Consider the following 115,343-nt stretch of genomic DNA (forward strand, 5'->3'; position numbering starts at 1 on the left):
GCAAGACCGCTTGCAGCCCATGAACAAGCTGCTCTTTACTCTCGGGCTGTCCGGGTGTATATTGCGGTGAAGCGGGAACCTGTATACGGATAGGCGGCAAGCTTCCTTGGTTAAAAACCGTTGCTCCTGCTTCTGTTTTTCCTTCTGTAGAAATAACCGCAGCTTCGTTTCCCGTCAGGCAATCATCCGCATTGCGAAGCTGCATATACAGAGCAGAATTAATCAGGTGCACATACATTTGTCCCAGCGACCATTCGCTCTCACTCGGTTGTCGCCTTAGCTGCTCCATAGTAAAGTCGTTTAATTCCTGAATATAATGTTCGGTGATTTCTGCAAAATGCTGTAAGATTTCGGTTGTATGCATAGCTTGAACAGCTCCTTCTTCTTGATCTGCTCTTACTATACAACAACGCTACTGACACCATAATGTCAGTAGCGTTTCAGCATCCTCGCAGCTTCTTCACGGACCCGATTTCGCAGCGATTCCGGCTCAAGCACCACGACATCTGCCCCCCAGCCCAGCACCCAATGCAGCAGCTCCTCCGGCTGACGAACGTGAAAGGTCACCAATAAACCATCCTCATGATCCTCCATTTGTGTCATGAAAAAGCTGCCCGCCCCCTTAACTTTATCCGCAATATCCGGGTGTACTTGAACACGCACAAGGACGTGCCTGTCATCTGCAGGCTTGTGGTCCTGCAAATTAAAGTTAGCAGGAAATGTGAATGAATCCTCCAATATGATCAAATCACTCATTCGGGATAAGCGAAAATGACGAAGCTCCAGACGCAGATCACAGTAGGCTACCAATATCCATGAGCCTTGAGCAAACACAAGTCCATACGGGGCAACATCACGAACACTATGACGATTCCCATCGGCTCCAGATATGTTCTTCGTATAATGGAATCTGACCTTGCACTTATCCAGTATGGCTCGGCGCAAAGCTTCCAAGCATTCTTTTTCTCGCCCACTATTATAGGTTTCACCCGTGGTGAGCAATCTGATCGTCGTTCGAACCCGTGATGTCTCCTGTCTTACACTTTCCGGTAAAATCGCTTCGATTTTGTCCCGAGCGCTTTGTGCTTTTGCACTGTAGTCCGAATCAAATTTATGCTCGACAAAGTCCGTACCCATCATTAGCGCCACGGCTTCTCCTGCGGTAAAGCTCACCGGAGGCAAGAAATATCCTTCCATCAAGGAATATCCTAACCCTGGAGCGCCGACAATCGGAACGCCTGCTTCACTCAGAGCTTGAATATCTCGATATATGGTCCTCGTACTCGTTTCAAACTTGGCCGCCAGATCCTCCGCCCTTAAAACGTCTTTGCGCTGCAGTTCAAGTACGATGGCTAACAGACGGTCTGTTTTGTTCATACCTGGTATCCCCTCCGGCAAATGGAATCCTATTATTGCCTTTGTAAAGCTTATCATAAAAATGGATATACAGAAAAATGACTTCTTCACATGAAAGCGCAAATCAGGCGATTTTGCCGCGGCTGTCAAAGTCTCGTGTAGACAAAACAAGTAAAAGCACACCTGATCAGGGTGCGCTTTTACTGTAAATTACTATATTAACTATTATTTTTGCCATTACCTGAAGTAAAGCTTTATCTCAGTAGAAATCATGCTAAGAAATTGCCGTATTTCTTTTCTATCCGACTTGATGGATTGCATCCATCACAAGCAAATTTAATTGTTCTCGAACCTTAACGGATGCTCCGATAATGATAAGTGCAGGGTTCTTGATCTTCATTGCCGCTGCTTGTTTATGAATAAGCCCAAGTGTCCCCGTAACTGTTCTCTGCTGATCCGTCGATCCGTTCTCGACGATTGCTGTGGGCGTATCCGCATCCTTTCCATGCATCAATAATTCTGTGCGAATCCGCTCCAAATGGGTTATACCCATATAGATAACTAACATATCGACGCTATGTGCGAGCAAATCCCAACGAATTCGCGTTTCCGGGCTTGAGCAGCGACTGCCGGTGACAAAGGCTACAGAAGCACTCATTCCCCGATGGGTTAAGGGAATATCGGCTGCCGATGCCGCCCCCAATGCCGATGTAATACCCGGCACCACTTCATAAGGTATGCCACGCTCAGCCAAGGCTAGCGCTTCCTCCCCGCCCCGTCCGAAGATGAAGGGGTCCCCTCCCTTCAGGCGAACGACGTTTTTCCCCTGCATGGCATATTCAACAAGCTTGCGATGAATTTGCTCTTGAGACATCGTATGCGCCCCTGGCGATTTGCCACAGTAAACGAGTTGTCCGTCCGGCTTGGCTTCAGCAAGCAGCTGTTCATTAACAAGGCGATCATAGAGGATAACATCCGCTTCCTTAATAAGACGCAAAGCTTTCACAGTAATTAACTCGGGATCCCCAGGGCCGGCACCAACAATATGCACAGTACCCGTCTTCATACGATTTTCTCGGCAACGGCTGTATCCCGTCGGGGTTGATTCATCTCTATCGTATTACCCAATGATGTCTTGTTGCTCTTCTGCGATAAGTACAACAGAAGACCCGTAAACAAGGCACCGCCTATAAAATTCCCAATCAGTACCGGAAGTTGATTCCACATCCACCAATCTCCCATACTGACCTTCGCCCCAAGCATCATGCCAGCCGGGATGACGAACATATTAACAACTGCATGCTCGAAGCCCTGCCCGAAGAAAATGAGGATAGGCAGCCACATTGCAACAATCTTACCTACCGTAGAGCTTGATGTCTGCGCCATTACCGCTCCAAGCGTGACCATCCAATTACATAAAATGGCCTTGATGAACACAAGCATCATACCGTTCATTCCCATATCCTTGTAGGCGATCGTTTTCACCTCAGCCGTTTTGATCAGCAATTGGGCAAGCGGACTCGCCATGTCGGTTCCCATCTTTGACACCGTTAGACCGTATAAGGCAGCATAGATCGCACATCCAACCAGGTGGCCTGCAATGACCCACGTATAATTTTTCAGCATCTTGCCAACCGTGGTCTGCTTCTTCATTACGGATAATGGAATAAAAGCAAAACTCCCGGTGACAAGCTCCAAGCCCAACAATACAATAATAACGAAACCAACTGGAAATATGAGTGCGCCCACTATGCCGAGATTGGTCTGCAGCGTTGCTGTGAACGCCAACGTCGTGGCACATGCCAAGATCGCCCCTGCCAATACACCGCGGATGAACATGTTCATGACGCTCATTTCGGCTTTAGTCTTCCCTACCTCCACCATTTGATTAATGACTTGCCCAGGTTTGATATAATCCATATTCGACATCCTCCCTCATCTAGATAGTGACATATATGGAGCCATTGGTTCGATCAACCTCAACTTCGTAAGTGTTCACGCAGCCATCATCAGGTTCGTGTACATTCCCTGTTTGCAAATCAATCTTCCAGTCGTGCAAAGGACAGTGGACTTTTCCTCCGCATACCATCCCTTCAGATAAAGCTCCCCCTTTATGCGGACACTTGTTTTCGACTGCAAATATTTCACCATCTGATAGACGGAACAATGCAATTTCCAGATTGTGCACCACTATCGTGCGCGAGCCTTTTGGATCAATGTCAGACAATTGGCCAATTAAATATTTAGACATGCGATCTCCTCCACCTTTCCTCGCTTGCTTGGTGTTAGTCCATTATGGGTTGTACTTGCTTCAGTGGCTCAAAGTTTTTGCGTAGGGAATCTTCGTTTACGATCTGCTTCCAAGGATCGGTAGTCATACTGAGTGCCTTCTTAATCCGTTCGCTGAGCACCGCTCGATCCTCTGGCTTTTCAAGCGCGCGTTTGACCGATTCCAATCCGACCCGCTCGATCCAGTTGGAGGTACGCTCGTTCCACTGCGCATTCTCCCGATAATATTGCAAGAAAGCGCCAGCCCATTCACTAACTTCATCCTCCGTCTTGACCACGCACAACAGCTCCGTCGCCCGGACATGAACCCCTCCATTACCGCCAACATGCAGCTCCCAGCCACCATCGATGGCAACAACTCCAAAATCCTTGATCGTAGCTTCTGCACAGTTCCTCGGACATCCGGAAACCGCAAGCTTAACCTTCGCTGGTGTATTCAGCCGTTCAAGCTCCTTCTCCAGCCTGATCCCCATGGCGATGGAATCCTGCGTACCGAACCTGCAAAACGTAGACCCTACGCATGTCTTCACGGTACGAAGTGTTTTACCATAAGCATGCCCTGAGGGCATATCCAGCTCTTCCCACATTCTCGGAAGATCCTCTTTCTTCACACCAAGCAGATCCAGCCTTTGTCCGCCCGTAAACTTGACCATCGGAACCTCGTATTTCTCTGCGACCTCGGCTATTTTCTTCAACTCCGACGGTGATGTGACTCCCCCGTATATTCTTGGAACAACTGAATAAGTACCGTCCTTCTGAATATTTGCGTGGTATCTTTCATTCGTGAATCGCGACTCCTTCTCATCTGCATATGCTTCGGGCCAAAGCATACCCAGGTAATAGTTGAGTGACGGGCGACACTTGGCACAGCCTTCGGGATTCCGCCAATCGAGCACATGCATGACTTCCTTGATCGTCATCATTTCCATCCGTTTAATCTCGGCAACAATCTCGTCTCTGGTTAATGAGGTACAGCCGCAAATCCCTTCCTTCACCTGTTCTCCAGCTTCATCACCGGCGTACATCCTCAGCAAGCCTTCAACTAACGGCTTGCATCCGCCGCAGGAGGCAGATGCCTTTGTACAGGATTTGATTTCACCAACGCTCCGGCAGCCTTTTGCTATGACTGCATCCGCTATAGTGCCTTTGGATACACCATTACACCCGCAAATGATCTCGTCATCTGTCATCTCTTTAAGTCTGTTATCTGATGAAGCTGCCGTCCCTCCACCGATGGAGCCACCAAGCAACAGCTCTTTTTCGCGTCCCGCTACAACTTCTCCATTCTTGATCATGGAGAAGAACTTTGCTCCGTCATGAGTATCTCCGAGCAGTACAGCCCCAATCAGCTTGTCGTTCTGGAGTACGATTTTTTTGTAGACGCCGTCTACCTCATCCTGGTACCGTAAGGAACGCGAGCCTGCCGGTTCCTCGTATCTTCCTGCGGAGAATACATCCACACCTGAAACCTTCAATTTTGTCGACGTCACAGAACCCGCATAACCTACAGTCTCGACTCCGCCCAATTTCTTGGCAAGCACCGCACCCTGCTCATAGAGCGGTGCTACGAGTCCATACGCGATTCCACGATGCTCCGCACATTCTCCGATAGCATAGATATCCGGAACGCTCGTTTCCAGCCAATCATTAACGACGATTCCACGGTTGATTTCAATACCGGAAGCTTTAGCCAGCTCCACATTCGGACGGATGCCCACCGCCATGACGACAAGGTCTGCATCAATCTTGCTGCCATCCGTGAACCTGAGCGCCGTAACTCTTTTCCTGCCTATGATCGAATCGGAGTTTTTCGCCAGCAGAAATTTCATTCCCTGCTGCTCCAGCTCCGCCTGCAGCATCTTTGATGCTGTTTCATCCAGCTGCCTTTCCATGAGATAGGAGTGAATATGCACAACGGATACATCCATTCCTAGATGCAGCAAGCCTCGCGCCGCTTCAAGACCCAACAGACCGCCGCCAATGACGACTGCTTTTTTATATTTGCGTGAGGAATCCATCATGATCTCACAGTCCTTGATGCCGCGAAAGGCAATAACTCCCTCCTTGTCGGCCCCCGGCAGCGGAAGCATGAAAGGGTTCGAACCCATTGCCAGAATCAACACATCATAGGAGACCGTTACGCCTTGATCGGAGACGACACGTTTACGAATCGAATCAATTTGTGTCACGCGATGCCCGGCAAATAATTGGATGTTATTATCCTTGTACCAGTCCCAATCATTAATAACGATTTCCTGAAGATCCGCACCACCTGCAAGAACCGAGGACAGCATAATCCGGTTATAATTAGGATGCGGCTCTGCCCCAAAGATCGTGATTTCATAAGCTTCCGGAGCTAGCTTGAGCAGATGCTCAATTGCCCGCACGCCCGCCATTCCGTTTCCGACCAGAACCAGCTTCTTCTTGTAAGTTCCTTCCATATCTTATCTTCTCCTCTCGAAATTCCATTAAAAAAACACAAAAGCCCGCTTCGTTCCACGATAAATAATCCGCGAAAGACGATAGCAGGCTCCATTGCCACTTAAAGGGATACCCCATTGTACCCCCGAATATGAAATTGGTTAATTCGAATATACTATGCATTTTTCTTTATGTCAATATACATAACATAATTTTTCTAAAACTAAGCAATAGACAATGTAATTGGATCTGTGTTATATATTTGTGTGAGGATATATAACAATAATAGCTTTATTCACTTAAAATCAGTGAAATGGGGGGAATCATTCATGCGTTCATTGTTGGTTATTCATAACCAAAAATTGGCCCGGGAAGGCAGGTTCTTACCCGAATCAGATTCGCTTTCCCCCGAACGCATTCTACGCTCCAATGGTTATATCGTTACCTGTACCAGCAACCAGGAACAGGCTAGGCAGCTCATTATCGATGCGGACGCGAGCATTTTACATTTGTCAATCGATGAGGTTAAACCTTGGGGCACCTTTCTTATGCAGCTTAAGGCATTGCCTTTAATCTGGTGGTGTGATGAACGTTCTGCCTCCCAGTCCCTGGAAGCATGCGAAGATGACATGATGCTGGATGGCATGCTTACCCCTTTTATGAAAGGCTATGAGCTCCATTGGGCGCTTCACTTCAGTTCCAAGCAATTCGTTGAACGGCAGCAATGGTACAACGAGCGGGAGCAGCTGCTCAGCCGTATTGAGGAACGCAAATGGATCGATATGGCTAAAAGTATTTTGTGTGAGATTAAATCCATCACTGAATCGGAGGCCTATGACATCCTTCGCAAACAAGCGATGAATGAACGTAAAAGATTGGTCGACGTCGCTACGTCCATCGTGAAAGTCTATCAATTGCTCCAAGCGGGCAAAGAAAGCGGGGCGAAGCCTAAATGATCACATATTTGAAGGAAGTCGGCCGTGGCAAACGCGGAGCCCGCGATTTGACATATGAGGAATCTCTAGAAGCTGCAGAACAAATCATGAACCTTCGGGCAACTCCAGCCCAGATAGGCGCCTTCTTCATGGCGGAGCGCATCAAGATGGAGAGCGTGGAGGAGCTGGAGGCCTTTGTAAAAGTATGCCGTGAAGCCGCTTACCGCGAACCGATCCAGGAAGGCATCGATTGCGCCGGCCCCTATGATGGACGTAATAAATCATTTTTCGCTACATTTGCCGTTTCGTTTCTACTCGCTGCAGCCGGATTACCGGTGACGCTTCATGGTACCGCCTCACTCCCCCCCAAGTGGGGAGTGACACTGCATGACATTCTTCTGGAGGCAGGCATAACTATAAATGAACGAACGCGCGTGGAAATAGTTACAGCCGCTAAAGATACAGGAATTTTGTATGTTCCTGCCGAGAGCTGGTGCCCTCCACTAAAAGAGTTGCGTCCGATCAGGGAACAGCTTGGGATGAGGACTGTATTGAATACGGCCGAGAAATTGATTGATTACAGCTGCTCTCCTTACCTGGTATTCGGCGTTTACCACAACACTGTATTCGATCGGTTATCTCGGCTCACGACTCAATTGAAATACCGCAAATCTCTTATCGTCCAAGGTACCGAGGGCTCGGAGGACCTGTTCATCGATCGGCCGACTCGCACCTATATGGTGGAGAACGGACACGCTTCCCTTCATGTCGTCAATCCGGAGAACCTGGGGCTGGATACTCCCATTCCTGAGACAACTTGGAACGCTGCCGAGCAGCTTCGGGTAACTGAATCTGTTCTACACGGTGACGCACATATCGGATTCACTCATCAGGTGCTATTAAACGCTGCATACAGGCTTCATTTGGCTGACAGGGTTGAATCTGTCGAAGAAGGCCTTTATACCTGCAAGGCCCACCTGGAATCAGGCGAAGCTTGGAAGGTTTACTCCAAGTGGAAGGCCATGCTCTCCTAGATATCGGCTCCTTACTCTCAAAGCTTGTCCCGCAGCCCTCGAGAGAGGGATAATCAAGGCAGGATTGAGGCTGTTCATTTAAATGGCAGTCTCTTTGCTGATTCAATTTTGCCACATTCGAATAGTCAGATATATCAAACAGCATGATATAATATGAGCATATACAATCCATACTCCACAAACAGTGTAGCCATGAATTAACAGTTATGGGCAAACTAGCGTTATCTCATTCAGGGTATGGGGCTTGGACATGAGGAATTCAATATATCCAAAAGGATCGTGTTAAACATGATGGTTGCTATCATCTTTGGGTCGGTTATTTCTTTGATTATCGTATTGGGTTTGACTTTTTGGATTACCAAAAAAGCCTACTCACGTAAATGGGAAGAAGACGAATAACATGTTCACAGCAAAAAAGCTATCCAGGACCGCTCAAGCGGAAGGATAGCTTTTTTATATTGCTGTAACACTTCGCCACAGCCGGCAGCAGCCATTTATTTATGAAATTTTTTTCCTCATTTGTCATGCAAGCGATGTGATTTCGGGAGCTGGTGAATGAATTCTCAATTTTATGTATATACCATTAACATTGAAACTTGGGTTCGAGTGGAATTTGTCGATGAAGGTCACTATGCATATTGTTGAAGTTATTTCAAGGTAAATTCGAGGACCTGGGGCCCAATATCATTGGAACCAAGCTCGGACTGGTCGTTCCTGTCTATATGAACCTGACCTCGATCGAAGATTCGGCTGTCAAATAGCTGCAAGCTTATCTAAAATAAAGGCTTCAACAACCTTGGCGACGCCATCGTTCATATTGGTATCCGTCACAAAATTGGCGATTTGCTTAATATCATCATGGGCGTTGCCCATCGCCACGCCCAGTCCTGCAAATGTAATCATGGCCAGGTCGTTGTAGCTGTCACCAATGGCAATAACCTCTTCTTGTTGAATGCCAAGCTGCTGAATCAGATGATGCAAGCTAGTCCCTTTATCTACGCCAGCTTCCGTGAACTCCAGGAAAAACGGCTTTGAGCGTACAACACTCAGCTTGTCTTTGAGCTGCTCTTGCAGTTTCTTTTCGACCTTTACGAGCTTAACAGGGTCTTCCATCATTAATACCTTGACGACGGGTTGTTGGATCGCATCGACAAAGCTGTCTACCTTGACGATTTTCATTCCCGTAATAACGGATTCGATATCGGTATACTCATTATGAGCTTCTGTTACGATCTCATCACCTGTATAGGTATGAATCCATGCTTCCTCTTGTTTACTGATGTGGTACAGCTCATGTACGGTTTCTGGCGTTAAGGTACTGCTGAATATCAGTTCGTTGGTTGCACAGTTCATAATTGTCGCACCGTTGAAGGATAATAGATAACTTCCGTATTTTTCGAGCTCCAGCTCCTTGGCAATATGGGTCATCGCAAACGTAGGACGGCCCGAAGCAAGTACTACCTTAACCCCTGCTTCCTGTGCGCTGATTAATGCTTTCAGGGTACGCGGAGAGATGGTATGGTCATCCCGAAGCAACGTGTCATCTAAATCAAGTACGATCATTTTGTAGTTCATCCTATTACGCCCTTTCCAGTCTGCTCAATCCTATGAAGAATCTGCTTTTCATTGTCCCAGAACTCTTTTATGAAAGCAAGGGGTTGGCATGTATGACGCTTTACGAAACTGTGCGCTGCAGCCTGCGGTATCTGAGCAGCATGGCAGCACGCCACGGCACGAGCATTCCAAAAGCGAGTAGAAAGAAAAGCGCTCCCGTTTGCGGGATCGATATATATGTTTCGATGTAGCTATGAAGTGCTACCCGTAATGCCAACAGACCGAGCATGACGAATGCAAACGACTTGGATCGCTTGACGAACACATGACCCTCGTGCAGCTCCAATTGCGAGCTTCGGATTAATGGATAAGAAAACAGCAGCAGTCCCACCAAAAAAGCAAGTACGCCCCACAACACAGGCACATGAAACGCTGGTGCAACAAACATCAGAAACCCGGTGCTCATACCGATCGGAGGCATGATGATCTTCGCAGTTGTGATCGGTTTGTTGGTCGCCCGCATACGCACGAAGATCGCTAGCAATGCCATTGCTACCATCCCAATGCTCGAAACTACTTGTATATGAAATGCACCGAAGTGGACCATAGCCGTATTCCTCCAGTTGTAGGTTTCCCATCATAGTCTTAGCAGTCATCTTTATTAGTCATTTGTGACTAATATAATTATGATTATATATCGTTAATATGGAGTAGTCAACCGTGACTATGACCCATATATCGTAAATGGATGGGGATTTTGTATTTGCTTTGACTCCCATACATACACAAAAAAGCGAATTCTGCGCTGAAACGCATACTCCGCTTTGTTTAATCCGTATACATACCGGTCTCGCCCCCAATATGATGAAATAGATGAATGGTTTAAAGACTTATTTTAATATTCGCAGCTCTCTTGCCCGTTTAATAGCCTGCGCCCGCCTTTTCACACCAAGCTTGCTGTATAGATTATACAAATGGTTTTTGACGGTTCCTTCCGTTAACATGTATCGATCAGCTATTTCCTTATTGGATAAGCCTTCTGCCAGAGCCAGTAATATCTCCGTTTCGCGGTTCGTCAAGGGGTCAATAAGGAGGGGTGGGGCTTCCCTAATATTTCGCTCAGCTTGCTCAATATGAGGCTTCATATGTTCATGATGGTTTGTCAATTGGTGTGATTCAAAAAGCTGATACGTTAGATCTCTCCCTTCTATCCGATCTGGCGAATTCTTCATCAAGTTACTGCCTGGCTCCTTCTGGTCCATGTCAGCCCCCGCAGCAATTGCAATCGACCAGCGATCCACCTGAGCAACTTCTTTCAAAAGCTTATCAAACACTCTCTGAATCGTTCGCAGCAGTCTATCCTGTGTAACCGGCTTGACGATATAATCGGAGGCATATACGTCGAATGCAGACAGTGCGTATTCCTTATGTGAGGTTACAAACACAATTTTTATATTCTCGTCGCGCGCTCTTAACCTTTCGGCAAATTCGATTCCGCTTTCTCTCGGCATACTAATATCAACAAGCACCAGATCGACTTCATGGTTCTCCATATATGAATATGCAGCTATCGTGTCCAGAAAACAGCCCACGACTTCGACTTCCTTGATCTTGCCCAGCATTCGTCTCATGATCAAATGCATCGCTCCTTCGTCATCAATAATGACGATCTTCATCTCACACCCCTCCCTCCCTCTTGTTCGATAATGGCTCAAGCTTCCTCGTGAAGCGTAGGAATGGAAAAGTAAAAGACGCTCCCTTGATCAGGCTTACTATCGAACCAAATATCTCCGCCGTTCATTCGAACGAATTCCCTGCATAAGGTAAGCCCCAACCCTACACCCCGCTCCCCAGCCGTTCCGATTGAAGAAACCGGATTGACGTCTTGAAATAAGGTACTGGCCTTATCCGGTGTTATACCAGCCCCTGTATCTCTGATCGATACAATAATTTCATTGTCTACCTGATGGGCCTCGATATGGACGCTACCATCGCTATCTGTAAATTTAATCGCATTGGACAGTAGATTGCGAATAACCAGATCCAACATTTCTTTGTCGGCATAAATCCGTGTCCCCTTCGGTATCAGTGACGTAATATGAATACGTTTACCATTACTGCGCACCTGCAGCAGCCGAATATTAGCCTGAATAGTGTTGGACAAATCAACGATAACCGGGTTAAAAACCACTCCACCTTTTTGGCTGCGGAACCATTCCAGCAAACTCTCCACCAACATAAAGGTATTCTGGATTTGCTGTCTCATTTCGTTGACGACCTCATCATGCTCCCCATCACAAGACAGCATTTCCTCCTCCATGAGCTCCATCAAACTGACAAGCACCGCAAGCGGGTCGCGAATATCGTGAGCGATAACATTAAACAGCTTGTCCTTGAACGAATTCAGCTCACCTAGCTGCTTGGAGCTGGTTAACAGCCTCTCCTGATTATGCACATCCTCTGTCACATCACTTAACAGCAGCATAATACCCAGCGCAACCTGTTTGTTGTCTTTGATCTGTGAAATATGGACATTATAAACCTTGGAGGTTTGCGTCTCTGTAATCATCAGTCTGCTGTCCTTGAACGGCTCCTGCCTGGTCCTGTCTACTAGCTCCGGATATACTGAGAAAACGTCGGAAACCAGCATACCATTCGCTTTTTTATGATTCAGGCCTGCCATAACCTGTCTGGCTGACTGATTGAAGCTGGTGACTCTATAGTCCAGATCCAATACAATAACGGCATCGCGCATCGATTCAAACACCTTTTGCAATGCCAGAGGAGCCAGCTTCAACAGATTAAATTGATAGATTCCCCACATAAAAAAGATCCCCGAAAAAACAAAGCCGAAGGGAGAAAAATCAACCAAAGTGGGTATAATGCCGCTTAAATATATTGCCGTTACGCCATAAGGCCCACAGGATCCAATCACCACAAAAATGATTTGCTTCCTCAACGCAGGAACTGCTTCCCGATACATACGGAACAGCAGCCCCATACCGATAAGGCAAAAGAAATAGGCGTACCCCACATGAAGCTTATATAGAGGACCCGTGACCATGGAAGCCAGTGGAACTCCCTCAGACTCGTCAATCGTTATACTTTTATAAAACAAGTGGTGCCAGTCGTTCGTATAATGTGCTATGAATGTAATAACAGGAACAACCATCAGCAAGGCAATTCTCCATTTGTTCAGTAAAGCCTGGCGGCCCGTAAACTGCAGCACCATCATAAACCAGAGTACCGTGCCAAATGGAATCCCGATATATTCAAACCTTAACCAGAAGCGGATTTGCTCCAGACTGGAGCTGACAATTTCAAAGGCATACCCGAAAGAATAAAAGGAACCCGACAGCAAGACCAAGCCTAAGCTGACCGCGATCGGCAGCTCTCTTCTTTTCCAGCAAAGGTAGGTCATGAATAAGGAACAGCAGGTAGCGGCCATCAGCAATGCAGAGAAATACAGTATGTAGCTCATAATCAGCTGCTACCCTCCAGGCAGAATTTGATCCAAACCTATCGTAAAATTGTATGCAAGAAAGGATCTCGCCTTTGGAGATCCAAACAGATTAATAATTTTACAGTTTTTTGCAAAACAACACTGTTCCTTCACCTGTCCAAGTCGGTATATTTATTAGCTATCCGGATTTTATTATAGCTTATCTACCTGCGGTTAGGGATTATTTTTTAATGAATTCGTTGGACTCAGGGATACACAGTCACAATGATTCCATCCATGTTATTGCCAGATATCTCATAGCGGCGGTTGGCTGGCACTTTAATCGTCGTGTTATTGGAAACAGGATAATAAGAGACCTCATACTTCTCACCATCGACCTTGAACGTGATGTTCTTTTCTTTTTTCACATAGTCCAAATATTGCTCCAAAACCATATGCTGTTTTTGCATAATGGCGCTGTGAGGCAAACCAACATAACGATAATGCCAAGGCTCATATTGAATGCCTGTAATCGCTGTCTGATCCTTCGGATAGCGTAAAATAAAACCGTATTTCCACGCATTCTGATTAAGCCACTTTCCTTCAGGCGCTTGATTCATCTCCATCAAGGTTGATCCAATATCCAGAGATAAACCCAGATTGTGTTCGCTGTATCCCGCGGGCAATGCATAGTCCGAGCCCATTTCTTCATACAGCTTTGCTTGCTCCTTCAGGTCCCGATAGCCGCTTGTTATAGAAAAGTTGCGTACTTTATCTTGTTCAGCAGCACCCACCAGCTTCAGGAATGCTTGAACTACACTTTTGGATAATTGGATATTGTTATCATACAAGCCATAACCCTTAACCAGTTCTTTGTGCTGAGACAGCTTGACCACATCGGATTTCACACCTTGCTGATGAAGGGGATACACCTTATTGACCAATATCAGATTCCCTTGGTAGACCTGATCCTTTGCCACCTTTATCGTTTGGTTCTTCTCCTGGGAAGACACCTCTTGTGCTTGGTTCGGTTTGTTACTTGGAAACAACGATGCGACCTCGGCCTTTTGTTGATAGGCTCCATAACCGAGCAGTACAACAAAAACAAACAAAAAAACCCACTTCTTCATCCTCAATTCCCTCCTATCCTTTACACCTTCAGGATAGGGGAAAATTTTAAAAAAGAAGTCGGGTAAACTTAAAGTTTTTCTTAAATTATGGGGAACGGAGGCTTGCGATAGGTTGTATAGCTTCTTTATATGGTTGTGTGCTCTCGGGGTAACCGCACCTCAAAGACCGTACGAATCAAGCTGCTTTGCACCGAAACCGTGCCCTGATGCTGGGACACAATATTTTTTGTAATGTACAAGCCGAGACCTGTGCTTCCCCTTTGATGGGTACGTGATGGGTCGCCGGTATAAAACATTTCAAAGATATGGGGCAGCTCCTCAGGCTCAATACGATCACCGTAATTGATTACTTCAACTACCACATCGCCGGCATCGAGATAGCCATTAATATCGACAAACTGACCGTCACTGCCATAACGGATGGCATTGGTCAGCAGATTTTGAAATACACGTGCCAGTAGCTCGCCGTCACCCCACATATTCAGATGCGGAGCCACATTCAGTCTGGCTATAAGTTGATTTTTCTCCAGAACCGGATAGAGCTCTTCATTGACTTGTATAAGCAGTTCGCTGAGATCTATTTGTTTCTTATCAATGGGAAGCATGCCATAGTTCATTCTCGTGATTTCAAATAGCTCATCTATCAGCTTTTCTAATCGTTGAGACTTGGTAAAGGCGATGCTCGTGTAATGCTTGATTTGTTCCTCTGTCAATTGATCGTCCTTAAGAATGAAGTCCAAATAACCCAAAACAGAAGTCAGAGGCGTACGCAAATCATGAGCCAAATTCAACACCAATTGATCCTTGCTGCTTTCAGCAAAATCGCCTCTTTCTACAGCGGCTTGCAATTTTTCACTCGCCAAATTAATATCCTTCGCAATGATCCCAAACTCATCGCTCGCTGAGATATGAATCCGATTGTTAAAATCGCCATTGGCAAGATGATGAATCCCGTTGGAAATCTTACGAAAATAAGCGGCATAAGGCTTTGTTAAGAAAAAGAAAAACATAATCGCGAGCGGGACAAATATAATCAGGAAAAAGTTGACGTCTCCGATCCTATTCACAAACAAGCGAATATAAGCCATAGTATCTCCATATCGGACTTGGGAATGATAATACAGCTGGAGAGCTTTATAAAGTATATAAGTAAGGATGCCGGATAGCAGCATACTTAAACCGAGTAACAGGATCATGGTGGACCGGAAGCTGCGCAGCTTTTTATCCATTAAATGTGTATCCAACTCCCCATATGGTTTTGATCAGCTTGTTTTTATGCATATCCTCTCCAAGCTTTTTCCGTAGGGTGCGGATATGTACCATGACCGTATTACCCCCCTCATAGTAGGCTTCGCCCCACACCTGTTGAAAAATATGCTCCGCACTATAGACCTTCTTGGGAGAACGAGCCAGCAAATACAAAATATCAAATTCCTTCGGCGTCAGCTCGACAGTCTGTCCATACAGGGTAACGGTACGTTGATCCGGATAAATGGCCAAGCCCCCTGCCTCCAACACCGGTTTATTTGCTTCCGCCGCTTGACTCAACTGCATCGAACGCCGCAGCTGCGCATTCACGCGAGCTACCAATTCCATCGGGTTGAACGGTTTGGTCATGTAATCGTCCGCTCCCCTTACCAGTCCTGCGATCTTATCCAGATCAGAGGTTTTGGCACTCAAAAAAATGATAGGCATGGTATGCTGTTCCCGAATTTGTCGGGTGACCTCATAACCGTCCAGCTTGGGCATCATAATATCCAAAATCGCCAAATCAATGGCATATGTCTGAACAGCTTGAACAGCTTCCAGTCCATTCGAGGCTTTAATAACGTCATAACCCTCTTTGTGCAAATGCAGCTCAATCAGCTCCGCAATCTCTAATTCATCATCAGCTATTAAAATCGTAATTCGTTTCATAGGAACCATCCCTTGTGTGTTACTTTGAAATATCAACAAACCCATTGCCGAATACATCACGCACATCATGAACAGTAATAAACGCATTTTTATCTATCGACTTCACTATTTTTTTGAGCAAGCTGACTTCCTGCTTACTGACGACAATATAGAGGATCTCTCTGGGTTGTTTGGAATAGTAGCCATGGCCATAGATGACGGTAACACCTCTGTCCAACCGCACGTTCACTTGCTCGGCGATCTTATTCTGTTCCTCGGATATGATCGTGACCGCCTTTTTGGGATTAACGCCTTCAATAATAAAATCCATCACTTTGGTGCCAACATAAAGCATAATAATCGTAAGCATCAAGCTCTGGGCCCCAATAATAAAATAGGAAGAGGCAGCTACGATCAAATCCAACATCAGCAAGGAGTAGCTGATATTCCAGTCCAAATACTTATTTGCAATTCTGGCCAGTATCGTCGAGCCTGCCGTAGTACCGCCAACCCGTATGATCAAGCCTAGCCCGATACCTGCAAATACCCCGCCAAATATGGCATTCACCAGCAGTTCATTAGAGGAAATGCGCCAACCCTCTGTAACGTACAGAAAAAAAGAATTAAAGACCACAGCAATAATCGTATAAATAATCGTCATCTTGTCCAAAAACCTATAGCCGATCATCAGTAAAAATGCATTCAATATCAAGTTGACCAGTCCCGGAGACCATTGGAACAAGTAAAATAAAATAATCGTTAATCCCGTAACCCCACCCTCACCGAACGTATTGGGAATAATAAAAAGATTAACCGCCAGTGCGAACATCAAAGAACCTGTTATAAGAAAAATCATATCTATGCCCTTTTGTTTCATGACAATGCCACCTTTTATATACACGATCCATATGCGAGCGTCCTATACGCGTCAATAGTATACCATATTACGCAATTACGCATTAAATCGAAGATTTTTAGGCTGGCTGTTCGACGATAGCGCCCCTATCACCCAATCATATCGATGGAAGCATGGTTGACTAAACATCTTTTATATGATATCTTTAATTTAAGATTATTTATATGAAGATATTATCGATGAGGTGATGCACCATGACGAAGCAGGCCGCGGATGATGATCAAGCTCTTTCACTCAAGCTCTTGGTCGTGTTATCCAAAACCTACAAGAGCCTTATGGATAAGGCTGCCAAGGATGTTAAAAATTATGAGTTAACTCCCTCCGAGTTCGGGATCCTGGAGGTATTATCGACCAAAGGCAAAATACCCATTCAACAAATTCGCGAGAAAATTCTAATCACAAGCGGCACGATGACTTATAACCTGGATAAGCTGGAGAAAAAGGGGCTCGTTGAACGGACCCCTTGTCTTGAAGACCGAAGGGTTGTTTATGCGGATTTGACGGTTGCAGGTAAAGAAATGATTGATCGTATTTTCCCACAGCATGCAGAAAGTATACAGCAAATCATGAATGGCCTTTCGCCAGCGCAAAAGCAAGCAACCATTGAGCTGCTCAAACTATTGGGTAAAGGAGTGCATGAATATGACAACATCATTCAGAACTATTGAGGGAACCTATCAGGGGGCACCCTTCCATATGGTAGGGGATGGATTTCGAGTATCCAACTACTTTCCGTCGGGTAATAACTTCGGACAACGATTCAGCCCGTTTATTCTCATGGACTATAACGCACCATTTGTTTTTCCACCCAGCAGTAAAACCAAAGGAGTCGGCGCTCATCCTCACAGAGGCTTCGAAACGGTATCTATTGCTTATGACGGTTATGTCGAGCATCATGATAATCATGGCAATCACGGGATCATTGGACCCGGCGATGTTCAGTGGATGACAGCGGGCTCTGGACTGCTGCATAAGGAATATCATGAGAAGGGATTTTCGCAACGCGGCGGCCGTTTTCATTTTATTCAGCTGTGGGTTAATCTCCCGCGTGCGAATAAGATGCACCCGCCCCAATATCAGGAATTGCTGAAATCAAATATGGGCAGAGTAGAGCTGCCTAATGATGGCGGAGAAGTCCGTATCATCGCTGGTGAGTACAACGGCGTTCGCGGGCCTGCCAGCACCTTCACACCGATCCATTTGTTTGATATTGATTTCAAAGCTAATGGGAGAGCGCAATTCGAGCTTCCCTCCTCGTTTAACACCGCGGCCTTGGTGCTTAGAGGAGAAGCCAAAATCAACGAAACCACTATCGCGAGCGAAGGAACCTTTGTCCTATTTAGCAATACTCCCGGTGAGATCGTCATTGAGGGACAAAGCGATGATACACTGGTCATTATCCTAAGCGGGGAACCCATCAATGAACCCATTTTTCAACAAGGTCCTTTCGTCATGAATAGCCGCGATGAGATTACTGAAGCTTATCAAGATTTTCAATCAGGCAAAATGGGCAGCGCAAATTTCTAACACATCAGGGAAATCACTGCGCAGCCGCGATGAGATGACTTCTGGATTTATCGGGAGTCATTTTTTTGTAATTTGGTTTGTGATCGCGATTAATACCTGTTCCCAATGAAGCTTCATCTGTTCTCTTGTGTTGGAACTATCCAGCTTTTCCTGATGAAAGCTAATCGTTGTTTTGTCTGGCTTATCAGATAGCAAACGAATTTGCAGAGTGGATGGCTGTTCCCATTCCTTGGTCCCCCACGTCATACGGAGTTGTTGAAACGGCTTAACCACTCTCAGCTGGCCTGTATTGCCTTCTTTGGATCGAAAAGATTCTCCCACGCTTAGATGAAGGGACGGCAGATCGCCGAGCCATAATTTCAAGCCCTCAGGAGAGATCAGAAATGCCCAGGCCTGCTCCTGGGAGATAGGAAGCGTTCTTCGAACTCCGACTTGAAAACCTACTGCAGCCGTTTGACCAATAACCTTGTGCGCCCCGGAAGACAGCTTATTGTCCAATTACAACACCTCATTCACCATAGTAGGGATCGATAACCACCAAGCAGTGTCACAGCGTACCCTTGGGTTGGTTACTGTTAACTGACTAACACCCTTTCTTCATCATAATTCCATTCTTCCCAATTGTAAAATATAGGATGAAATCATCTGTCACAACAATACCTCCTTCTCCGTTATATGTACATATCGCAACAAGGAGATGGTTAACATGAAACAATTGACCTGCATTATCGTTGGGGGTGGCTATGCTGGAATTAACGCAATCCAAGCCATTCACAAAGACTTGCTATCTTACGCGATGCTCGTGCTGCTTGAGCGTCTGTCTCCGTCAGAACGGACGGTGTTCGTCCTTCGCGAAGCTCTCTGCTTTGATTATGCTGATATCGCTGATTTGATAGGCAAAAGCGAAATCAATTGCCGCAAGCTCATCAGTCGCGCCAGAGAAAAGATGGGAATTGACCAGCATGCTTCAGTTCCTGCTGAAGGAGCAAGCGAGGAATGGGTAGGCCGCTTCCTGCACACTGAACACAATATGATTCGTGGTGTCTACTTCATTAGAAACCCTGACAAGCTGAGGTTGATCGAGGCAAGTTATAAATAACCAATGGATACTTCATAGATACGAAAAATCATGTGCTACATCTATCGTTATCATAGAAACAATAATATTGATCGATCATTATTAAGGACTTTATAATGGGTGAGTATTCAACTACCTATGAGGAGGCCCTTTATTATGTTGAAATCCATTGCTGATATTCGTATTCCTGACAGTAAGCTGGCGGTTGGAGCGGCTGAATTGCTTCGTGAGCATGGTGACACCCTATTATGGAACCATTCCCACCGCGTCTATCTTTTCGGTGCTCTGCAAGGCCGTCAGGCAGGAGTCAAATTCGATCCTGAGCTTCTTTATATTAGCGCACTTTTTCATGACTTGGGGCTTACCCCGAAATATAGCAGCCCTGACAAACGTTTTGAAGTCGATGGGGCTAATGCAGCCCGAAGCTATCTTCTGCAGCACGGAGTTCCCGATGAGTCTGTTCGACTAGTATGGGATGCTATCGCCCTTCACACGACCATCGGGGTTGCCCAGTATAAGGAGCCCGAAGTGGCGTTAATCTATTCAGGAGTAGGCTATGATGTGATGGGTGACAACTTTGACAGCATCTCGGAGGACATACGTGAGAAGGTGGTTGTTGCGTTCCCGCGTGACAATTTTAAAGCAAAGATTTTGCCAGCGTTCCTTGAAGGCTTTAAGCATAAGCCAGAAACTACATTCGGGAATATTAAAGCCGATATATGCGGACTTTTACTTCCTGGCTTTAAGCATACCAATTTTTGTGACTGTGTGCTGCACTCCCCGTGGAAGGAGTAGCGGTATAATAGGGACATTGTGATCAATCCTGATAATGTCTTGCGGAGGTCAATATGGAAATCAGACAGTTGGAATATTTTATGGCCGTATGCAAGACGCTTCATTTTACACGTGCTTCGGAGGAGCTTGGGATCACACAGCCTACATTAAGCCACCAAATCAAAGCCTTGGAGGATGAAATGGGCACACTGCTTTTTGACCGAATAGGAAAGAGAACAGCGCTAACCGAAGCTGGACTTATTCTATTAAAGCATTGCCACACCATCTTCAACAGCATGGAAAGTGCGCGGGGAGAGATTCAGGAGCTGCAGGCTATGAAACAAGGCAGCTTGACAATAGGAGCTCTAACGGGCGAGCTTAATCAATTGGTATCCCAATTAATATTGGAATTTCACCATACTTATCCCAACATCAAGATTACGATTGTTAGTTCAGATGATATTGTTGAACGGGCCCTGCAGAATGAAATTGACTTTGCTTTAACGATTATTCCGGTGCATGATGAACGAATGACCACAGTGCCCTTATACGAGGAAGAGCTGTATTTGGCTATTTCCAAGCAGCATCCTATGGCTCATAAAGCTACCATCCATTTAGATGAAATAGCCCATTTGCCCTTCATTATGTTCCCCAAGTACTATAAGTGCCGCCAACAAATCGATGCTGCATGTTCATTGCAAGAAATAAGCATCTCTCCGTTAATTGAAACAGACTCACCAGAAACAATTATTAGCTTGATAGAAAATCAGGCAGGCGTATCAATCCTCTCCAGAACGCTGTTGAACATTTGGAATCATGAACACATCAACATTATCAAAATCGAAAGCCCCTCTTTCCACAGACAAATCGGAGTGGTCCATCACAAGGAAAAATATATGGGGTACGCTGCACGTGAATTCATCGATTTATTAAAAAAAACGACAGCAGCTTATCATTCGCTGCTACCATCGACGTGACCTCGCAGATGATTTGGATATCGAGCTAAAATATTGTACAACGACCTCACGGAATTTTAGAGCGGTCTGCGAAATGCACCGCCCCCTGTGTCATAAAAAAGCTATCCCCCTCCATTCATTCCTTCAAATCAATGAGATCATAACATAAAATGCGTTGGAATGAATGAGCGAATTCAAGTACTATGACATTACTACGCTTTTGGGGGGGGGGGACCACAATTGAATGTTCGCAGCAGGTGGTTAATGATTTCAGTTGGTCTCGGGATACTATTGAACCCGTTAAATTCTTCGATGGTTTCTGTTGCTATTCCAAGTTTGCAAAATGTGTTCCAACTGGACTTTACAAGTGTTTCCTGGATTATTTTTTCGTTCTACATTGCAAGTGCTATCGCTCAGCCTGTCATGGGGAAAGCCAGCGATTTATTCGGTCGCAGGAGGATATTTCTAACCGGGCTTGTTGTAGCCTTTATTGCATCATTATTAGCTCCATTATCACCAAGCTTCGGGTGGCTCATTGTGTTCCGCATTGTGCAGTCCATCGGAACAAGTATGATGGTTGGGGTTGGAATGGCTATTGTGCGAATTCATATTACGGAGAAACAAGCGACTGCGCTGTCTGTTTTGTCCATTTTTCTATCGGGAGCGGCAGCTCTTGGACCTTTTATTGGCGGAGTCATCATTCACTGGTGGGGCTGGCCGGCTATCTTTTTCGTCAATATTCCATTCGTGGCTGTGAGTTTTCTATTATCCTGGAGAAATATTCCTAAGGACGAAACGTCAACTTCCCTTGCACCGGGCATGTCCTTTCGTAAATGGTTTGATTTGATTGACGCACCAGGGGTCGTGCTGTTCACAGTGGGTCTGGTCGCCCTGCTCGTTGGATTACTATCAGCAAAATCATCCGGGCAAATCTCATTAAGTCATGTTACTGTCGGGTTAGTAGGCCTCGCTCTGCTGGGAGTATTCGTACGACATGAGTTCAAAGCGGCATCACCCTTTATTCCCTTACGTACATTCGCCAAATATCCTGCGATGACTTGGGTTAATGTCGAATTCATGCTCGTTAACGTACTTTATTACTCGCTTTTTTTCGGGCTTCCGTCCTACTTGCAAATGGTACGTCATGTCAACGAGCTCCAAACAGGGATTCTCATGCTAAGCTTAGGCTTGTGCTCGCTAGTTGCTTCACCAATAGCAGGCCGATGGATCGATAAATCAGGACCTCGACCCGCATTGCTGGTGTCTGCAATTTTGATGACATTGGGGTCGATATGGCTCGTGACATTGAATCAAACTTCACCGGTTATCAGCGTATGTTTGGCTTTGGCTGCATTCGGTATTAGCAACGGTTTGAACAATGTAGGTATGCAAGCAGCCCTGTTCCAAAGCTCTCCAAAAGAAATAATCGGTGTAGCCTCCGGATTATTTAATACATCGAGATATCTGGGAACCATTCTCTCTTCATTGTTGATCGGTATCGTAATGGGAGGTACGTTCAGCTTCGAGGGATTTCAAATGCTTGGGATCGCCCTCACGGTAATTGCATTGTCCTTGGTATTCATGAATTGGCGGCGCCGGGAGTCCGGGCAATTGCAGAAGTCGTAGGTTCAACAATTGTGACAGCTTCAAATAGCAAAAGCCCAGTATCTGTATACCGGGCTTTTGTCTCAAATACGGACAGCTTGCCTTCATGCATAACCAATCGATTTTATGATGTAAACAAATCCACATGAATTTTCACTACGGCCTTCTTGATTTTCGTTTGCTGCCCCATGCCGGGTCTGTGAATATCGTTCGGGAAAAAGACCGCATACATCCCAGGCTTGAGCTGGAGCAATAGCTCGTCCGCTGAAGGCTCATACAGCACATAGTCCTGCTCACTGTCATATGGCTTCGCGGCTGCAGCATCGTCCCGAAGTGCCGACCAGCCGATTGTCTCTTCGCCTTCAATCAGGTAATGGACATCGATATACTTTTCATGCTTCTCAGCAAGCTGCTCCTGCATGGGCTTGGTATCGAATTCCATAATCGTCGCGTATAGCTGGTCACCCTTGATTTCAAAACACCCTGCAGCAGCATTTGGTTTGAGGATGGCATTCAGCTCCTCTATGGCCGATACGATAATCTTATGCTCAAATGCAGCTTGGCTTTCCCATAATGACATTGAACCTATAATCATAACCGATTCCCCCAATTGCGTATCTCAACAAGCATTTCATTCAGTATTTGCACATTGTCAAAGCAATTTAACCGTCACGGACGCTGCCGTGCTTTCCTTATTTCTAATGGACTCCTCATAATCTCTTTTGAAATATTCAACATATAAGAGATCCAGCAAATAGAGCTGTGATATCTTCGCAGATAAGGAGCCGCCCTGCAAAGGGCCTTCGTTCGCACCGCACAGCAGCGTAAGATCCGAATAGGAAGTGAGCGGGGACTTCTCGAATCTGGTAATGGAAATGATCGTCGCGCCGCGTTCCTTTACCTTCTTGGCTACCTCGATGGTGTCCTTGGTAGAGCCGGAATAAGAAATAATCACAGCGACATCCCGTTTGGTCATTAATGCTGCCGACATCATCTGAAGATGCGAATCGATCGTACATTCCGTTTTGTTGGTAATGCGCATAAACTTGATTTTCGCTTCCATGGCCGTCATTAATGAAGAGCCGACACCAAAAAAGATGACCCGTTCCGCTTTAAGCAGATGGTCTATGGCTTGATCCATTTTGGCGATATCGATTAAATTAAACGTTTCGTTCAAGGCGCTGATATTGGTTGCCAGCACCTTGGAAGCCACCTGATCGATCGTATCATTCATCAGAACCTTGTCTGTGAGCTGTGGTATTTCATTTTCCACCGTGATGCTATGTGCCAGTGCAATCTTGAAATCCTGATACCCTTTGTAGCTCAAGGATCTGCAAAACCTGAATATACTCGATTCACCCACTCCGCAAGCATCCGCAAGGTCGGTAATGGACATGTATACCACACTTTTCGCATGTTCGAGGACATGGTCCGCTACTTTTTTTTCCGTATTCGTCAGGTTATTGTACTTGGAATGTATCGTTGTAAAAATATTGACTGCGCGCAACCTATCACCTCTTTTAATCCTCAAAATTCAGACGCTCGGGGCTTCAGGGATTACAGGTGCGCGACATTCATCGTAAAAATAGTGATGCCGCACCTAATAAACCAGCCTTGTTCCCAAGTGATGCCTTAACTATCTTCACGTCCGAGAAACTCTCCATAATCAAATCCTTGGTTTGTACCTCGACTAGACGAACCAGCTCATCCTGCTCCATCACTCCGCCACCAACAATAATAGCCGATGGATTAAAAATATGAATGAGTGATGCTAAGCCCACGGCTGCCTCAGCCGTCCAGGCGTGTACTATTTGCTGCAGCTTATCGTTGCCTGTTCTTATTTTATCAAATAATACTTTCCCGTCCACACATTCCGGATCGGCTTGCATGGCCATTCGAACCAAGGCTGTCGTTGAGGCATAGGTTTCATAGTAAGGCTTGCCTGCACTGCTGCTCATTTCCGACAACGGACGCGTAAGCATATGCCCAAACTCCGCGGCCACCCCATTCGCTCCCCGGTAGATGTTGCGGTTGATGACGATAGCCCCGCCGATTCCTGTGCCAAAAGTAAGACATAAGAAATCTTGAAACGATTGGGCTGCACCAAAGTAAGCTTCTCCAAGCGCGGCCGCATTGACATCATTTTCTACCTTAACCGGCTTGTGAAATCGATTTTCTACAAGCTCCCTGATTTTCATGCCCGTGTAATCCGGAATATTGGGATTTGCATAAACAATATATCCTTCTTCGGCATTGACTTGACCGGCTGTACTGATGGCAATGGCGTCGTATTCCTCATAGTCGGCCATCTGGTCAAGCAATCTTTTCACGACATGAGGGCCTCCCCTATCGCTTTCCGTCGGGTACTCCTTAAATTGATCGATATGTCCTCGTTCATCGCAAATGCCCATCTTCGAGTTGGTCCCACCGATATCCGCCGCTAATATTTTCATAGTCATTTGTTATTGAACAGCCTTCATAAATTTTTTGGTGATTTCCATCGGTCTCGTAATGGCAGACCCCACTACAGCCGAGTAAATACCCAAATCAAATAGTCTTTTTAATTCCTCGGGTGTCGAAATACCGCCCTCTGCAATGACGGGAACAGATACCGTATTCACGAGTCTCTCGATCAATTCAAAATCTGGCAAGATTTTGTCTTTGGTCGCTTCTGTATAACCGCTTAACGTAGTTCCGATACTGTCGAACCCAAGCTCAACAGCTGTGAGGGCCTCCTCATAGGTCGAGCAATCCGCCATAAAGAGCTGATCCTTGTACTTTTCTCTTATGCGAGGAAACAGCTCCGTTATGGTTGAGCCATCCGGTCTTCTGCGGTCGGTGGCATCCATCGCGATCATATCTACACCTTCGCGGTAAAGCTCATCGACTTCCTTCATCGTAGGGGTAATAAATACTTCCGAGCCTTCATAAACACTTTTGATAATCCCGATGATCGGTAAATCCACATGCTGTTTGATTTCCTTAATATCGTCCACGCTGTTAGCTCGAATTCCCGAAGCGCCACCCAAGTAAGCCGCGTACGCCATTCTTCCCATAATAAATGGGCTGTGCAGCGGTTCTTCAGGCAGCGCTTGACAAGAAACGACCAGCTTTCTTTGTATCATATCGAGTATATTTCTGTTTGTATACATCAGCTTCCAACTCCACACCTATAATATTTACTCTTTGACAGCTCCAGCTGTCATACCTTGGGTAAAGTACCGTTGGAATAAAATAAAGATCAATAACATCGGTATTGCAGCCACCGTGGCCCCCGCCATTTTATAAGCGAAGTTCGGATTCAGATCCTGCATCAAGGTAGCGGTACCTACCATTAATGTTTTCATGTTCTTCTCTTGCCCTACGACGGATTGCCATAGGTAGTCGTTCCAGACCTGAACGAAGTTTAAGATAAATAATGCACCGATGCCCGGTTTGACAATAGGCAGCATGATTTGCATAAAAGTTTTCCATTCGCCAGCCCCATCAATTCTGGCCGCTTCTCTTAAAGCATTCGGAGTCGCATCAAAAAAACCTTTTAACAAAAACACCCCAAATGCGGTAGCAACGTTCGGCCATATCATACCGCTGTAGCTGTTGACCATTCCGAATTGCTGCGTAATCCGAAATAAAGGAACAATCATGATTTCCTTAGGAATCATCAGGCTGGAAATAAAAATGATGAATATGATATCTTTGCCTTTGAATTTAAGCTTCGAGAAGGCATATGCGGCCATCGCCCCTACGATGATGACAAGGACGGTGGAGGCACCCGATACAAATATGCTGTTGAATGCCCATCTTAAAGCCGGTTGGCTTTGAAACACATCGGCATAGTTCGAGAAGGTGATCGTGCTCGGCCACCAGTCGGGCGGCATCTTCACAACATCCGAGCTGTTTTTCAGCGAGCTTGTAAACAACCAATATAAAGGAAACAAGTTAAACAGCGCGAGAAGAAAGATAATGATATTGGATATAATATCAGATCGTTCCATCTTCTTCTTGTTATTTTTCTGCGACATCCGGAGTACCCCCTTACTTTTCCTTAATCAAGCTTCTTAGCTGAGGCATCGACAACAACAACGTAATCACGAACATAATAACCCCTACTGCCGAAGCCGTACCGAGCTGATTATATTTGAAGGCATTATTATAGAGATAGTACATGAGCGTCACAGAGGAATTATTCGGTCCTCCGCCTGTTAAGAGCTGAATCACAACAAATATTTTCAAAACAGCAATGATGTTGATAATAACAATATAAACCGTGGTCGATTGGACGGAAGGAATCAGTATTTTAAAAATAACCTGCCATCTGCTGGCTCCATCCACTTCCGCAGCCTCGAACAGATCCTTGGAAACGCCGAGCATCGCGGCGATATACAGGATGATCGCTTGACCCACATTTGTTACGAACGTTACGAATATAATAACCGGCATAACCGTCTGTGTTTTCCCAAGGAGATTAACCGTGCCCAGACCCATTTCCTTAGAAAAATAAGAAATCAGTCCATTAGCAGGATTCAGCAAGAAGCTCCACACCATACTCATCACGACCATAGATACCATTACGGGTATATAGTAGCTGCCTCTAATAAAGGAGACATACTTCGCATTCTTATCGAATACAGCGGAAGCTACGAACAATGCAAATCCAACCGTTAAAATGACGATACAAACAACGAACACAATCGTATTGAAAAGCGCCTTAAAAAATACATCATCACTAAACAGCGACACGTAATTGCTCAGTCCAACAAACTTCTCGGTTTGATAATTGATCTGATACAAGCTAAGCCTAATGCCTTCTATGATCGGATATACCAGAAAAATTAAGAAAATCAGCATCTGCGGCAAAATAAACAAATAACCGGTCATACTTTCTTTGGTGGATTGATTACGTAGTCTCATGTCGTATACCTTTCTAATTAGCTGGCCCTAGAAGCTCGTCGCTCCCAAGGCTGCTAATCGTGAATTGTTTATTTACGGGGTTACTTTTTTTGGTAAATGATCGAATTCTCTTTGTTGGTTTGAATCACCTTGTTACCGCCAGTCTGATACTCCTTAACGAACTGCTCCGGTGTCTTGGCTCCTGTATACAGAGCTTGGAGTCCCGGATAAAGAACTTCTCTCAGCTGGCTGTATCCAGGGACGTTGCCGGTGAAATTAAACAAATATTTGGAATTAGCATTGTAAGCGGCAAATAACGGCTTTTCGTTCTTGAACTCATCCGAGACAGAGCTTCTTACAGGAATACCGTTTTTGGACGATTTCACCAGCTCTGGGTCCGTAGAGAAAAATTTCACGAAATCTTTTGCCACTTCGACTCTTTTCTCATCTTTATTCTGGAATACGCTGGCTCCAACCACATACGTAAAGGACAGCGGCTCTCCAGTTGCGGATGGAATGTTCGCCAGCCTAATATCGAACTTGGTAGATTTGCCTGTATCCATGCCGATCTTCATATTGTTGAACAAGATCGGATTCGTGAAGCTGATCGCGAGCTGCTGATTCTGGAACATTCCGTTAGCGTCATTGGACGATACCGATTCAGGTCCCGGATTCGTATAACCCGCATCTTTGATTTTTTTCAGCCAAGCCGCAGCCTTGACGCCTTTTTCGTCATCGAGAGCGACGTTGCCCTTATCATCAAAAAATTTATTGCCAAACATTCTCAAATAAGCAAGATTCCATGTATCCCCTTGGTTATTGACTGCAAATAAGGACATTGGATACGTGTTGGAATATTTGTCCTTGGGCAGATTGTCTTTAAGTCCCTTCAGGATTTGCTCGTATTCGTCCAAAGTCCACGTTTTAATTTCGTTTTCTCCGCCGATGAACTTATCCAGGCCTGCGGCTTTAAGCATATCTGCGTTATACACCAACGTGCCGGGATTGTGCTGGAACGGGTAAAAATAAATATCTTTGCCAAAGGTTACCGCATCCCAATAGCTCTGGGAAATATCGCTTTTGGCTTTGTCATCGACAATATCGTTCAACGGTACCATGGTACCGCGGTGCACATAATCTCCCATTGCAAAAACGCTCTCAAAAAATACATCTGGAGCCGTGCCGCTGCTTAAGTTTACATTAAGAAGCTGATCACGCTGATCGCCGGCAATAACCTCCACATTAATTTTCGCATCATATTTCTTGTATTGGGCTGTAAATTTCTCGGCTGCATATTTAAGGAAGCTGTCATAATCTGCACCTTTTTCCGATGCATCCAAAACACCCTTCCACTGAGGCGTCAGCCATACCTTGATCTCAACCTTTTTTCCGGCAGAAGCTTGCCCTGCACTGGCCCCACTATTACCTGCCTCATTATTACCGCCTGAACAGCCAGCAATAACCGAAGTCAATATCATCAAAGCGCCAGTAGCAGTAAGTAGGCGTTTTCTTTTCATGTGTACATCTACCTCTCATTTAAAATACTTGTGATTTGACCCCGCACAAATGCCGCCATTTGACGATGCCCATCCTGATCCAGATGCATATAATCAATTTCATTCATGACAACCTCTGCTTTCGAATCGGCAAAATGAATGTCCGTTCCTTTCAGCAGATCGTTCAGATGTTCCGCGAGCTCCAATGATTTTTGACTGCACTGAATTCCCATTGATTTGCCTATTGGGGTGTCCACATACTTCTCACCTATCGGAGGCGGGGCAATTACCAGAACCTCCGGAGAATGACCGTCTATACCTGACGCTGTTGCTCTGGCTTTCTTCGCCAATCGAACAATGCCTTGAGCAATATTATATGAAGTTAAATGAAAGCGAGCTTTCGTGTCGTTGGTTCCGAGCATGATGACAACCAGATCCAATGGTGAATGCGACATCAGACATGGGCACAAATAGGATAGACCTGACAAGCCTTCGAACAAGGGATCTTCACTTACACTCGTTCTTCCGCTGAGACCCTCTTCGATAATACGGCATGAGCTGCCAAGCTCAGCGGCCAGAAGCCCCGTCCATCTCGTCGCTTCATCGAATCTTGCATCCGTTTCGGCATTGTAGCCCCAAGTGTTCGAGTCCCCAAAGCATACAATTGTTTTGTTCGTGAGTGGCCTCATTGGCAGTAGCGCTGAATAGCCTGATCGATCATAACAATAATCTCATCAATTGGGCCTGAATCCTCGCTGGAAATGCCTTCGAGTGGCGCTCTTACACTACCTACATTTACGCCTCTTCTATTGAGTATTTCCTTGATCACGGCGTACATCGACCCGCTCTGTGAGCATAGTGCAATAATGATGTCGTTGATATCGCTCTGGATGTGCTTGGCTTCCTCAAACTTACCTTGCAGGATGAATTGATTAGCCTGTAGGAATAGCTCCGGCATAGCTGCATAGGTGCCGCCGATCCCGCCATCAGCTCCCATGATTCTTCCAGCCACATACTGTTCATCCGGGCCGTTGAATACGATAACATCGTCTCCGCCCGTTTTTTTGAACCGCTCAATATCCATCGTCGGCATCGAAGAATTTTTGACGCCGATCACCTTTTTGTTGGCGAGCAGCTTCTCGAACAACGATGTCGTCAATGTGTAGCCCGTAGTCTGCGGAATGTTATAAATAATGAAGTCCAGAGACGTTGATTCGATAATATCCGTCCAATATTTAAATACAGAGCGATCGGGAAGCTTGAAGTAAATGGGTGGAATGGCAGATAAAGCATCGTATCCCAAGGCTGCCGCGTGCTTGGCCAATTCTATGCTATCTCTCGTGGAAGGTGCCCCCACATGGGCGATGAGCGTCATTTTGCCTTTCAAATGATTCGCTACATAGCTAAGTACCGCTTTACGTTCATCCAGGCTTTGGTAGATACACTCGCCGGAGCTTCCTCCGACATAGACCCCCTGGACCTTTTTTTCGTACAAATAATCACACAGAGCTTGGGTTCTGGCGTCTGAGATATCTCCTTGATCGTCATAGCATGCATAAAAGGCCGGTATAATTCCATGGAACTTTTCTAATTTCAATGAATTCCCCTCCTGTAGTTTCTATAATGTGAGCATAAATAACATATCACAATTTTTTGAGTCTGTAAATTAATTTCACCAATAAATATATTATGAAAATTATTTCCTCCTAATTAAAACCTCTTGATGTAAATTCTCGGTAATGGAATTCCAGGAGAGGCATTATTTCGCTTGATTATCCCTTATTATGGATCATTAATTCCATCCCTATGCAGCATTCCAAATAGGAAAAAGCCCTTCAAATTAAAGGGCCACCAATACTTACCTGTTCTGTTGGGTTCAGCTGATTTTATATCTTTTTGACAAATTCGGATTTTAATTTCATAGCTCCAAAGCTATCAATTTTGCAATCAATATCGTGGTCCCCGTCAACTAGACGTATGTTTTTGACTCGTGTTCCTATTTTGATGACGGATGAGCTTCCTTTTACTTTCAGATCCTTGATGACCGTTACCGAATCACCATCGTTCAAGATATTCCCATTTGCATCTTTAACAATCCTTTTATCTTCACTATGTTCGGACTCCGATTCTAAGGTCCATTCATGCGCACATTCCGGGCAAATCAACAAACTTCCATCCTCGTACGTATATTCGGACTGACATGCTGGGCAATTTGGTAAACTAGACATGATTCCATAGGCTCCATTCATTATTGATAGATGTATTATACCAATTCATCTTCAATTTTACAGCTTCATTTTAAAGCCCTCTGTGGCATACCCAAAGATTTTACTATACAATTACCATAAATCAATCTAACTGTGTGGTGAAACGATTTGTTCAAACTCTTATTAATCGAAGATGACACAACATTATTTACTGAGATCAAGGATCGTTTGTCACAATGGTCCTATGATGTATATGGGATTACTGATTTCAGTAAGGTCATTCAGGAATTCACAGAGATCAAACCCGATCTGGTCATTATTGATATTCAACTGCCTAAATTTGACGGCTTTCATTGGTGTAGAATGATTCGATCCCATTCGAATATTCCGATTATATTCCTGTCCTCTCGCGATCATCCAACGGATATCGTCATGTCCATGCAGCTGGGTGCAGACGATTATATGCAAAAGCCCTTTCACTTTGATGTGCTCATTGCCAAAATCCAGGCGATACTTCGACGTGTATACAACTACAATACAGACCCCATTGAGCTCAAATCGTGGTGCGGCGCCGCTGTGGATTATGAGAAAAATGTAGTATCCAATGGGGCAGGCTCGATTGAGCTAACCAAAAATGAAATTTTCATATTAAAGCTGCTCATCGAAAAGAAGAATAAGATCGTAAGCCGGGATGAGCTCATCAACAGCTTGTGGGACGATAAACGTTTTATAAGCGATAACACGCTTACTGTCAATGTAAATCGCCTGCGCAAACGGCTGGATGAGCTTGAACTGGGACGCTTTATTGAGACGAAGGTCGGGCAAGGTTACATGGCTGCTGAAGAGGCGAATTCATTTGATTAAATCCTATCTCATCGAAAGACGCAGCTGGATTCTGCTTTTTATATGCCAGCAGCTGCTGATACTCTTCGTCGCTTATATGGATCCGACCATCCCGCTCCAATCCATCCTCTATATGGTGTTTTTATCGATGATCGTGTTTACAGTCTTTTTGATGATTCGTTACCATACTGAGACCCGTTTCTATAAAAGCCTGGAAGAACGGGACAATAATCTGGATTTAACAAGTATCGCCAGTCCGGAAAGTCCATTCGAGAAAATTATTGATACCAGCATGACGAACCAAATCGAGCTCCTGAAAAAGACCGCTTCACAGAACCTGATCACTCTAGAGGAAGAGAAGGATGACTTGTTATCCTGGATTCATGAGGTTAAAACGCCGCTGACAGCGATGCACCTCATGATTGATCGCTTGAACGACGACATGATGAAAACACATTTAACCTATGAATGGCTGCGAATTCATCTTCTGCTCGACCAGCAGCTCCACCAAAGACGCATTCCGTTTATAGAAAATGATTTGTATATCGAGCACACCGATCTGGAAACAATTATTTTCAACGAAATCAGAACGCTGCAGTCCTGGTGTATTCACAAAGGGATCGGCTTTGACATTCAGTTAGAAGTAGCAGAGGTGCTTAGTGATGCCAAATGGCTGGCCTTTATCTTGAGACAGCTTTTAACCAATGCCGTGAAATACAGCCCCGCATCCGACATCATCGTCAGAAGCTATCATCGAGCGGACCACACCCTCGTCGAGGTGCAGGATAGTGGACGTGGCATTGACCCCAAGGATCTGCCGCGCATATTCGATAAAGGTTTTACCTCCACATCCATGCATCAAGACCATGCCGCAACAGGCATGGGGTTATATCTAGCTCATAAGGCAGCGCAATCGCTGCTCATCCATATCCAGGTACAATCTGTGGTAGGAGAAGGAACAACGTTCACCCTAACGTTTCCGCAAAAAAATGAATTTGTTCGGATCACAGGCGTGTGACAACAATGTCACATGCTTTGTTGTTTTGTTCGGTCAATCGGAGGATAAGATAGGCAGACTCTCTTATAATAAGACCAATGAGACAAGGGAGTGTATCGATATGATTATTTTGGAAGCTAACAACATTCACAAAAGCTATGGCAATAAATCGAATCAGCAATCCGTATTAAGCGGTCTGGATTTACGGATTGAGAAAGGTGAATTCGTCAGTATCATGGGTGCATCCGGCTCAGGTAAAACGACATTGCTCAACGTTCTCTCGTCGATCGATAAGATCAGCAGCGGCACTATTAAAATTGAAGGGATCGAAATTTCGGGCATGAAGGAAAAGCAGTTAGCTGAATTTCGCAAAAATCATTTGGGCTTTATTTTTCAGGAATACAACTTATTAGACACGCTGACCGTCAAGGAAAACATCCTTCTGCCGTTATCCATCACCAAAACATCCAAACAAGCAGCCGAGCAGCGTTTCCAAGCCCTTGCGACAGAACTGGGGATTGTTGATCTGCACAATAAGTATCCGAACGAAATTTCCGGTGGGCAAAAACAGCGCACCTCGGCTGCACGGGCTTTTATTCATGAGCCCAGCCTTATTTTTGCTGACGAACCGACAGGTGCACTGGACTCCAAATCCGCTTCGGATTTATTAAATAAGCTGAGCGAATTAAATCAGAACAGAAAGGCTACCATCATTATGGTAACCCACGATCCGGTAGCGGCCAGTTATTGCAGTCGAGTCATCTTTATCAAGGATGGGCAAATCTATACGCAGCTCAATAAAGGGGAAGAAACGAGACAAACGTTCTTTAAAGATATCATGAAAACCCAGGGTGTATTAGGCGGGGTGCAGAATGAGTATTAATCAGCTCATGCTTCGCAATCTGAGTAAGAATTTGAAAAATTATTACCTGTATGTATTTGCCTTAATTTTCAGTGCCGCGCTTTACTTTGCCTTTGTCACGTTACAATATGACCCCTCGATGGAGCAATTGGAAGGATCTATTAAAGGGGCCGCGGCCATTAAAGCAGCATCTATCTTACTTGTCGCCATTGTTTTTATCTTTCTTTTATATGCCAATAACATCTTTATCAAACGACGCAGCAAAGAAATTGGCTTGTTTCAACTTATAGGGATGACCAAAAGCAGGATATTTGGGATCTTAACAGCCGAGAACTTTATCCTTTATTTTGGGTCCTTACTGTTAGGAATCTTTGGAGGGTTTTCCATTTCCAAATTAATTATTATGATTCTCTTTAAAACGATAGGTGTCGATGCTATCGCAGCCCTGCATTTTTCTTACCAGGCACTTATTCAGACACTGATTGTATTTTTTATGATTTATCTCTTCATCATGCTAATGAATTATACATTCATCCAGAGACAAAGTATTTTATCCTTATTTAGAGTGACCTCCCTGACAGAGGGCAAATTAAAAAAAGTGTCCCTCCTTGAAATGATTATCGGGATACTTGGGATCATCCTGATCCTTGTTGGCTATTATCTTTCCTCCAAATTATTCGGTGGAGACTTCACTACGATGAATCAGCTTTTCTCCGCGATGATTGTTATTCTCGGGTCTGTTATATTCGGGACTTATCTTTTTTATAAAGGCTCTGTCAGCTTTATATTTAATATCATTCGAATAAAGAAACAAGGTTACTTAAACATTAATGAGGTATTATCGCTTTCCTCCATTATGTTCAGAATGAAATCGAATGCTGTGTTATTAACCATCATTACGACCGTCTCCGGACTTGCCATTGGTTTATTGTCGTTAAGCTACATTTCGTACTACTCCGCCGAAAAGTCAGCCGAATTGTACGTTCCTGCAGATTTCTCAATCACCAATATCCGGGATGCAGAGAAATTCAAGCAAGTATTAACTGCGAATCATATTGGGTACACAGACAAAACCGTTGATGTCCTACAGGTAGCCGTTAATGCAGAGAACATCATGGACACCAATCTGAAAGAAATGAATACGAAGTTTGATCCAAAAGTCATGACCCTGCCTGTTATTAGTGAGCGGGCCGTCGACAATATCCATCTGTCCGCTAATGAAACGCTATTCACAGATTCCAGTGGCATGCTGCAAAAATTTATGCCTATGAAAGACGCTGGAGCGATTGAATTGAAGGGTCAGCATGAGGTCATTCCGCAGCAATATAAACGGCTCCATATCGATGCTCCTATATCCGGTTATTTCACAAGCGGCGGCTTGCCCGTTGCCATTGTAGACGAAGCCATATTTGAGCGCTTGAAAAAAGATCTCAATCCGGCCATTCAACTAGCCTCTTCCGTATATATCGGTATTGAGATCCAAGATAAGGCTATGGTTAAAGCAGCTAACAAACTGTTTAGCGAAATGAGCTTTGACAATAACTCTGCCTTCGATTCGCAGCTTGGAATGAGCAATCATCAGAAACAAAATATGGGGCTCATCATGTTTATTGTTGCCTTCCTGGGACTAACCTTTTTGATTACATCCGGCTGTATTCTATATTTTAAACAAATGGATGAAAGTGAAGATGAAAGGTCCAGTTATACGATTCTAAGAAAGCTTGGCTTCACGCAGAGCGATTTGTTACAGGGCATTCGGGCCAAGCAAGTCTTTAACTTCGGAATTCCCTTGGTCGTAGGGCTGCTTCACAGTTATTTTGCCGTTCAATCCGGCTGGTTCTTTTTTGGATCAGAGCTCTGGACACCGATGATTATGGTGATGATCCTTTATGCAGCGCTGTACTCGATTTTTGGGATATTATCCGTGTTTTATTACAAAAAGGTGATTAAAGAGGCACTTTAATAAGGCTGAAACACAAGCTCCAGACCTAAGGCTCCGGGGTTTTGTGCCTTAATAAAGGAAATAGAGGAATACACAAGATTTATGTAGAATTTCCTTGTATGATGATGCGAATATACAATAAACCCACCCTAAAATATATAGCCACGATTATAATATTTCTTAGTGTTCTCTTCGCCTTGCGATGGACTTGGTCCGAAATATTTTCTACATCGGGGCATCCTCCTATTGTCCATGGTGTCCTCGACCTGAACGGCTGGGACTTAAATAATGCCCCTACAATTCCGTTAAATGGCGAATGGGAGTTTTACCCTGCTAAACTGGTTTCTCATCAGGATGCGCGGTTGTCAGAGAACGAATCGCGTTATATTCAAGTCCCGGGAGACTGGAGCAGCGTGCTGACGAATGGCTCAGGCTCTTCGTATGGGTACGGAACGTATCGGCTGCGCATTTTAATCGATCCACTGGACCAGCCAGTCGCATTGTGGCTTCAAGGAATCCAAGCCGCATCAGCTGTCGAGATCAATGAGCTGACTGAGGGCAGTATTGGAAAGCCTGCCGACAACGCTGAGGACTACAGACCGAAAAAAATCTCTTATACAGCCTCCTACTCTGTGAAAGGCACTCAAGAGATTGAATTGCTCATTCAAGCAGCTAACTTCGACGATCCCTATAACGGCGGCATCCTGCGCACCATTCGCTTTGGTTCTCAGGCAGCGATTGACTATGTACGTTGGTATTCCATCGGGTTTCAATTGGTTTCGTTTATTGTTTTGCTGCTTCACGGTTTGTACGCGACTCTTCTCTATGTATTTAATCCTCAAGAACGGGCTTTGTTGTTTGTTGGTTTGTTAACGCTGGCGGTTGGTGTTTCGGTTGTAGTCGGGCACGATAACCTGCTCTTATTATGGCTGCCGATTAATTATACGTGGGCGCTCAAAATCGAGCTGCTCTCCCTCATGTGGCAAACTTATTTTATTCTTCTTGTGTTCAGAAGATTCTCTTCGGCACCTCCACACAACAGATGGTTGCGAGTATTCACTGTAGTGCTCATTTCTTATTCAGGATTGTTATTGGCCGCATCGGCTCCGCTGGTGAATGGAATGGTTGAGCTCAAGATATTTGCTTTTTTCTATCTATTGCCCTTTGTTTGGTTTGTCTATATAACAGGAACCATGATCTTCAGGAAGCAAGTCGACAACGACACCGTTTATTTGCTGTTGTCAGCATCTGGCATTGTGTCTAATTTTCTGTGGAGCTTATGGGATTATTTCCGGGAGTTCACGATTGTTTACTATCCAATTGATATCATAGCAGCCATTATTGGTTTTTCTACGTATTGGTTTAAAAAATATTTCCGTCAATCGAAGGAAAATACCAAGCTTAACGAGCAGTTGCAAAAGGCGGATAAGCTGAAAGATCAGTTCCTCGCCAATACATCGCATGAGCTTAGAACACCGCTGCACGGAATTATGAATATCGCTCAAACCGTTGTAACTAAAGAGAAAGCTACCATGAATGAACGCAGCCTTAAGGACATGGAACTGCTTATCACCATAAGCCGCCGCATGTCGCATATGCTCGGTGATCTTCTTGATGTCGCTCGGCTCCAGGAACACCGCATCGTCCTGCAGCAGGAGCCCCTGCAGATTCAAGCGATCGTCCCCGGTATCGTCGGTATGCTCAGATTTATGATAGATGGCAAGCCTATCCAACTGCATATAGATATTGCAGAAACGATGCCTCCGGTTATGGCCGATGAGAAAAGACTTGTGCAAATTTTGTATAATTTATTGCATAACGCCCTCAAATATACGGAGGAGGGACAGATCTCCGTCTCTGCCGAGATGAAGGACGAACATGCCTTCATTCATGTCTCCGACACCGGCGTCGGCATGGATGAGCAAACACAGGTGCGAGCGTTTCTTCCTTATGAACAAGGTTCCTATGGAATAAGCGATGGGAGAGGTATCGGACTCGGTTTAAGCATATGCAAGCAGCTGGTGGAATTGCACGGTGGTACGTTGACTATTCGCTCCAAGCTGGGCAAGGGCTCCGTATTCAGTTTTGCTCTGCCGCTAGCGAACATGTTGGATCTCCCTTTGTCGCAGCAATCTCTACCTCTCCGTCAAATAGCAGATCGAATGGATGCCGGACCCGCAGGCTTCGTTTTTCCAGATACCGCAAGCAGTGAATTGGCAGCTTCCGTACTTATCCCTCCGTTATTGAATGACGGAAAGATGAATATACTTGCTGTTGATGATGACCCTGTCAACCTGAGTGTGCTTGCAGGTATTCTTTCCGCAGAGCCCTATACCCTTACAACAGCTACATCAGCTCGCGAGGTGTTGGAATTACTCGGTACAGCACAATGGGATCTTCTGATTGCCGATGTCATGATGCCCCATATGTCCGGCTACGAGTTGACGCAGAGAGTCCGGGAGCTTTACTCCGTATCGGAGCTTCCGGTGTTGCTGTTGACCGCACGCAGTCAGCCTGCTGACATCTACACCGGATTTTTGTCGGGGGCCAACGATTACGTGACCAAGCCCGTAGATGCGCTGGAGCTCCAATACCGAATCCGTGCATTGATCACGCTGAAGCAATCGATTAATGAACGTTCACGTATGGAAGCCGCTTATCTCCAGGCACAAATCCACCCTCATTTTTTATTCAATACGTTGAATTCGATTATGGCGCTTAGTGAAATAGATACGGAAAAAATGCGAAACCTGGGCGATGCTTTTGCCTCCTTTTTGCGGATCAGCTTTGATTTTCTAAATACGGGGGAACAGGTCGAGCTTGCTCGTGAGCTGGAGCTTGCCGAAGCCTATTTGTATATTGAAAAAGTGCGCTTCGAGGACAGACTGTCTATCGTATGGGAGGTTGAGCCTCACCTCAACTTGCTTCTTCCTCCGCTTTCCATACAGCCGCTGATTGAAAATGCTGTCAAACACGGCCTCCTCAGTCAAAACAAAGGTGGCACCGTTCATATTCGGATTACCCGCCAAGACAGCTTCACGCTGATTGAAGTACAAGACAATGGCAAGGGTATGGAACAAGAACTGGCTAATCAACTGTTGAGTCCAACCATGAAAGGAAAGAGTGGTATTGGACTTCCCAATACGAATCGACGATTAATACAATTGTATGGTAAGGGCTTGTCTATTCGCAGCAGCCCTTATGAAGGTACTACTGTTTCCTTTGCAATTCCGAATACCCGTTCACCTTTAATAGTCTCAAACAAAAATAATTTTAAAGCATAAAAAACCTTCCGAAAGGAAGGTTTGCATATCGGATTCATTTTATCCTAATCTTCTTAGGAGGCTTCACTATATGTTTTGAAATTGTCCATAATCGCCTGAAAGCCTGCTTTTTGCATTTCAATGGGATTGGTGGTTTCTGCTTCGAAAGTTTCAATTACCTTGGTGCCGTTTTCTTGGCTAACAAAAGTGATATCAACTTTTCTGCCGTCTCCAATTGTGTAAGAGATAAATTCATTTATTCTTACTTCATCATAAACACCACCAAAATCAAATCCAAAGCTGCCATCCTTAGCTTCCATTCTTGTAACAAATTTTCCGCCAGCCCTTAAATCATTTTCGGCACTTGGCGCATGCCAGTCATCAGAAGCAAAACACCATTGGGTTATATGCTGTGGCTCCGTCCAATATTTCCACACTTCTCCAACGGGAATATGTACTGTCGTTTCCACCGTTATGGTTTGATTACCTGTTGCCATAATAATTACCGCCTCACTATTTTAAACTGAGATTCTATGCTTTATTATACCATTAAAAATCTATTGTTATTTCTTATGGATTGCTGTTTACGGATTCTTCACTTAACAGTCGGTTTGGCATGTAGTGTTGGTGTAATATCTGCGATCCTAATTGACTCGAGACCTGAAAGTCGGTTATTGCCTACCCAACCAACTGAACTGCCACCGCTATACCCCATCCAAAATCGATTGTTATCTGCTGTTCCACGGGGAACAGGTGCTCTCAAAGCCTGATTGAACGCACGAATACTTACACCATAAATGACCACTTGCTTTCCCTTCAATTGAGTAGTCAACGATGAGTCGTTGATGTAATAATTGGCCAATAGTCATCACAATTAACTGCTGTTGACTATGCCAACAAGGTAATTGAAAAACATAAAGAAAAAGCGTAAGTTGCTTACTCGGCAACTTACGCTTAATTTATGCTTCTTTTAATATACGGTTTTTTTGCTTATTCGAATTTGCTTGTTTTTTATCCGTCAAGCCAAGCGTCTGTGCGGTTGAAGTATGAATTTCGTCGATAAGCTCTGGGTTTTTCAACAGTGACACGCCATAAGAAGGAATCATTTCTTTGATTTTCGGCTCCCACGCTTTGATATGCTGCGGGAAGCATTTATTGATGATTTCCAGCATGACGGAAACCGCGGTAGAAGCACCCGGAGAAGCTCCGAGCAAGGCAGCTATCGAGCCATCAGCGGCATTAATAACTTCCGTACCAAATTGAAGCGTTCCTTTGCCGGCAGCTGTATCTTTAATGATTTGCACACGCTGACCTGCTACCAGTAACTCCCAATCCTCGCTCTTGGCGTTCGGGACAAATTCACGTAAAGCTTCCATGCGCTTTTCTTTCGATAACATAACTTCCTTGATCAGGTATGTTGTTAATGGAACGTTTTTGACACCTGCCGCCATCATCGTTACGAGATTATGCGGTTTTACGGAAGTTAACAAATCAAACATGGAACCGAATTTTAAAAACTTTGGTGAGAAGCCGGCAAACGGTCCGAAGAACAACGATTCTTTCTTATCGATAAATCTTGTGTCCAGATGCGGAACAGACATTGGCGGAGCACCAATGGCAGCTTTACCGTATACTTTTGCACGATGCTTGGCAACTACATCGGGTTTCTTACAGACCATAAATAGTCCGCTTACCGGAAATCCACCAATACCTTTTCCTTCTGGAATTCCGGATTTTTGCAGCAAATGCAGGCTCCCGCCGCCGCCGCCGATAAAGACGAATTTGGCCGTATGGCTTTCGACGGTACCGTTATCGACATTCCGCACTTTCAATTCCCACAAGCCATCGCTAGTACGTGTAATATCATCAACATTATGTTTGAATTTTAGTTCGACGTTTTTACTTTTCAAGTGCTTAAACAATGTACGCGTTAAAGCGCCAAAGTTAACATCCGTGCCAGATTCAATTCTTGTAGCCGCTATAGGTTTATCGGATGTCCGGTCCTTCATCATCAGAGGAATCCATTCCATCAGTTTCGCCGGGTCATCGGAAAATTCCATCCCTTGAAACAGAGGATTGTCAGACAGCGCTTCGAAACGATTTTTTAAAAACGTTACGTCTTGTTCTCCTTGTACAAAGCTCATATGAGGCACTGGCACGATAAAATCCCGCGGATTGCGTATCAGCTTGCTGCTAACCAGATAAGACCAAAACTGCTTTGAAACCTGATACTCTTCATTAACTTTAATAGCTTTGCTAATATCTATAGATCCGTCCGGTTTCTCGACGGTGTAGTTAAGCTCGCACAGTGAAGAATGCCCTGTTCCCGCATTATTCCATTCGTTAGAGCTTTCCTCTCCTGCGTTTTCACGCCTCTCTAACACTGTAATTTCCCAGTCCGGTACTAATTCTTTCAGCAGTGACCCCAAAGTAGCACTCATGATTCCAGCACCAATTAAGATAACGTCTGTTTTAGTTTGTCTGTTACTCATTTTTACCGTCCTTATACCCTAAGATTTGCAGAAAAAATGTAGGCGCAACAAGCATGGTCGCGACCTAATGACATATCTTTCTGGATCAAATATAACCTACTCATAGTGTACCACTATTATTTATATATTAAAATATTAAAATTGACTATTTTAAGACATCACACCTTTTTGCTATCGTATTCCCATACAGCGCTTTTCATTACAGCTCTTGAACAAACGCATTTTTACCGTCCATCCAAGCTTCGATGTCCTTCGTACGCTCAGTACTCACTAATCCCAGCTCCATCTGTCGGAGTTTCCAGTCGCACCACGAACCAAAACCTTTTGTCCTGGCTGAAAATCAACACTTCGACGAAGAGCTACCCATACTGACCATAGCCGAGTTAAAAAATAAATCGGATTTACTCTACGATATGCGATTCTTGGCTTGGCGTTCAATTTACAATCTTTGTAACCAATCCGTGATGGTATCTACCGCTTCCCTGTATTTCTGCCCTACGAGTACGCCGGTATGAGTTGTGTTCACAAGCCCTTTATACTCAGCACGGAGGTGCTCCGCTGTCACTCTACCCCGACGATCATCATCCTCACCGTTTACTGCTTTGACAACCAAGCACGGACAAGAAATCGAACTGCTGTCTATAGATATGCCCTTTGCTTCGTTTGAAAAAACAAAAGCGTTAAATGCCTTCGATGACTCCATGGTCAGATACTTTCTTTGAAATTCAATGTCTTCTGCCGTTTCATCTATGCTTGAATACTCTTCACGGACTGGAGCAGGCAATAGGATACCAGGTGATAACTGGTCTAATTGTTTGTACGGTACTACTTCAAAAACTTCTCTGCTTATGACTGAATCGATCAATACCAACCCGGCAATTTCGACGGTTTCAGCCAACTTCTGGCCCAAGATTCCCCCCATGCTAAATCCGATAAGAATCGGCGGAATCCCACACTCTGCGATAACCTCTTGTATATCCTCCAAATAATCGTCGAATGTTATCCTAGTCATATCCAGCAGCCTGCTTTTGTAATGACTTCTCAAGTTCATGCCATAGCACTTCCACCCTTCACTGATAAAGTGAGGGATATATTTGCTCCACATCCAGCTTCCTGTGAAGGCGCCGTGTACAAAAAGTAACGGGGGCCTTTGTTTAGTTGCTTGCTGAAGGTTATCCCCCTCGAATATTTCTAAAAACAAATCGTTGTCCCCGATGTATTTCTCCGTATGATCAGGTAATTCTTTCGTAAAATCCCTCATCACTTTTCCTCCTCCTCATTTAATTTGATATCAAACTATATATCGAAAAAAATTTAAAAGTTGCCATAAATCTTTTGTAAAATGGTAAGCAGATCTTCTTTTTCTTTTTCAGTGATGTTGAAGTAAAACACGTCTAGCATATCTTTCGATATGGATTCAAAGACTGGTTTCAGCTCATTTCCCTTATGGGTTAAGGCAACGTAAACAACCCTCGTGTCCTCTCTATCCCTTTCCTTTGTCACATATCCAAGCCGGACCAGCTTGTCAACAAGTGCTGTGACTGTAGATTTATCCTTATTAATCCTTTTAGAAATGTCCGCCATCGTGAGTCTGGGGTTCTTAAATAGCGCATAGAAAATATCACCATGCGATGTGCCAATACCGTCTACCCCATTCTTCACCATCTCATCTACAATAAATCGATTAACTTTTTCTCTAATTTTGGAGATTAATGAAATAGCATCTCTATTTTCCATAACCACATTATAGTTTGATATCAAACAAATGGCAAGTGTGCTTGGTGCGCTTCCCGTTGTGGGATAAACTGCCCGTTGCTTTTTGTTCATTACTATTAAAAATATGGAACAATATTTCGATATTATGGATAGAAGAGGAAAATATAAATAAATGGGATAAAGGTGAATTAACTATGAAGATTTACAGCTCGACTCAGAATGATTTAAATGTATACATAAATTCAAAACAACATACCGATAAACCGGTCTTGGTCACAGGCACGATACCTGAACTGTCGCATGACACCGATACTGTGGAAATCAGCCCTGCTGCCAGACAATTGGCGGCATCCGATATCGTGAATCATTCCGCTATATATTTTGGAACCGTTCAAATCAATGATTCACTGAATCGCCTTCTTAGTGATCAACCCTCGGAGGTGAAGGAAGCTGTTTACGGCATCATTCAATCCAATTTCATTACAAACGTGACCGGAGAAGAGGAAAGATCCGCCTTATTAGAATTGGGACTCGCTCAAGCTAAGTATATGGCAGACAACTATATGAAAGATGACAAAGCGGTGGAATTTATGAATACGATCCGTCAAATCGGAGCCATCTCCAAAACCAGAACCGTAGATCCTACAACGAAAGAAATCCATTACGAAACACCATCGCAAAGACCTATTGGGGCCCCTGACGATTACATAAATTTGACCGAGATGATGCAGAAATTCGAGCCTAAAACGCTGGAGAAGCTACAGGAGGCTGTTGTGAACGGAAAAGACTGGGCTAGCATCTTGCGATCCTTCGCTGAGAAAGCATCGACGCGTAAGAATTGGGTGCAGGAATTCAGAGAGGAATCAGCCAAACAAATCGGGGACATCGTCGGTGAAAACAGATTCGGGAATGCCTCTACTGCCAGCTTGAATGAGTTTGTTAAAGATATCAAGGGCAAGATTGCCACAGCTGGATTTAAAAATACTGGGTTCATAACAGACAATATAGAGGCTTTTATGCGGACATTGGGAAACCGGAATACGGTTGATTAACCAGAGATAATGAGAGAACCTTTCAAGCTCTTGGCTGAACGTTCCTTCATTTTTTTGTTAATCACACCCTCTTAGTAGCCTGCCTAAGGAAAAGTCAAAAGGCGCCTAATTGGACGCCCTTCCGTCTTACACATCTGTTTCTACTGCATTGTAATGAATGATGCACCCATTGTTTTATTTGAGCATTTGATACACTTGTTCGACATCCTTATCCCCTCGGCCAGACAGATTGACGATAATAATTTGATCCTGACCCATCGTCGGCGCCAGCTTTTTCGCGTATGCAATCGCATGTGCACTCTCCAGGGCAGGGATAATTCCCTCCGTGCGGGACAGTTCCTGGAAGGCTTCCAGAACTTCCTCATTGGTGACCGTTGCATATTCAGCCCGTTCCGTCACCTTCAGGTGGCTATGCTCCGGCCCAATGCCCGGATAATCAAGTCCCGCGGCGATCGAGTAGGTCTTCTTCGGCTGGCCTTCCTCATCCAACAGTACTTAGCACTTGAAGCCATGAATGATGCTCGGGACACCTTGGGTTAAGGATGGCGCTTGATCGGGCTCAACACCGATCAAGCGAACGGTCGGCTCATCGATATAGTGGGCGAATGCACCAATCGCATTGCTGCCACCACCTACGCAGGCCACTACCGCATCCGGCAAACGGCCTTCTTTCTCCATAATCTGCAGCTTCGATTCCTCGCTAATAATCGCCTGAAAGTGCTTGACCATCGTCGGAAACGGATGCGGACCAACTGCGGACCCCAGCAAATAAAACGTATTCTTATAATTGCGAACTAGATCGTCCAGCGCTTCATCTACTGCGTCCTTCAGTCGTCCTTGGCCTTTATGAACCGGCACGACAGTCGCGCCAAGCAGCTCCATACGGAACACGTTAAGCGCCTGCCGGCGCGTATCTTCAGCTCCCATGTAGATGACGCATTCCATATTAAACATGGCACAAGCCGTTGCCGTAGCTACACCGTGCTGTCCCGCACCGGTCTCGGCGATAATCCGCTTGGCACCCATCCGCTTAGCGAGTAGAATCTGACCAATAGCGTTGTTGATCTTATGCGCGCCGGTATGATTCAGATCCTCGCGCTTTAAGTAAATCTTTGGCCCTCCCCAAGCTTTGGTCAGTCTCTCCGCATACGTCAGTGGATTTTCGCGGCCAACGTATTCGCGCAGGTAATACCGCAGCTCTTCCTTATAATCTGGGTCGTCTCTAAACTTGTAAAATTGCTCACTCAAATAGCTCAACACTTCCTGCAATTCCGGCGGGACAAAGCTGCCCCCGAACTCTCCAAAGTATCCCTCTTGCTGCAATTCTTGCTCCATAAGTAAGCGCCTCCACTAATTGAAATAGAAATGGTAATCCACACCTAACATCTTACCATAAATTACAGAAGGCCTGAATATGGTGGTATGCAAAGTTATTTTAACCTTTGAGAGTATCAAGCCCGATACATTGCTCAAGAGACTACTTATCTTTTGTGAATACATACCAAATTCTTGCCCTTAGTACAATCAGCCACGCCCAAATTTCTAATCTTAACTATATATCTTCTACTATATTGTGATACGGTTCAGCATATCATCTATAGATCGAAATTGAACGGATTTGTTGAATCCTTTATCTTTACCCGTAAACACTCCGTCACCAGCTCCTGTAGCGGAGCAGATAGGTTATCGTATGCATGATTAATATCTGCAACGGTTTCCGGGCTAAAATCAAGCTTTGGATCACTGATCTGTGGTGACAATTGGTATGAGAAGTCTATCCCGAAGTTTTCCTTGAGCCATTTTAGGTCATCCTGCGCCAGTTCCAGAAAGCCTTTTTTATAGGCATGCGAAATATCGAATTTCGGACCGCGTATGGCCAAAAGCGGATTTATATCTTCTCTAGTTCTTTGCTCGTTTCGTCGATTATTGAAAATAATGGGGCATTTTTCATTAATAAAGGCTAATAATTCCGCCGCGATTAAAGAAATGCTTTCATTGGCCTTCACGATATTAAACGTTATTATTTCATCTTTTTCATAACCCAGTTTTTCCAAAAAGTATCCGACTGGCCCGCATTCATGCTTTACTGAATCCTCAAATCGATATACTTTTACAGCATCTGTACCAAAAACCTGAACCAAATTCCCTATGCGGATTTGGAACAAATTTTGTATGATCTCATTCATCTTCTCATCCAGAATCTGCTGAAGCTTTTGCCCTGCTTTTAACCTTTGCTGAGTAGCACTCACCAGCCAAGGCACTGGATGCCTTACGGAAATCAACACCTTTATCGAAGCCTTATCGCCGATCGATTTTTTCAGAAACGTTCGAACGTTCGTTAACTCGCTACGTGAAAGCAGGGAAATGTTTTCGCCGGATATGATGATTTTGCTTTGCTCGGATTCAGCCGCTTCTTGCTCAAATAGTTCTAAAAAATGCTTATTTGCTTTTCTAATGTCGCTTTTGCTGCGTCCCTCAACAATATTCTCGAAGTATTTCTGGTTGCTTGTAAAAGCACCGAAAATAGGTATGGAATGATTCGAAGGCCAGCATGCCGGATAAAGAAACTCCCGTTCTTTTAAACGTTCCGCGTTTGCAAATAAGGTTTCTTGGATGCTTGTCGTGCCAGTCTTATGCATTCCCGCGTGTATAATAATCTCATGAATGTTGCTCTTACGCTTGTTGCTTCTGAAAAACAATACTTTTTCCCCCCATCGAGTCAGAGCTTTAGTACGGTTACGGGGTTAGTCGCGAAGGATGCCATCCACGAGAGCTTGGACACACTGTTTCACAGTCGCATTCTGTATCCAAGGGAGGCTCATACGGCGAGTCAATAAATGCTTGATGAGGCCCGATCTTGCTTTGCAATACAACCCTTTGGGATCGCGCCGCTCGCATGCTTCAACCGAGCACCCCACATAAACCTCCATGTAATCTTCAAGCACGAATCGCTGCCGAACTGCGCAGCACTATACACCGGATACCTCGCTGAAACAGTGCTCTTTCGGTTGCGGCAGCCAATGTTGATTTTCCGGAGCCTGACAATCCTGTGAACCATAGCACCTTTCCCTTGTAGCCATTCATGTTTTCCATTCAGTCTTGCCTATCATAATGCCCTCCGCTCGTTCCAAACTTAATTCTTCCCCTGAACGCTTATCAGTCCCAGTCGTACGTTTCGCCGATCAATTCAAACAATCGCCGGTTCGGTTCCGCATAGTAGTTACGCAGCCATTTCATCGTATCTTGCGAAATAGGCTGTTCGTATTCGCCTTCATTTAGCAGCACATACTCACCCGGTTCCCACAGCGGCATATCAAGAAAATCCAGTACTTTCCTATAACTCACCGCCGGCTCCTGGAACCATGCCTCGCTGCTCATCACGAGAATTTGGTCCTTGGGGAAATACCGGTACCATCTCTCCAGTTGCTCCACATATAACCCCCGCTTCAAATAAGAAAAAATCGAACAATTCTGGCTTGAGAAGCGAGGGTCCCTGATCATTCGGTTATACGCTTCTTCTACTCTTGAACGCTCGGCCTGCAGCGCCTCCGGAAACGACATCGGCTCCAGACCTCGTCTCACCATCATTTGATAATGGGAATAGGCTCGATCGACGGGATTGCGCAGAACGACGATCAGCTTAACCTCAGGGAGCCATTCACGCACCCGGCCGGGTGTCTGAGGATGGAATAGATAATAGGGACTCGACTCTCCTGTTATGTGGCCTTCAATCAGATCAGGTGGGAAGTTCTTCTTGTACCAGTCGAACCCGAGTTGATATTGCTCGTCGAAGAAATGAACTTCCTTCACAGCGGCCGATTGAATGTTAGGGTGCTGGACGAGGTCATGGTACAGGGAGGTGGTACCTCCTTTTTGCGTCCCGATAATCAGAAAAGCAGGCTCCGTCGTAGTGTTGTTATAGAGCTTGGTCCGGGCAGATCGTACCCATTCCACTTTGCGTTTGTTGACGAAATGAAGGTGCTGGACAACACTATCCATATCCGTACCTGGTGGCGCGATTTCCAAACACCGAACGGCATCCTCGCTCGCCTCTTCTTGCATGCCTAATTCCAGATACACGGATGAGCGCAGGATTTTAACAGAGAACTCATTGTAGCCCTTGTCGAGCGATTGATTGAAAAACTTCAAGGCCTGCTCGAAATCCTGCTGCTGCTGGCTCCTGCAGCCCATCCGGTAGTAATACTCGGCCAGATAATCATGGGCTCCCTCGCTCTGCTCATAAGCCATAAGCACGTCACGTGTTGGTCCACTCAGCTTGATACGGCCTTCCTCAAGCCAGATCGCCTGATCACAAATGATTTTAGCCTGTTCTCCCGCATGACTGACAAATAGAATGGTGGTACCCGCGCTCTTCAACCGCAGGATAGCATTTATGCATTTCTTCCGAAATTCATGATCGCCAACCGCAAGCACCTCGTCGATCAGCAAAATGTCAGGTGTCATATGGATGGCTATGGAAAAGCCCAGTCTCATATACATGCCAGTCGAGTAGCTCCGCACCAACTGGTCAATGTCTTCTCCAAGCTCGGAGAACGCGATGATGCTGTCCATTTTCTCCTGAATCTCCTTGCGCGTAAACCCGAGAACAGAACCGTTAAAATATATATTTTCTCTGCCGGTAAAGTCAGCATGGAACCCCGCTCCGAGTTCCAGCAGGGTCGCCACTTTACCATCGACTTTAACGCTACCGGAGGTAGGATGCAAGATCCGGCTGATCAGCTTCAGCAGCGTGCTCTTGCCGGAACCGTTTTTGCCGATCAGCGCCAAGCTCGCCCCCTTCGGGAGCTCCAACTCAATGTCACGCAGCACCCATTTATCCATCAATTCCGCAGGCGCGGGTGCCATCATGATGTCCTTAATCGTATTTCGCTGTCCGCCTTGCTTGTTGAATTTTTTGGACACCTGATGCAGCTCGATTGCGTTATTCATGCGCCCACTCCTGTCTTTAAACCATTTATACTTCCTCGACCACATGTTTCTGCAACAGCGCAAATACAGCTAACGCTACCGCGTTGACGACGACGAGAACTAGCAGCATAGGAAGGATAACGCCAAAGTCCGGCCATTGGCCGTACAAAAAGATCTCCCGATAAGCGTCGATGATCGTTGTCATCGGATTGTATTCGAACAGCCATCTATATGAACTAGGGATAAGCGATACAGGGAATAATACCGGTGTCAAATAGAAACCAACCATCATCAGGACATTCAGGATATGTTCCAGGTCCCGAAGATAAACCGTAGCCAGTGCAGCAAACATCACAATGGGAAATATAATCAGCGTCTGCGCGAGCAATATGATCGGGAAACCCGACAAGGTCACCGTAAGCGGAATCCCACTAAGCCAGAGCGCCGGAATTAAAATGACTAACGTAAGCAAGTAGTTGATCAGATTGCTTCCAATGACCGACAGCGGAATAACCTCTCGCGGGAAATAAACCTTCTTCATCAACTCTGCATGATTGATCATGCTTCTGGCGCCGCCGGTAATCGACTGGGAGAAAAAATTCCAGGGCAGCAGCGCCACGAGGATGAACATTGGAAAATGGGGAATGTCTGCCTTCATTATGAACGAGAACACTGCCGTGTATATGCCCAACATCAGAAGCGGGTTCATAAACGTCCACAGAAACCCGAGCGCCGAGCCCTTGTAGCGCGTCCGTAAATCCTTCAACACCATATTTCGAAGCATCTCCCGATACTGGTAGATCTCCTTCAGCGGATGAATCGAATCCCACTCGTTGCGAAACCGAATGGCCAGCTTAAAGCTTGCCTTCAACGCAAACAGACCCCCGCGCCAAACGCGGTCGATAAGGAGAGACGCAAGCACGATGAGGACGGCGGCAATCGGCACATACTCCAGAGGGCTGCTATGGATAATGTCCCACGGACGATGCTCGTAAAGCCACTCCATAATGAACACATGGCTTAAATAAATATGGAACACGGAGGAGCCTATCACGGATAGAAGCCGCGGGCTTTTCGCATCCGCAGCTGTTGTGCGAAGCACAACAACGAAGACCGCCGCAGCCGTAAAGAAGACGGGAATAGAAGTATCCTCGTAAAAGTACATTTTCGCTGAAGGATGTGCAGACAAAAGCCAATTCGTTCCGACCACGATCGCTATATACGACATGATCCCTGCCCCATAGAGAAGCCAGCTGATTCCCTTATTCAATGCTGCTGTCGACAATACGAAACCGATCAGGAAATATCCTATATAGCCTGGCAAGCTAGGTACATCAATGACGAAGCCCCAGGTATTCCAATTCCAGTGTGCCAGCGGAAATAGATTGGAGAAGATCAGCCCCGCAGCCCCGATGCAGAATACAACACGCAAGGAGGCGCGTTTCACCAGCACCCGAAGAAGGGGCGCAATCAAATACAGAATACCAATCATATAAACGTACCCGAGATGATAATGCAGCGTTCCTTTAATGAATCCTTCGGCAAATCGTCCCCAATCGAATGAAGGCTCCTTGCGAATATCCCACACATAATAAATCATGCTCCATAGGACGAACAGCGGCACAATGCTTCTGAACCTTTTTAAATAGAATGTCAACGCCGATTCACCTCGACCCGGAGCAAGCAGAAGCATTCCATTGATCATGATTAATACGGGGATGCTCCATCGGAAGGCGGCGTCTATGACATGCGCTGTCCACCAGAAGCGAATGTCTCCAACCTCGCTCCTAATGTCGATGACCGAAGCGGTTAAGTGGATGAGTACCACGCCGATCATCGCCGCGACCTCAAGAATGTCCGCATAGATCCATCTTGCTCTTGTCATATCATTTTTCCCCTAACATAAATATCCGTTTCGATTGCGAGTTAATGGTTCATTAGACGTTTCAACAGCTTCTTCCCTTGCCTGATCACATTACCGGCAATCTGTTCCACGCTGATGTACCTTTCGAAGTATTCATTGCTAAGCGCAAAGGGGTTGTCCACCCGGTAGGGGATCTCAGGCGTATCCCGATAGATGAAACGGGCGTCGCGTTCGATCCGCTCACCGCTTGCATAATAATCGTACGACCACTTGGTGTGGCCTAGACGTGCCTGATCGACCTGATTGAGCTCCCGAACATACTCGTCGCGCAGCGCGTATACTACATTGCTGCGATCGGGTACATACTTGTTGATCATCCCTTCGTTTGCGCCTGAATCGAAACCGGAATAGTGGAAAAAACGCAAAGGCTGACCGTTTACCCAAGGGCCATCGTCCGCTGTTAGCCTTCGTTTGGATAGATTCCACGGGGCGACGTTGTAACCGGGGTGCTTCAGAATATGGACATCGAAGTAGCAGGGCGCCAGATCGATCCACTTCTGGTCGGTGAAGATGCCTCTCGGGATATCGTCATAACAGAACATCGCCAGTCGGCTTGCCCACCAATCGGCAAAGCGCATAGCCTCTTCGGATCTGGAGAGCGCAAGGAAGCCAAGATTGAATACGCCGTGCTGCAGAGCGCTTAATTCATTGTCCATCACCGCGTCCATAATGTCCTCGGGATGGCACAGATGCGGCGTCAATACGATCGGATGGCGGTTCATTGCCTCCACCAACTCTGTCAGTTCACCATAGACCTTAATATCCGGATCCAGATAAACGAAGTGGTCTTCTGCAGCATAGTCCCGGAACAGATATCGGAAGAGCTGTCCCTTGACCGCCGTTGAGGCTTCAACGATTGAATGCTTAAAGATAAACTTGTCGAAATGCTCGAAACCGAGGTCCTTCGCAAGAACGACATTGTCGAAATGCTCACAGCTTCGCGCTGCAGGATGAATTTCCCGCTCCAGCAAGCATACGATAAATTGCGTATTCGGATTGGTTTCCTTCAGTGACTTCGCCAGCACCATCGCTTTCGGCAAGTAATTGGCGCATATGGATGTCGTAACGATCATGAACGAGCCTCTCTTTCGCCAGAAGGCAGATGATTGTACTCCAGTGTGTAACGTGCCCGATTTCCTGAAACATAGGCTCTTACCTGCTCGGAATCGAGCAAAAATGCTCTCAGTTGATCTTCGCCACTCCAAACTTTGCCCAACTCCGGATGTTCATCAATGGTTGCAGCTATATTCCCGCTGAGAGGTGAGGTAAGGACGAGGACGCCTGCCGCAATCGCTTCCTGAAGCGTATAAGAGTAACTCTCCGGGACAATCGACCATAGCAGTACGAGGTCGATGTCTTGCGCAATCAGAAGATTGGACGCCCCCATTCTGCCTTCTCGAAGGAAAGAATAGTGATGTACCGCGACCTGATCGGCGTACTTCTTCTGCGAACCAATATGGTGAAACTCATAAAGTAGGCCAAGTGCTTCATCTTTATACAAGCGCTCCCATAACGACCAGCCTTTATTGTCCATTTTATATCCGAGGAATGCGAGTCTGATTTTTCGATGCTCGGGCCTGGGCTTGTAAACGATTGTTTGCTTATTGAAGATCAGATGTCCCCTGACCAGCATTTTATCTGCGAGATCTGGATAGATGGCAATTACGGTTTCTTTGACAATTTCAGAAGGCACTACAATTCGATCGGCTTGAAGAAGCACCGGTCGAATGGCATTGCGCCAATCTGCGAGCACCATCCCGTGCGTGCAGCTCAGACAGATGTCCGCGTTAGCCCCCGAGGCGGCAACGACATCGGCAATGCAGGAATGTCTCTCTTTTGCTTCTTTAATGCTCGGAGTCATTTTAGGTTGGTAGACCATGTGGTAACTGGAGCATACTGTGAAAAAATCATGCATGAAAAGTGTATGCGGAAGAGCGCCTGCTTCTTCCACATTCCGCAACAGAGTCCTATAATCGTTTATCTCCCAATTCAACAGATGATGGGTATAAATATCAGAAAGTTGCTCATGAATGCGGGAGAGCCACTCCGTAATCTCCTTTACCGGATAAAAACCCCTCAATTGATCGTTCACGATCACCCCATAATAAGTGTCTTCCTTTGTATTCAACAAGGAATAGCTTTGACCTGGGTAGATCTGAATAATTCCAATGTTTCTTCGAGACAAATACGAAGCTTGTTCATAAATATACTTTTCGGTACCGCCCATGGATTCGAGATAGTTTGTGTGGGAGAAGATCAAAGCATTTTGCTTATAAGGAAGCCTGCCTGCCAAGCCGGTTTGACGAGAATACCGATTCCTGCGAAGCGCGTATTCCTGCAGCAACCCCTTGGCCCAACCCTTGAGTCGCCGTTTGGCTCTTCGCTCAATCTCTCTCGCGATTCGAAGCGGCAGGGTTATCTTCCAAGACAACGATTTGGAATATAAAGCGACCTCCCGCCGGTATTTTTCTATCTCTAGATCCTTTTGCCGAATGAATAGTTCCTGATCGTACTTCATCTGCTGTTCTCTTTTTTCGATCTCTAGATCCTTTTGCCGAATGAATAGTTCTTGATCGTACTTCATCTGCTGTTCTCTTTTTTCGATCTCGGTGTTTCGTCGGCTAGCTTCGGCTTGCTCTTCTTGCAGCTCCCGACTTAGCGCGCTGAGCTTCGCTTCGCGACTCCTGCTGTCCTCGCATAGAAGCTCCAGCGTATCGATTTGCTGCTTGATCTGCGCAGCGGCCAATTCAAGTGCTTTCTCTTTCTCGCTATTCGCTATCAGCAGCCGTTCTATTCGCAAGCTGGCATTGCGAAGCGCGGTGGTCAATTCAACTTCAACAGGTCGTTGAAGCTGAAATCCTTGAACCACCTCAGCTTCTATTCCGAACGAGCAACTTAGCTCCAGTAGCACGGACGCACCCTCGTTATGTGGAGGCAAATCCCGAATCAACAGCTGCGATGTACTGCCCGTGACGATTCCAGAGACATAATCCTCTCCATCGTCTATCCGTGTGAAGGCCAGAAAGTTCACGTACTCTTTGGCATGATCACGAAGAAGATCGGCCTCCTCCCCTTCATGGATGAGACATAGCCTGAATAACTTGACATATGCGGGCTTCGCAAAAAAGTCGATTCGCAATACCGACCCCAGGGATTCGCGAATCTCGACTGTATGACAACTTTTCTGTCCTTTCGCGTTAACGGTTACGTAGGTCGATTTCTCCTCCTTGAACTGCCCGTCTGCTCCAGCCCAATAAAACCGTACTCGATAGGATTTCTCGTGGCTCAAGAACCGATCGGTTTGCACCAGTTGGTCGTAGTCTTTCCGTATGCTTTCGCGTAGCTCGTCTTCATGCAGTGCATAAGGGTCCCTCTCGCCTCTCATTCCGGCGAGATACGTTTGTCGTACCATAGCGGGTACGAAGCGATCTTCCCATACATCCTGTTTGGAAAAGCAGTTATGTCTCAGGGCTGGCTTCGGTAAATCGCTGACTCTCGCCTGATCCATAGCACCGTATGGAACGTTTAGAAAGCCGCTGATTCTCCGGCAGGCCTCGATAGGTTGCTCTAACAATTGGTCGTAGTCGATGACGATCCGCTGCTCATGGCTCGTATAATATAAGCTGGAAAGGACGTATAAATTCCATATTGCGAACGACTTGTCATAAAGGAATTGGTCTCGCTTATACAATGAAGCGGCTACGTTCAAAGGATTGCGCAGGTTGAGAATATACCGAGCGTCTATACTCAGCTCTTTAAAAACGGATTGCCACAACGGGAGCAGCAGGCATGTTCGCGGATCTTTGAATCCCCATAATGGAGAATTCAAGAAATCTCTGGTGACAATCTGAACCAGTCTCTCCCGACTTGCCATTCCTGCCTCAGTCAACAACCAATTCTCGGGCAGCGGCTTCGTAGTATCCCATGACGAAGACAAACGGTTCAGCAACTCATCGTGAATAGCCACGATCTCGGCGTGTTCCCAAAAGCCCTCGGGATTGTCCTCCCTGGGAGGAACCATCTGATGTTCATTTCCCATATAGACGCCCAGCGATCTAACGGTTTGAGCCAACAATGATGTACCGCTTCGGTGCATCCCAAGGATGATTACTGCTACTGCTCTAGCCGACATTGCTGCACCTCTTTAAGTTTCGGATATACAATTACGATCTATGTTATTCGACAAAATCTCGCATGAATCCTTCTGTTTTGGATAAAAAGGAACCCTATGTCAAGAGATCGCCCATTCCCCCTAAAATTCGGCTCTATTTTTTAATATAAATTGCAAAATGATTGACTTTGACAGAAAAGGTACCTGAACCGTTCGGAAAAATATTTAGTCTCAACTGTGCGCTTTCGATATCGTCTTGAAGCAGAGTTGAAACTGAAACCCATTGGTTGTTTCCTTTCACGGCAGGATTGCCAAAATGCTGAACCGAACCATTGTTCACTCCTGCAAAAACTAAATTCCCTCTACTTGCGCTTACTCTGGCTGCAATGGTTACCTGTTTATTTTTAAGTTGTTCTTGTATCGGTTGCGGAAGCTTGCCGATTATAGCAACCCAATCGGAATCCCCCGTTACTAAGAAGGTACTTTTATCCTTGGTAAGCTGGGGCGAATCGCCCGGCGGACAAAAGATGGTAAAGTCATTAGGGTCAGAGCTCTCCCACACTTTTTGATAGCTTGGGTTATTCATTATACGAGTTTCAGTCACTAAATTGGATGTAATAAAATTAGTGCTGTAACCATTTCTCGTAGCCGCAGACGCAGCAAATAACCCTACCACAAATAGAAGACCGAATGCTGTAACAACAATAATTTTTTTCATAAAACAGGTAGATATCCGGTTATTGGTCAAAAATGGAAGCTCAATATACTTGTACATCAAATATCCGATGACAAAAGAACAAACAACACCAATGGTCATTAAAAATACGAATCTCAACATGGGGGATGTAATGCTGTATTCATCTAAAAACAAATTATAACCATACCACGTTAATGTATCGTGAATTAAAAATATACTGTAGGATACAATCCCTACTGTGCATAGCAATTTGTTTTGGAATACTTTGCTCAATCGCCCTTGTTCCTTATTCAATAGAATTCCAAATATGGCCAGGAAGCAGCCTAACCCGCTTTGAAACGGGGCATCCATGATTAAAGCCGGAAGAGGTAACCAGCACCAGAAGAATAAAAAACATCCTGATAAGAAGAAGTATAGATTATACGAGTGAAGCCCCGTCTTTTCAGGCAAATACACAAAAATTCTAGCCAACAAAATTCCGAAACAAAATATATCCATTTGGGATAAAATATTATATCCCCATATGAAATCTCCGCTGGCTATAAAGTAATGCCGATAGATTGTCGGAAAGATCATCATAATCGTCATCCACGCAACGAAAGAAGGCGTCCTCTTTGTAATATGGGCTAGTAACGGGAGTAATAGATAAAAATAAATTTCAGGATTCAGCGTCCATGTACCGGGAACGATATCCATCGTTATTCCAGTAGTGAAGAAATGGAAAAGCGGCTGTAGAAAGAACAGATTGGACAGAATATTGGCGAACGAAATCGGCGCTGAGAAATAGCTGCGTCCTATTAAGAAAAATAAAATAATATAAACAGCTGCCACAAAGTAAAACACAGGGATAATCCGCAGAAATCTACGTCGAACGAATCGACCATAGGAAACAAACGGTGTTCCCTCTTTTATTGCTTTAGCAAACGGCAAGTAGAGTAGAAAAGCCGATAGTACAAAGAAAATTCTTACGCCTAATACTCCAGCTTGGAAAAACCAGCTTATATTATAAGTGGTTTCGAATACACGCACGTTAACCGGAAAGCCTTCCCCGTTCGGACCTGCATTCGCCCAAAAATGGACCATCATCACCATTAATATAGCGATTCCTCTTAAACCATCCAAAGACGAAATATTTGGCACTCCTGATGAGTTAGACCTGATGAGTCCGGTATTCTTGAACATCTTCCACCTCATCTTCCATAATTTTATAGCGTACCTATAGCAGCTTCTTATTGCCTTCCACATCCGATGTTTAGAGGACGGATATCCTCCCACTGTCGAATGAAGTTCCCCGGAGACCACATCGACGTACTCCTGAACGTTTGAGCGTTAGGTATTATGGGCTCAACCTCACTTTCTCGCTTTTAGTCGAGTATAGCACAGCCCATATCTTGTAAATCAAGTGTGTAAGTAGCATGTTGTGTTCCTCTGTTGTGAGACTAAGGTGAGATTCAATGCACCCAAACAGACAGCACGAGTTCGCCTGCGTAGCGATCTTCCCCCGAAGTGGCCCGACCTCCACCCTGCCGGGGGCGCGTTTCCGCACCCCACAAACGTTTAATGCGAAAAATTTCGCCGTTACTTATGATAGGGTTCTGCTTAACGGTCATAACGGCGAAAATTAAGGGCATCCGACTGGATGCCCTTAATAGTTGGGACAGGGGTTCAGCATCACGAACCGTAGTGTGGCAAATCCGCAATTCGACGCCACGTGATGCTGAGGATTTTTGGCGAAGCGGCGTAGAACTTCAACAAGCTTGGCCGTTCTCCCATCGAAACAATACCTCATCCTGCTAGCCATGGGCTAACTATTCAGCTATCGTCCCCGTTCGTAACACTTGAACATAATTTTTTTGTTAATTTCCTCCAACATGAACCACACCAATTACGGTTTCACCATCAACGTCATACAGCGGAATATCACGACCACATGGCGATCTACTGTTCTGTATCGCAATGGCTTCCTCGGGTGATTTTGGTAGCTCACCGTCTATGTCTTTTTTCAGCAGAACCGTATGTCTGTCCATATTCATTTTCAGGATAGTTGAGAGGATTTGTATGGCTTTGATTAGTCGCACTTTTAGCATATGTGCTTTGGAATGCCATTGCACCTCCCACGTCAGTACATCTTTCAACGCTTACTTTTTCTTCCATAAACAAAATATAACGTAATAGCGGACATGATCATTAATATGACGGAATATACCAGAGTTAACGCTTTGGTGTCAGCCAGAGCCTGTGCATCCGTACTGTTTTTGATAACGATGCCAAGAGGCTGGTACAAAGGATGATAGAGGAATACGGTTAGATCGTAATCCGCCAAAATACCGTTGAAGTTCAAAGCCAGCACGGCTAGCGTTGACGGGAGTATGATCGGTAACAATACTTTCGTGAACGTATAGAACGACTTGGCACCCAAATTTTTCGCCGCATCCTCCAGATTACCGTCCAGACTGAAGAAGGACGCTTTCACCATACGGAGGGTGAACGGAATGTGTACGATGACATAGGCAAGAAATAGCATCCAGACCGTTCCCACTAATATCGAATTCCCAATAATCAGTCTTGGCGAGTTAAAAGTTACGATAAGCCCGATTGCGATTAATGTCGAAGGCAGCATCCATGGGATTAGAAGCGCATACTCCAGAGCAACTGTCCACTTGTTCTTGAACTTATGCAAAATTCGCGATGCTGCCAAGGCCAGGGCCACAACGGTTACCGAGGCCGCAGCGGCATACACAATGCTCACCAGGTAAGGTTTGAACGCGGACATGTTGGAGAACACATTCTTGTAATTGCTTAAGGAGAAGCTGCTAAGGCTGAGCGTTGCCGTAAATATGCTGTGTGCATCCGTAAATGAAAAGACAACAATAAGAACGACCGGAATGATATAAAGGAGAAACAGGAAGTAAGCCAGAATATGCGCTGTTATATTTGCGAGCTTATTGTTGATCTTCTGCTTGACCAGCTCCGATTTTACTTTGGAAACGGACATGAAATTACCTTTTCGTTCGAATCTGATCATAATGGTCAACAAAACTAAAGTAGCCAGACCGAGAATGAGCGCCAGCAGCGCAGCCAGATCTCTGGAGGACACACTATTCGAGAAGGTCAGAATCATCGGTGTGATCGTTTGAAACTCTACTCCGCCCAGAATCAGAGGAGCGGACGTTGCAGACAAGCCTGTCAGGAAGATCAGAATCGTCAGCGCAAACATCGTAGGTTTCAAGACCGGAAGAACCACCCTCCACAGGATATAAAAGGTGGATGCGCCCATATTTTTTGCTGCTTCTACGGTTTGAAAATCAATTTTACGAATGGCATTGCTTAGAAACAGGACGTGGTTGGACGTACAGGCGAAGGTCATTACGAATAAAACAGCCCAGTAGCCGTGAAACCATGTCGTATCAAAGGAAGGAAACAAATTGACCAAAACCTTGGTCATGAAGCCATTTTCACCATATACGAATTTATATCCGGACACTAATACAACACCGCTATAGATAAGGGTAGTAAAATAGCCAAGCCTTAAAATTTTCGCACCTTTAATATCAAAATACTCCGAGATCAGAACCAATGTGACGCCAACTATATTTACCGTAAAAACAAGGGATACGGCCAGAATAAAGCTGTTATACAAGCTTCTCATCGCACGTTCGGATGACAACAGCTTTTCTGCCGCCGTGAACGAAAATTTGCCGCCCTTAAAAAAGATTTCATAATAGATATTAATGTTTGGATAGATCAGAAAGGCAACGACAAACCAGGCTATCAGAGCGTAAAAAACGAATGCAGTCAGGTTGATGGATGTGAGCCCTTTTTTTATTTTCTCTGCGTTCAACATGCTTCCTCCTTCCCTAGTACTGCAGAATATCGCTGACATTGATGTATATATCAATATCGTCACCGACTTTATTATGAGCAAGCCCGCTTTCCTTCTCGATCGTCTTTAGCAGCCCCCCACCAGCAACCTCTATTAAATATTTGCTGTACAGTCCATAAAACTCCTGATCCACGATAGTCCCCTTCAATTGTACGGCATCCGTACTCGGCAGAGGCAGCAAGCTCACTTTTTCGTTGCGGATGTAGGCTATTTTATTCGGGTCGATGAAATCCTTCAACCGACTGTTTTTAATAATCTGCTGATCGATCTTGTTGATATCACCAATGAAATTGCATACAAACTCCGTTTTAGATTGATTGTAGACTTCCTTGGGAGTGTCGACTTGCTCTACGATTCCATTGTTGAATACGGCGATTCGATCAGACAATGTTAACGCTTCTTCCTGATCATGAGTGACATAGATGGTCGTGATCCCGAACTTCTTTTGAAGATTTTTCAACTCATTTCGCAATTGTACTCTTAGCTTGGCGTCCAAATTGGATAAAGGCTCATCCAGTGCCAAAATGCTCGGCTTTAGAATCAGCGCTCTGGCAATAGCTACGCGCTGCTGCTGGCCGCCGGACAACTCAGATACTTTTTTAAAAATCTGCTCCTCCTTCAAATCCACCTTCTGGGCAATGTCCCGCACTTCCAGGTCAATTTCGGCCTTCGAAGCCTTCTTGACACGCAGGCCAAAGGCAATATTCTCATAAACGTTCATGGTCGGAAACAGGGCATAGCTTTGGAACACCATGCTGATCGCTCTTTTTTCTATAGGCACATTCGTAATATCCCTATCGCCTAACATAATTTGTCCGCTCGTTGGCTTAATGAATCCGACTAGACTGCGAAGAATCGTTGTTTTCCCGCACCCTGACGGACCGAGAAAGGTAAAAAACTCGCCTTCTTTTATGTGCAGATTCAGGTTTTTGATAGCTTGGAAATTACCAAATTTTATTTGAATATCATTAAATGTTATCATATTTACTCCTATACCTTTTTTTAATTTCTTAAAGAATAACTGCATATTGGAGCACCAATATGCAGTCCGTTATTCATTTCGTTTTTCACTTTATTTATTTCATGATCTGCAATTCAATTTTCTCTACCCATTTTCCAATGTTGTTAGCAATGAAACCCCAATCCAAAGGCTGAGCTTTCAAAGTAGCATACAATGCTTTCACGGGCTCATTGGCTTTGGCCACTGCTTTCGTATTTGCAGGCATGGAGTTGAACTTAGCGGCAAATTCGCCTTGAACTTCTGAGGTTCCCATCCATTCGGCGAACCGTTCTGCCGTTGCCTTCTTCTTGGTACCGTTAATAATCGCTACGTGCTCCACGATCATAGGCACGCCGATTTGCGGACTTACGATGCCTGCCTTCACTTTATACTGCTCTTCCTTCTTACTGAGTGTACCGGAAACCACGGCTCCAAGCGGCGTTTTTCCGCTTGCCAGGTTGGCGTAGAAGTCCTCTCCTTCGACCGCTCTAACACCGTTGTCAAACAATTGCTTAACTTCATCCCAGCCTTGCTTGGAAATGCCAAGTTCACCCTTCGGGTCCTGGTATCTGGTCAGAATTCCCGCTACTACGAGCTGCGGTGTAATTTGTCCCAGTAGGGTAGGCGCTTCATATTTGCCCTTGAACGCTGCATTTTTGTAGAGGTCCGCCCAATCCTTTGGTGCTGTTTCGGCTGTAAAATTTTTCGGATTATAGCCAAGCAGAATCGCTTGCTTCACAAGACCGTGATAGAAGCCTTCCGGATCGTTTAAGCCTGGCTCAACTTCTCCAGCCCATTTCGGGACATATTTGGTCAAGACGTTTTCCTTCTTCAAATTTTCATAAAGCATGTTGTTCAAACCGAACACAACGTCCGCAACCGGATTGTTCTTCTCTGCAATCAACCGGTTCGTCAGGTTGGCGCCACCTGCTCCAACAAGCTCCATCTCGAAGCCGGCGCTTTTCGCTTTCTCAATTAACCATTCGCCACGACCATCGGAATTCGCATTCGTATAAACAATCAGCTTCTCATTCTTAACCGGTTCATTCGCTGCCGGTGCAGATGCAGAAGGGGTGTTGGCCGGTGGGGTAGTCCCAGCAGCATTACCGTTATTACTGCCGCCACCGCAAGCAGTTACCGCTAGACACAAGACCGACAACAAAGATACACTAGCCATTTTTTTCATCATTCTTTTTGACACTCCTTTAGGTTATAGGTTGAATTTTTATAAATGAATCTAGATGTATAAAATCAATCCGTCGTAGGCCACCACGACCCCGGCGGGCTTGAAAATTTCGTCAAATTCATCATGAAGCAGCTTGGAATTATGGCTGAAGTGCGTGACGACGATGCGCCCTTCCTCTTTCAAAATGTTTTCTTTCCGAAATTCACGCTGAGCCTCCAGCACCGTCTCAATACACATATGATTGCGATCGCGGGATTTTCCCGTGTATCCGTGCGTGCAGTCGAGTATGGCACAATCCAGGTTTTTTCCCTTTAACCATGCCCATGTAGCTTCAGGAAACCAGCCCGAATCATGTCCATACAGCAGCTTTTTGCCATCCTTTTCGATCACGTATAACAAACAGGTTTCCATACTGTCATGATCCGCCAGCAGCGGTGTAACAAGAGCATCACCCACTTTTATCGTCTCGAATGGGCGGAGCAGATGAAACGCAAACCTTTCTCCCGCAAAACGGCCGATGGCGACACGCGTATGGTGCATCACGGCATCATTGCCATAGATATGCATCGGATGCTGAAGGTTGTGAGCAATTCCCGCTCTCCGGCATTCCAAATCATAAGCATTAAAATGATCAGAGTGCGTATGGGTGACAAGCAAGTGCTCAATAGCACCCAAATCAATATTGTCGCGAAGCGCCTGCATATAAGAATCGGGGGAATAGTCGAACTTGATTACATCGTCAATGATGGCCGAGCTTCGTGTTCGTATGTTCTTTCCTCCAAGCTTTCTTGCTTGGAGACAATGCTCACAGCGGCAAAATGCATTCGGAAAGCCCTCTGCAGCTGCGGTTCCCAGAAAATGAATTTTCATATAAAGTCCTCCTGTCAATCCTAAAGAACAGATTTCCTCTCTACGATCGTCGTTTGAATTTTGATGGTAATCTGTTTCTCAAGAGAATGATTAATGCGCTTCATCAGTAGATTAAATGCCGATTGGGCAAGCTGCCCGGTATCCTGTCTGACCGTTGTAAGGGGAATCGGAGCTAATGCCGATAAATGGATATCGGAGAACCCGACAATAGAAAGCTTGTCAGGGACAGGGATCCCCATACTCATGGCAGTATATAAGGTTGAAATGGCCACATGATCATCCCCGCACATGAGGGCTGTCATCTGCGGATTTTCTTGAATAAACCGCTCCTGTTCAGGGTCGCACTCGTTAATACGACTTGGATCGCAGGGCACGATTTTAAAATGAATATATTGGTTTTTGACGGGGATTGCATGATCGAGCAGCGCCTGGATATAACCTAGATACCGCTCCTCCCTGCTGGTGATATTTTCTATCGAGTTCGAAGTGTATCCGATTTCCCGGTGTCCCTTCTCGATCAGATACTTGGTCATCTGGTAGGAACCCTGATAATGATCGTGATAAACACAATCAATCTGAACCTCACGAAAGATCCGGTCGATAATTACAATCGGAAACTGCTGTAATTTCAATCTCAGCACCTGGTCACTGCATGTCTTGCGCCCTTGAGGAAATAAAATGATGCCGCCTATTCCCCCTTCAACAAGCTTCTGCAGGCAAAGATCCTCGTCCTCTTTACTCTTGCTAATTTTCAGAATAAGATCACAATCGTGCTTGCGCACTTCGATCTCGGCTGCCGCAATAATCTTAGAGGTGTAATCAGATAGATGGGGCACGATAAGAGCTATCTGCTTAATCTGTTTCTTTTCCACTGGAAGCGCTTTATTTTCTGCTTGAAGCTCTCCGTTGTAAGCCGCTCCGTCCTGCTGTCCGGAAAGGAAGGTCCCCCTTCTCGGCAATCGGTACACCAGACCCTGCTCGGCCAGCCGTTCTAGTGCCAGCTTACTCGTCATCCGGCTTACGCCGAACAGCTTCGCAAGTTCTCCTTCCGATGGGACGGGATCATGCGGTTGAAGCCTGCGGCTCTGGATGATGCCTACGACCTTTTCAGCAATCTGCAAGTACAGCTGACTCGGTTTCTTTGACACGTGTACATTTTTCATCTAAGGTTATCCCTCGTTTTTATCAACATCATGGACTGCAGCATCTCACTGATTTCAAGTCTCTGATGTTATATTGGTTAGCATAAGTCTGCAGCCATTATAAGGCTTCCACATTCTTAGAATCATCGGGCATCACTTTACTTGTGACTTACTGTAAAAGTAACCGTTTTTATGATTACTGTTGTTTCTCATGCTACTGTGTATCTCCCCCCTGATAAGTGATCTAAAATAAGCTTATATAATGTCACTGACATATTCAATGACATATTCATTAAGATTGTGTAAATAAAGCATTTTTCATCTGTCTTTCTAGCTATATCAATGATTTCTATATCAGTGTATGTCAATTTTTACATATCACAAATTTCACAAAAATGATTCATAAGTATGCTGGAGTTGTCTGACATGAGTTTGATTATTGTGAATGTAACTAAAAGCAACAACGGTTTGTATAAGTATGTCCATCATATAAAAGTCAAGGCCACCAATGTGTTTTCAGGTGCTGTTTTCGATATTGTCTATACCATGAAACGCCCGTCTCGGCATTGCTTTACCAGAAGGTTTTGTTACCTACAACAATTTGCTTCCGCGCATTAAGTGGTTTAAAGAGTCCTTATCCTTTACAGTCTATTGGGGAGCTGAAGATGGTAATGTAAGAGAGGAATAGATGCTCATATGCACATTCTTAATTACTCGTTTCTGCCGAATGGACAGCATCATTATGTATATCATTTTATGGAAGGTCGAAGCTGGACAACCGTGCAATACCTGTTGGAAGCGGTTGAATATGGTTCTAACTTTGAGACTTCAATATCTGAACGATCACATGAGGCAGATTGACAAGCAGCTCAAGGAATCGAATGCCTTGAAGAACGAGGGGATGAATGGGCTAACGGACCTCCTGTAATGGAAGGAAGCCTTGTCCATCTAGCTTTATCTTGGGTTTCCAAGCTTAATACGCCTTTCTTTGTATCAACAGAAGCTGCGGTAGACGCACAATTTCAACAAAACTTCAAGTCGTTCGGTTTCAATAATGGACTTTATAGCAAAGTTCCCTATATTTGAAGTGTAACAGAACGCAATGAAAGAACTATTTTCCGTTGCTAGTTAAGTCAGCATAGACTTGTTACTATATTAATGTTGAACTATGAAACCTCATAACTAAAAATCACACAGCAGCCTTGGTGGACGTAGCACATGCATTCGGTCAAAAACTATAATTTGCATCGTTCAATGAGTTCGACGTGTTCATGATGAGCTCCGATAAGCCGATATCAATCATCCTACAAAGCGCGTATCAACTCTAAAACAAGCTAATTGGGTCTCATGCTTCCCATTCCGCATCTTACCCGCTCCAGCCTTTTTCCGCGCCCCTAAGCCCTTCCCACACGAAAAATTTAGCCGTCACTTATGGTAAGGTTCAGCTTAACGGATCTATCGGATACGAGAGGAGCTTGACGTGGCACAAGATTGCCAACCTACCAATATTCAACCATCTATGTGCCATTGAGAAAAAAGGAATCTAACTTTCAAAAGAACGCGAACTTTTCTTGCATAGGGAGTAGCTCCGTTTTTACCTTCGGAAAATGTAAAAACAGACAAAGAACCCATTGACGAAATACAGAGAATGTTATATATTTTTAACATTAGGTTATATATTTCTAACAAGGAGTGATGATTGTGAAATGGAATCTTCGTTTGTGGTTTGATGATGAACGCACCAGAAAAGTAAAGATTTATTCGGCGGGCAAAGCTTATTTCTATTCCTTGTACATCTGGATTATTTTGTTTGCGCTCCATAAATATCTGGAAATTGATGATTTACTGCTGATTGGTTTATTCGGCATGGCGGGATCGCTCTACGTATCCTGGCTGCTTACAAGGAAGCAGAAAGGCTTGGAATAATGAAAACACGCATAAAAGAATATCGAGCAAAATTCAATCTCACCCAGGCAGAGCTCGCACAAAAGGTTGGCGCAAGAAGAGAAACGATCAATTTTTTGGAAAAAGGAGAGTACAATCCGTCTCTCAAACTGTCTGTCAAAATCGCCCAGCAATTCCAGGTCAGTGTAGAAGAGCTTTTTATCTTTGAAGACGGTGATCTTGATTAATCTCTGGCGGATCAAGGGTCGGCGCCAGCCGACCCGCCACAATGAATATACCTCAACGGGGCTATCGGCGAAAAATGCTAAAGGAGCTACAGCCGTTAGCTCCTTTGCTTTGGGTGCGAGTATTATTATTTTCTAACCCGTTTACCCACTGGAATACTCTGAGCAAAACGAAATACATTATGAGGATCGTACTTTCGCTTCACCTGCTTCAATCTGCCAAAGTTCACACCATAATACGCCATGGGCCAGTTCTTAATCTGCAAATCGGGAAAATTCACATAATCCCCCTTAACAAAAGAGACGTAACGCTCTGCGAAACCTTTTCACCCACTGAATATTCCGCTGCTGTTCCCCGTTGTTCCTCCAGCGTGCTGACAGTTCGTAGATTGTCTCAGCTTTCCGATGAGGATAGGCCGTTGCAGTAGGCGATACTCGACTCACCGCGCTTCCTGCACCGCCTAAGCTTTGACTCCACACAGTAGAATGCCTGTTGGATGCTTTGGATAAAAAGTCACGTATAATTCGTACTCCTTCACGAGGCAAAGGTTGAAACCCGTAAGCCCCGCTTATTTTAAATTTCGGCTCCAAATTTAGGTCCGATTCGGCAAAAAATTTGGTTGCTTCTATAAAAGGCACTGTCTTCACCAGCACCTTCACCGGAGTGCCTGCTCGCAAGAGCGGTCTAATCAATCGACGCAGCTCCTCTGCACCGCCAAGTAATTGCCCGGTAGATTCAATAGTTCCCACCTTCTTGGCAGCCACCTCAATGGTTGAGGTTAAGCGGTTCGTGACAGACGGGGCCCAGCGCTGCCAAACCGGTAACACTTTCTCCAAATCACCCCATTTCCAAGTGAAGCTGTATATAGAAACCGTTGAAATGGGTCTAACCCGAGAATAGCTTCATTGAGGTCCGCTTGTGTTGCCAGCCGGCAACGAATAAAAACGTGATGATTCCCTAATTTTATGAAGGGATCATCACGTTTTTTTGTACGATGAGGTTCGGTTCTTCTCCAGGCAGAGAGTGATGATTATTGGGCCGAAGAAGCTTCTCTGAATCCGCATGTTTTATGAGTAGCATCGCAAAATGGCTGTGTCTTTGATTGTCCGCAGCGGCAAACGGCAATCGTATCGCTGGTTTGAAAAGCATTTTCACTTCCGTCAACCAGTTCGAAGTTTCCTTGAATGACAAAAGGTCCTTCATCGTACTTTGTAATTTTTACTTTAGACATGTTTCGTTTCACCTCCTTTTCCAGAAGTCATCCAAACTTGCTTAAGCGAATTCGGGCTAGTCACGGCTACATGTAAACAGACGATCATCAGCAGTAGGTCGAACTCATAGCCAGTGTTCGTATTCGAGATGAAACCGGTGGCGATCTTCACCTTAAATAAAGCGACCAGAAGAATAAGACTAAATAAGATGGTTAGATAACGCGTACCGATTCCAATAATCATGATGATGCCTCCAAGCAGTTCAATCCATGGCAGTACATGAGCGAAAAATGCTGCCAGTGGAAATCCCTGACTATGCAACCATTCCGACAAATTAGAATAACCCCATTCTAATTTGAATTTCCCATGCATGAAAAAAATGACTCCCGTCAATATGCGCAGAACGGTATTGGCGTAAAAACTCATGCTGTGCATTGGAACATCGTACCTCCTTTCATAAATTGTTTCAAAATCAACAATTGATTACGCAACTAAATATAGCATCGTTTAGTTGTTCGGTCAACAAATATTTCGTTGATTGCGCAACAAAAATGATTTATATTGTTATTAACGAATGGAGGATGGGCTATGGAAAGGGTATCGGAAAAAGAGTTGACTGCTTGGCGGTTGTTTATAAAAGCACATGCCAAAATCATGGAATTCATTGAGCGGGATTTGGCAGCACAGAAGAAAGTCCCGCTAACCACATACGATGTTTTGATCGCTTTGTTTGAGGCACCCGATCGCAGGCTTCGCTTTTCAGAATTAAATCGGAAGGTGGTCTTGAGTAAAAGCGGCTTAACAAGGATGATCGACCGACTGGAGCGCGAAGGATTGATTCAAAGAGAAAAAAGCGAAGAGGACCGACGGGGAGCATATGCTGTTCTCACGGATGAAGGGGAAAACCAGCTGCGTAAAGCTTGGCCTGTATATGCAAGGGGGATCAAGCAGTATTTTGCCGCCTCTTTATCCGATGAGGAAGTAGAGATTCTGACACGTTCTTTTGGCTTGATCTATAAAGAGCTGCAATCTTAGCAGGAAAAGGAGGGAAATGAATCATGAGCGAAAGTAGCGCTACAGTTGAAAGGGTAATGGTGGCTGAAGAGCCGACAACATTCGTTACTCGCTCCGTGCCCTATATTCAGATTGAATTAGGAGGGATTCCGGGAGATCGTCATTACGGCTTGTTACGTCCTGCGGATTCCAGGCAAAAAATTTATCCTCGTGGTGTGCTGATTGCCAACAGACGTCAAATCAGTATCGTTTCGAAAGAGGAATGTGACTGCATCGCCAATAGACTGGATCTCCCTGAAATAAAGCCGGAATGGCTAGGGGCCAACATTATCATTAGCGGATTTGACAAGCTTACAGAACTGCATCAAGGGGCCAGGTTAATTTTTCCAGATGGTACAGGATTAATTTGTGAAGGAGAAAACCTGCCCTGCATTGGACCCGGAAGGGTGATTGAAAAAATTTATAATGAGAGCGGGCTTAGTCAGAAATTTGTGCCTGCTGCTAAAAAGTTGAGAGGTATCGTTTGTTCCGTGGAGAGGGAAGGTCGGATTTCGAAAGGCGACACGATCGCATTTCTTTAACTCTCAGCACGCAGATCACCACTAGCGGACTAGCCTCAATCGCTTCGGTTACCATGCTCACGCGACCATCGCTCCCTGAGCCACAAACGCATCAGCTTAACGGCTGATCGGTTCCAGACGGTCGTCCGATAGCCTTCCTTCCACTATAGTATTATGCTCAAATCTGATGGTTCAAAGCTACCGATTCCACTCGTATTTCAAACCTCTGCTTTACCAGTATGTGCGATACGGTTCTTCTCGCTGTTTATAACGGCAAGTTTTAGAACCATTCTTTTTTTAGGATGGTCCCTTCTTTGAGATCGCTTTGATCATTATCCTTACTTAGATTCGATCCGACCTAACGGATTGGTGTCCCCTTCCAGGTCTTTGCGGGCTGCCAGCCAGCTGGAATTGTCGAGGTCGAGCGCATCGCGAAGGTATGACCACGTGAACTGCTGGAGCAAAGCAACTCGTTCGGGGTTCTCGTCCGTCGTTTCCGCGGACTTGTACCCGGCAATTCCGCCAAGCGAATTTCTGCCCCGAAGAGGGTGAGCAGGCAACCTTTGATATCTGCGGACAAAAGGATCTCTGCACGTCCGCCAAAGGCGGAAGGTCAGTAATCAGGCTTAAAGATGAAGAAGTGATCGAACAGCTTGCCAAAAAAACACGTAGTCAAAGTAATATTTATAAACAAGCTTAGCAATCAATTGTTAGACAGACTGACGTACAGTTCTGTGAGAGCCTGAAGTGAAACTCCTTCGGGCTACTCGAATGGAAGGTCGGCTATCCAACCAATAGATAGCCTCCTATCGTCAATGCCTTAACCTTCCGTACCCCCTTCATCCATCACTTGGAACCAGCCAGGTATACTCATGATCCTGTCCCACATTCCGTCGGGAATCGCAAGTTTCTCCTGCGCGGAACGCGAAAGCATCGTTTTGATTTCTTCCTCCCGTCCGTTTTGGACCAGGGCTACCCATTCCGGATATACAATCATGGCATGACCAAGCGAGATCAATGGAACGCCCGTGCTCAGAGCTTCCACAACATCATCGGGGTCCACAGTCCTCCGACACCGATAACGGGGACGCGGTCGCCAACGAGTTCCTGCACCATCACGATCCGCGACTTTGCCATCTTGTCGTCCGTTCTCGGACTCTGCCAGAAGTGTTCCACGGAAAGATGGATATAATCCAGGTTTTGTTCCGCCAGCACGTTGACAAAATGAAGCGTATCGGCCATGGTGATTCCCGGCGTTTCTTTTTCCTCCGGCGAAATGCGGTACCCGACTGCAAATGGCGACGTTGCATGCGCCGCAACGGTTTTTTGGACGCGTTTCACGACTGCGAGCGGGAAGGCCATCCGCTTTTCCAACGTACCACCCCACTTGTCTTCCCTTCGGTTCGCATGCGGGGAAAAGAACTGGTGGATCAGCATCCCGTTGGCACCGGAAATTTCAACCCCGTCAAAGCCGGCTTCGATTGCCCTGCGGGTCGCCTGCGCGAACTCTTCGATCGCCGTTTCGATTTCCGCTTCCGTCATCGCCTTGGGGACGACCGCTCCTTCACGCTCTGCCGCGATCGTACTGGGGCTCAGCGCATGACCGCTTGGAACCATCGCCGGATTGCTCAGCCGACCGCTATGATAAAGTTGCACAATCGCTTTGGCCCCGTTTTCCTGAATGACAGCCGCCAGCTTTTTCAATCCGGGCAGCAGCTCGTCGTGATCGATGCCCCATCCATGTTGGATGAACTTTCCGTTTTGCGACACGAGCGCGCTAGCTGTAATGATAGCGCCAGCTCCTTGAGCGCGAGCTCGATAATAAGCCAGTTCCGCATCCGTCACTTCTCCGTTTGGACTGGATGCCCCAATGCCCATCGGCGCCATCATCACCCGATTATTTAACCTTACGCCCGAAGGCAGACGAAACGATGCAAATAGAGGTTCGTATCGATCATTCATCGGCACTACTGGCTTTACCGAGATAACTGGAGTAGACGTACTTTCGTTCATTTCCATAATAGATGTTCCTTTCTTTGTGAGAAATGGTTTAAACAATATCTGTAAATTTGATACCGTTGTTGGACCTGATGAAAAGGGTGACGGTGTTGTCTTTCCTAGGTACACTCTCCTTTTTACTGTGATACGGTCCTTTCAGTATCAGCCGAGGTTGACACGTCAACCTTTTAAGCCTATTAAGGTGTAAACGAAGAGAAATAAAGGAACTGATGAGAGCAATTTCAAGCCATTCTATGAGACCGATTGGTTAAGAGGTGTAGTGTCCAGCATTAGGGTGTTCAGGCGGTATGTTCGTTAAAACCTCTTCCCCTGTAAACTGAAATGCCTCAGTAAATCATCGAGCTCCGATAGGGGCGAATCCCCCGACGTGAATATTACATTGGACGAAGTATGTTAACCTGCTCCCACACTCATTCTACCAATAGTATATAATTTTGAATCTTCATATAAATATCAATTGGATTTAACAACTGATTGCTTACGAATTTCCCCTTCTTTTTTATCGGCAGCTCAATTTCATAGAATCTATAATTATGAATATGAAATAATATCTCAACCTCTTCATAAGAAAATCGGTCTTCATCCTCCAAAACAAGATCCCCTAATATTCCTGAATTAATGCGTACTAAAATTGAATTAAACAAATCAAAGAACTCTTCAGACCCCAAATACCATTCGCCTTTCAGTTTGTATTTATCTATCAATTTAAGTAGTATTTTCTCAAGTCCAAATATTTCTTCCCCATATTCAGAAAAAACAATAAATATATTATTTATTGGATGCGGACATCCAGTTTGAATGTTTTTAATTCTTTTGTTTAAGTTACTTGATCGTCCGATTTTAATAAAAAAATCATTTTTATATGCGCAGACGACAATATAGATTAATTGTGATTTACTTGGATTTATCTTTTTCATCTCCTCTAGCATCTTGAATAACTTCTTATTAGCGAACTTCACTAACACTTCAAATTCATTACTATGTCAGTTTTCCGCTTGCCACAATCATACCACGAATATGGAAAATATTGTCTTACCTGTTCATACAAAAACCCCTCTAGAGCCCATCTCCAGAGGGTTAACATATCTATATATATTCTGCTTCACCAGTCTGACAGCTTTTTTAGCCCTCTAGGTGTTTGTTCAGAAAGTCTTGTTCAGTTTAAATTAATTTTTATCATCTATAATAATTTGATTTCTAATTTTTGTTGCTACTTCTATTGGTGTATATAAATCAATTTCAGATGCAGGTGTAGATAATGTTACAATTAATGTGTACTTAACTTCCCTATCCCATCGATTTAGCCATGGTCTTTTACTCCACCAACCACTTATTGGATAGATACCAATCATGTTACTGGTTGCTAATTGTGAAGCAGTAGTTTCCCATATATCACTGTGAACTGATCCTTTGTTACGAGTATTTGGACCTAATGTCCAATCAATATTACTTGATGGCGGCTTACCATCTTCCTCGTCTTTAGCTGCTTCATTAATACGTTTGATAAATTGCTCCTCTGTCGCTGATCCATTCATGTCAAATCTTAACCCGTACGAAGAATACGAATATCTACTTTTCCAACCGACTTCACCTGGACTGGGTTCAATATAGTAAGATAATGTTATTCTCAACTTTACATCTAATTCCCCGAGACTTAACAACACCTCTTCGGGCCAAGGCAATTTATGTAAGTGCATTTCGTTTAGAGCAATTGAGCTGTTATTCTTTTTAAAGGGTGAAATACTTGACTGAATAACCATGCTTACATTATTTTTTAAACACCATAATGCCTGATTTAAGCTTGGTACGCCATATCCGCACATCCGAGCAAGCTGATTATAATGTTTCTTATCATTACCTACTAAGAATTGTTTTTTTAACTCTTCTGTCCATTCTGCTGAATGTACCATTAAGCCTCTAACAGTTTCAGGCCACGCCTCAGGGTACTTTGATTGTATTTGTGCAGCCATCCATGATGCTTTTGCTGTAGCAGCACTTGTAGCATTAAAAATAGTAAATTGTTCTCTTTGTAGCCTATGTGATGTTGTTAGAATACTATGATTCACATCTGACCAAGCACCATGAGTATCGAATACTAAATTACCACCTTCTAACACAATCTCTGGTTTAATAGGCCACTTATTCTTATCCCAACTAAATGAAGTTGTGCTGTGAGGTGATAAACCTCCTTTTGGTGCTAATGGCATATAGGACTCATATGGTAAATAGAGATCTGTATATGCTCCAACTGTTAACGCATTCCACGATTGCCCTGGATTTTGTACAACGCTAGTATAATTACTATCAGGGTAATCCTCTTTATGTTCAATACTATTATTACCCGCTGACACTATGAATACTTTTTGTATGTCATCAATATATCCAGAAACTAGTTCGTCGATTGACGCAGACCATGATGAAGGTCTACCATCATCTGTTTGATAATTTGGAGCTGTTATAGCCATACAAATTATTCGTTTCCTTTGGGGGTTATCAATAATTGCGTTACTAATAAGTTGCTCAGTAATATCCCCATATAACTCAGGCGGGTTTTCACCTTTATCTGGGATAATTTTTAAAGATTCAATCTTATGTGATATCTCTAATTCCTCATATCCCATCAAAATTTCTTTTAAATCTCCATAGGCAACGATCCCGCACATCATAGTACCATGTCCAGCCGAATCTGAAACTGTCCAGTGCGCTTCATATGAATGACAATCATCATCACTTATTATAGGTTCAAGTAACATATGCCCGTTATTAACCCCTGTATCAAGAACGCTTACAAAGATATCACTTTCTTTGTCTACTACTATTCGATCTAATAAATCCTGGGCCCAAGCAACTTGCTCTGTATTTTCAATATCAACAAAAAATGAAACCGCTTCTGAAGCTCTTCTCATTTCAGCAATGCTACTATTTTTAGATAACAGTTTTTGTAAACTATCTCTATTTGCTTTAACCAATACAACTCTACGTTCAGGAAATATTATTGAATTATTTTTAATTTCTAAATTAAGAACATCTCTTGAAACTACAACGAATTCCTCATAAACACTTTCACTTTCACTACTTAACCATATTTCACACCAAACATAATCATCATCTGGAATCCACTTCTTTTCCTCTTCGCCCCAAAAAGATTCAAGAATGGCTAAGTTTATATTTTCAATTCCATCTATAAGTGAGGCGTTTTTAGGCTTACCTTTATTAGTTTCCTCTGTCATATATTGATTAAGTTTCTTTAAAAATACGTTGCGTTTCTCTTTAGGAATGTATACAGTTGCTAACCTTTCAAGCTTGTCTCCTATCTTTTTCTCCCTAATATTTAATAGTTTAATTCCATCTTTTCGACTTTCAAGACTTTCGAATTTAATATCGTATCCAGGGAGATTTCGAAACTCTACATATACTCCATCCTGAGATGATGATGTGACGACATTTGTATTTTGATCAGTAGTGTTTTCCCATAATTGCTCAAATTGCCTTTTTAACTTTTCACTATGTGTTTCTCTATTTCTTACGGGAAATTTAGCTCCGCCCTGTCCCTTTCCTTTATAACTATGAGACTCTGCAGTATTTAGAAAAAAATGAGGAAAAAGTTGTTGGCTAAGCATTTTTAGACTCCCCTTCAATTGCCCGTCATCTAATCTTTTCTTTAATCATTTTTATTAGTTGCTCACTATCTACAGTCTTTCTGTCTGACATAATGGCCTCCTTGACTGCATCATCACATGCCTTCGTTAACTCAGCATGACTTAATTTCCCACTTATTGCAACAATATTTTCCATATTCAATTGACTTACTTTAGGTGCAAATTGTCCAAGCCTATTAATTATTAGATTTGGTATTTGCTTATCATTCGGAAGTGTATAATGAATTACATCATCAAACCTCCGAAATAAGGCCGGATCAAGAAGTTGAGGATTATTTGTAGCTGCTATAATTATGCTTTCTGAATCATCTTGCTCAATAAACTGTAAATACAAATTTAATACACGACGTACCTCACCAACATCATTATCTTTATTCCTATCTGTCCCAATTGCATCAAATTCATCAAAGAAATATACTGCTTGATTTTCTTTAATAGCATCGAATACTGCCCTTAGTTTGGTTCCCGTTTCACCCATATATTTAGTCATTAATTTATCCATTTTTATGGTACACAAAGGAAGGCCTAGTTCAGTTGCAATAATTGAGGCAGATAAAGTTTTTCCCGTTCCTGGTAATCCTTCTAAAAGAATTTTCCTTCTGTTGTGCAAACCAAATTTTTTTAATTTATCCTTCATTTGATACTCGCTCAGTATACGACTAATTCTTTCCTTTATCTCGTCAGCCACAATAAGTTCTTTTAGTCTATAATCCCCAACGGTTGTACCAATTAGCTCACTAATATCCTTATTAAATTGAATTATCTTAACATTACTCTGCTGATCTTTATTTAAGATACTTCTTAGCTCACGTGCAAATGAGGTATGCCCTAACTTAGCTTCATGAGCAGCCAGTTGTAATACTATTGTTTTAAATCTGTCGTCATTTTTTGATACGTGTGCTTCAATTAACATTTTTATTTGTGTTGCTGTAGCCATTTGTTCACCCCATCTCCTAAAGGTTTTTGTTTGAAATTTTCCCGTGTTCTATTAAGTTTATTGTAACAGATGTAGTATTTTTATATTACTAAATTTTTGAAACGTGCATGCCAAGAATCATTTTATATGGAATTGTTAATTCAAACTTTTCCTTTACCGTCACTTATGGTATGGTTCCCCCCGAATAATCTTAAACACCCGATACACCTGCTCCACCAGCACCAGCCGCATCAGCTGGTGCGGCAAGGTCATGCGCCCGAACGCCAGCTTCAGCTCGGCGCGTGCCAACACCGCGGGGGCTAGGCCCAGCGAGCCCCCGATCACAAACGCCACGTGGCTGCGCCCATACGTGGCCAAGCCCTCAACATGCCGCGCCAACTCGTCGCTCGTAAGCGGCTTGCCATCAAGAGCGAGCGCCACGACGTAGGCGTCGCTCTTGATTTGCGCGAGGATACGTTCTCCCTCGCGCTGCCTGACGAGCGCCTCTTCAGCGGCGCTCATGGAGTCCGGTGCCCGCTCATCGGGCACCTCAACGATCTGCACCTTGGCGTACGCCCCAAGGCGTTTCACATACTCGGCAATCCCTTGCACGAGATAAGCCTCCTTCAACTTGCCAACCGCAATAATCTGAATCTGCTGCATACGCAACCTCCTGTGATCGATTCTTTATGCTCAACAGCACTCCTACACGCAGCCCCACACAAAAAAAGAAGCCCAGCCGCAACCCACACGCGACAGCACGGCTTCTTTTCGGATGTTACCCACTCTTACCTGCTATACAACCAAAAACCTGGCCAGCTCTGCACACCGCTCACAATGAACAGGTGGCTTCCATTCGGTAAAGGACACTTCCTGGATATCCACAATATCGGGTGCATCCTCGTACTCATCAACAAACTGATCTATCGCTAATTCCAAATGCTCCTTACATACAACAAACATAACACGACCCCACTCTTCTCTATACTAGATCCTCGCTCTTATCGGTCCTTCAGCTCTGCCAACGTCATGGTAGCAGTCGCCTTTTTCCCGCCGCGGTAATACGTAATTGTGATTTTATCGCCAATTTTCTTTTGGCTGTATATATATTTACGAAGTGCAAGCGTACTGTCCACCGCCTTCGTATCCAATTGTACAATAACATCGTTTGTCTTCAAGCCCGCATCCTTGGCAGGACCTGTGACATCGAGCACGATAATACCAGCTTTCACATCAGCAGGCAGCTTTAATACCTCTGTTCCAGTAAAAGATTGCAAATCCTGCGTCACCACGCCCATATAAGGCCTTTTGATCTTGTGGTCCTTGATCAGCACCTCAACAATCGACTTCACCGAGTTGATCGGAATGGCAAACCCTAACCCTTCTACGCCAGTGTCAGCAACCTTCAGCGTATTGATTCCGACGATCTTGCCTTCCAGATTAACGAGCGCACCGCCGCTGTTGCCTTGATTGATCGCCGCATCGGTCTGGATGACATCCATTTCCCAATCATAATCACCCTGTGCACCCAACGACACAGGAATGGTCCGCTTCGGCCAGCTGATAATACCTCTGGTCACCGTTGGCGCATAGCCCAAGCCAAGCGGATTGCCCACGGCAATCACCGTCTCACCTGCTCGCAGCGTCTCCGAATCGCCGAAGTCCGCTACTGATTTGATCCCGCTTCCCTCAATTTCCAGTACGGCGAGGTCCGTCATTTGATCCCGTCCGAGCAGTGTCGCTTTCTTCCGTTCACCGCTTGAGGTTACGACATCCAGCTGAGCAAAACCTTCCACGACATGGTTGTTCGTCACGATTCGTACTTTATCTCCCGATCTTTGGAACATGACACCCGATCCGAGTCCCATGGATCCGCGCGCGCCTGCCTTTTCGCCTTCCTTTTGTGAGCCGATAATGCTGATTACCGTTGGACCAATTCTTTCTGCCGCTCTGACAACGGAGTCACTGCTCAGCTTCTGGGTATCCGCCCCATTACTAGATGCAGGTTCGGATCCATTCGCAGCAGACGCAGCGACAGGTAGTGCAGCTGGCTCAGAGCCACTGCCCAAACGGAACAACGCTAAGACAATCAACATAATAGCGGCTCCACCAAAAGCAGGAAGCAGCCAGGAAGGGACTTGGCGTCTTCTATAGCCGCCATGAAACTTTTTTCCTTTGACAGACCATTCATTACGGCGAGACACCTTTGTAGAATAAAAATCATCGTCAAACAACCCCATCGTCTTCCGCTCCCCTCTCTGTCGTTCCCCGTACAGAGCACCCGTCCATACTAGCAATCTCAAAAACTTTCAAATAACAGGAATGATTTCTACAAGTTCGGACTAGACTAAGTATATAACTTTTAATCCTGAAAGGATGAACCCTCCCATGAATCGTATTAATCAGCATTTGGACCAGGTCAATTGGATTGCCCAGCTAGCCGATCTTAAGCATGCCCATTACCATAACAGCCTGCTTGTTACTGCTCTTATCGAGCTGCTTGTCGAGAAAGGAATTATGACGGCGCATGATATTGCCGTGATGTCCGCCGAGCTTGACAAGTCGTTTACTCCTCTTCCAGCCGATCCCAAGCTGTAGCACGGTCATAATACGTATCCATCAGCCGGGCGCGGTGATCATCAGGAGCTAACCGCTCCTCCACCATCTGGCTGACCGTCAGTTTGGCTAAATCCATCATATTATGGTCGCGGCTCAAATGCGCCAAATACACACGCTGGGTTTTCTCTGTCATCACATCACACAAGCCAATACCGGATGCTTCATTGGATAAATGCCCGATATCACTCAAAATACGACGTTTAATATTCCACGGATATTTCCCGACGCGCAGCATCTCGACATCGTGGTTCGATTCCAGCACCAGCACGTCGCTATCGTCGATTTGCTCCTTCACCTTGGGACTCATATAGCCCAGGTCGGTTGCCACACTCAGCTTTTGATTCTCGTGATAGAAGCAATAGCCTACCGGCTCGGCAGCATCATGGGAAATCCCGAACGATTCCACTCTCAGCTTGCCTAGATCCAATACACCGCCTGTTTCCATCACACAGCGTTTATCATTGGCAATTCCGCCTATCAGCCTATCAAGCTGCTCCCACGTCTTTTCGTTGGCGTAAACCGGCAAATCATATTTACGAGCCATCGCTCCAAGACCTTTGATATGGTCGGAATGCTCATGCGTCACGACAATCGCATCCAGATCGGCACCCGACAAATCCTTTTCATTTAACAGCTGCTCCACCCGTTTCGCACTCAAACCGGCATCAATCAGCACCTTGCTATCCTCTGTTGCCACGATCGTACTGTTCCCCGTGGAACCACTTGCTAACACACTAAACCGAATACCCATCTAACTAGCTCCCATCTGACCCCTTAGCCTGATGCATTGCTTTTATTTTTCTGCGGAGGCTCAACAGCCCCGTTAAACGCATGCACATAATAAATATCTCCGTTACCCAGCGTTACCCGCCAATACGGGACCAGGAACATCGTCTGTGAATCAAACACTTGGCCATGATAACCAAGCTTAATGCTGCTCACTACTGAACCACTTGGGAAATAAGTTTCTATTAAGCTGCGAAGCACCGTATAAGGAGAAATTACCTTTTGCTCCTTCTGGGCACCTGTCAGCTGATCCTCCACATACCCCTGTCGGTAAGCGGTCACCATCCCGTTTTGCTCAATCAATTCAAGCCTTACTTCGAACATCGGCAGTGTCCCATACAGCTGATGAAATACATACTGCTCATTAGAGCTCATCACCGGATCGTATTGATACTTATCGAGATTCGGGATGGCGGCCCGCGCTGCCACATTATCCTTGGAAGAACCTTTACTCGCCAATGGATTATACTTGAACGGAATTTCGAGATTAATCTGCTTATGCGAATTTCCCGGCTCTGTAAATCTGACCACAATCTCCTTCAGACGGGGCACTTCCTTCGGAAGCTCTGCCGATATCTGAATATTTTTGCTTTTCAAAAGCCGCTGAATTTCCTCTGCTGCGCTCGTCGTATTGGCATCGAACTCCAGCAGGTCGGAACGGGTCGTCCACAGCTGGTAGCCGAGCACAGCATTCAGTATAAAGAATGACACGATGAGAATCATTTTGGCCCGGCCCCAGTCCATCGCTTACCCCCTTCTCGGCTTAACCGCTTGCTGCACACTTCCGCTCTATTCCAGAAACTCATAGCTTCCATCCCGCAGCTCCACAGCCCAAGCGGGTATCAGATCCATCGATTGATCATTGACAACGGTACGATATCCGGGAAACACGGAGATCACTGAATTCTTTTTGCTGTATTCATTCAGCTTCTCATCCAGCGCATCGCCGCCAATAATCGTCGTCTCCTTGTTGCTTATACTGCTCATATCGGGAATAATCGTCGATCGCTCATAGCTTGCGACAACCCCTTTTTGCACAATAATTTTCATCGGCCCGAGCGTGTACATACGCTGATCGATCAACGGCAGCGAGCCGTAATATTGCCGGAATATAAAAGGCTGGTTGCCCGGCAGCAGCCGCTGCGGAACCTTTTGCAGAGAGTACACTCCGTTCCAGCCGCCATGCTGATTCACGAATTGAACGGCCGACAACAGGTTTTCCTGCAAGCCCTCCTTATTGTCAACTGCCGATGCTGCTGCAACCGGGTCGGAATAGGTCATCCACCTCTGGTCGTTTTTGAGCTGAAGGCCACGCTTGGCATCTGTATAAATTTCCGAACCGTCGCGCTCTGAGAGATTACGGGTAATCGCCGGATCCACGAAAAAGCTGCGCTTCAGCTGATCTACGGTGAACTGTTTGAACGGTAGTCTTACCTCGGCAAACGTAACAGGCTTCAACGGCAAATAATAATCCCCGTTCGTTGTTTTATAAGGAATCATTACTTCCTTACCGCTTGCATCCGGCTTCTGCACCTCGGTTACGAACCGTTCAATATCCTTGCCTGAAATATCTGATTTCTGCACCTCATACACAAGATTCGGTATATCGGTGAACAGCACCGTCCTTACCTCATCCTTGGTTTCCTTCGTAAAGATCCAGATTTTAGTGATAGTATCATTTTCAAGCGGCATTTCACCCTTAAGCTGCATAACTCGCTGCAGCACATTGATCGGTATGCCATCACGAAATTTCACTTCAATGCCTTGCTGCTTGTTGCGTACATCATCCCAATTTATATTTAAGGCGCTCAGGTTCATCTTACGAAACCCTTCAAGTGAGCGCTGATTAACGCCCTCTACTACCATTCGATAATCAGCTGTTCCCCGATACAAAACCGTATGCTGCAGGTTGCCTAAATGCAAAACAACCTGATCCGGAAACAATAAATCCTCCAGCACCGCCTGTGAGCCGATACGATCCGTCTTCACATACTCGTCCTGCACCAAGGGATCAAAATTCGGGGAGCTGTAGGATAAAAAATAGCTTTGTACGAAACTGAGCCCAACAAGCAATATGAGAGTAGCCGATTTCAACGTCTCCATCATAATACAGCAGCCTCCTCATCCCCAGGGTACGGCAGCGTGAAGGTCACTTTCGTTCCCTGACCAAGCTCCGAATCCAGCCATACATTACCACCATGCAGCCTTACTATTTCCCGGGCAATCGAGAGACCAAGTCCTGTCCCGCCCATGTTGCGCGAGCGAGCCTTATCCACTCGGTAAAACCGTTCAAATATCCGGCTCAAGTCCTTCTTTGGAATTCCAATTCCGTTATCCTGCACAGCGATCTCCAGCATATCCGGTTCAGGAAGGCGAGCTCCGAGCCTTATATGTCCTTGCTCTGATGTATACTTAATGGCATTGGACACCAGATTATCGAGCACCTGATCGATTCGATCGCGGTCAATCTTGATTTCCTCCAGAAAAGGGGCTACCTCAATAACAATCTTGATCCCCCGCTGCTCCAATTGAAATGAGAACCGGTCTGCCACCTCTTCCAGCATCTCGAATACATTCGTGTATTCCTTACTCAGTGTCGCCTGTTTCGAATCCAGTCTGGATAGCTGAAGCAAATCGGTTACCAGCCGAATCATGCGCTCCGTTTCGTTACGCGTTACACTAATGAATTTACCGGCCAGCTGCGGATCGTTGATAGCACCATCCTCCAAGGCCTCCACATAGCTTTTAATCGTCGTCAGCGGTGTCCGCAGCTCATGGGATACATTGGCTACAAACTCGCGTCTGGAGTCCTCCAGCTTCTCCTGATCGGTTACATCCTGGAGCATCGCTATCGTACCGGAGCGTCCTTTTTCCGTATTGGACAGGCCTGTAAAGCTCAGCTTCACAGACAGCCGTTCTTCCTCGTCGTGCTCAATGTGCAGCAGCAGCGTCGGATCTTCACCAAATTCAAACTGTCTCAGCACATCCCTTGAAATGCCGAGTACCTCATGCAGCTGCTTGCCCAGTGTTGTATCCTCATTCACCTGTAAAATCTGCTTGGCGCGTCGATTAATTACAATCACCTTGCCATCATCGTCAGCAGCTATCAAGCCATCATTCATATTCGTGAGGATCGAGGCCAGCTTTTCCTTCTCCTCTTCATTCAAGGAGAGTGCTTCCTTCAAGCGTCCCATCATAAAATTAAACGTCTGCCCCAGCTGCCCGATCTCATCCCGCCCGAGTACCGGCACCTCCGCATTAAATCGTCCTTCAGCGACAGCCGTTGCCTGCTTCGTGATTGCTTTGATCGGGTTCGTAATGGTAGCTGACAGCATCACACCGAGAATCGCCGTCAAGGCCAGCGCCATCAGCGTACCCGTGATCAAAAAACGATTGATTAAATTCATCGGCTTATACATTTCTTCCATGGAAGCGATAATATATACCGCACCGTTCACCTTGACACCCGTACCGACAGGCTTGGCAATGATCATCTTGCGCACACCGTCAAAGTCGGTAAACATCCGCTGGTTATCCTTAATTCCCTGTAAGGCACGAGTGACCTCGGTCTGGATGTTCTTTTGATTCACAACCGCCTGATGGCTTGCCATCGACGTCGACAGCACAATCCCGTTGGCATCAATAACCTGAATCTCCGCATTGCTGATCGCAAACAAATTATTGACGACATCATTCAGATCGGCATTCGTCTTACGCGCTTCCCCCGACTTCGTTTCTTCATTGTTTACAGACAAGTAAGGCTCCACATATTGGGCCAGCAGCTGCGCCTGCGTGTTATGGGAATTAATAAATTCGGTTTTAAAATAGCTCTCCAGCGTCCGGGTAAAGTAGACTCCGATCAATTGCATCGCAATGACAATCAGCAGCACATAAATAATAATCAGCTTAGCCTGGATCGATTGAAAAAACCGAAGCCCTTTCATGGATCAAAAGCTCCCGGTCTTCGGATTACGCATCATATATCCAAGTCCACGGCGTGTCATAATATATTCCGGCCGGCTCGGGTCATCCTCGATTTTTTCACGCAATCTGCGAATAGTAACATCCACAGTGCGTACATCTCCGAAGTACTCAAAGCCCCATACAGCCTGCAGCAGATGCTCCCGGGTCATCACCTTGCCATTCTGCTTGGCCAAATATTGTACCAGCTCAAACTCACGATGCGTCAAATCCAGCGGCTGCTCTCCCTTGTACACCATATACATATCACTGTCGATAAATAAGTCATGGATCTTAAAGCCTTGGCGGGCATCCGATTCCACAGGAGGTGTCAACTGCACCTTCGTCTGTCGGCGCAAATGCGCTTTCACCCTTGCCAGCAGCTCCCTCGTTCCAAAAGGCTTCGTGACATAATCATCCGCACCCAGCTCCAGCCCCAGAACCTTATCAATCTCGTTATCTTTTGCGGTCAGCATAATGATAGGCGTGTTCAGCTTCATTCGCACCTCGCGGCACACATCCATACCATCCTTAACCGGAAGCATCAAATCCAGTAGAATCAGGTCCGGCTTTTCTTCAAAGGCAAGCTCAACCGCTCTGCCCCCATCATAAGCGCATATGACCTCATGGCCTTCCTTTTCTAAATTAAACTTTAATATATCCGCAATCGGTTGTTCATCATCGACAACGAGTATTTTCGCCATCCTTACGATCACCGCCTGTTCCTTCTCGAATTCATTACCTGTATCTTACCACATCCTGATGCGAGGATAAACGGCTGTACCTGCTTTGGACCGTCAATTTACACATCATGGCAATAAAAAGAGAGATAACGAACAGCCATCTGCTGCCGGTTATCTCTCAAGCTATGATTTCACGATTCAAATAAGTGCTAACGATTCAAATATTTTGATGGATTTTCGGCGACATCATTTTTTTGTACCTCAAAGTGCAAATGAACACCTGTAGAATTGCCGGTACTGCCCATGTAACCGATCTTCTCGCCTTTTTCTACGATTTGTCCAACCTTCACATACATTTGACTCATATGTCCGTACAGCGTTTTGTAGCCGTTCATATGATCGAGTATAACGTGGTTGCCGTAGCCGTTATCATAGCTCGCATAGATGACCTTTCCGTTATCCGAAGCCAGGATCGTTTTGTTCGGTGATTGCAGATCAAGCCCTTTATGCAGCGCCCCCCAACGGTAGCCGAATGTGCTGGTAATGCTGTAGGATTGAACCGGCCATGCAAATTTGCCTGTACCCTGGCCTGTAATAACCTTCGTTCCTTTGCGTACTAATGCCTTCACTGGCTGCACGACAACTTCCTCGCCCTGGACAGCTTCCTCGATAACCAGGCCATTCACTTTTGTAACAAGAATCGTTATTTTTTTCATGCCGTTTTTGCCCTGTCTCAACGTCTCGTCTGTACCCAGCATCACGCTGCTGTCCTTTTCGAAATCCGTATCAAACTGGATCTCCTGGCTTTCCACGACCTTCTCTACGGTACGAACCGCTAATGTCGGCTGAAGCACGGTTAAATCAAGCTTTTGGCCTACTTTTAATTTATCATCTACGATTGTAGGGTTATTTTGATAAATAACTTGCTTGGAAATATTAAGCTTAGTTGCGATGCAGGAGACACAATCGCCCTGTACCACTGTATACTGAACCGGCTGCACATCCCCGGTCTCCAGCTTTTTTCTGAGCTCATCGGGATTGACTACATCCTGAGGCTGAATCGGAATATCATGCAGCTCTACCTTTTGCACAAACTCTATCTTCTGCAGCTCAGCTGATTCCGCAGGTGCCGACGCTGATAGAATCCGAACCTTGGCGTCCTTCTTCTTATCCAGCACGTTTGTCTTGATCTGCTCCAGAACCAGATTCGCGGTTTCCTGATTCTTCACAACGCCTACGTTTTTGCCGTCAACCAACAGCTCGGTCCCGACCGGATAGGCGGAGATATAACCTGTAAGCTTGTCCAACACTTCCTTATCGTTGGTTTTCGCCATGAAAGCCCTTTCAGCACTATATGTGACCGTCGGCTCCTGAACTACCATTCTCAAATCCTGTTGACTATTAGCTAATTCTTTAACTTTGGCCGCCTCATATTGCTCAACCATCGATACATCAGACACAACACCAATCTCTGTCCCGTTCACGGACACATGATACACCTGATTCATATTGCTAACAATATAATGATTACCGCCCCATACCACAGCCGTAATTATACTGGCAACAGCTGCCGTCTTGACTAGAGTCCACTTATGTCCAAGTCTAAGGCTTCCTTTTGTTCTATGTATCGCATCTTCAGCTGCTGCTAATGCCGATACTTGCTCCGTTTCCACGGTTTCAGCTGCTGATAAGGTATTTGTACCTTCTACTTTCTCTACCAATTGTAACGCTTCTACTGACTCTACTGTTTCTACCGCTTGTACGATTTCTATCGTTTCCTTAGAATCTACCGATTCTACGAGTTGAATTGCTTCTGATGGTATATGTGATTGCTCATTCGTCTCATTCGTGGATGCATCCGATTTCAAATGACGCTTTAAGTTCATTTTGTGTAACGGGTTATGAGAAAGCTTCTGCTTCGACTTGTCCAGCAGCTCCTTTGCCCAGCCCATTCGTTTAAAAACACTCATGTTGTTCTCCTTTAACTTGTTTTTTGCCATATACATAAACAAAACTTAAGTAGGCACACTAATGAAAGCCGTAGGCTCCTAATCAATTTAACATAGGTTAACTGTGAATTTCAACACATTGTTAAGGAAGCGTGTAAACGAAGGTCGAAACATGACGGGGGTGTGAAGGCATTAAATGGAAAGTTTAATGGCCAGTTTTGGCAGTCAGGCAGATATGGAATCCGCGATCCGCTTACTAAAGGAGCAAGGAGTGATTGATATTAATATGCAAGCCGGGGAGTTAGCCGCAGGCAATGGGGCAGAGTCAGCGATTCCGAGCTTGTCGAATGCTGCATCCGAACCCGCTGCTGGATTCATGATGCAGATCGTTGTCGAGTCATCGCGACTCCGCCAGACGGAGGATACGATTGCAAGATGTGGAGGCATTGCTGGACAAGCTGGTGTAGAGTAGAAGGCTAAGGTTTGATCATACCAAGAAGCTGGGAGTATTCTTCCGGCTTCAAATAATTTTTGAGTATCCTTTCGATTTCACTCAGCTCATTTGCCGTGATTCCATCCTCCATCATGCTGGAAATATGCTGGATTTCAGCCTGAGGGACACGGGTCAACAGCAGCTTGAAAATCTGGTTCTTATCCTCGTTCGAGAGCTGCTCCTTTTTCTTCGTGAACTCTTCTCCGGAAACGACCACTTTTCCACCTGAGCCAATATCCGAACTTCCGTCCACTTTGAGACTGCTGCTTAAACTGTTCGGTGAAGCTTCAGAAACCGCTCCAGCGCTTGCGCTTGGCTTAGTCAACCCATTGCCAGCTTCAGCGGAATTCGGGGTATCCGATCCCTGCTGATGTCCAAATACAGCTATCGCGTCATTCGGAGGTGTATCGCGGTTAGTGCCTGTTCGATTATCAGGTTGTGTTCCTTTTGGTGAGATTTCGTTCTTACCCTCCGCAAATAAATGAAAGCCTTCCGCTTGTTTACCCAAATGGGCAATAAATTGCGACCAGCTTGGTGCTGTTAGTGTACTTGATTTCAATTCATATTGATCAAGAACCATATCGACATAGGCATTCATGACTGTGAATGTACATACTACACATACGATAGAGGTGATCATGATGCTTACTAGCACCTTGATCATGCCTTGAATCAGTTTCATTTGTTATCCGCTCCCGCCATTCAGTTCTCAGCAGCTGCTCATACAGCCTGCTTCCTTCAGTATGGACGGCTTTGGCCCAAATCAACCCATCTCAAGCAAAAAATCTCTCAAAACCTGCAAAACAGGCCTTGAGAGATTGAATAGAGCAAGATTATAATTAGAAAATTTCATGTACCAGATTCGTTTGCTCACGGTTACGGCCTACGGAGAAGATTGAGATCGGAATCCCGGTCAGCTCTACAACGCGTTCGATATATTTACGAGCATTTACTGGCAGATCCTCCAGCGTCCGAACGCCTGTAATATCCTCGCTCCAGCCTGGCAGCTCTTCATAGACAGCTACACACTCGGACAACATTTTCAAGCTGGCCGGGTAATGCTCGATCGTTTGACCGCGATATTGATACGATGTGCAAATTTTTACGGTTTCCAGACCTGCCAATACGTCCAACGAGTTCAGGGATAGTCCTGTAATTCCGCTTACTCTGCGAGCATGACGGATAACTACACTGTCAAACCAGCCCACACGGCGAGGACGACCTGTTACGGTACCGTACTCGTGACCCTTTTCACGAATCCAATCGCCAGTCTCGTTGTTAAGCTCCGTTGGGAATGGACCGTCGCCTACACGTGTCGTGTAAGACTTGGCAACCCCGATAACCTGTTGAATTTTGCTCGGACCTACACCGGAACCGATACAAACGCCACCTGCAGACGGATTGGATGAAGTAACGAATGGATAAGTCCCTTGGTCGATGTCCAGCATAACGCCTTGAGCACCTTCAAACAATACTTTCTTATCAGCGTCAATCAAATCATTCAGGATGACAGAGGTATCGGTTACATAAGGACGAATCCGCTCTGCATAGCCTAAATATTCAGCAATAATTGCTTCTGCATCCACAGCTGCTGCGCCGTATACCTGCTCGATCAACACATTTTTCTCAGCAACAACCTGACGTACGCGGTTCGTGAATTCCTCAGCATCCATCAAATCGGCAATCCGGATACCGTTACGAGCTGCTTTATCCATATAACAAGGACCAATACCTTTACGTGTCGTACCGATCTTGTTCTCACCCTTGCGGTCTTCTTCCAGACCATCAAGCAGCAAGTGATACGGCATGATGACATGTGCGCGGTCACTAATTTTCAAATTGTTCGTAGTAAAGCCGTTATCATGAATATATTGAATCTCTTCAAGCAGCGCGCCTGGATTAATTACCATACCGTTACCAATAACGCACACTTTATTTTCATAAAAAATGCCTGAAGGAACCATTGTTAATTTGTACTTTTTTTCATCAATCAAAATCGTATGACCCGCATTGTTACCACCCTGGTAACGTGCCACCACTTCTGCAGACTCAGCAAGAAAATCGGTAATTTTACCTTTTCCTTCGTCGCCCCATTGGGTTCCGACAACCACAACCGTTGACATGCAATCTAACCCCCATCAGGTGAAAGTTTCACCTATAATTAGCCAAAAAGGCATAAAGCACCTTTAGTATTCTAGCAGTTACTTGACCTAAAGTCAATAAAAACGAACGTTTGTACAGGTTCGTGTTATAATGTTCGTCCCTTGCTTTATCGGCCTGCTGCTTCCTGGTGTGTACGGTCCAGCCCGACAAATTTATTATAATTTTTCAAAAAGGCCAGTTCCACCGTTCCTACCGGACCATTCCGCTGTTTGGCGATGATGATTTCGATGATGTTCTTTTTTTCGGATTCCTTATCGTAGTAATCATCCCGATACAAGAAGGCAACGATATCGGCATCCTGCTCAATGGAACCCGACTCCCGTAAGTCCGACATCATCGGACGTTTATCCTGACGCTGCTCAACACCACGACTCAGCTGGGACAACGCGATAACAGGTACATCGAGCTCACGGGCAATCTGCTTCAAGGTACGGGAAATTTCCGATACCTCCTGCTGCCGGTTGTCGCCTTTACCGCGGCCATGAATCAGCTGCAGGTAATCGATCAGGATCATCCCAAGTCCCCGCTCCTGCTTAAGTCTGCGGCATCTTGCGCGAATATCCGCCACCGTGACCGACGGGGAATCATCGATGTAGATGTTGGCTTCCGACAGGGAACCAATCGCCATCGTCATCTTCTCCCAATCCTCGGCCTCCAGGGAGCCCGTCCGCATCCGAGTTGCATCCACGTTCGCTTCCGCACAAATCATCCGCTGTACGAGCTGCGGAGCGCCCATTTCCAGACTGAAAATAGCGACCGTTTCTTTCTCCCGCACACCTACATTTTGTGCAATATTCAAGGCAAATGCCGTCTTTCCTACAGAAGGACGGGCGGCAACGATAATTAAATCCGAACGTTGAAAACCGGATGTCATCTTGTCCAGATCCTGAAACCCTGATTTAACTCCGGTCGTTCCGCCTTTATTGTTATAAAGGTATTCAACCTTATCAAAGACTTCCATTAACACATCACGAATCGCGATAAATCCGGTTGAAGAGCGGCGCTGGGAAATTTCGAGAATCTTTTTCTCTGCTTCACCCAGCAGCTCAGCCACATCGTCCGTGCTGGCATAACCATCCGTAACGATGTTGGTAGCCGCCCGAATCAACCGCCGCAGCATCGACTTCTCTTCCACAATCTGTGCATAGTAGTCGATGTTGGCCGCAGTAGGCACCGCATTGGCAAGCTCCGATAAATACTTGATCCCGCCGATTTCCTCCAGCTGCTGCTTATTTTGCAGCTTGGACGTCAGCGTGATCAAGTCAATCGGCTCATCCTCCTCAGCCAGCTCCAGCATCGATTCAAAGATCCGCTGATGCGACGTGCGATAGAAGTCGTCACTATTGATCCGCTCCATCGCAGTGACGAGTGATTCGCCGTCAAGCAAAATAGCGCCGAGCACGGCCTGCTCGGCTTCCAAATTTTGCGGAGGGATACGATCCAAAAACATGCCCTCGTTCAATGATTTCCCCTCCCGGGCGCTTCCATCAAGAAAGTTTACTTATCCTCACTGACATGAATCTTCAGCTTAGCGGATACTTCTGTGTGCAGCTTCACACCAACCTCTGTCACACCTAACGTACGAATCGGCTCGTCCATAAGGATTTTCCGCTTATCCAGCTTCAGCTTGAACTGCTTTTCCAGCTCCTCAGCAACCTGCTTGCTTGGAATCGCTCCGAACAAACGGCCATCCTTACCCGACTTTGCCTTCAATTCCACGGTTAACGCTTCCAGCTTCTTCCCAAGCTCGACAGCGTCTGCCTTCTCTTGCTCCTTCTTGCGCTGCTCAGCCTTCTTCTGCTGGTCCAGCATTTTCACTGAACCTTCGTTAGCGGCAGCCGCCAGCTTCTGCGGCAGCAGGAAATTCGTTGCATATCCTTCGGAAACCTCTTTAATATCGCCCTTCTTGCCTTGACCTTTAACGTCCTTTAATAAGATAACTTTCATTCAAAAAGCCCCTCCTCAGCATTCATCTCACTTAAAATTATTTTTAGCTTCTCTGCAGCTGCCTCAAGCGTCCCTTCGAACTGCGTAGCTGCATTCGTTAAATGCCCGCCGCCGCCCATCCGCTCCATGACAACCTGAACATTCAATTGCCCCAGTGAACGGGCGCTGATGCCAACTAATCCATCAGGTCTTTCGCTGATGACGAACGAGGCCGACACACCAGTCATCGTTAGCAGCGTATCGGCAGCCTGAGCAATCAGCAGTTGTGGATATTTACGATTGGGCTCTGTCACGGCTAGTGCAATATGCTCATAAATAACCACTGCATTCTTAATGACTTCCGCACGCTGGATATAAGCCTCCAGATCCTCCTTGAGCAGCCTCTGAATGAGCGAGGAATCGGCTCCATTGCGCCTCAGGAAGGAAGCCGCCTCAAAGGTACGGGCGCCCGTGCTGAGTGAAAAACTTTTCGTATCCACGACAATACCTGCAAGCAGCGCGGTGGCTTCAAGCACACCCATCGTGAGGCGGTCGTTAAAATATTGCAGCAGCTCCGTCACCAGCTCGCAGGTCGAGGAAGCGTAAGGCTCCATGTATACCAATGTCGCGTCCTGAATAAATTCCTCGCCGCGGCGATGATGGTCAACGACAAATTTACGATTCGTCAGCTGCAGCAGCTTCGGCTCGGCTACCATCGACGCTTTATGGGTATCAACAACAACCGCAAGCGAACGTTGATTCGTGATCTGCATCGCCTGCTCCGGTGTAATAAACCAGCGGTTCAGCTTCTCATCCTCATAGATCGTTTCCATCAGCTTCTGGATGGAAGGATTTACCCCTTCGAGCACGATATAGCCTTCCTTATTGCTGACATGGGCCGCTTTGAGCACACCGATTGCCGCACCAATCGAATCCATATCGGGATATCGATGACCCATAATAATAACCTTGTCACATTCCTTGATCAAATCACGCAGCGCATGGGAAATGACCCTTGCCCGAACTCTCGTTCGTTTCTCAACCGCGTTGGATCGGCCTCCATAAAAGGATAACCTTTCACCAATCTTCACAGCAACCTGATCACCGCCGCGGCCTAGTGCCATATCCAGACTTGTCTGCGCCAATTGCCCCAGCTCTGTTAAGGAGTTGTTGCCGGAAGCGATTCCGATACTTAAAGTCAGCTGCAGCTTGTGCTCGATCGTCAGATCGCGAACCTCGTCCAGAATTTCAAATCGTGACTGCTCCAGCATTTTCAGACCCTTCTGGTCAATCAGTATCAAGTAGCGGTCCGAGGCCGTACGACGCAAATACACGTTATACTTTTGCGCCCATTCGGTAATCTCACCGGTTACCTTGGCCATCATGATACTCCTGGCTTGATCATCCATGCCTTGTGTCGCTTCTTCCAGATTATCCATCATAATAATACCGATCGACAATCGTTCTTCCTCATAACGTATGGATAAGGTTTTGTAGGCCGTAATATCCGTCACATACAGCAGCCGTTCATTCGGCTTCACCTGCACCTGATAAATGCACTTGCCAATTGTAATCTCGACCTTGCCTGCATCCTTATCCTTACGGCCTTTCAAAATCGGGAACAGCTCTAATACTCCCTCACCGATCAATGATTCCTTGCCGACCATTTTGGCTACAAACGGATTGTGCCATTCTACGATCTTTTCATCGTTATACAATAAAATGCCGATAGGCAACTCATTGATCACCTCATTGCCTGCCCGCTTGATGCGGTGGGACAATGTCGTTACATACTTATTCATATCCTTGCTGAATGCCTGCTCAGCCCTCATCGTAAAAACACCGAGAACCACGCATACAAGCAAAGCGATCACACCAACTACCCATTGAAAGAGCATGAGCACAAAAATTAATATCGTCATTACTGCAAAAATCCATACGATATGCGAGCCATGCCAACGCTTTAACAGGAACTTCGGCATCCCTTTCGCCCCTAATCCAATCTTATTTTCGAGTCACACGGTCACGGAGCGGAAACGCCGTATCGAACACACCCAGCAGACTTAATATAAAGGGTGCAAAAAGCAACGATACGATAATCCCGCATATCGGCAAAACCCGGTTCCAACGTTTATAGTGAGCCAGGAAAAACAGAAAGGAAATTGCCTGCACTGCGAACAGAAATGTCAGAATAGGCAGCAGGTTAATCAGGATCGTGAATAACATCGAGCTCGTGTCCCTTACAAAAAACTCCATGAACAAAGCAATTACGTAGTACCAAACCAATGATTTGTGAAGCTTCCAATCTCGAATAGGTTTAAACCCGGGAATACGTTCACCTGATCGATTGAGCAGCTTTCTGGCTGCCCAGTGCGTCACTAATACGATAAATAAAGAAATCCCGATCATATAGAGAGGAAGCATATGGCTTGCGATCTTTACCAGCATTTCTTTATCCATGACCAATGAATTTTGCAGGTAAGCAGGCATAATGCTTATGCTTTCCAACATGAACATTTTCATTTTTTCAATCAAATTAATGCCAAAAGCATAACAAACTACCAAGCTAAGCAGCATCTCAGCAAGCAGGGTAAGTGTTCCCGCAGTGACAACATTTCGTGCTGGTGCGCCTTTTTTGTATTGATTGCCCATTTGGAAAACGGGGGGTAAAAAGAATATGGATACGGCAATAAGCATGACAGCAACCCATCCCACCATCAGTAAGGAGGTTGCCAGATAAACGGCAATCAGACTAATTGCGTAAAATACTAAAAATCGTTTCGTATCCAGCTTCACGTACTGTACCAGCAGTGGCACCATCAACAAGCAGATCGTAATGCTACTGACTAGCGGTACCATTATCGACAGCAATAAAACAACCGTCGCCAAGCCCCAACCCAGTAATCCCAAGGAACCATTCCTCAATCCGTTCACCTCTTACACATATGTTCTCACCTTTAACCTGTTAACGATGACTTGACCATTATAACACATCTCACACCTTTTGTTCTGCCTGCCACAACTTGAAGCAATAATCAATAATTTCTCGTCTGCGAATGATTCCGATAAAAACCTCATTATCATCAATTACGGGAACATAGTTCTGGTTGGTTGCGAGCAGGATCAGATCCTCCATCTGTTGATCAATCCGAACCGGTTTGATTTCCACATGCTGAGCGACATCCTTCAACAGGACTTTGTGCGTATGGTCAAATCCGATTTGCGGCTCACGTTTGAGCTTCCACAATAAATCGCCCTCCGTAATCGTCCCGGCATATTTGCCGGCATCGTCGATGAGCGGTACTGCCGAATACCGATGGTATTCCATTCTTTCAAGCGCTTGGCGCATCGTGGAATTCGGAGATAAGTAAATGACGTCTTCTTTAGGAACAAGAAAAAACGCGATGTTCACAAAACCAATCCTTTCTTGACTGAAATCACAGTATACCCTATCTACTTAATAATACACTATGACGCAATTAGAAGATATACAACTAAACCTCTTCTATATTTAACAAGAGTAGATAATAACAGGAACTATCCCCATCTATGTCCACCGAGCTTCCTTCTTTCAGCGTCTGAAGCAGCATCCCAGACGCATGCTGCAATTGTATGCTCTTATACGCCATGAAAAAAGCACAGCCAGCGCAAGGCTGACTATGCTTTCATTATCTATCTCTATTATTTAACAGTAACCTGCACGTACCATCTGATATTGGAGAACGTAACCGTTATTCTCGTTTTCCCTTTGCCGGTCGCTTTAATTACGCCATCCTTTACATCGGCAATCATACTATTCGCTGATGTCCACATTGCGGGAATGGTAACATCCTCATCTGAGCCATCCGAGTAAGTTCCTGTTGCTGTAATCTGAACCTCTTGACCTTCAGTAAGATCTACCTTCACAACATCTGTCTTCAAATATTTGAGCGTGTTCACATCGATAGGCAAGCCGATCGATTTACCACCGAAAGTCCCTGTTACGATCGCTTTACCGGAGCCTGTAGCCGTAATCGTTCCCGCAGTCACATCAGCCACTTTATAGGCCGAGGTTTTCCAGGTAGCCGCGGAAGTCACATCTCTTGTGCTCCCATCAGACAACGTTGCGGTCAGCTTTACAGGAACTGACAGACCTGTCTTCATCGAAATGAATCGTTGATCGACTTCCAGCTTTTGCACAACTCCGATTTCTACGCTGATGGTAACACTTTTACCACCATAACTCGCTGTAATCGTCGCTTTACCTCTGGATACCGGAGTAATAGTCCCCTTGGACACCTGCACAATTTGTGCATTGCTTGTTTTCCATTCGGCCTCAGCTTCTACATTTTTGGTTGCATTTAATGGATCTGTTGCCGTTAACACAATTTGCTTGATCTCACCCAGATCAAATACCAAATAGGTGCTGCTTGCGGTCAAGTCATCGGCCGTATCCACACTGACCGTAATGCTGACTGATTTGTTATCCAGGGTTGCGGTAATCGTAGATTGACCCGAGCCCACAGCTGTCAATTTACCAGCCTCAACGGTTACAGCCTTCAGGTTGGAGCTAGTCCATACCGCTTCAGTTCCGGCATCCTCTTTGATCGTGCCGTCCTTGTACTTCGCTTTTACTACAATATTGTTGACGTCGCCCTTTTTCAAAACCAGCTCTGTTTTTTCCGTTGTCAAACTTTCCAATACACCTACGGTTACCTGAATCGTTACTGTTCTTGTTCCATATTTGGCCGTAACCACAGAGGAGCCTGTTGCAAGACCCGTTATCAAACCACCTGAAACATCAACAACTTCAGGAGCGCTGGATTTCCATTCCGCTGCGCTGGTTACCGTATCTTTTCTGGTTGCATCATTGGCGTAGGATGCTTCCAAAGTGATTTGTTCCGAGCTGCCAACCGCCAAATTTACCGTTTTCTTATTTGCTGTCACGAAGCTTGGGATATCCACCAATACTTTAATCTGAATAGTTTTACCTCCGTAAGTGGCTGTAACCAGCGCCTCACCGGATTTGTAAGCAGTAATTTTACCTTTTACTACATCGATCGCCGCGCTGTTGTCTACGGTCCATTCAGCACGGTCTGTGACAGCCTCTCTCGGTGCGGTAGAATCCGCATAAGTAGCGTACAAAATAATTTGTGAATTTTGTCCCGATTTTAATGAAATGGTTTCTTCATCCACTTCCAGTCTGCGCGGCACATCGACATAGATCGTTCTAGTAATTTGCTTTTCGCCATACTTGGCCGTAATCGTAACTTCACCGATCTCATTGGCTGTAAGTTTGCCTTTTAACGCATAGACGATACTGTCATCACTGGAGGACCATTCAGCACGATCCGTAATATTCTCTGTATTTCCATTGGCATAGGTTGCATTCAGCGTAAGCTGCAAGGTTCCATTTTTCTTCATCAAATGTGTCTGCTCAACGAAATCCAGCTTGATCGCATTGTCGACATCTACTTTAATCGTTGTGCTTTTTGTTCCATACGTAGCCTTTAACGTGGCTTGACCCGGGCCATATCCGGTAACCGTGCCTTTAAGCACATCAGCAACCGTAGACTTATCCGTTTCCCACTCTGCCTTTTCCGCTACATCCTCCGTCGTTCCATCTGGATATGTCGCCATCAACTTGATCTTCTCCGTACCCTTCAGCAGCAACGATACCTGGGATTTATCGGCATCAATACGCTGAACGATTTCTACATTGACGGGCAAGCTTAAGCTTAAGCTATTGTATTTAGCCGTAATTGTAGCTTTACCTGAGCTGAGACCCTTCACCAGTCCATTGGTAACGGTAGCGATGGAGTTGTTGTCGCTGCTCCAGTCGGCTTTATTAGTTACGTCAGCGGACGTACCGTCATCATAATAGGCTGTAATCAATATATTATCCGACTGATTCAAACGTAAATTAATCAACTGCTTATCTTTGGTTAATGATTTCACTTTTTTAGTTACAGTTACATGAATAATAACGGTTTTGCCCATGTAAGTAGCTGTTACCGTAGCGGTGCCTTCCTTCTTCGCTGATATGGCGCCAGCATATACGGTTGCCACATCCGTCGCCCCGGAATTCCACTCTGTCTTAACTGTTACATTCTCGGTACTACCACTTGTAAACACCGCAGTTGCTGTTATATTCGACGTGCTTCCTACCTCTAGAGTGACCTCATTCTTGCTCACTACTAAACTTGCAATGTCGTCTGCCGCCAACACACGGGTTCCGTTCAAATTGCCTGCTGCCACAATCAGCACGAGTAACAAGGATAATACTCTAGCCATTCTAACCATCATAAATAATTTACCTCCATTAATTTAAATCTTCTTTCTTCAGGTCCAGCTATACTTGATCCTACTATCGACATTGGCATCAGGGCATTGATTTTCATGCAAAAACATGACTTCTAAGTTTTATCGGAATTTTGTCGATTAAAATGAATACCTGACTGTCGATTCTTTGCTGAATCCAACCCGACTAGCTGTAGTTATTCACAAAATAAGGACAAAGGGCTTTTGTTTTTTTTGTGTTCGATTCTGTTATCATAGAATGTAGCCCTATTCGGATCATCAAGCCTGTACGCAAAGAAAGAAGGATTTCTGTTATGAGCTTTCAACTGACCCATGGGGTTATTAAATTGTTATGCGGCCGATTTGCCTACGAGGATGGAGAGGCCTACTATCAGAACCATAAAGTAAAGCTGATCGAACAGAATACCGATGAGTGCATCTATGAAGCGGAGGTTCAAGGAACACGCCTCTATCAGGCTAAGGTCCAGATCGATCTGCAAGGTGATATTGATGCCGAGTGCACCTGTCCTTCACATTCCCGGCATCCTTACTGTAAGCATATTGCCGCCTTGCTGCTGCACATACATGATAGCCAACATTCAGACCGATCACCTGTTCGTTCCGGGAGCTCCTCGCGCAGAGCTTCGGGGAGCTCGGCGACAGATCTGCGACTTATGGATGAAATGCTCGATCTTTTCAGCGAGAAGCCACTGCGGCCCACCAGTTCACGATCTCTAATGCATACACGGCTGATGCTGGATATGGAAATCATTTGTCGGCCTTTCACCTACAGCTATCGCAAGCATATGCTCGGTATTGAGCTGAAAATAGGTCCGAAACGACTCTACATCGTGCAAAAAATAAGAGAGTTTCTTGACCGCTTTGACAAACGGGAAGCTTATGTGTTTTCCAAGCATTTTATATATGATCCGCTGCTGCACAGCATTCAGGAGCAGCAGGCTGCCATTCTTCAGCAGCTTATCGAGATTTATCACAATGAAAAGATGTACCGAGAAACGCTGAATGGTTACTCCATGCATACCAGCAGCTCCAGCGGTGAACGGATGCTGCTGATCCCACCGCTCTCCTGGGCGTCTCTCTACCCGTTGCTTGCAGCGGCACCTGGTGTACAGCTCCATCAGGGTAACCGCATCTTTGAAGGTGTTCATGTATCAGACGAGCCTATCCCGCTCCAGTTTGAGTTCGATGAGGCACAGGCAGAAGGCTACCAGTTGGACGTTCAAGGAATGGAAACCTTGACTGTCATGGAAGCGTATGGTCTTGTCCTGTCCGAAGGAAAGCTGTTGAAGGTGCAGCCAAATTCGATCAAGCGGCTTTCGGAATTGAAGCATATACTGGCCGACTCTCGTAACCGCCACATTCAGATTCCACAGGAGCAAATGGAAGCTTTTATGGAGAAAGTCATCCCCAGTCTCATGAAGCTGGGCAGCGTCAGCATTGCTCATGCGATTTCCGAACGTATTGTACATTTGTCTTTAAAGGCCAAGCTGTATTTGGATCGGGTCAAATCGCGGCTGCTGGCCGGATTGGAATTTCAATATGGCGATATTGTCATTAATCCTCTGGAAGCAAATGGCCCCGTGCGCGGTTCGGACCGGATTCTGATGCGGGACGGCGAGCAGGAACGACGCATTCTGGAGCTGATGGAGCAGTCTCCTTTTGCCAAAACCGATGCCGGGTATTTTATGGATGATGAGGATTCGGAATACGAGTTTTTGTATCATACGGTCCCTGAGCTTGAAAAGCTTCTTGATGTATATGCAACCTCTGCCGTAAAGGCAAGGCTGCACAGCGGCCCTGTAGCTCCCAAAGTAACCGTGGATATGAATGAACGGACAGATTGGCTCGAATTCCGCTTTGAGATGGAAGGAATTCCAGATTCGGATATTCGCCAGCTGTTACAGGCCCTTGAGGAGAAGCATAAATATTATCGTCTGCCGAATGGTTCCCTGCTTCCACTCGAAGGCTCGGAGTTTCAGGAAATCATTCGCTTTATGAACGAAATCGGTATCCAGAAAGCTGAGTTGTCGGGGCCTAACATACGGCTGCCTGTGCTCCGCGGCATGTATTTATTGGACTCACCCAGACAAGGCAATGCCATTAAGCTCGGCAAATCGTTTCGTCGACTGCTGGAAAATATGCGTAACCCGGACCATTTGGATTTCCCTGTGCCGGACAGCCTGTCTTCTGTGCTGCGGGATTACCAGCATTATGGATATCAATGGTTACGGACGTTGGCCCATTACCATTTTGGCGGCATCCTGGCTGACGATATGGGACTCGGCAAGACGCTGCAAAGCATCGCATTTATTCTATCCATGCTTCCGGAGATTCGTAATCGACAACAGCCTGCAATCATCGTCTCTCCTGCATCGCTGATTTACAACTGGCACAATGAGCTTAAGAAATTCGCACCCGAGCTGCGTGCAGTCATTGTGGACGGCAGCAAGGAGGAACGCAGCAATAAGCTGAAGGTTACGCCTGATGCTCAGGTGGATGTCATCATTACCTCTTACCCGCTACTGCGCCGGGACATCGAGCTGTATGCCCGGCTATCGTTTCATACACTGATCTTGGATGAGGCTCAATTCTTCAAGAACCATACGACGCAAACGGCAAAGGCAGTCAAGACGATTCAGGCGGTTTACCGGTTTGCGCTTACGGGAACGCCAGTAGAGAACAGGCTGGAGGAATTATGGTCGATTTTCGACGCCGTATTTCCCGAGCTGTTTCCGAGCCGCAAGACATTTAATGAATTCTCGACGGGAGCACACCTGCATCTGAGCGCGTAGCGCTGTGCAATCGATTTAACGAGGGCGAGCGCGATCTGTTTCTCATTTCGTTGAAAGCGGGCGGTACCGGACTGAATCTGACTGGAGCCGATATGGTCATCCTTTACGATCTGTGGTGGAATCCCGCTGTGGAGCAGCAGGCAGCCGACCGGGCACATCGAATTGGGCAGAAAAACGTTGTACAGGTGATTCGTCTCGTCACCCAGGGTACCGTCGAGGATAAAATGTATGAGCTGCAGCAGAAGAAAAAGAATCTGATCGACGAAGTCATTCAGCCTGGACAAGAGGCCTTGTCTACGTTAACAGAGCAGGAGCTTCGCGAAATTTTGATGATACCATAAGGATGAAACTCAAGATTGCGCTCGAACAGTAACCCTTACGTAACCCGAGGCCGTGTATATCACGGCTTTTTTTATTGATTTAATCAATTAATGAAGTATGAAACTATAGCTTCCAAACAAAACGAACAAAATATTTACGAGCGAGCCCAAAAATATTCCATTCAATTTAAATATCAGGATGACTATAATTTGAACAGGAAACGAACGAAAATCATCATTAGCCATAGGGGGAATCAACTTGATTCATAAAAAGAAAATGTTAGTACCGCTGTTGATATGCAGCAGCACACTTATTTTTACGGCATGTGGTCATACACCTGAAGCGTCCACGGATGGAGGCAAAAAACCAGCTCAAGAAGGCGGGGCACTGACTCTATGGATGTTTGATACGACCGATTATATAAAACCGGCAGCCGAAGAGGTAGCCAAAGAAATGAACCTGAAGTTGAATTACGAGTTCATTAATCCGGAAACGTACAAGACCAAAATCAAAGTCGCAGTTGCAGCCAATGAGCTGCCAGATGTATTCGGACAATATAACGGCAGATCCGAACGCGAATTAATATTGAATTCAAAAATGGCGGCACCGTTAAACGATGTGTTGAAATCGACTGGACTCGAATCCAAATATTTAAACGGCAGCCTGATTAAGGAGGCTGACGGTAACGTTTACTCCATGCCCTACCGTTCAGAGCAATCCGAGGTGTTAGCTTACAATAAAAAACTGTTGGCAGAAATGGGGCTTCAACCTCCAAAAACGTGGGAAGAGCTTGTTAATGTCATCAAGGCTGCCAACTCCAAAAATATCGTTCCCATTGCTTTAGGCGGGAAGGATCGTTGGCCGGGGGATTTGATTTACAATACGCTCGTGCTACGAGAAGACGTAGACGCTTATGCCAAAGCGCAAAAAGGCGAAGGTAAATTCACCGATAAGCCTTTCGAGGATGCGGCTCAGAAAATCATTCAGTTAGTCAACGAGAAGGCATTTCAACCCGGGTTTTTAGGAAATAGCGACCTTGAGGCGCGTGAAATGTTTTATAGCGGTAAAGCGTTGATGATCATGAATGGCTCCTGGATTTTTGCTAAAGCGATCCCTGCCCTTGGGGACGATCTCGGATATATCAAATTCCCACAAACCGGAGCAGCCAAAGATCCATTTAGCTCCAATACAGGAGATCGGAACAACGCACCTTACGGTTTATTCGTCAACGTTCAATCCAAGCAGCTGCAAAAAGCAAAGGAATTCGCTATCCGATATTCTCTGAAGGTTAACGATCAGCTCGTCAAATCCGGTCAACCATCCTATGCAAATACAGAAGCTAAGCCGGATAAAAAAATCAACGAAGCATATGCTCAATATTTGGACGATTACAAAGGCTACAAATTTATTCAAACGTATTGGTATGATACGGTACCGGCCGCTGTAGGGGACGAATATCGCGATCTGAATCAAAAGCTATACACTGGAACGTTATCCGCTGCCGAGTTTACCCAAAAAATGGAACAAATTATGAAAAAACGATAGATGAATGTTGAGAGGCACTTATACCTCGGTAGTGCCTCTTTTACCATGTCTAGAATTGTAGAGGGGGGATTTTACATGGAAAAAGCTTTATCGAACCGCTGGGTGCTAAGTTTATTTTTATTGCCTGGTTTACTGTTGTTCACAGTTTTCTTTATATACCCTGTTGCCCAAACCGTCTATTACAGCTTGCATCAATGGGATGGCGTAACCCCTATGAAGTTTATCGGAATAGATAACTATGTGAAGATGATGACTGACGATCCGAATTTTGCAAAAGCGTTCAAAAATGGCTTGATTTTCGTTTTTTTCTCATTGCTTTTTCAGCTTCCGTCAGCCTTTGTATTGGCACTGCTCGTTTCCAGAAAGGTTAAAGGAAGCAAATGGTTCCGTAACATCTATTTCTTCCCTGTTATCATGTCAACCACGATGGTTAGCTTGATGTGGGGGAAAATGTTCGATCCTACCATAGGTTTAATCAACAGCTTCTTCCGAGCCATTGGATTAGGATCATGGGCACAGCTATGGCTGGGCGATAGTCATACAGCGATCTATGCGGTTGCATTTGTCCTTGTCTGGCATTATATCGGGTACCATATGCTGATTATGTACGCAGGCATTCAGAGCATCCCTGAGCAGATTTACGAGGCTGCCAAGCTGGATGGCGCTACAAGCTGGAAGCTGGTGTATCACATTACCATCCCTCTGTTAGCCGATGTGCTCAAAGTCAATGTAGTTCTATCCGTAGTCGGTTCTCTAAAAGTATTTGAGCAAATCTATGTCATGACAGGCGGCGGGCCTGACAATAGTACGACGGTTATCGCCCTGCGCATGTTCCAGGAGGCATTCCTGAAAATGAATTTTGGTTATGGGAGTGCGTTGGCTGTTTTTCTGGTAATCCAGTGCATGGGAATCGCTTGGCTCATCAATAAACTATTTTCCAGAAGTGTTGCTCGATTGTAGGAGGGATTTATGCCATATGATAATTGAAAAAAACAGTTCTTCATCCTTTACTTCCACTAGGAATTGGGATCGTAATTCAAAGTCAGTTAAGAAGCTCAGTGTATATACGATTATGGTGATTATCGCTCTGCTGCAATTGATTCCTTTAGCCTGGTTAGTCTTGATTTCGTTTAAAAATAATTCCGAAATCCAACTTGGCGGCATATTTAGCCTTCCTAAAGTGTGGCTGTTCAGCAATTATTCATCTGCCTGGATTCAAGGGCAAGTCGGCGAGAACTTTTTAAATAGTTTAATTGTTGGTGTCATTACCGTATTTTTCGTTCTGTTGCTTAGCTCTATGATGGCCTATGCGCTTACGCGGATGAGGTTTAAGTTCAATAATGTATTGCTGCTCATCTTGCTTGCTGGCGTCATGGTTCCGATTCACGCCACATTGGTGCCGCTGTTTATACTGTTGAAAAATCTCGGATTGCTCAAGACACAATTGTCGATCATTCTTCCTTACATAACTATCAATATTCCGGTGGGCATATTTATTCTTTCAAGTTTTTTGCGTAGCTTGCCCAAGGAATTGGAGGAAGCCGCATTTATTGACGGATACGGGATTATTCGCACCTTTTTCCAGGTCGTCCTTCCCCTCTTGAAGCCAACACTCGCCTCTGTTGGAATCTTTACATTCCTCCATGTATGGAATGAACTGCTTATGGCCGCCACCTTTATTCAAAAATCTTCACTCCGTACGCTCCCCTTGGGCTTGATGAATTTTAGTGGAGAGTATAGTGTGGAGTGGGGGCCGCTATGTGCAGCAATGTTAATCTCAACCATTCCTTTGATTCTCATTTATATTTACTTTAGTGAACAAATGGAGAAAAGCTTTACAGCTGGCTCTATCTTAAAATAGACAATACCATCTATTGGATAGGTGACATTAAAGGATAACTGCATAGATTACCGAATACAGAAGGAGGAGCAGCATGATAGGTAGCTCCTCTTTGATTTACGTGCATATCGTTTATAGGTGGGGATTTTATTAAAGCAATCACATATTTTCAGGACATGCCGATTCGCAAAAAAATTCAGATTATCAATATACTAATCATTTTACCCAGCATTCTTTTTCTTACGATCACTCTATACAATATGACACTTAATCAGGTCATGGAGCGTGCCCTTCGCAGCTCCGACCATAAGCTGGAGTTAATCACCAGCACGATCAACACTTTATTTAATAATATAGAGAATTATTCCAAGCTGGCGATTATTAATAAGCCTTACCAGTCCGTACTGAATTCAGACGGTACCGATCCACAAAGCCTCGAAGACATTCAACTGATGTATGTAGGATTAACTTCATTGGTAGAATCGAGCCCGTACATTGATTCTGTCGTCATCCAGTCGATTCAAGGGAATAAAACCTACTATACCAACAATTTAACTAATGTTACTGAAAACAACCTTTCCATCTATCCGGGAGAGCAGCTTATCCAGGCAAAAGGATCAGCGGTGTGGATTGAAACCTTTCAGAGCCCCTTTCTTGTCAATGCTCAACATATACATTTGCTCGCCGTTGGGAGACGAATTATTAATATAAGCAATGGTATCCCTCTGGGCTATATTTATATCAATATGGATGAGAGCAAACTGTCCAAGCTATATGGCAGCGATGAAGAAGGCATACAAAGCAAGATGATGATTATTAATGCTAATGGAACTATCATCTCTTCGAATGATCCGGGCTTGCTGCAGACAACCTTGGAGAAAGAGAAATTACAAATGATATTCAGCAGTGACAACAGCTCGCAAATCTTCGATAATGGCAAAGAAACAACGATTATTTCCTCCAAGGCTTTAAGTAATAAGGATTGGCGTATCGTTTATGAGGTGCCCAGCAAAGCGCTCATGAAGGATCAGTGGAAAATCACCCTGTTTATTTTGGGTTACGGGGCATTGGGATTATTGTTCGCCCTGGTCCTTTCGATTGTTTTCTCTAATTGGATTACGAAACCGATCATCAGGTTAAGCCGCGCCATGATGGCTGTTGGGGATGGTAAGCTGGACACACGATCACCCATCACTTCAAAAGATGAAGTCGGTCAGCTCGCTTATAAGTTCAATGATATGGTTGGAGAGATCCAAGGGTTAATGGACACCGTAAATCAAGAGGAGAAGCAAAAAAGGAGCTTGGAGCTCCGACTGATGTACTCGCAGATTAAACCTCACTTTTTATATAATACCTTGGAAACGATTCGTTCCATGGCATTGATGACGAAGGCACATGACATCAGTAAGGTAGTCAAAGCTTTGGGTGACTTTTACCGGATGTCGCTCAATAAAGGCCAAGAGCTTATCCCTGTCATACAGGAAAAGAAGCACCTGGAAAGCTACTTATACATACAAACGATCAGATACAGTCATATCGATTATATCATTGACTTTGATAGCCAGATAGAAAATTGCCGCATACCGAATATGCTGCTGCAGCCGCTCGTCGAAAATTCAATTCAACATGGATTAAGAGAAAAGCAGACAGGTGCATTGTGCAAAATATCGGGGTTCATTGAAACCAAGGATGACGCTGACGTTGTATGCTTTGTCATCAAGGATAACGGTAAGGGGATGAATGAGGAGCAGCTCGCCAATATATGGCATCGGGAACAGAGCCAGCTTGATTTATCCAGCTTTGGTATCCGCAATATACAAGAACGTATTCAGCTCCGATATGGCCCGGGTTATGGTATTAGCATCTCTTCGGTCATGGGATCAGGTGTGGAAGTACAGCTGAGAATACCTATTGCTTTTGACAAAAAAGGACTTTCAGAAAGGTCTGTAAAGAGTTCATGACAACTAACTGTTATCGCGTAATGATTGTGGACGATGAGTATTATTTTCGCAAGCTTCTTATCCATTTGATCGATTGGACTCAGCTCGGATATGTGATTGAGGATGAAGCTGAGAATGGCTCCCAAGCGTTGGAATTGGCGCACAACCATCATTATGATTTAATTATCGTTGATATTAACATGCCAGGTATGACAGGACTCGATTTTGTTGAAGCATTAAGAACTGCAAGCATTGAGGCCAAAGTTATTTTTATTACAAGCTATGATATTTTTGAATATGCGAGAGCGGCCGTAAGCTTAGGAGCCTCTTACTATTTGCTGAAGCCGATCGACGAAGATGAACTGATGAAAGCATTAATCGAAATTCGGGGCAATCTGGACAGGGAATCAGAAGACACCGACTATTTGACAACGCTGAAGGAGCAGGCTGAGCGAGCGAAGCCTCTTATCAAGGATCAGTTTGTCCGCCAGCTTTTACTTCATGAGCCTTCCGTTCAGCCGGAAATACTAGAGCGTCAAGCTGAGTACTATCACATTCCTATAAGTCCTGTTTATGTAGTCATTGTGGCAGAGATTGATCAATTAAACCATCGGTTTAACAAAGAGGAAGAGCGCCAGCTTTGGCGATTTGCGGTTAAAAATATTTTACAGGAAAGTCTGGAGACCGGCGGAGCTTATTGTGAGGTCATTGATGGAGAGGACAACCACGTCGTCGTTTTGACCGGCTTCCCACAGATTACAGACTCCGAGCTGTATACGCTTTGCGAGCATGCCCGAACCTTTATTGATCATAGAATGAAGCTTCGCATTACTTTGGCTTTTGGACAAACATATGAAAGCTTGAGTCAGGTGCACCTTTCCTATTCAGAAAGTGTTCATGCTTTAAAGCAAAAGTTCATCAATGGGGGCAATCAGGTTATCGCCTATACCGATGAACAAATCAACTCCGAGGATGCCATATTTTCTCCACCTCTGAACCGGGTTGAGTGGCTTAGGGTCATTCGTCAAAGAAATCGTGAAGAAGTGGTTCATAAAATCGATGAAAGCTGTTTGGAGCTTATCAACAATCGTGCGAGTAAAGAAACGGCGTTGTTTGTTTTGATGGAATGTATTTCTTTGGGCAACACAGCCATCCTGGAGCAAGGCGGGACTCTTCCTATAGGCTGGATGACAGACCGCCACCCTCTGTTTCGGCAAATGCAAGGTCTGGAGACCGTCACCAGTATGCAGCAGTGGCTTGTTACTTTTTTTGATGACATTGTATTAAGAGAGCTGGATGATCAGCTTCCGCGCCGTAGAGGCTCTGACATTGTGATCAAAGCAAAAGAATATATCGAAAACCAATTCTCTCAGGAGTCCATCACCTTGCAGCAAGCGGCGCGGGAATTATCCGTGAATCCAAGTTATTTAAGCCATATTTTCAAAAAGGAAACAGGGAAATCCTTTATTGAATTTTTGACAGATATGCGGCTGGATAAGGCCATGGAATTGTTGAAGGATGTTCCTCATGGAACATCGGTATCGCTCAAGATCGTCGACGTTTCACAAAGTGTAGGTTATGCCGATCCGTACTATTTCAGTAGATGCTTCAAAAAGAAATTTGGGGTCGTACCGAGTAAAATCCTGTTATAAAAACTCAGTACTCCGTCCTTCGTATATGTAAAAACACAAAAGCTGCCTCCGAGTCATTACGACTTGGGGACAGCTTTTTTTGGGGAATCGTTACCTAACTATTCCGTTGTGTATGGCAGCAATGCGATTTGACGCGAGCGTTTGATCGCAATTGTCAATGCACGTTGGTATTTAGCAGAAGTACCTGTAACACGACGCGGAAGAATCTTACCACGTTCGCTTACAAATTTCTTCAGAGTTTCGATATCCTTATAGTCAATGTGAGTAATTTTATTCACAGTGAAGTAACATACTTTACGACGTTTTCCGCCTTTGCCACCCTTACGGCCGCCAAATTTGCGTTCGCCACGTTCTTCGCTATTGTTATCTCTTCTTTGAAAACCCATTCGTTTATTCAGTCCTTTCTACGTCAAAATGGCAAATCATCATCGGAAATATCAATCGGTTTTCCGTCATCCTGAAATGGATCTTGATTGTTGTCGCGCGGTCCAGCATTACGCTGTTGACCATAGCCTTGATCTTGACGGCCGCCCATTCCTTCTTCACGATTTCCTACACCACTATTGGAAGATTCCAGGAAACGTACATTATCAGCAACGACTTCCGTCACGTATACGCGGCGACCTTCGTTATTGTCATAGTTACGCACCTGCATTCTGCCTTCTACTGCGGCAAGTCTACCTTTACGCAGATAGTTGGCACATGTTTCAGCAAGCTGACGCCATGTCACAACAGGGATAAAGTCTGCTTCCCGTTCCTTCTGTTGGTTCGCATAAGGACGATCCACAGCTAGTGTAAACGTAGTTACAGCTACTCCCGCAGGAGTATAACGCAATTCAGGGTCTTTAGTAAGCCTTCCGATCAGAATCACACGATTTAGCAATCTAAACCCTCCCAGCATGTCAATTACAGCATTTCGTACTGCTTACGCTACATCTTGTGTGATCAGGAAACGAATGATTTCATCAGAAATCTTCATTACACGATCAAGCTCGGTCAATACCGCATTGTTAGCGTTGAACTTAACTAACACATAATGGCCATCACGATGCTTGTTGATCTCATACGCAAGACGGCGCTTACCCATTACATCATGCTTCGTAATTTCTCCACCGTTGTTGATGATGTTTTGAAACTTTTCAACCGTAGCCTGAACAGCTTCTTGTTCGATATCCGGACGAATGATATACATAATCTCATATTTGCGCATGGTTTCACCTCCTTTTGGACTAAACGGCTCCACAGATCGACAAGAGTCAATCGGAGCAAGGAGCGAGCAATTAAATAGTATTCAAAACTCGCACTGTAATACTATATCAAAACGTGAGGACAATAACAAGTGCAAGTTCAAATGCTTCTTCTTAATGTCCCCAAAAGGGATAGTTGGCAATATTTATCGTCATGACTTGAGCACTTGCGGGGCAATCTATCTATATACTTCGTAAGGAGGTCTAACAACGATGGGCGAATGGCGTCAATTCAGTCCAGGTGATACAGCTCCCAATGACGGGAAGTACATCGAGGTCGGAGAAAATGATTTTCACATGGGCATCAATGATCCCCAAATCATTACCTTGGCGAAAGGTGAGGCTTTCCCGCAAACCTCCAACCATAACCGCAAGTGGATACGTAGAAAAGCGTAGGTCAAGCCCTCTACACCCGCACACACGGCTTTAAAGGGGGTGTAGAGGCCCATAACAACATTAAAGGAGCATCCTTATGAGATACACTTATACCCTGCTCTTGACAGCTATAGGAGCCGCACTGTGCCTGATGCACATGATTGGCCACGATTCGGACCCTGTCTATATGATTTTTTACAGTCTTAGCATCCCCGCCTGGATTTACTCTTTGTTTACCTACACCAGAGTTAGCATGACTCTTCTCTATACTACGACTATTTTATCTTGGACTCTTATTGGCTACGTGATCGATCGTTTGTCATGGAGAAAAAGGGTCAGGCATTAGCTCCGTCGGTTATTTATCTTGTTGAGAAGGATAATCGTTCTCATATACTTATTTTTTATAACAAACTTTACTTTAGTAAGTGAATGATTTATACTTAACAATAAGTAAAACCAAATAGGCAGGAGGCTACACAAATGGGTAAATGTGCATGTGGTAACACTCAAAACACGGAAGGCAACTGCGACGGATCTCACGCTAAGAAAGACAGCAAATAATTCCTCTCCAAAAGGCTGCAGCACAAAAAAGACCACGGATCTTTATGATCTGTGGTCTTTTTTGTGCTGCAGCCCATTTTTTATCATTGTGGATTCATTTTGTGGATATGTGAATAGGTAGCTGAATTTCATGTTTAGTCTGGTTATCCACATGTGTACAACATCACACTCCATCTTATCCCCAATGTTAACAATTTCGGATGACTGCAAAGATATTCACAACGGGACAAAAAAAGCCTTTCACGACCTGAATCGTAAAAGACTTCTTTCTACTGCTTATTTAGCTTATGTACCTTACCGTATATGAACCGCACACAGCGGACCTTAAACGAAAATGGCGGAAAGGGTGGGAGTCGAACCCACGCACGCCTTGCGACGCCTAACTGATTTCGAGTCAGCCCCCTTGGACCACTTGGGTACCTTTCCATGAAAATCGGACAATTGCTATTGTATCACAGCCAAGAGATACTTTGCAACCCCCTGGCTGATTTTTTTTTATAACAGCCTTGAAGCTAATCCTCACCCTCATGGGAAGCCGCATCCGGGTTGGAACGCAGCACTTTTTTCAGCTTGCTTTCAAATTTGGCGCGAGGCACAAGTACACTGTGCTTACAGCCTACGCATTTGATACGGATGTCCATCCCCAGACGAATGACCTCCATCTCGTTGGTTCCACAGGGATGCGGCTTCTTCATCTGCACAATATCCCCTAATTGATACTGCTTTCTTTCCATGCTAATCCCCCCTTGAGCTAGCTACTTCCAGGCGATACTTGTCCAGCGCCTTCTTCACCTCTGCGTTTAGCTCGCGTGATATTTGCAGCTGGCTGTTAGGCTTGCACTCGACCGTCGTTCTAATAATCATTTCTGAAGCGCTTAACGTTTGTACACCCAATACCTCAGGCTCCTTGACCATATTCACGTTATTTTCGTAATTTTTCATAACGGTATCTTTCAAGATCTGCATCGCATTGTCTATATTCATATCTGCCGGGATTGATACATCCACAACGGCAATCGAGTTATTGACTGAAAAATTCGTTACCTGGGTAATCGTACCATTCGGAATAATATGAACCTCACCCGTCCAGTTTCTAACGCGAGTGATTCTAAGTCCAATCTCTTCGACTGTTCCCTTGTAAGTACCCGTTTGAATAACATCTCCTACGGCAAATTGATCTTCAAAAATGATAAAAAATCCGGTTATTACGTCCTTCACCAAGCTCTGTGCCCCAAATCCGATAGCTAAACCTACTACCCCGGCACCAGCCAATAAGGGCTCCAAACGAATACCAAATTGATTCAGAACCATTAAGATCATAATAAAGTTTACAACATAAGAAGTTATATTGCCCAGCAGCTTGCCGATCGTTTTGGTCCGCCTGCGATCCAGATTCAGCGGGTTTCGTTCTCGTTCCACCATTACATGCTCAAGAGCCTTGTTGGCCAGCTTAATAATAATTCTTGCACCTAACAAAATAAAGGCTACCTTTACTAAAATAAGGATAAATCCTGTCCATACCGCAGGGTCAGCAATGTATTGAAATAATTGATCTCCAAGCTTCTCCCAGGATGATATTACTGAAGCTGCGCTTTCTCCTGTCAGGAATGATATGTGCCATTGCTTCATCTGTCAAACCACCTTATACCTCAACATAATAGTCTTCTTTTTTCATATAAATACCACGGATCTCTACATTTTCGTCTCTCACAATTTGCTTCACTTGTTCCAGTTCGTCCTCAGGGAACTCCAATGACAATGCACAGCCTGCCGTAATCTGTTTGGGAGTCGGACACATATCGTTTTCAATGTCAGCATATTCTAGCAGCATTTCGGCACGCAGCGCCTGCTGTGTGGAGTCAAATGCCATCAGCAGCATGTGGATTCCTCCCCCATTATTTATGGAGTTACGTATAAATTACCATCACTATCCGTATACTAATAAAAATATCATTCTTTCATAAAAGATACGGAGGTTATAAGATGACATTGCCTTTTCGTAGAGAGGTTGCAAGCCCTCAAATCATTGAAAATATTAAGGTATTACATTCAGACCTTAACACAATTGACACCTTGGCAGAGAAACTTTATTCGATATTGGGACAAATCCCCAGCCATCAGCCCATCCTTATCATTTGCGTAGGTACGGACCGTTCTACAGGCGACTCGTTGGGACCTCTGGTTGGCTCCTATCTGGAAAAACAAAGCTTGCACGGCGTCCACCTCTATGGAACACTTGATCAACCCGTACATGCTGTAAATTTAAAGGATACGCTCGATTCCATACAGCAGCTCCACCACAACCCCTTTATTATAGCCATTGATGCTTGTTTAGGACAGCTGGCAAGTGTAGGCTGCATCCAAATCGGCAACGGCCCTGTCAAGCCCGGTGCAGGCGTTAATAAGGATCTTCCGCCAGTCGGCAATATGCACATAACAGGCATTGTGAATGTCGGCGGCTTTATGGAATACTTTGTACTGCAAAATACAAGACTTAGCCTGGTCGTCAATATGGCCGAGGTTATTGCACAATCGTTTCAGGTCGCGCTCAGCAGCCTCAATCGGTTCACAGCTACTTCTTTTGCCCAGATCGAAGGATAGCTTCCTTTTCCTCCGATGAAAGCATGTATTTGGACGTCCCACGCTCCAGCGGCTTAGCAAATACATAGGTTTCATCGCGGTTGTGAATACCTGATATGACCACACCGTCCTTCTCATCATCCACTAATGCAATAGAAAAGCTCTGGTCGCTGCCGCTCTCTGCGAAAGCATTGAAGCGGTAGACGCCCAAATTCGATTTCATTTTTTTCATTTGTCCGATAATAGCATCCATTTGCTGCTGTACATTGTCTGTCTCCTGCTTTAACACCGCATTGTTTTGTTGAATTTCTATTAGGGTCTCCTCGACGTTCAGCGTTCCACTGCCATTCAGCATACTCAGATACATTTTACGAAGCTTGTTTAACTTGCTCCATAATATAATAACCACAATCAAAAATACAAGAATAAGGACGGAGCATGCCAATAAAAGCAGTCTCGCGTCTAATAATTGTACCAGATTTTCCATATTAATTCCCCCTGCAAGTCTGTCTAGCTTTATGATTTCATATGCTTGGCAATTTCCTTGACGGCTGCGACAAGTCGATCCACTTCTTCACCCGTTGTAAAATAACCGACACTTGCCCGAACCGCACCCCGTTCAAGAGTTCCTGCAGCTTCGTGAGCAAGCGGTGTGCAGTGATAACCGGCACGAACAGCAATATTAAAGGTTTGATCGAGAATAAAAGCAACTTCCGAGGAATCCGTTTGATGAATAGTAAAAGAAACGATACCGGTTTTATTTTGCCCAAGATCCGGTCCTAATAGCTGTACCCCTTCAATCTCCATTAGTGATGCCATGAGCTGCTGCGTTTGGGCCCATTCTTTTCCATGTATTTGTGCTACTGTTTCTTTCAGCACGAACTTCACACCTTCGCCTAACCCCGCAATACCGACTGTATTCTGAGTACCTGATTCATATCGATCCGGACGTACGTTCGGCTGCTCAATCATTTCTGACTGACTGCCTGTACCACCAAATAGCAGCGGCTCCAGCTCCATCTCCGGTTCTATGTATAATCCGCCAGTCCCTTGTGGTCCCAACAAGCTCTTATGTCCGGGAAAGGCCAACATGTGAATACCCATTTTCCCAACATCGATATCAAGGGTTCCAGCCGACTGCGCCGCGTCCACTAACAATTTAATCCCATTCTCTCTACAAAGCTCACCTAATTCTGCTACAGGTAGTATACTGCCAAGTAAATTCGAGCTGTGACTGCATACCATAAGCGTAGTACGATTCGTAACGGCTTCTTTGACTTTATCAAGGCTAAGCTCACCTTTTGAATTAGTTTGCACATAAGTAACCTGCACACCACGCGTTTTTTTCACATATTCAAGAGGTCTGCGAACCGAGTTATGCTCTACCGATGTACATATCACATGATCTCCCTCTTTTAGGAAGCCAAGGATAGCCTGATTCAGTGCCATCGTGGTATTTAAAGCGAACGAAATATCATTTGGATTTTTGATTTTAAATAGTTTAGCCAGCTGTTTACGAGTTTCAAACAAAATCCGGCTTGCTTTTACAGCCATTTGATGACTGCCTCTGCCGGGATTGGCTGCAGCATGCAGCATACATTCCTGCATCGCCAGCAATACTTCTGGCGGCTTAGGCCAGGATGAAGCGGCATGATCGAAATAAGCAACGTTCAACCGAAACACTCTCCTTCACAAAAAGTAGCATACCTATTACTGCCCTAGCGAGATGGCAATAAACAGGTATGCTACCTATGTTATCATGATTGATTTCATACTGAACCATTTCTAAAGGTTGTTCAAAAAGTCCCCTTTTGATCACGAAGTCACACAGGAAGCTTACTTGGCCATCGACACATGCACCCGGCTCGTATTGCGACGCTCTTACATGGCACACCTAATACACTACGCATACGACGCTGTTTTTCTTCATTAAGCTTGTTACTCCGTCCCTAATCCATAAAAGCTTAGAAGCAACTTCCGCAGTATTTTCACTTCATGGCACTAAACCTCAACAATTTGAACTTGACATCTGGAACAATTAAGAGATTTTACCTTGCAGGATCTCTAACAGCCTGTTCAAATCATCCTTGGAGTAATACAGCAATTCGATCTTGCCTTTATTATTGTTATGCTTAATTTTTACCGTTGTACTATATAATTCTCTTAAATTTTCTTCCAATTCATTGATATAAGGATCACTTTTTTTCGACTTGGATTTGGCTTTAGCCGTTTCCGGTTTATCCTCAAGCCGTTTCACTTCTTCTTCCAGCTCACGAACGCTCCACTGTTCTTTAATTGATTTTTCAGCTAAAGCACGAATTAGCTTCGCATCCTTCAAGCCAATAATTGCTTTGGCATGACCCATCGATAGTGTTCCACGTGAAACATACTGTTTTACCTCATCCGGCAATTGAAGCAGTCTCAAAAAATTCGCAATATGCGATCTGCTTTTTCCAACCTTAACGGATAGCTCTTCTTGAGTCAAAGAAAATTGGTCAATTAAAGCCTGATAGGCGATGGCAATCTCCAAAGCATTCAAATCTTCCCTTTGCAGGTTTTCAATCAGAGCAATTTCCATTACCTGTTGATCTGTAAACTTCTTTATGACTGCAGAAATGGTAGCCAATCCGCATACTTGAGAGGCTCTAAATCGACGCTCACCAGCAATAATCTCATAGCCTTTCATAACACTTCTTACAATAATCGGTTGAATAATACCATGCTCCTTAATAGAAGCAGCCAGTTCATTAATCGATTCGTCATTAAAATTTCTACGAGGCTGATAAGGACTCGGTCTGAGCTGTGATAACGGAATTTCCATTACCTTATCATCATCATTAATACTAAGCGCAGGAAGAAGTGCATCTAATCCTTTTCCAAGACGTTTACTCAAAACTGATCACTTCCTTCGCAAGTTCCATATACACTTCAGCACCTTTAGAACGAGGATCATAGGTTATTATCGACTGTCCGTGGCTCGGCGCCTCGCTCAGCCTGACATTACGTGGAATAATGGTTTTATATACTTTTTGTTGAAAATACTTTTTAACCTCTTCAATCACCTGCATACCCAAATTCGTTCTGGCGTCAAACATCGTCAATAGTACGCCTTCAATTTGCAGCGTTGTATTTAAATGTTTTTGTACCAAACGAACCGTATTCAACAGTTGACTGAGGCCCTCTAACGCATAATACTCGCACTGGATGGGAATAATAACCGAATCAGCAGCAGTCAAGGAATTAACAGTGAGAATGCCAAGTGAAGGCGGGCAATCGATCAATATATAATCAAACAAGTGCTTAACCAGCTGCAAAGACTTTTTCAATCTCACTTCACGGGAAATCGTGGGAACTAATTCAATTTCAGCACCTGCCAATTGAATCGTAGCCGGAATGATTTTCAAATTTGGTATGTTCGTATCGACCATAACATCTTTGGGGTGAATATCGTTGATAATCATATCATAGATACAGTAAACAACATCGGCTTTATTAACACCGATACCACTTGTCGTGTTTCCTTGAGGATCAATATCAACGAGCAGTACTCGCTTGCCTAATGCTGCCAGTGAAGCACCCAAATTTACCGATGTAGTCGTTTTACCAACCCCACCCTTTTGATTTGTAATTGCAATAATCTTAGCCAAAATCTGTTCACCTCAGTATCTAAATGAAAAACATACACGC

General features: G+C 45.1%; 103 protein-coding genes, 1 tRNA gene and 6 pseudogenes (1 of these 110 running past the window's edge). 29 read left to right on the forward strand and 81 right to left on the reverse strand.

The window, feature by feature from the left end; translation table 11 throughout:
* From LRL21_RS10335 to nirB, 6 genes are all read right to left on the reverse strand, one after another.
* A protein-coding gene (locus LRL21_RS10335) for a DinB family protein (protein ID WP_240415698.1) crosses the window boundary here: on the reverse strand, nucleotides 1-364 show its 5' portion. The gene continues 182 nt to the left of window position 1, outside the view; only the first 364 of its 546 coding nucleotides appear in the window; the start codon lies at nucleotides 362-364; the stop codon falls past the left edge of the window.
* Nucleotides 365-429: 65 nt separating this feature from the next.
* On the reverse strand, nucleotides 430-1,377 hold the full coding sequence (locus LRL21_RS10340) for a helix-turn-helix transcriptional regulator (protein WP_240415699.1): 948 nt from the start codon (nucleotides 1,375-1,377) through the stop codon (nucleotides 430-432).
* Nucleotides 1,378-1,654: 277 nt separating this feature from the next.
* A complete protein-coding gene (gene cobA, locus LRL21_RS10345) occupies nucleotides 1,655-2,422 on the reverse strand; it encodes a uroporphyrinogen-III C-methyltransferase (RefSeq protein WP_240415700.1) in 768 nt (255 codons plus the stop codon).
* Nucleotides 2,419-3,276 (reverse strand): formate/nitrite transporter family protein, encoded by an 858-nt coding sequence (locus LRL21_RS10350; protein ID WP_240415701.1) that lies wholly within the window; start codon nucleotides 3,274-3,276, stop codon nucleotides 2,419-2,421. Before LRL21_RS10350 ends, cobA begins: the two co-directional genes overlap by 4 nt.
* Nucleotides 3,277-3,295: 19 nt before the next feature.
* Nucleotides 3,296-3,607 (reverse strand): nitrite reductase small subunit NirD, encoded by a 312-nt coding sequence (gene nirD, locus LRL21_RS10355; protein ID WP_076228844.1) that lies wholly within the window; start codon nucleotides 3,605-3,607, stop codon nucleotides 3,296-3,298.
* 34 nt (nucleotides 3,608-3,641) lie between these two features.
* The gene (gene nirB, locus LRL21_RS10360) at nucleotides 3,642-6,086 is read right to left on the reverse strand and encodes a nitrite reductase large subunit NirB (RefSeq protein ID WP_240415702.1); all 2,445 of its coding nucleotides are present in this window, start codon (nucleotides 6,084-6,086) and stop codon (nucleotides 3,642-3,644) included.
* Between the two features lie 309 nt (nucleotides 6,087-6,395).
* On the opposite strand from nirB, the gene LRL21_RS10365 reads away from it, so the two are divergent.
* The 3 genes from LRL21_RS10365 (at nucleotide 6,396) to LRL21_RS45605 (ending at nucleotide 8,796) form a co-directional block, all read left to right on the forward strand.
* Nucleotides 6,396-7,022 (forward strand): ANTAR domain-containing response regulator, encoded by a 627-nt coding sequence (locus LRL21_RS10365; RefSeq protein WP_240415703.1) that lies wholly within the window; start codon nucleotides 6,396-6,398, stop codon nucleotides 7,020-7,022.
* Nucleotides 7,019-8,035, forward strand: coding sequence for an anthranilate phosphoribosyltransferase (locus LRL21_RS10370; protein WP_240415704.1), 1,017 nt, complete (start codon nucleotides 7,019-7,021; stop codon nucleotides 8,033-8,035). The genes LRL21_RS10365 and LRL21_RS10370 overlap by 4 nt, the downstream gene beginning before the upstream one ends.
* 638 nt (nucleotides 8,036-8,673) lie before the next feature.
* Nucleotides 8,674-8,796, forward strand: a complete 123-nt coding sequence (locus LRL21_RS45605) for a hypothetical protein (protein ID WP_275900694.1) — start codon at nucleotides 8,674-8,676, stop codon at nucleotides 8,794-8,796.
* On the opposite strand, the gene LRL21_RS10375 is transcribed toward LRL21_RS45605, so the two are convergent.
* From LRL21_RS10375 to LRL21_RS10410, 8 genes are all read right to left on the reverse strand, one after another.
* Entirely contained in the window at nucleotides 8,789-9,610 is an 822-nt protein-coding gene (locus LRL21_RS10375) for a Cof-type HAD-IIB family hydrolase (protein WP_240415705.1), read from the reverse strand. The two genes, LRL21_RS45605 and LRL21_RS10375, sit on opposite strands and share 8 nt — an antisense overlap.
* 100 nt (nucleotides 9,611-9,710) lie before the next feature.
* On the reverse strand, nucleotides 9,711-10,196 hold the full coding sequence (locus LRL21_RS10380) for a CcdC family protein (protein WP_240415706.1): 486 nt from the start codon (nucleotides 10,194-10,196) through the stop codon (nucleotides 9,711-9,713).
* A 283-nt stretch (nucleotides 10,197-10,479) separates the two neighbouring features.
* Nucleotides 10,480-11,265, reverse strand: coding sequence for a response regulator transcription factor (locus LRL21_RS10385; RefSeq protein ID WP_240415707.1), 786 nt, complete (start codon nucleotides 11,263-11,265; stop codon nucleotides 10,480-10,482).
* 35 nt (nucleotides 11,266-11,300) lie between these two features.
* On the reverse strand, nucleotides 11,301-13,070 hold the full coding sequence (locus tag LRL21_RS10390) for a sensor histidine kinase (protein WP_240415708.1): 1,770 nt from the start codon (nucleotides 13,068-13,070) through the stop codon (nucleotides 11,301-11,303).
* A 227-nt stretch (nucleotides 13,071-13,297) separates the two neighbouring features.
* Nucleotides 13,298-14,161, reverse strand: coding sequence for a VanY-A/VanY-F/VanY-M family D-Ala-D-Ala carboxypeptidase (gene vanY, locus LRL21_RS10395; RefSeq protein WP_240415709.1), 864 nt, complete (start codon nucleotides 14,159-14,161; stop codon nucleotides 13,298-13,300).
* A gap of 125 nt (nucleotides 14,162-14,286) precedes the next feature.
* Nucleotides 14,287-15,390, reverse strand: coding sequence for a sensor histidine kinase (locus LRL21_RS10400; protein ID WP_240415819.1), 1,104 nt, complete (start codon nucleotides 15,388-15,390; stop codon nucleotides 14,287-14,289).
* Nucleotides 15,383-16,078, reverse strand: coding sequence for a response regulator transcription factor (locus LRL21_RS10405; RefSeq protein ID WP_240415710.1), 696 nt, complete (start codon nucleotides 16,076-16,078; stop codon nucleotides 15,383-15,385). Before LRL21_RS10405 ends, LRL21_RS10400 begins: the two co-directional genes overlap by 8 nt.
* Nucleotides 16,079-16,097: 19 nt before the next feature.
* Nucleotides 16,098-16,934 (reverse strand): YitT family protein, encoded by an 837-nt coding sequence (locus tag LRL21_RS10410; RefSeq protein WP_240415711.1) that lies wholly within the window; start codon nucleotides 16,932-16,934, stop codon nucleotides 16,098-16,100.
* A gap of 233 nt (nucleotides 16,935-17,167) precedes the next feature.
* On the opposite strand from LRL21_RS10410, the gene LRL21_RS10415 reads away from it, so the two are divergent.
* Both LRL21_RS10415 and LRL21_RS10420 read left to right on the forward strand, forming a co-directional pair.
* Entirely contained in the window at nucleotides 17,168-17,641 is a 474-nt protein-coding gene (locus tag LRL21_RS10415; RefSeq protein ID WP_240415712.1) for a MarR family winged helix-turn-helix transcriptional regulator, read from the forward strand.
* Nucleotides 17,616-18,500, forward strand: coding sequence for a pirin family protein (locus LRL21_RS10420; RefSeq protein WP_240415713.1), 885 nt, complete (start codon nucleotides 17,616-17,618; stop codon nucleotides 18,498-18,500). The genes LRL21_RS10415 and LRL21_RS10420 overlap by 26 nt, the downstream gene beginning before the upstream one ends.
* Nucleotides 18,501-18,557: 57 nt before the next feature.
* Here LRL21_RS10420 and LRL21_RS10425 read toward each other — a convergent pair whose 3' ends face one another.
* Nucleotides 18,558-18,998 carry an SRPBCC family protein gene (locus LRL21_RS10425; RefSeq protein ID WP_240415714.1) on the reverse strand — a complete coding sequence of 147 codons (441 nt, stop codon included), beginning with the start codon at nucleotides 18,996-18,998 and terminating at the stop codon, nucleotides 18,558-18,560.
* 208 nt (nucleotides 18,999-19,206) lie between these two features.
* On the opposite strand from LRL21_RS10425, the gene LRL21_RS46765 reads away from it, so the two are divergent.
* The 4 genes from LRL21_RS46765 (at nucleotide 19,207) to LRL21_RS10445 (ending at nucleotide 22,934) form a co-directional block, all read left to right on the forward strand.
* Nucleotides 19,207-19,599 carry a sigma factor-like helix-turn-helix DNA-binding protein gene (locus LRL21_RS46765; RefSeq protein WP_420832434.1) on the forward strand — a complete coding sequence of 131 codons (393 nt, stop codon included), beginning with the start codon at nucleotides 19,207-19,209 and terminating at the stop codon, nucleotides 19,597-19,599.
* Between the two features lie 135 nt (nucleotides 19,600-19,734).
* The gene (locus LRL21_RS10435; protein WP_240415715.1) at nucleotides 19,735-20,373 is read left to right on the forward strand and encodes an HD domain-containing protein; all 639 of its coding nucleotides are present in this window, start codon (nucleotides 19,735-19,737) and stop codon (nucleotides 20,371-20,373) included.
* A gap of 53 nt (nucleotides 20,374-20,426) precedes the next feature.
* The gene (locus tag LRL21_RS10440; RefSeq protein ID WP_240415716.1) at nucleotides 20,427-21,329 is read left to right on the forward strand and encodes a LysR family transcriptional regulator; all 903 of its coding nucleotides are present in this window, start codon (nucleotides 20,427-20,429) and stop codon (nucleotides 21,327-21,329) included.
* A gap of 219 nt (nucleotides 21,330-21,548) precedes the next feature.
* The gene (locus tag LRL21_RS10445) at nucleotides 21,549-22,934 is read left to right on the forward strand and encodes an MFS transporter (RefSeq protein ID WP_240415717.1); all 1,386 of its coding nucleotides are present in this window, start codon (nucleotides 21,549-21,551) and stop codon (nucleotides 22,932-22,934) included.
* A 103-nt stretch (nucleotides 22,935-23,037) separates the two neighbouring features.
* Here LRL21_RS10445 and LRL21_RS10450 read toward each other — a convergent pair whose 3' ends face one another.
* The 10 genes from LRL21_RS10450 to LRL21_RS10495 all read right to left on the reverse strand — a co-directional run bounded on the left by LRL21_RS10450 (nucleotide 23,038) and on the right by LRL21_RS10495 (nucleotide 31,527).
* Nucleotides 23,038-23,508 (reverse strand): NanQ anomerase/TabA/YiaL family protein, encoded by a 471-nt coding sequence (locus LRL21_RS10450; protein WP_240415718.1) that lies wholly within the window; start codon nucleotides 23,506-23,508, stop codon nucleotides 23,038-23,040.
* 57 nt (nucleotides 23,509-23,565) lie between these two features.
* Entirely contained in the window at nucleotides 23,566-24,420 is an 855-nt protein-coding gene (locus LRL21_RS10455; protein WP_240415719.1) for a MurR/RpiR family transcriptional regulator, read from the reverse strand.
* 67 nt (nucleotides 24,421-24,487) lie between these two features.
* Nucleotides 24,488-25,366, reverse strand: coding sequence for an ROK family protein (locus tag LRL21_RS10460; protein WP_240415720.1), 879 nt, complete (start codon nucleotides 25,364-25,366; stop codon nucleotides 24,488-24,490).
* A 9-nt stretch (nucleotides 25,367-25,375) separates the two neighbouring features.
* The gene (locus LRL21_RS10465) at nucleotides 25,376-26,065 is read right to left on the reverse strand and encodes an N-acetylmannosamine-6-phosphate 2-epimerase (RefSeq protein ID WP_275900681.1); all 690 of its coding nucleotides are present in this window, start codon (nucleotides 26,063-26,065) and stop codon (nucleotides 25,376-25,378) included.
* Nucleotides 26,066-26,092: 27 nt separating this feature from the next.
* Nucleotides 26,093-26,935 (reverse strand): carbohydrate ABC transporter permease, encoded by an 843-nt coding sequence (locus tag LRL21_RS10470; protein WP_240415722.1) that lies wholly within the window; start codon nucleotides 26,933-26,935, stop codon nucleotides 26,093-26,095.
* 13 nt (nucleotides 26,936-26,948) lie between these two features.
* Nucleotides 26,949-27,824 (reverse strand): carbohydrate ABC transporter permease, encoded by an 876-nt coding sequence (locus LRL21_RS10475; RefSeq protein WP_240415723.1) that lies wholly within the window; start codon nucleotides 27,822-27,824, stop codon nucleotides 26,949-26,951.
* An 80-nt stretch (nucleotides 27,825-27,904) separates the two neighbouring features.
* The gene (locus LRL21_RS10480; protein WP_240415724.1) at nucleotides 27,905-29,320 is read right to left on the reverse strand and encodes an ABC transporter substrate-binding protein; all 1,416 of its coding nucleotides are present in this window, start codon (nucleotides 29,318-29,320) and stop codon (nucleotides 27,905-27,907) included.
* Nucleotides 29,321-29,328: 8 nt separating this feature from the next.
* Nucleotides 29,329-29,988 carry an SGNH/GDSL hydrolase family protein gene (locus LRL21_RS10485; protein WP_240415725.1) on the reverse strand — a complete coding sequence of 220 codons (660 nt, stop codon included), beginning with the start codon at nucleotides 29,986-29,988 and terminating at the stop codon, nucleotides 29,329-29,331.
* Nucleotides 29,985-30,896, reverse strand: a complete 912-nt coding sequence (locus LRL21_RS10490) for a dihydrodipicolinate synthase family protein (RefSeq protein ID WP_240415726.1) — start codon at nucleotides 30,894-30,896, stop codon at nucleotides 29,985-29,987. The genes LRL21_RS10485 and LRL21_RS10490 overlap by 4 nt, the downstream gene beginning before the upstream one ends.
* A gap of 289 nt (nucleotides 30,897-31,185) precedes the next feature.
* Entirely contained in the window at nucleotides 31,186-31,527 is a 342-nt protein-coding gene (locus tag LRL21_RS10495; protein ID WP_240415727.1) for a zinc ribbon domain-containing protein YjdM, read from the reverse strand.
* Between the two features lie 147 nt (nucleotides 31,528-31,674).
* Between LRL21_RS10495 and LRL21_RS10500 the strand changes: the two genes are divergently transcribed.
* The 5 genes from LRL21_RS10500 to LRL21_RS10520 all read left to right on the forward strand — a co-directional run bounded on the left by LRL21_RS10500 (nucleotide 31,675) and on the right by LRL21_RS10520 (nucleotide 39,434).
* Nucleotides 31,675-32,370 (forward strand): response regulator transcription factor, encoded by a 696-nt coding sequence (locus LRL21_RS10500; RefSeq protein WP_240415728.1) that lies wholly within the window; start codon nucleotides 31,675-31,677, stop codon nucleotides 32,368-32,370.
* Entirely contained in the window at nucleotides 32,363-33,367 is a 1,005-nt protein-coding gene (locus LRL21_RS10505) for a sensor histidine kinase (protein WP_240415729.1), read from the forward strand. The genes LRL21_RS10500 and LRL21_RS10505 overlap by 8 nt, the downstream gene beginning before the upstream one ends.
* Nucleotides 33,368-33,467: 100 nt before the next feature.
* Nucleotides 33,468-34,229, forward strand: a complete 762-nt coding sequence (locus LRL21_RS10510) for an ABC transporter ATP-binding protein (RefSeq protein WP_240415730.1) — start codon at nucleotides 33,468-33,470, stop codon at nucleotides 34,227-34,229.
* Nucleotides 34,219-36,171: an ABC transporter permease gene (locus LRL21_RS10515; protein WP_240415731.1), complete on the forward strand. Its 1,953-nt coding sequence runs from the start codon at nucleotides 34,219-34,221 to the stop codon at nucleotides 36,169-36,171. Before LRL21_RS10510 ends, LRL21_RS10515 begins: the two co-directional genes overlap by 11 nt.
* A 101-nt stretch (nucleotides 36,172-36,272) precedes the next feature.
* Nucleotides 36,273-39,434 carry a hybrid sensor histidine kinase/response regulator gene (locus LRL21_RS10520; RefSeq protein ID WP_240415820.1) on the forward strand — a complete coding sequence of 1,054 codons (3,162 nt, stop codon included), beginning with the start codon at nucleotides 36,273-36,275 and terminating at the stop codon, nucleotides 39,432-39,434.
* A 53-nt stretch (nucleotides 39,435-39,487) separates the two neighbouring features.
* Here LRL21_RS10520 and LRL21_RS10525 read toward each other — a convergent pair whose 3' ends face one another.
* From LRL21_RS10525 to LRL21_RS10545, 5 genes are all read right to left on the reverse strand, one after another.
* Nucleotides 39,488-39,910, reverse strand: coding sequence for an SRPBCC family protein (locus tag LRL21_RS10525; protein ID WP_240415732.1), 423 nt, complete (start codon nucleotides 39,908-39,910; stop codon nucleotides 39,488-39,490).
* Nucleotides 39,911-40,008: 98 nt separating this feature from the next.
* Nucleotides 40,009-40,275, reverse strand: coding sequence for a hypothetical protein (locus LRL21_RS10530; RefSeq protein ID WP_240415733.1), 267 nt, complete (start codon nucleotides 40,273-40,275; stop codon nucleotides 40,009-40,011).
* Between the two features lie 97 nt (nucleotides 40,276-40,372).
* Nucleotides 40,373-41,905: a malate:quinone oxidoreductase gene (locus LRL21_RS10535; protein WP_240415734.1), complete on the reverse strand. Its 1,533-nt coding sequence runs from the start codon at nucleotides 41,903-41,905 to the stop codon at nucleotides 40,373-40,375.
* 439 nt (nucleotides 41,906-42,344) lie between these two features.
* On the reverse strand, nucleotides 42,345-43,166 hold the full coding sequence (locus LRL21_RS10540) for an alpha/beta hydrolase family protein (RefSeq protein WP_240415735.1): 822 nt from the start codon (nucleotides 43,164-43,166) through the stop codon (nucleotides 42,345-42,347).
* Between the two features lie 53 nt (nucleotides 43,167-43,219).
* Nucleotides 43,220-43,732 (reverse strand): MarR family winged helix-turn-helix transcriptional regulator, encoded by a 513-nt coding sequence (locus tag LRL21_RS10545; protein WP_240415736.1) that lies wholly within the window; start codon nucleotides 43,730-43,732, stop codon nucleotides 43,220-43,222.
* 83 nt (nucleotides 43,733-43,815) lie between these two features.
* On the opposite strand from LRL21_RS10545, the gene LRL21_RS10550 reads away from it, so the two are divergent.
* Nucleotides 43,816-44,673 (forward strand): hypothetical protein, encoded by an 858-nt coding sequence (locus tag LRL21_RS10550; RefSeq protein WP_240415737.1) that lies wholly within the window; start codon nucleotides 43,816-43,818, stop codon nucleotides 44,671-44,673.
* A 174-nt stretch (nucleotides 44,674-44,847) separates the two neighbouring features.
* On the opposite strand, the pseudogene trpB reads toward LRL21_RS10550, so the two are convergent.
* From trpB to LRL21_RS10620, 15 genes and pseudogenes are all read right to left on the reverse strand, one after another.
* A pseudogene (trpB, locus tag LRL21_RS10555) lies at nucleotides 44,848-46,008 on the reverse strand (tryptophan synthase subunit beta).
* A gap of 260 nt (nucleotides 46,009-46,268) precedes the next feature.
* Nucleotides 46,269-47,372, reverse strand: a complete 1,104-nt coding sequence (locus LRL21_RS10560) for a hypothetical protein (RefSeq protein WP_240415738.1) — start codon at nucleotides 47,370-47,372, stop codon at nucleotides 46,269-46,271.
* A gap of 141 nt (nucleotides 47,373-47,513) precedes the next feature.
* A pseudogene (locus tag LRL21_RS46770) lies at nucleotides 47,514-47,624 on the reverse strand (adenylyl-sulfate kinase); the annotation flags it as partial.
* Between the two features lie 37 nt (nucleotides 47,625-47,661).
* Nucleotides 47,662-47,766 (reverse strand): annotated as a pseudogene (locus tag LRL21_RS46775) (adenylyl-sulfate kinase); the annotation flags it as partial.
* A gap of 63 nt (nucleotides 47,767-47,829) precedes the next feature.
* On the reverse strand, nucleotides 47,830-49,623 hold the full coding sequence (locus LRL21_RS10570) for a sulfotransferase domain-containing protein (RefSeq protein WP_240415739.1): 1,794 nt from the start codon (nucleotides 49,621-49,623) through the stop codon (nucleotides 47,830-47,832).
* A 25-nt stretch (nucleotides 49,624-49,648) separates the two neighbouring features.
* Nucleotides 49,649-51,487 (reverse strand): acyltransferase family protein, encoded by a 1,839-nt coding sequence (locus LRL21_RS10575; RefSeq protein WP_240415740.1) that lies wholly within the window; start codon nucleotides 51,485-51,487, stop codon nucleotides 49,649-49,651.
* Nucleotides 51,488-51,528: 41 nt separating this feature from the next.
* Complete coding sequence (locus LRL21_RS10580) at nucleotides 51,529-52,599, reverse strand: glycosyltransferase (protein ID WP_240415741.1); 1,071 nt, start codon at nucleotides 52,597-52,599, stop codon at nucleotides 51,529-51,531.
* Nucleotides 52,596-55,658, reverse strand: a complete 3,063-nt coding sequence (locus LRL21_RS10585) for a sulfotransferase (RefSeq protein ID WP_240415742.1) — start codon at nucleotides 55,656-55,658, stop codon at nucleotides 52,596-52,598. Before LRL21_RS10585 ends, LRL21_RS10580 begins: the two co-directional genes overlap by 4 nt.
* A gap of 133 nt (nucleotides 55,659-55,791) precedes the next feature.
* A complete protein-coding gene (locus LRL21_RS10590) occupies nucleotides 55,792-57,516 on the reverse strand; it encodes an acyltransferase family protein (protein WP_240415743.1) in 1,725 nt (574 codons plus the stop codon).
* A gap of 674 nt (nucleotides 57,517-58,190) precedes the next feature.
* Complete coding sequence (locus LRL21_RS10595; protein ID WP_240415744.1) at nucleotides 58,191-58,469, reverse strand: hypothetical protein; 279 nt, start codon at nucleotides 58,467-58,469, stop codon at nucleotides 58,191-58,193.
* Nucleotides 58,466-60,178, reverse strand: coding sequence for an ABC transporter permease (locus LRL21_RS10600; protein ID WP_240415745.1), 1,713 nt, complete (start codon nucleotides 60,176-60,178; stop codon nucleotides 58,466-58,468). The genes LRL21_RS10595 and LRL21_RS10600 overlap by 4 nt, the downstream gene beginning before the upstream one ends.
* Nucleotides 60,179-60,191: 13 nt before the next feature.
* Nucleotides 60,192-61,199: an ABC transporter ATP-binding protein gene (locus LRL21_RS10605; protein ID WP_240415746.1), complete on the reverse strand. Its 1,008-nt coding sequence runs from the start codon at nucleotides 61,197-61,199 to the stop codon at nucleotides 60,192-60,194.
* Nucleotides 61,200-61,293: 94 nt separating this feature from the next.
* Nucleotides 61,294-62,406 carry an extracellular solute-binding protein gene (locus LRL21_RS10610; protein ID WP_240415747.1) on the reverse strand — a complete coding sequence of 371 codons (1,113 nt, stop codon included), beginning with the start codon at nucleotides 62,404-62,406 and terminating at the stop codon, nucleotides 61,294-61,296.
* Between the two features lie 48 nt (nucleotides 62,407-62,454).
* Complete coding sequence (locus tag LRL21_RS10615; RefSeq protein ID WP_240415748.1) at nucleotides 62,455-63,273, reverse strand: MBL fold metallo-hydrolase; 819 nt, start codon at nucleotides 63,271-63,273, stop codon at nucleotides 62,455-62,457.
* A 20-nt stretch (nucleotides 63,274-63,293) separates the two neighbouring features.
* A complete protein-coding gene (locus LRL21_RS10620; protein WP_240415749.1) occupies nucleotides 63,294-64,436 on the reverse strand; it encodes a GntR family transcriptional regulator in 1,143 nt (380 codons plus the stop codon).
* A 1,680-nt stretch (nucleotides 64,437-66,116) separates the two neighbouring features.
* On the opposite strand from LRL21_RS10620, the gene LRL21_RS10625 reads away from it, so the two are divergent.
* Entirely contained in the window at nucleotides 66,117-66,341 is a 225-nt protein-coding gene (locus LRL21_RS10625; RefSeq protein ID WP_240415750.1) for a hypothetical protein, read from the forward strand.
* Complete coding sequence (locus LRL21_RS10630) at nucleotides 66,341-66,547, forward strand: helix-turn-helix transcriptional regulator (RefSeq protein WP_240415751.1); 207 nt, start codon at nucleotides 66,341-66,343, stop codon at nucleotides 66,545-66,547. The genes LRL21_RS10625 and LRL21_RS10630 overlap by 1 nt, the downstream gene beginning before the upstream one ends.
* A 125-nt stretch (nucleotides 66,548-66,672) precedes the next feature.
* Here the strand turns inward: LRL21_RS10630 and LRL21_RS10635 are convergent.
* The 3 genes and pseudogenes from LRL21_RS10635 to LRL21_RS10645 all read right to left on the reverse strand — a co-directional run.
* Nucleotides 66,673-67,438 (reverse strand): annotated as a pseudogene (locus tag LRL21_RS10635) (BBE domain-containing protein); the annotation flags it as partial.
* Nucleotides 67,439-67,575: 137 nt separating this feature from the next.
* Nucleotides 67,576-67,776, reverse strand: a complete 201-nt coding sequence (locus LRL21_RS10640) for a CDGSH iron-sulfur domain-containing protein (protein WP_240415752.1) — start codon at nucleotides 67,774-67,776, stop codon at nucleotides 67,576-67,578.
* Nucleotides 67,769-68,191 (reverse strand): DoxX family protein, encoded by a 423-nt coding sequence (locus LRL21_RS10645; RefSeq protein ID WP_240415753.1) that lies wholly within the window; start codon nucleotides 68,189-68,191, stop codon nucleotides 67,769-67,771. The genes LRL21_RS10640 and LRL21_RS10645 overlap by 8 nt, the downstream gene beginning before the upstream one ends.
* A 153-nt stretch (nucleotides 68,192-68,344) precedes the next feature.
* On the opposite strand from LRL21_RS10645, the gene LRL21_RS10650 reads away from it, so the two are divergent.
* Nucleotides 68,345-68,791, forward strand: coding sequence for a MarR family winged helix-turn-helix transcriptional regulator (locus LRL21_RS10650; protein ID WP_240415754.1), 447 nt, complete (start codon nucleotides 68,345-68,347; stop codon nucleotides 68,789-68,791).
* Nucleotides 68,792-68,814: 23 nt separating this feature from the next.
* The gene (locus tag LRL21_RS10655) at nucleotides 68,815-69,351 is read left to right on the forward strand and encodes an MOSC domain-containing protein (RefSeq protein ID WP_240415755.1); all 537 of its coding nucleotides are present in this window, start codon (nucleotides 68,815-68,817) and stop codon (nucleotides 69,349-69,351) included.
* A 317-nt stretch (nucleotides 69,352-69,668) separates the two neighbouring features.
* Here the strand turns inward: LRL21_RS10655 and LRL21_RS10660 are convergent, their stop codons facing one another.
* The 8 genes and pseudogenes from LRL21_RS10660 to LRL21_RS10695 all read right to left on the reverse strand — a co-directional run bounded on the left by LRL21_RS10660 (nucleotide 69,669) and on the right by LRL21_RS10695 (nucleotide 78,164).
* Nucleotides 69,669-69,890, reverse strand: coding sequence for a hypothetical protein (locus LRL21_RS10660; protein WP_240415756.1), 222 nt, complete (start codon nucleotides 69,888-69,890; stop codon nucleotides 69,669-69,671).
* Between the two features lie 260 nt (nucleotides 69,891-70,150).
* A pseudogene (locus LRL21_RS10665) lies at nucleotides 70,151-71,292 on the reverse strand (NADH-dependent flavin oxidoreductase).
* A 467-nt stretch (nucleotides 71,293-71,759) separates the two neighbouring features.
* Complete coding sequence (locus LRL21_RS10670; RefSeq protein WP_240415757.1) at nucleotides 71,760-72,278, reverse strand: GIY-YIG nuclease family protein; 519 nt, start codon at nucleotides 72,276-72,278, stop codon at nucleotides 71,760-71,762.
* A 237-nt stretch (nucleotides 72,279-72,515) separates the two neighbouring features.
* A complete protein-coding gene (locus LRL21_RS10675) occupies nucleotides 72,516-74,969 on the reverse strand; it encodes a S8 family peptidase (RefSeq protein ID WP_240415758.1) in 2,454 nt (817 codons plus the stop codon).
* Between the two features lie 25 nt (nucleotides 74,970-74,994).
* Nucleotides 74,995-75,945 (reverse strand): AAA family ATPase, encoded by a 951-nt coding sequence (locus LRL21_RS10680; protein ID WP_240415759.1) that lies wholly within the window; start codon nucleotides 75,943-75,945, stop codon nucleotides 74,995-74,997.
* Between the two features lie 159 nt (nucleotides 75,946-76,104).
* Nucleotides 76,105-76,587 carry a 23S rRNA (pseudouridine(1915)-N(3))-methyltransferase RlmH gene (rlmH, locus tag LRL21_RS10685; RefSeq protein ID WP_076237550.1) on the reverse strand — a complete coding sequence of 161 codons (483 nt, stop codon included), beginning with the start codon at nucleotides 76,585-76,587 and terminating at the stop codon, nucleotides 76,105-76,107.
* 132 nt (nucleotides 76,588-76,719) lie between these two features.
* The gene (locus LRL21_RS10690) at nucleotides 76,720-76,887 is read right to left on the reverse strand and encodes a CxxH/CxxC protein (protein ID WP_240415760.1); all 168 of its coding nucleotides are present in this window, start codon (nucleotides 76,885-76,887) and stop codon (nucleotides 76,720-76,722) included.
* A gap of 38 nt (nucleotides 76,888-76,925) precedes the next feature.
* Nucleotides 76,926-78,164, reverse strand: a complete 1,239-nt coding sequence (locus tag LRL21_RS10695; protein WP_240415761.1) for a S1C family serine protease — start codon at nucleotides 78,162-78,164, stop codon at nucleotides 76,926-76,928.
* A 148-nt stretch (nucleotides 78,165-78,312) separates the two neighbouring features.
* Here LRL21_RS10695 and LRL21_RS10700 point away from each other — a divergent pair, with 148 nt between their 5' ends.
* A complete protein-coding gene (locus tag LRL21_RS10700) occupies nucleotides 78,313-78,522 on the forward strand; it encodes a hypothetical protein (RefSeq protein ID WP_076237553.1) in 210 nt (69 codons plus the stop codon).
* On the opposite strand, the gene LRL21_RS10705 is transcribed toward LRL21_RS10700, so the two are convergent.
* The 6 genes from LRL21_RS10705 to LRL21_RS10730 all read right to left on the reverse strand — a co-directional run bounded on the left by LRL21_RS10705 (nucleotide 78,491) and on the right by LRL21_RS10730 (nucleotide 85,942).
* A complete protein-coding gene (locus LRL21_RS10705) occupies nucleotides 78,491-79,294 on the reverse strand; it encodes an MBL fold metallo-hydrolase (protein WP_076237554.1) in 804 nt (267 codons plus the stop codon). The two genes, LRL21_RS10700 and LRL21_RS10705, sit on opposite strands and share 32 nt — an antisense overlap.
* 23 nt (nucleotides 79,295-79,317) lie before the next feature.
* Complete coding sequence (gene yycI, locus LRL21_RS10710) at nucleotides 79,318-80,073, reverse strand: two-component system regulatory protein YycI (RefSeq protein ID WP_240415762.1); 756 nt, start codon at nucleotides 80,071-80,073, stop codon at nucleotides 79,318-79,320.
* 45 nt (nucleotides 80,074-80,118) lie between these two features.
* Complete coding sequence (locus tag LRL21_RS10715; RefSeq protein WP_240415763.1) at nucleotides 80,119-81,435, reverse strand: YycH family regulatory protein; 1,317 nt, start codon at nucleotides 81,433-81,435, stop codon at nucleotides 80,119-80,121.
* Complete coding sequence (gene walK, locus LRL21_RS10720; protein WP_240415764.1) at nucleotides 81,432-83,273, reverse strand: cell wall metabolism sensor histidine kinase WalK; 1,842 nt, start codon at nucleotides 83,271-83,273, stop codon at nucleotides 81,432-81,434. Before walK ends, LRL21_RS10715 begins: the two co-directional genes overlap by 4 nt.
* 3 nt (nucleotides 83,274-83,276) lie before the next feature.
* Nucleotides 83,277-83,993 (reverse strand): response regulator YycF, encoded by a 717-nt coding sequence (gene yycF, locus LRL21_RS10725; RefSeq protein WP_240415765.1) that lies wholly within the window; start codon nucleotides 83,991-83,993, stop codon nucleotides 83,277-83,279.
* 188 nt (nucleotides 83,994-84,181) lie between these two features.
* Nucleotides 84,182-85,942: a M23 family metallopeptidase gene (locus LRL21_RS10730; RefSeq protein ID WP_240415766.1), complete on the reverse strand. Its 1,761-nt coding sequence runs from the start codon at nucleotides 85,940-85,942 to the stop codon at nucleotides 84,182-84,184.
* Between the two features lie 187 nt (nucleotides 85,943-86,129).
* Between LRL21_RS10730 and LRL21_RS10735 the strand changes: the two genes are divergently transcribed.
* On the forward strand, nucleotides 86,130-86,393 hold the full coding sequence (locus LRL21_RS10735) for a hypothetical protein (protein WP_240415767.1): 264 nt from the start codon (nucleotides 86,130-86,132) through the stop codon (nucleotides 86,391-86,393).
* Nucleotides 86,394-86,397: 4 nt separating this feature from the next.
* On the opposite strand, the gene LRL21_RS10740 is transcribed toward LRL21_RS10735, so the two are convergent.
* The 8 genes from LRL21_RS10740 to LRL21_RS10775 form a co-directional block, all read right to left on the reverse strand.
* Entirely contained in the window at nucleotides 86,398-87,096 is a 699-nt protein-coding gene (locus LRL21_RS10740) for a hypothetical protein (RefSeq protein WP_240415768.1), read from the reverse strand.
* Nucleotides 87,097-87,253: 157 nt separating this feature from the next.
* On the reverse strand, nucleotides 87,254-88,537 hold the full coding sequence (locus LRL21_RS10745; RefSeq protein WP_240415769.1) for an adenylosuccinate synthase: 1,284 nt from the start codon (nucleotides 88,535-88,537) through the stop codon (nucleotides 87,254-87,256).
* A gap of 146 nt (nucleotides 88,538-88,683) precedes the next feature.
* Nucleotides 88,684-90,027 carry a replicative DNA helicase gene (gene dnaB / locus LRL21_RS10750; protein ID WP_179097727.1) on the reverse strand — a complete coding sequence of 448 codons (1,344 nt, stop codon included), beginning with the start codon at nucleotides 90,025-90,027 and terminating at the stop codon, nucleotides 88,684-88,686.
* 47 nt (nucleotides 90,028-90,074) lie between these two features.
* Nucleotides 90,075-90,524 (reverse strand): 50S ribosomal protein L9, encoded by a 450-nt coding sequence (rplI, locus tag LRL21_RS10755; protein WP_240415770.1) that lies wholly within the window; start codon nucleotides 90,522-90,524, stop codon nucleotides 90,075-90,077.
* Complete coding sequence (locus LRL21_RS10760) at nucleotides 90,521-92,485, reverse strand: DHH family phosphoesterase (protein WP_240415771.1); 1,965 nt, start codon at nucleotides 92,483-92,485, stop codon at nucleotides 90,521-90,523. Before LRL21_RS10760 ends, rplI begins: the two co-directional genes overlap by 4 nt.
* A gap of 22 nt (nucleotides 92,486-92,507) precedes the next feature.
* Nucleotides 92,508-93,428, reverse strand: coding sequence for a DUF2232 domain-containing protein (locus LRL21_RS10765; RefSeq protein WP_240415772.1), 921 nt, complete (start codon nucleotides 93,426-93,428; stop codon nucleotides 92,508-92,510).
* Between the two features lie 70 nt (nucleotides 93,429-93,498).
* On the reverse strand, nucleotides 93,499-93,915 hold the full coding sequence (locus LRL21_RS10770) for a CBS domain-containing protein (protein WP_076237566.1): 417 nt from the start codon (nucleotides 93,913-93,915) through the stop codon (nucleotides 93,499-93,501).
* A gap of 269 nt (nucleotides 93,916-94,184) precedes the next feature.
* A complete protein-coding gene (locus tag LRL21_RS10775; protein WP_240415773.1) occupies nucleotides 94,185-96,788 on the reverse strand; it encodes an Ig-like domain-containing protein in 2,604 nt (867 codons plus the stop codon).
* A 308-nt stretch (nucleotides 96,789-97,096) separates the two neighbouring features.
* Here LRL21_RS10775 and LRL21_RS10780 point away from each other — a divergent pair.
* From LRL21_RS10780 to LRL21_RS10805, 6 genes and pseudogenes are all read left to right on the forward strand, one after another.
* Nucleotides 97,097-99,936: pseudogene (locus tag LRL21_RS10780) on the forward strand (DEAD/DEAH box helicase).
* A gap of 238 nt (nucleotides 99,937-100,174) precedes the next feature.
* Nucleotides 100,175-101,461 carry an extracellular solute-binding protein gene (locus LRL21_RS10785; protein WP_240415774.1) on the forward strand — a complete coding sequence of 429 codons (1,287 nt, stop codon included), beginning with the start codon at nucleotides 100,175-100,177 and terminating at the stop codon, nucleotides 101,459-101,461.
* Nucleotides 101,462-101,536: 75 nt separating this feature from the next.
* On the forward strand, nucleotides 101,537-102,421 hold the full coding sequence (locus LRL21_RS10790) for a carbohydrate ABC transporter permease (protein ID WP_240415775.1): 885 nt from the start codon (nucleotides 101,537-101,539) through the stop codon (nucleotides 102,419-102,421).
* 16 nt (nucleotides 102,422-102,437) lie between these two features.
* Entirely contained in the window at nucleotides 102,438-103,322 is an 885-nt protein-coding gene (locus tag LRL21_RS10795) for a carbohydrate ABC transporter permease (protein WP_240415776.1), read from the forward strand.
* A gap of 155 nt (nucleotides 103,323-103,477) precedes the next feature.
* The gene (locus tag LRL21_RS10800) at nucleotides 103,478-105,262 is read left to right on the forward strand and encodes a sensor histidine kinase (RefSeq protein ID WP_240415777.1); all 1,785 of its coding nucleotides are present in this window, start codon (nucleotides 103,478-103,480) and stop codon (nucleotides 105,260-105,262) included.
* On the forward strand, nucleotides 105,259-106,893 hold the full coding sequence (locus tag LRL21_RS10805; protein ID WP_240415778.1) for a response regulator: 1,635 nt from the start codon (nucleotides 105,259-105,261) through the stop codon (nucleotides 106,891-106,893). Before LRL21_RS10800 ends, LRL21_RS10805 begins: the two co-directional genes overlap by 4 nt.
* 98 nt (nucleotides 106,894-106,991) lie before the next feature.
* Here the strand turns inward: LRL21_RS10805 and rpsR are convergent, their stop codons facing one another.
* From rpsR to rpsF, 3 genes are read right to left on the reverse strand one after another with little or no spacing between them, the layout of a single operon-like run.
* Nucleotides 106,992-107,279, reverse strand: a complete 288-nt coding sequence (gene rpsR, locus LRL21_RS10810; RefSeq protein WP_076237573.1) for a 30S ribosomal protein S18 — start codon at nucleotides 107,277-107,279, stop codon at nucleotides 106,992-106,994.
* Nucleotides 107,280-107,302: 23 nt separating this feature from the next.
* Entirely contained in the window at nucleotides 107,303-107,776 is a 474-nt protein-coding gene (ssb, locus tag LRL21_RS10815; RefSeq protein WP_240415779.1) for a single-stranded DNA-binding protein, read from the reverse strand.
* Between the two features lie 42 nt (nucleotides 107,777-107,818).
* Nucleotides 107,819-108,103, reverse strand: a complete 285-nt coding sequence (rpsF, locus tag LRL21_RS10820) for a 30S ribosomal protein S6 (protein WP_091174410.1) — start codon at nucleotides 108,101-108,103, stop codon at nucleotides 107,819-107,821.
* 250 nt (nucleotides 108,104-108,353) lie between these two features.
* Here rpsF and LRL21_RS10825 point away from each other — a divergent pair, with 250 nt between their 5' ends.
* Complete coding sequence (locus LRL21_RS10825; RefSeq protein WP_240415780.1) at nucleotides 108,354-108,536, forward strand: YjzC family protein; 183 nt, start codon at nucleotides 108,354-108,356, stop codon at nucleotides 108,534-108,536.
* A gap of 875 nt (nucleotides 108,537-109,411) precedes the next feature.
* On the opposite strand, the gene LRL21_RS10830 is transcribed toward LRL21_RS10825, so the two are convergent.
* The 4 genes from LRL21_RS10830 to LRL21_RS10845 all read right to left on the reverse strand — a co-directional run bounded on the left by LRL21_RS10830 (nucleotide 109,412) and on the right by LRL21_RS10845 (nucleotide 110,955).
* Nucleotides 109,412-109,502 (reverse strand) — tRNA-Ser (locus LRL21_RS10830).
* Nucleotides 109,503-109,588: 86 nt separating this feature from the next.
* Complete coding sequence (locus tag LRL21_RS10835; RefSeq protein WP_240415781.1) at nucleotides 109,589-109,810, reverse strand: DUF951 domain-containing protein; 222 nt, start codon at nucleotides 109,808-109,810, stop codon at nucleotides 109,589-109,591.
* Nucleotide 109,811: 1 nt separating this feature from the next.
* A complete protein-coding gene (locus LRL21_RS10840; RefSeq protein ID WP_240415782.1) occupies nucleotides 109,812-110,705 on the reverse strand; it encodes a mechanosensitive ion channel family protein in 894 nt (297 codons plus the stop codon).
* Nucleotides 110,706-110,718: 13 nt separating this feature from the next.
* Nucleotides 110,719-110,955 (reverse strand): putative Se/S carrier protein, encoded by a 237-nt coding sequence (locus tag LRL21_RS10845; RefSeq protein ID WP_240415783.1) that lies wholly within the window; start codon nucleotides 110,953-110,955, stop codon nucleotides 110,719-110,721.
* 104 nt (nucleotides 110,956-111,059) lie between these two features.
* Here LRL21_RS10845 and yyaC point away from each other — a divergent pair, with 104 nt between their 5' ends.
* Nucleotides 111,060-111,677, forward strand: a complete 618-nt coding sequence (yyaC, locus tag LRL21_RS10850) for a spore protease YyaC (protein ID WP_240415784.1) — start codon at nucleotides 111,060-111,062, stop codon at nucleotides 111,675-111,677.
* On the opposite strand, the gene LRL21_RS10855 is transcribed toward yyaC, so the two are convergent.
* The 4 genes from LRL21_RS10855 to LRL21_RS10870 all read right to left on the reverse strand — a co-directional run bounded on the left by LRL21_RS10855 (nucleotide 111,649) and on the right by LRL21_RS10870 (nucleotide 115,303).
* The gene (locus tag LRL21_RS10855) at nucleotides 111,649-112,143 is read right to left on the reverse strand and encodes a DUF4446 family protein (protein WP_240415785.1); all 495 of its coding nucleotides are present in this window, start codon (nucleotides 112,141-112,143) and stop codon (nucleotides 111,649-111,651) included. The genes yyaC and LRL21_RS10855 overlap by 29 nt on opposite strands.
* Before the next feature lie 29 nt (nucleotides 112,144-112,172).
* Nucleotides 112,173-113,264: an aminotransferase class V-fold PLP-dependent enzyme gene (locus tag LRL21_RS10860; RefSeq protein WP_420832436.1), complete on the reverse strand. Its 1,092-nt coding sequence runs from the start codon at nucleotides 113,262-113,264 to the stop codon at nucleotides 112,173-112,175.
* Between the two features lie 430 nt (nucleotides 113,265-113,694).
* Nucleotides 113,695-114,549, reverse strand: coding sequence for a ParB/RepB/Spo0J family partition protein (locus LRL21_RS10865; protein ID WP_240415787.1), 855 nt, complete (start codon nucleotides 114,547-114,549; stop codon nucleotides 113,695-113,697).
* A complete protein-coding gene (locus tag LRL21_RS10870; RefSeq protein ID WP_240415788.1) occupies nucleotides 114,542-115,303 on the reverse strand; it encodes a ParA family protein in 762 nt (253 codons plus the stop codon). The genes LRL21_RS10865 and LRL21_RS10870 overlap by 8 nt, the downstream gene beginning before the upstream one ends.
* Nucleotides 115,304-115,343: the final 40 nt, after the last annotated feature.

Source organism: Paenibacillus periandrae, from assembly GCF_022458865.1.
In the GTDB taxonomy this organism is placed as follows: domain Bacteria; phylum Bacillota; class Bacilli; order Paenibacillales; family NBRC-103111; genus Paenibacillus_S; species Paenibacillus_S periandrae.

Coding starts and splice junctions, on each gene's coding strand:
- LRL21_RS10340 (WP_240415699.1), bottom strand. CDS start 1,377: ATGAACAAAACAGACCGTCTGTTAGCCATCGTACTTGAACTGCAGCGC.
- cobA (WP_240415700.1), bottom strand. CDS start 2,422: ATGAAGACGGGTACTGTGCATATTGTTGGTGCCGGCCCTGGGGATCCC.
- LRL21_RS10350 (WP_240415701.1), bottom strand. CDS start 3,276: ATGGATTATATCAAACCTGGGCAAGTCATTAATCAAATGGTGGAGGTA.
- nirD (WP_076228844.1), bottom strand. CDS start 3,607: ATGTCTAAATATTTAATTGGCCAATTGTCTGACATTGATCCAAAAGGC.
- nirB (WP_240415702.1), bottom strand. CDS start 6,086: ATGGAAGGAACTTACAAGAAGAAGCTGGTTCTGGTCGGAAACGGAATG.
- LRL21_RS10365 (WP_240415703.1), top strand. CDS start 6,396: ATGCGTTCATTGTTGGTTATTCATAACCAAAAATTGGCCCGGGAAGGC.
- LRL21_RS10370 (WP_240415704.1), top strand. CDS start 7,019: ATGATCACATATTTGAAGGAAGTCGGCCGTGGCAAACGCGGAGCCCGC.
- LRL21_RS10375 (WP_240415705.1), bottom strand. CDS start 9,610: ATGAACTACAAAATGATCGTACTTGATTTAGATGACACGTTGCTTCGG.
- LRL21_RS10380 (WP_240415706.1), bottom strand. CDS start 10,196: ATGGTCCACTTCGGTGCATTTCATATACAAGTAGTTTCGAGCATTGGG.
- LRL21_RS10385 (WP_240415707.1), bottom strand. CDS start 11,265: ATGAAGATCGTCATTATTGATGACGAAGGAGCGATGCATTTGATCATG.
- LRL21_RS10390 (WP_240415708.1), bottom strand. CDS start 13,070: ATGAGCTACATACTGTATTTCTCTGCATTGCTGATGGCCGCTACCTGC.
- vanY (WP_240415709.1), bottom strand. CDS start 14,161: ATGAAGAAGTGGGTTTTTTTGTTTGTTTTTGTTGTACTGCTCGGTTAT.
- LRL21_RS10400 (WP_240415819.1), bottom strand. CDS start 15,390: ATGGATAAAAAGCTGCGCAGCTTCCGGTCCACCATGATCCTGTTACTC.
- LRL21_RS10405 (WP_240415710.1), bottom strand. CDS start 16,078: ATGAAACGAATTACGATTTTAATAGCTGATGATGAATTAGAGATTGCG.
- LRL21_RS10410 (WP_240415711.1), bottom strand. CDS start 16,934: ATGAAACAAAAGGGCATAGATATGATTTTTCTTATAACAGGTTCTTTG.
- LRL21_RS10415 (WP_240415712.1), top strand. CDS start 17,168: ATGACGAAGCAGGCCGCGGATGATGATCAAGCTCTTTCACTCAAGCTC.
- LRL21_RS10420 (WP_240415713.1), top strand. CDS start 17,616: ATGACAACATCATTCAGAACTATTGAGGGAACCTATCAGGGGGCACCC.
- LRL21_RS46765 (WP_420832434.1), top strand. CDS start 19,207: ATGAAACAATTGACCTGCATTATCGTTGGGGGTGGCTATGCTGGAATT.
- LRL21_RS10435 (WP_240415715.1), top strand. CDS start 19,735: ATGTTGAAATCCATTGCTGATATTCGTATTCCTGACAGTAAGCTGGCG.
- LRL21_RS10440 (WP_240415716.1), top strand. CDS start 20,427: ATGGAAATCAGACAGTTGGAATATTTTATGGCCGTATGCAAGACGCTT.
- LRL21_RS10450 (WP_240415718.1), bottom strand. CDS start 23,508: ATGATTATAGGTTCAATGTCATTATGGGAAAGCCAAGCTGCATTTGAG.
- LRL21_RS10460 (WP_240415720.1), bottom strand. CDS start 25,366: ATGAAAATATTAGCGGCGGATATCGGTGGGACCAACTCGAAGATGGGC.
- LRL21_RS10465 (WP_275900681.1), bottom strand. CDS start 26,065: ATGTATACAAACAGAAATATACTCGATATGATACAAAGAAAGCTGGTC.
- LRL21_RS10470 (WP_240415722.1), bottom strand. CDS start 26,935: ATGTCGCAGAAAAATAACAAGAAGAAGATGGAACGATCTGATATTATA.
- LRL21_RS10475 (WP_240415723.1), bottom strand. CDS start 27,824: ATGAGACTACGTAATCAATCCACCAAAGAAAGTATGACCGGTTATTTG.
- LRL21_RS10480 (WP_240415724.1), bottom strand. CDS start 29,320: ATGAAAAGAAAACGCCTACTTACTGCTACTGGCGCTTTGATGATATTG.
- LRL21_RS10485 (WP_240415725.1), bottom strand. CDS start 29,988: ATGAGGCCACTCACGAACAAAACAATTGTATGCTTTGGGGACTCGAAC.
- LRL21_RS10495 (WP_240415727.1), bottom strand. CDS start 31,527: ATGTCTAGTTTACCAAATTGCCCAGCATGTCAGTCCGAATATACGTAC.
- LRL21_RS10510 (WP_240415730.1), top strand. CDS start 33,468: ATGATTATTTTGGAAGCTAACAACATTCACAAAAGCTATGGCAATAAA.
- LRL21_RS10515 (WP_240415731.1), top strand. CDS start 34,219: ATGAGTATTAATCAGCTCATGCTTCGCAATCTGAGTAAGAATTTGAAA.
- LRL21_RS10520 (WP_240415820.1), top strand. CDS start 36,273: ATGATGCGAATATACAATAAACCCACCCTAAAATATATAGCCACGATT.
- LRL21_RS10525 (WP_240415732.1), bottom strand. CDS start 39,910: ATGGCAACAGGTAATCAAACCATAACGGTGGAAACGACAGTACATATT.
- LRL21_RS10535 (WP_240415734.1), bottom strand. CDS start 41,905: ATGAGTAACAGACAAACTAAAACAGACGTTATCTTAATTGGTGCTGGA.
- LRL21_RS10540 (WP_240415735.1), bottom strand. CDS start 43,166: ATGAGGGATTTTACGAAAGAATTACCTGATCATACGGAGAAATACATC.
- LRL21_RS10545 (WP_240415736.1), bottom strand. CDS start 43,732: ATGAACAAAAAGCAACGGGCAGTTTATCCCACAACGGGAAGCGCACCA.
- LRL21_RS10550 (WP_240415737.1), top strand. CDS start 43,816: ATGAAGATTTACAGCTCGACTCAGAATGATTTAAATGTATACATAAAT.
- LRL21_RS10570 (WP_240415739.1), bottom strand. CDS start 49,623: ATGAATAACGCAATCGAGCTGCATCAGGTGTCCAAAAAATTCAACAAG.
- LRL21_RS10575 (WP_240415740.1), bottom strand. CDS start 51,487: ATGACAAGAGCAAGATGGATCTATGCGGACATTCTTGAGGTCGCGGCG.
- LRL21_RS10580 (WP_240415741.1), bottom strand. CDS start 52,599: ATGATCGTTACGACATCCATATGCGCCAATTACTTGCCGAAAGCGATG.
- LRL21_RS10585 (WP_240415742.1), bottom strand. CDS start 55,658: ATGTCGGCTAGAGCAGTAGCAGTAATCATCCTTGGGATGCACCGAAGC.
- LRL21_RS10590 (WP_240415743.1), bottom strand. CDS start 57,516: ATGTTCAAGAATACCGGACTCATCAGGTCTAACTCATCAGGAGTGCCA.
- LRL21_RS10600 (WP_240415745.1), bottom strand. CDS start 60,178: ATGTTGAACGCAGAGAAAATAAAAAAAGGGCTCACATCCATCAACCTG.
- LRL21_RS10605 (WP_240415746.1), bottom strand. CDS start 61,199: ATGATAACATTTAATGATATTCAAATAAAATTTGGTAATTTCCAAGCT.
- LRL21_RS10610 (WP_240415747.1), bottom strand. CDS start 62,406: ATGATGAAAAAAATGGCTAGTGTATCTTTGTTGTCGGTCTTGTGTCTA.
- LRL21_RS10615 (WP_240415748.1), bottom strand. CDS start 63,273: ATGAAAATTCATTTTCTGGGAACCGCAGCTGCAGAGGGCTTTCCGAAT.
- LRL21_RS10620 (WP_240415749.1), bottom strand. CDS start 64,436: ATGAAAAATGTACACGTGTCAAAGAAACCGAGTCAGCTGTACTTGCAG.
- LRL21_RS10630 (WP_240415751.1), top strand. CDS start 66,341: ATGAAAACACGCATAAAAGAATATCGAGCAAAATTCAATCTCACCCAG.
- LRL21_RS10640 (WP_240415752.1), bottom strand. CDS start 67,776: ATGTCTAAAGTAAAAATTACAAAGTACGATGAAGGACCTTTTGTCATT.
- LRL21_RS10645 (WP_240415753.1), bottom strand. CDS start 68,191: ATGCACAGCATGAGTTTTTACGCCAATACCGTTCTGCGCATATTGACG.
- LRL21_RS10650 (WP_240415754.1), top strand. CDS start 68,345: ATGGAAAGGGTATCGGAAAAAGAGTTGACTGCTTGGCGGTTGTTTATA.
- LRL21_RS10655 (WP_240415755.1), top strand. CDS start 68,815: ATGAGCGAAAGTAGCGCTACAGTTGAAAGGGTAATGGTGGCTGAAGAG.
- LRL21_RS10670 (WP_240415757.1), bottom strand. CDS start 72,278: ATGCTAGAGGAGATGAAAAAGATAAATCCAAGTAAATCACAATTAATC.
- LRL21_RS10675 (WP_240415758.1), bottom strand. CDS start 74,969: ATGCTTAGCCAACAACTTTTTCCTCATTTTTTTCTAAATACTGCAGAG.
- LRL21_RS10680 (WP_240415759.1), bottom strand. CDS start 75,945: ATGGCTACAGCAACACAAATAAAAATGTTAATTGAAGCACACGTATCA.
- rlmH (WP_076237550.1), bottom strand. CDS start 76,587: ATGCAGCAGATTCAGATTATTGCGGTTGGCAAGTTGAAGGAGGCTTAT.
- LRL21_RS10690 (WP_240415760.1), bottom strand. CDS start 76,887: ATGTTTGTTGTATGTAAGGAGCATTTGGAATTAGCGATAGATCAGTTT.
- LRL21_RS10695 (WP_240415761.1), bottom strand. CDS start 78,164: ATGGGGTTGTTTGACGATGATTTTTATTCTACAAAGGTGTCTCGCCGT.
- LRL21_RS10700 (WP_076237553.1), top strand. CDS start 78,313: ATGAATCGTATTAATCAGCATTTGGACCAGGTCAATTGGATTGCCCAG.
- LRL21_RS10705 (WP_076237554.1), bottom strand. CDS start 79,294: ATGGGTATTCGGTTTAGTGTGTTAGCAAGTGGTTCCACGGGGAACAGT.
- yycI (WP_240415762.1), bottom strand. CDS start 80,073: ATGGACTGGGGCCGGGCCAAAATGATTCTCATCGTGTCATTCTTTATA.
- LRL21_RS10715 (WP_240415763.1), bottom strand. CDS start 81,435: ATGATGGAGACGTTGAAATCGGCTACTCTCATATTGCTTGTTGGGCTC.
- walK (WP_240415764.1), bottom strand. CDS start 83,273: ATGAAAGGGCTTCGGTTTTTTCAATCGATCCAGGCTAAGCTGATTATT.
- yycF (WP_240415765.1), bottom strand. CDS start 83,993: ATGGCGAAAATACTCGTTGTCGATGATGAACAACCGATTGCGGATATA.
- LRL21_RS10730 (WP_240415766.1), bottom strand. CDS start 85,942: ATGAGTGTTTTTAAACGAATGGGCTGGGCAAAGGAGCTGCTGGACAAG.
- LRL21_RS10735 (WP_240415767.1), top strand. CDS start 86,130: ATGGCCAGTTTTGGCAGTCAGGCAGATATGGAATCCGCGATCCGCTTA.
- LRL21_RS10740 (WP_240415768.1), bottom strand. CDS start 87,096: ATGAAACTGATTCAAGGCATGATCAAGGTGCTAGTAAGCATCATGATC.
- LRL21_RS10745 (WP_240415769.1), bottom strand. CDS start 88,537: ATGTCAACGGTTGTGGTTGTCGGAACCCAATGGGGCGACGAAGGAAAA.
- dnaB (WP_179097727.1), bottom strand. CDS start 90,027: ATGTTTTTGGATCGTATCCCTCCGCAAAATTTGGAAGCCGAGCAGGCC.
- rplI (WP_240415770.1), bottom strand. CDS start 90,524: ATGAAAGTTATCTTATTAAAGGACGTTAAAGGTCAAGGCAAGAAGGGC.
- LRL21_RS10760 (WP_240415771.1), bottom strand. CDS start 92,485: ATGCCGAAGTTCCTGTTAAAGCGTTGGCATGGCTCGCATATCGTATGG.
- LRL21_RS10775 (WP_240415773.1), bottom strand. CDS start 96,788: ATGATGGTTAGAATGGCTAGAGTATTATCCTTGTTACTCGTGCTGATT.
- LRL21_RS10790 (WP_240415775.1), top strand. CDS start 101,537: ATGGAAAAAGCTTTATCGAACCGCTGGGTGCTAAGTTTATTTTTATTG.
- LRL21_RS10795 (WP_240415776.1), top strand. CDS start 102,438: ATGATAATTGAAAAAAACAGTTCTTCATCCTTTACTTCCACTAGGAAT.
- LRL21_RS10800 (WP_240415777.1), top strand. CDS start 103,478: ATGCCGATTCGCAAAAAAATTCAGATTATCAATATACTAATCATTTTA.
- LRL21_RS10805 (WP_240415778.1), top strand. CDS start 105,259: ATGACAACTAACTGTTATCGCGTAATGATTGTGGACGATGAGTATTAT.
- rpsR (WP_076237573.1), bottom strand. CDS start 107,279: ATGGGTTTTCAAAGAAGAGATAACAATAGCGAAGAACGTGGCGAACGC.
- rpsF (WP_091174410.1), bottom strand. CDS start 108,103: ATGCGCAAATATGAGATTATGTATATCATTCGTCCGGATATCGAACAA.
- LRL21_RS10825 (WP_240415780.1), top strand. CDS start 108,354: ATGGGCGAATGGCGTCAATTCAGTCCAGGTGATACAGCTCCCAATGAC.
- LRL21_RS10835 (WP_240415781.1), bottom strand. CDS start 109,810: ATGGAAAGAAAGCAGTATCAATTAGGGGATATTGTGCAGATGAAGAAG.
- LRL21_RS10840 (WP_240415782.1), bottom strand. CDS start 110,705: ATGAAGCAATGGCACATATCATTCCTGACAGGAGAAAGCGCAGCTTCA.
- LRL21_RS10845 (WP_240415783.1), bottom strand. CDS start 110,955: ATGCTGCTGATGGCATTTGACTCCACACAGCAGGCGCTGCGTGCCGAA.
- yyaC (WP_240415784.1), top strand. CDS start 111,060: ATGACATTGCCTTTTCGTAGAGAGGTTGCAAGCCCTCAAATCATTGAA.
- LRL21_RS10855 (WP_240415785.1), bottom strand. CDS start 112,143: ATGGAAAATCTGGTACAATTATTAGACGCGAGACTGCTTTTATTGGCA.
- LRL21_RS10860 (WP_420832436.1), bottom strand. CDS start 113,264: ATGCAGGAATGTATGCTGCATGCTGCAGCCAATCCCGGCAGAGGCAGT.